General features: G+C 67.8%; 110 protein-coding genes, 4 tRNA genes and 1 pseudogene (1 of these 115 only partly in view). 53 read left to right on the top strand and 62 right to left on the bottom strand.

Translation table 11 applies throughout. The features are described from left to right. On the bottom strand, positions 1–568 hold the 5' portion of the coding sequence (locus ACHAA3_RS13515; protein WP_435709553.1) for a FadR/GntR family transcriptional regulator. 122 nt of this gene lie to the left of the window's left edge; the window shows 568 of its 690 coding nt (coding positions 1–568); its start codon is at positions 566–568; the stop codon falls past the left edge of the window. A gap of 102 nt (positions 569–670) precedes the next feature. Here ACHAA3_RS13515 and ACHAA3_RS13510 point away from each other — a divergent pair, with 102 nt between their 5' ends. After that, positions 671–1444, top strand: coding sequence for a GTP pyrophosphokinase (locus ACHAA3_RS13510; RefSeq protein ID WP_435709552.1), 774 nt, complete (start codon positions 671–673; stop codon positions 1442–1444). Here the strand turns inward: ACHAA3_RS13510 and ACHAA3_RS13505 are convergent. The 3 genes from ACHAA3_RS13505 to ACHAA3_RS13495 all read right to left on the bottom strand — a co-directional run bounded on the left by ACHAA3_RS13505 (position 1392) and on the right by ACHAA3_RS13495 (position 5455). Beyond that, entirely contained in the window at positions 1392–2708 is a 1317-nt protein-coding gene (locus ACHAA3_RS13505; RefSeq protein WP_435709551.1) for an amidase, read from the bottom strand. The two genes, ACHAA3_RS13510 and ACHAA3_RS13505, sit on opposite strands and share 53 nt — an antisense overlap. Before the next feature lie 55 nt (positions 2709–2763). Next, complete coding sequence (gene asnB / locus ACHAA3_RS13500; protein WP_435709550.1) at positions 2764–4305, bottom strand: asparagine synthase (glutamine-hydrolyzing); 1542 nt, start codon at positions 4303–4305, stop codon at positions 2764–2766. A 64-nt stretch (positions 4306–4369) separates the two neighbouring features. Then, on the bottom strand, positions 4370–5455 hold the full coding sequence (locus tag ACHAA3_RS13495) for an ATP-dependent DNA ligase (protein WP_435709549.1): 1086 nt from the start codon (positions 5453–5455) through the stop codon (positions 4370–4372). A gap of 142 nt (positions 5456–5597) precedes the next feature. Here ACHAA3_RS13495 and ACHAA3_RS13490 point away from each other — a divergent pair, with 142 nt between their 5' ends. The 3 genes from ACHAA3_RS13490 to ACHAA3_RS13480 are packed head-to-tail and all read left to right on the top strand — an operon-like array spanning position 5598 to position 8220. Further along, positions 5598–6518 (top strand): ABC transporter ATP-binding protein, encoded by a 921-nt coding sequence (locus ACHAA3_RS13490; protein WP_435709548.1) that lies wholly within the window; start codon positions 5598–5600, stop codon positions 6516–6518. After that, positions 6515–7315: an ABC transporter permease gene (locus ACHAA3_RS13485; protein ID WP_435709547.1), complete on the top strand. Its 801-nt coding sequence runs from the start codon at positions 6515–6517 to the stop codon at positions 7313–7315. The genes ACHAA3_RS13490 and ACHAA3_RS13485 overlap by 4 nt, the downstream gene beginning before the upstream one ends. Then, on the top strand, positions 7306–8220 hold the full coding sequence (locus ACHAA3_RS13480; RefSeq protein ID WP_435709546.1) for a COX15/CtaA family protein: 915 nt from the start codon (positions 7306–7308) through the stop codon (positions 8218–8220). Before ACHAA3_RS13485 ends, ACHAA3_RS13480 begins: the two co-directional genes overlap by 10 nt. Here the strand turns inward: ACHAA3_RS13480 and ACHAA3_RS13475 are convergent. Further along, a complete protein-coding gene (locus ACHAA3_RS13475) occupies positions 8214–8924 on the bottom strand; it encodes a lytic transglycosylase domain-containing protein (RefSeq protein ID WP_435709545.1) in 711 nt (236 codons plus the stop codon). The two genes, ACHAA3_RS13480 and ACHAA3_RS13475, sit on opposite strands and share 7 nt — an antisense overlap. A 192-nt stretch (positions 8925–9116) precedes the next feature. On the opposite strand from ACHAA3_RS13475, the gene ACHAA3_RS13470 reads away from it, so the two are divergent. Next, positions 9117–10106, top strand: coding sequence for a glycosyltransferase family 2 protein (locus ACHAA3_RS13470; protein ID WP_435709544.1), 990 nt, complete (start codon positions 9117–9119; stop codon positions 10104–10106). Between the two features lie 7 nt (positions 10107–10113). Here ACHAA3_RS13470 and ACHAA3_RS13465 read toward each other — a convergent pair whose 3' ends face one another. Further along, positions 10114–10860, bottom strand: coding sequence for an ABC transporter ATP-binding protein (locus ACHAA3_RS13465; protein ID WP_435709543.1), 747 nt, complete (start codon positions 10858–10860; stop codon positions 10114–10116). A gap of 7 nt (positions 10861–10867) precedes the next feature. Then, the gene (locus tag ACHAA3_RS13460) at positions 10868–11737 is read right to left on the bottom strand and encodes an ABC transporter permease (RefSeq protein ID WP_435709542.1); all 870 of its coding nucleotides are present in this window, start codon (positions 11735–11737) and stop codon (positions 10868–10870) included. A 171-nt stretch (positions 11738–11908) separates the two neighbouring features. On the opposite strand from ACHAA3_RS13460, the gene ACHAA3_RS13455 reads away from it, so the two are divergent. After that, positions 11909–12673, top strand: coding sequence for an inositol monophosphatase family protein (locus ACHAA3_RS13455; protein WP_435709541.1), 765 nt, complete (start codon positions 11909–11911; stop codon positions 12671–12673). Here the strand turns inward: ACHAA3_RS13455 and ACHAA3_RS13450 are convergent. Genes ACHAA3_RS13450 through ACHAA3_RS13435 form a run of 4 tightly spaced genes read right to left on the bottom strand, consistent with a single transcriptional unit; the run spans position 12670 to position 15469 of the window. Beyond that, positions 12670–13746, bottom strand: a complete 1077-nt coding sequence (locus ACHAA3_RS13450; RefSeq protein ID WP_435709540.1) for a hypothetical protein — start codon at positions 13744–13746, stop codon at positions 12670–12672. The two genes, ACHAA3_RS13455 and ACHAA3_RS13450, sit on opposite strands and share 4 nt — an antisense overlap. Continuing rightward, on the bottom strand, positions 13737–14102 hold the full coding sequence (locus ACHAA3_RS13445) for a DUF1330 domain-containing protein (RefSeq protein WP_435709539.1): 366 nt from the start codon (positions 14100–14102) through the stop codon (positions 13737–13739). Before ACHAA3_RS13445 ends, ACHAA3_RS13450 begins: the two co-directional genes overlap by 10 nt. A 60-nt stretch (positions 14103–14162) precedes the next feature. Further along, complete coding sequence (locus ACHAA3_RS13440; RefSeq protein WP_435709538.1) at positions 14163–14519, bottom strand: hypothetical protein; 357 nt, start codon at positions 14517–14519, stop codon at positions 14163–14165. Beyond that, the gene (locus ACHAA3_RS13435; protein WP_435709537.1) at positions 14519–15469 is read right to left on the bottom strand and encodes a heme o synthase; all 951 of its coding nucleotides are present in this window, start codon (positions 15467–15469) and stop codon (positions 14519–14521) included. The genes ACHAA3_RS13440 and ACHAA3_RS13435 overlap by 1 nt, the downstream gene beginning before the upstream one ends. A gap of 98 nt (positions 15470–15567) precedes the next feature. On the opposite strand from ACHAA3_RS13435, the gene tkt reads away from it, so the two are divergent. From tkt to pgl, 6 genes are read left to right on the top strand one after another with little or no spacing between them, the layout of a single operon-like run. Next, entirely contained in the window at positions 15568–17748 is a 2181-nt protein-coding gene (tkt, locus tag ACHAA3_RS13430) for a transketolase (protein ID WP_435709536.1), read from the top strand. Between the two features lie 32 nt (positions 17749–17780). Continuing rightward, entirely contained in the window at positions 17781–18869 is a 1089-nt protein-coding gene (gene tal / locus ACHAA3_RS13425; RefSeq protein WP_435709535.1) for a transaldolase, read from the top strand. Between the two features lies 1 nt (position 18870). After that, complete coding sequence (locus tag ACHAA3_RS13420; RefSeq protein ID WP_435709534.1) at positions 18871–20574, top strand: glucose-6-phosphate isomerase; 1704 nt, start codon at positions 18871–18873, stop codon at positions 20572–20574. After that, positions 20571–22115: a glucose-6-phosphate dehydrogenase gene (gene zwf / locus ACHAA3_RS13415; protein WP_435709533.1), complete on the top strand. Its 1545-nt coding sequence runs from the start codon at positions 20571–20573 to the stop codon at positions 22113–22115. Before ACHAA3_RS13420 ends, zwf begins: the two co-directional genes overlap by 4 nt. Then, positions 22100–23020, top strand: coding sequence for a glucose-6-phosphate dehydrogenase assembly protein OpcA (locus ACHAA3_RS13410; protein WP_435709532.1), 921 nt, complete (start codon positions 22100–22102; stop codon positions 23018–23020). The genes zwf and ACHAA3_RS13410 overlap by 16 nt, the downstream gene beginning before the upstream one ends. Further along, positions 23017–23736, top strand: a complete 720-nt coding sequence (pgl, locus tag ACHAA3_RS13405; RefSeq protein WP_435709531.1) for a 6-phosphogluconolactonase — start codon at positions 23017–23019, stop codon at positions 23734–23736. Before ACHAA3_RS13410 ends, pgl begins: the two co-directional genes overlap by 4 nt. A gap of 10 nt (positions 23737–23746) precedes the next feature. Here the strand turns inward: pgl and ACHAA3_RS13400 are convergent, their stop codons facing one another. From ACHAA3_RS13400 to uvrA, 11 genes are all read right to left on the bottom strand, one after another. Beyond that, positions 23747–24103 (bottom strand): RNA polymerase-binding protein RbpA, encoded by a 357-nt coding sequence (locus tag ACHAA3_RS13400; protein WP_435709629.1) that lies wholly within the window; start codon positions 24101–24103, stop codon positions 23747–23749. Next, complete coding sequence (gene secG / locus ACHAA3_RS13395) at positions 24100–24336, bottom strand: preprotein translocase subunit SecG (protein WP_435709530.1); 237 nt, start codon at positions 24334–24336, stop codon at positions 24100–24102. Before secG ends, ACHAA3_RS13400 begins: the two co-directional genes overlap by 4 nt. Before the next feature lie 16 nt (positions 24337–24352). Next, positions 24353–25168 carry a triose-phosphate isomerase gene (gene tpiA, locus ACHAA3_RS13390; RefSeq protein ID WP_435709529.1) on the bottom strand — a complete coding sequence of 272 codons (816 nt, stop codon included), beginning with the start codon at positions 25166–25168 and terminating at the stop codon, positions 24353–24355. Then, positions 25168–26364 (bottom strand): phosphoglycerate kinase, encoded by a 1197-nt coding sequence (locus ACHAA3_RS13385; protein ID WP_435709528.1) that lies wholly within the window; start codon positions 26362–26364, stop codon positions 25168–25170. Before ACHAA3_RS13385 ends, tpiA begins: the two co-directional genes overlap by 1 nt. A 2-nt stretch (positions 26365–26366) precedes the next feature. After that, positions 26367–27371, bottom strand: coding sequence for a type I glyceraldehyde-3-phosphate dehydrogenase (gene gap, locus ACHAA3_RS13380; protein ID WP_435709527.1), 1005 nt, complete (start codon positions 27369–27371; stop codon positions 26367–26369). A 110-nt stretch (positions 27372–27481) separates the two neighbouring features. Then, entirely contained in the window at positions 27482–28465 is a 984-nt protein-coding gene (whiA, locus tag ACHAA3_RS13375) for a DNA-binding protein WhiA (RefSeq protein ID WP_435709526.1), read from the bottom strand. 50 nt (positions 28466–28515) lie between these two features. After that, entirely contained in the window at positions 28516–29493 is a 978-nt protein-coding gene (locus ACHAA3_RS13370; RefSeq protein WP_435709525.1) for a gluconeogenesis factor YvcK family protein, read from the bottom strand. Positions 29494–29524: 31 nt separating this feature from the next. Further along, positions 29525–30388 carry an RNase adapter RapZ gene (gene rapZ / locus ACHAA3_RS13365; RefSeq protein WP_435709524.1) on the bottom strand — a complete coding sequence of 288 codons (864 nt, stop codon included), beginning with the start codon at positions 30386–30388 and terminating at the stop codon, positions 29525–29527. Continuing rightward, entirely contained in the window at positions 30385–32367 is a 1983-nt protein-coding gene (gene uvrC, locus ACHAA3_RS13360) for an excinuclease ABC subunit UvrC (RefSeq protein WP_435709523.1), read from the bottom strand. Before uvrC ends, rapZ begins: the two co-directional genes overlap by 4 nt. A gap of 12 nt (positions 32368–32379) precedes the next feature. Further along, on the bottom strand, positions 32380–33324 hold the full coding sequence (locus ACHAA3_RS13355) for a DUF808 domain-containing protein (protein WP_435709522.1): 945 nt from the start codon (positions 33322–33324) through the stop codon (positions 32380–32382). Continuing rightward, complete coding sequence (gene uvrA / locus ACHAA3_RS13350; RefSeq protein WP_435709521.1) at positions 33324–36200, bottom strand: excinuclease ABC subunit UvrA; 2877 nt, start codon at positions 36198–36200, stop codon at positions 33324–33326. The genes ACHAA3_RS13355 and uvrA overlap by 1 nt, the downstream gene beginning before the upstream one ends. Positions 36201–36452: 252 nt before the next feature. On the opposite strand from uvrA, the gene ACHAA3_RS13345 reads away from it, so the two are divergent. The 3 genes from ACHAA3_RS13345 to ACHAA3_RS13335 are packed head-to-tail and all read left to right on the top strand — an operon-like array spanning position 36453 to position 38329. After that, on the top strand, positions 36453–37106 hold the full coding sequence (locus ACHAA3_RS13345; RefSeq protein ID WP_435709520.1) for an MBL fold metallo-hydrolase: 654 nt from the start codon (positions 36453–36455) through the stop codon (positions 37104–37106). Between the two features lie 26 nt (positions 37107–37132). Further along, positions 37133–37900, top strand: coding sequence for a putative protein N(5)-glutamine methyltransferase (locus tag ACHAA3_RS13340; RefSeq protein ID WP_435709519.1), 768 nt, complete (start codon positions 37133–37135; stop codon positions 37898–37900). A gap of 9 nt (positions 37901–37909) precedes the next feature. Then, on the top strand, positions 37910–38329 hold the full coding sequence (locus ACHAA3_RS13335; RefSeq protein ID WP_435709518.1) for a hypothetical protein: 420 nt from the start codon (positions 37910–37912) through the stop codon (positions 38327–38329). Here ACHAA3_RS13335 and ACHAA3_RS13330 read toward each other — a convergent pair. Both ACHAA3_RS13330 and ACHAA3_RS13325 read right to left on the bottom strand, forming a co-directional pair. Continuing rightward, the gene (locus ACHAA3_RS13330; RefSeq protein WP_435709517.1) at positions 38326–39363 is read right to left on the bottom strand and encodes a hypothetical protein; all 1038 of its coding nucleotides are present in this window, start codon (positions 39361–39363) and stop codon (positions 38326–38328) included. The genes ACHAA3_RS13335 and ACHAA3_RS13330 overlap by 4 nt on opposite strands. Continuing rightward, positions 39360–40646, bottom strand: coding sequence for a cytochrome P450 (locus ACHAA3_RS13325; RefSeq protein WP_435709516.1), 1287 nt, complete (start codon positions 40644–40646; stop codon positions 39360–39362). The genes ACHAA3_RS13330 and ACHAA3_RS13325 overlap by 4 nt, the downstream gene beginning before the upstream one ends. A 57-nt stretch (positions 40647–40703) precedes the next feature. On the opposite strand from ACHAA3_RS13325, the gene ACHAA3_RS13320 reads away from it, so the two are divergent. Next, positions 40704–42161, top strand: coding sequence for an APC family permease (locus ACHAA3_RS13320; protein WP_435709515.1), 1458 nt, complete (start codon positions 40704–40706; stop codon positions 42159–42161). A 7-nt stretch (positions 42162–42168) separates the two neighbouring features. Here ACHAA3_RS13320 and ACHAA3_RS13315 read toward each other — a convergent pair whose 3' ends face one another. Further along, complete coding sequence (locus tag ACHAA3_RS13315; RefSeq protein WP_435709514.1) at positions 42169–43194, bottom strand: TerC/Alx family metal homeostasis membrane protein; 1026 nt, start codon at positions 43192–43194, stop codon at positions 42169–42171. A gap of 322 nt (positions 43195–43516) precedes the next feature. Between ACHAA3_RS13315 and ACHAA3_RS13310 the strand changes: the two genes are divergently transcribed. Both ACHAA3_RS13310 and ACHAA3_RS13305 read left to right on the top strand, forming a co-directional pair. Continuing rightward, positions 43517–44506 (top strand): TerC family protein, encoded by a 990-nt coding sequence (locus tag ACHAA3_RS13310; RefSeq protein ID WP_435709513.1) that lies wholly within the window; start codon positions 43517–43519, stop codon positions 44504–44506. Positions 44507–44540: 34 nt separating this feature from the next. Then, positions 44541–45329, top strand: a complete 789-nt coding sequence (locus ACHAA3_RS13305) for a MerR family transcriptional regulator (RefSeq protein ID WP_435709512.1) — start codon at positions 44541–44543, stop codon at positions 45327–45329. A 3-nt stretch (positions 45330–45332) separates the two neighbouring features. Here ACHAA3_RS13305 and uvrB read toward each other — a convergent pair whose 3' ends face one another. Further along, positions 45333–47417, bottom strand: a complete 2085-nt coding sequence (uvrB, locus tag ACHAA3_RS13300; RefSeq protein WP_435709511.1) for an excinuclease ABC subunit UvrB — start codon at positions 47415–47417, stop codon at positions 45333–45335. Positions 47418–47468: 51 nt separating this feature from the next. Here uvrB and ACHAA3_RS13295 point away from each other — a divergent pair, with 51 nt between their 5' ends. Further along, the gene (locus tag ACHAA3_RS13295) at positions 47469–48134 is read left to right on the top strand and encodes a TetR/AcrR family transcriptional regulator (protein WP_435709510.1); all 666 of its coding nucleotides are present in this window, start codon (positions 47469–47471) and stop codon (positions 48132–48134) included. Here the strand turns inward: ACHAA3_RS13295 and ACHAA3_RS13290 are convergent. From ACHAA3_RS13290 to ACHAA3_RS13275, 4 genes are all read right to left on the bottom strand, one after another. Next, positions 48131–49846: a DUF429 domain-containing protein gene (locus tag ACHAA3_RS13290; protein WP_435709509.1), complete on the bottom strand. Its 1716-nt coding sequence runs from the start codon at positions 49844–49846 to the stop codon at positions 48131–48133. The two genes, ACHAA3_RS13295 and ACHAA3_RS13290, sit on opposite strands and share 4 nt — an antisense overlap. A 137-nt stretch (positions 49847–49983) precedes the next feature. Continuing rightward, positions 49984–51786 (bottom strand): aspartate--tRNA ligase, encoded by a 1803-nt coding sequence (gene aspS, locus ACHAA3_RS13285; protein WP_435709508.1) that lies wholly within the window; start codon positions 51784–51786, stop codon positions 49984–49986. After that, entirely contained in the window at positions 51783–53138 is a 1356-nt protein-coding gene (gene hisS / locus ACHAA3_RS13280) for a histidine--tRNA ligase (protein WP_435709507.1), read from the bottom strand. Before hisS ends, aspS begins: the two co-directional genes overlap by 4 nt. Then, positions 53139–53831: an MBL fold metallo-hydrolase gene (locus tag ACHAA3_RS13275; RefSeq protein ID WP_435709506.1), complete on the bottom strand. Its 693-nt coding sequence runs from the start codon at positions 53829–53831 to the stop codon at positions 53139–53141. A gap of 101 nt (positions 53832–53932) precedes the next feature. Here ACHAA3_RS13275 and ACHAA3_RS13270 point away from each other — a divergent pair, with 101 nt between their 5' ends. Further along, positions 53933–55168 (top strand): DUF349 domain-containing protein, encoded by a 1236-nt coding sequence (locus ACHAA3_RS13270; RefSeq protein WP_435709505.1) that lies wholly within the window; start codon positions 53933–53935, stop codon positions 55166–55168. A 116-nt stretch (positions 55169–55284) separates the two neighbouring features. On the opposite strand, the gene ACHAA3_RS13265 is transcribed toward ACHAA3_RS13270, so the two are convergent. The 16 genes from ACHAA3_RS13265 to ACHAA3_RS13190 form a co-directional block, all read right to left on the bottom strand. Next, positions 55285–57645, bottom strand: a complete 2361-nt coding sequence (locus ACHAA3_RS13265) for a RelA/SpoT family protein (RefSeq protein ID WP_435709504.1) — start codon at positions 57643–57645, stop codon at positions 55285–55287. Between the two features lie 226 nt (positions 57646–57871). Then, positions 57872–58402: an adenine phosphoribosyltransferase gene (locus ACHAA3_RS13260; protein WP_435709503.1), complete on the bottom strand. Its 531-nt coding sequence runs from the start codon at positions 58400–58402 to the stop codon at positions 57872–57874. A gap of 41 nt (positions 58403–58443) precedes the next feature. Further along, entirely contained in the window at positions 58444–58890 is a 447-nt protein-coding gene (locus ACHAA3_RS13255) for a hypothetical protein (RefSeq protein ID WP_435709502.1), read from the bottom strand. A 171-nt stretch (positions 58891–59061) separates the two neighbouring features. Next, complete coding sequence (yajC, locus tag ACHAA3_RS13250) at positions 59062–59367, bottom strand: preprotein translocase subunit YajC (protein WP_435709501.1); 306 nt, start codon at positions 59365–59367, stop codon at positions 59062–59064. A 96-nt stretch (positions 59368–59463) separates the two neighbouring features. Further along, positions 59464–60537, bottom strand: a complete 1074-nt coding sequence (gene ruvB, locus ACHAA3_RS13245) for a Holliday junction branch migration DNA helicase RuvB (RefSeq protein ID WP_435709500.1) — start codon at positions 60535–60537, stop codon at positions 59464–59466. After that, positions 60534–61133 carry a Holliday junction branch migration protein RuvA gene (gene ruvA, locus ACHAA3_RS13240; RefSeq protein WP_435709499.1) on the bottom strand — a complete coding sequence of 200 codons (600 nt, stop codon included), beginning with the start codon at positions 61131–61133 and terminating at the stop codon, positions 60534–60536. The genes ruvB and ruvA overlap by 4 nt, the downstream gene beginning before the upstream one ends. Continuing rightward, positions 61130–61642 carry a crossover junction endodeoxyribonuclease RuvC gene (ruvC, locus tag ACHAA3_RS13235; protein WP_435709628.1) on the bottom strand — a complete coding sequence of 171 codons (513 nt, stop codon included), beginning with the start codon at positions 61640–61642 and terminating at the stop codon, positions 61130–61132. Before ruvC ends, ruvA begins: the two co-directional genes overlap by 4 nt. Before the next feature lie 95 nt (positions 61643–61737). Next, positions 61738–62466 (bottom strand): YebC/PmpR family DNA-binding transcriptional regulator, encoded by a 729-nt coding sequence (locus ACHAA3_RS13230; RefSeq protein WP_435709498.1) that lies wholly within the window; start codon positions 62464–62466, stop codon positions 61738–61740. Between the two features lie 74 nt (positions 62467–62540). After that, on the bottom strand, positions 62541–63155 hold the full coding sequence (gene pdxT, locus ACHAA3_RS13225; RefSeq protein WP_435709497.1) for a pyridoxal 5'-phosphate synthase glutaminase subunit PdxT: 615 nt from the start codon (positions 63153–63155) through the stop codon (positions 62541–62543). Positions 63156–63622: 467 nt separating this feature from the next. After that, positions 63623–64519 carry a pyridoxal 5'-phosphate synthase lyase subunit PdxS gene (pdxS, locus tag ACHAA3_RS13220; protein WP_435709627.1) on the bottom strand — a complete coding sequence of 299 codons (897 nt, stop codon included), beginning with the start codon at positions 64517–64519 and terminating at the stop codon, positions 63623–63625. Between the two features lie 123 nt (positions 64520–64642). Next, on the bottom strand, positions 64643–66283 hold the full coding sequence (locus tag ACHAA3_RS13215) for an FAD-dependent oxidoreductase (RefSeq protein WP_435709496.1): 1641 nt from the start codon (positions 66281–66283) through the stop codon (positions 64643–64645). 4 nt (positions 66284–66287) lie between these two features. After that, entirely contained in the window at positions 66288–67349 is a 1062-nt protein-coding gene (locus tag ACHAA3_RS13210; protein ID WP_435709495.1) for an AurF N-oxygenase family protein, read from the bottom strand. Between the two features lie 73 nt (positions 67350–67422). Next, on the bottom strand, positions 67423–68055 hold the full coding sequence (pgsA, locus tag ACHAA3_RS13205; protein WP_435709494.1) for a phosphatidylinositol phosphate synthase: 633 nt from the start codon (positions 68053–68055) through the stop codon (positions 67423–67425). Continuing rightward, positions 68056–68604 carry an HIT family protein gene (locus ACHAA3_RS13200; protein ID WP_435709493.1) on the bottom strand — a complete coding sequence of 183 codons (549 nt, stop codon included), beginning with the start codon at positions 68602–68604 and terminating at the stop codon, positions 68056–68058. Continuing rightward, on the bottom strand, positions 68601–70583 hold the full coding sequence (thrS, locus tag ACHAA3_RS13195) for a threonine--tRNA ligase (RefSeq protein WP_435709492.1): 1983 nt from the start codon (positions 70581–70583) through the stop codon (positions 68601–68603). The genes ACHAA3_RS13200 and thrS overlap by 4 nt, the downstream gene beginning before the upstream one ends. Positions 70584–70641: 58 nt before the next feature. Continuing rightward, positions 70642–72381 (bottom strand): FAD-dependent oxidoreductase, encoded by a 1740-nt coding sequence (locus ACHAA3_RS13190; protein WP_435709491.1) that lies wholly within the window; start codon positions 72379–72381, stop codon positions 70642–70644. Between the two features lie 56 nt (positions 72382–72437). Here ACHAA3_RS13190 and ACHAA3_RS13185 point away from each other — a divergent pair, with 56 nt between their 5' ends. The 4 genes from ACHAA3_RS13185 (at position 72438) to ACHAA3_RS13170 (ending at position 75608) form a co-directional block, all read left to right on the top strand. Then, entirely contained in the window at positions 72438–73031 is a 594-nt protein-coding gene (locus tag ACHAA3_RS13185; protein ID WP_435709490.1) for a helix-turn-helix domain-containing protein, read from the top strand. Then, on the top strand, positions 73028–74467 hold the full coding sequence (locus ACHAA3_RS13180) for a flavin-containing monooxygenase (protein WP_435709489.1): 1440 nt from the start codon (positions 73028–73030) through the stop codon (positions 74465–74467). The genes ACHAA3_RS13185 and ACHAA3_RS13180 overlap by 4 nt, the downstream gene beginning before the upstream one ends. 1 nt (position 74468) lies before the next feature. Further along, positions 74469–75077: an acetoacetate decarboxylase family protein gene (locus ACHAA3_RS13175; RefSeq protein WP_435709488.1), complete on the top strand. Its 609-nt coding sequence runs from the start codon at positions 74469–74471 to the stop codon at positions 75075–75077. Positions 75078–75185: 108 nt separating this feature from the next. Next, entirely contained in the window at positions 75186–75608 is a 423-nt protein-coding gene (locus ACHAA3_RS13170; RefSeq protein ID WP_435709487.1) for a hypothetical protein, read from the top strand. Between the two features lie 17 nt (positions 75609–75625). Here ACHAA3_RS13170 and ACHAA3_RS13165 read toward each other — a convergent pair whose 3' ends face one another. Continuing rightward, positions 75626–76378, bottom strand: coding sequence for a potassium channel family protein (locus tag ACHAA3_RS13165; protein ID WP_435709486.1), 753 nt, complete (start codon positions 76376–76378; stop codon positions 75626–75628). A 340-nt stretch (positions 76379–76718) separates the two neighbouring features. On the opposite strand from ACHAA3_RS13165, the gene ACHAA3_RS13160 reads away from it, so the two are divergent. Continuing rightward, positions 76719–77324: a hypothetical protein gene (locus ACHAA3_RS13160; protein WP_435709485.1), complete on the top strand. Its 606-nt coding sequence runs from the start codon at positions 76719–76721 to the stop codon at positions 77322–77324. A gap of 80 nt (positions 77325–77404) precedes the next feature. Beyond that, positions 77405–78841 (top strand): signal peptidase I, encoded by a 1437-nt coding sequence (locus ACHAA3_RS13155; RefSeq protein WP_435709484.1) that lies wholly within the window; start codon positions 77405–77407, stop codon positions 78839–78841. Between the two features lie 17 nt (positions 78842–78858). On the opposite strand, the gene ACHAA3_RS13150 is transcribed toward ACHAA3_RS13155, so the two are convergent. The 3 genes from ACHAA3_RS13150 to ACHAA3_RS13140 all read right to left on the bottom strand — a co-directional run bounded on the left by ACHAA3_RS13150 (position 78859) and on the right by ACHAA3_RS13140 (position 80334). Continuing rightward, complete coding sequence (locus tag ACHAA3_RS13150; RefSeq protein ID WP_435709483.1) at positions 78859–79050, bottom strand: transposase; 192 nt, start codon at positions 79048–79050, stop codon at positions 78859–78861. Between the two features lie 325 nt (positions 79051–79375). Further along, a tRNA-Val gene (locus tag ACHAA3_RS13145) sits at positions 79376–79447 on the bottom strand. Between the two features lie 53 nt (positions 79448–79500). Beyond that, entirely contained in the window at positions 79501–80334 is an 834-nt protein-coding gene (locus ACHAA3_RS13140; protein WP_435709482.1) for an aminotransferase class IV, read from the bottom strand. Between the two features lie 81 nt (positions 80335–80415). Here ACHAA3_RS13140 and ACHAA3_RS13135 point away from each other — a divergent pair. From ACHAA3_RS13135 to ACHAA3_RS13120, 4 genes are all read left to right on the top strand, one after another. Next, a tRNA-Gly gene (locus tag ACHAA3_RS13135) sits at positions 80416–80487 on the top strand. A gap of 27 nt (positions 80488–80514) precedes the next feature. After that, positions 80515–80585 (top strand) — tRNA-Cys (locus ACHAA3_RS13130). A 27-nt stretch (positions 80586–80612) separates the two neighbouring features. Continuing rightward, positions 80613–80684 (top strand) — tRNA-Val (locus ACHAA3_RS13125). A gap of 139 nt (positions 80685–80823) precedes the next feature. Continuing rightward, positions 80824–81774 carry a class II glutamine amidotransferase gene (locus ACHAA3_RS13120; RefSeq protein ID WP_435709481.1) on the top strand — a complete coding sequence of 317 codons (951 nt, stop codon included), beginning with the start codon at positions 80824–80826 and terminating at the stop codon, positions 81772–81774. A gap of 12 nt (positions 81775–81786) precedes the next feature. Here ACHAA3_RS13120 and ACHAA3_RS13115 read toward each other — a convergent pair whose 3' ends face one another. Together ACHAA3_RS13115 and ACHAA3_RS13110 are read right to left on the bottom strand one after the other, a co-directional pair. Next, positions 81787–82176: a DUF4333 domain-containing protein gene (locus ACHAA3_RS13115; RefSeq protein WP_435709480.1), complete on the bottom strand. Its 390-nt coding sequence runs from the start codon at positions 82174–82176 to the stop codon at positions 81787–81789. Between the two features lie 10 nt (positions 82177–82186). After that, positions 82187–83086 carry a YihY/virulence factor BrkB family protein gene (locus ACHAA3_RS13110; RefSeq protein WP_435709479.1) on the bottom strand — a complete coding sequence of 300 codons (900 nt, stop codon included), beginning with the start codon at positions 83084–83086 and terminating at the stop codon, positions 82187–82189. A gap of 437 nt (positions 83087–83523) precedes the next feature. On the opposite strand from ACHAA3_RS13110, the gene ACHAA3_RS13105 reads away from it, so the two are divergent. Continuing rightward, positions 83524–84336, top strand: a complete 813-nt coding sequence (locus tag ACHAA3_RS13105; protein WP_435709478.1) for a sirohydrochlorin chelatase — start codon at positions 83524–83526, stop codon at positions 84334–84336. A 3-nt stretch (positions 84337–84339) separates the two neighbouring features. On the opposite strand, the gene ACHAA3_RS13100 is transcribed toward ACHAA3_RS13105, so the two are convergent. Beyond that, complete coding sequence (locus tag ACHAA3_RS13100) at positions 84340–85176, bottom strand: PPK2 family polyphosphate kinase (RefSeq protein ID WP_435709477.1); 837 nt, start codon at positions 85174–85176, stop codon at positions 84340–84342. A 65-nt stretch (positions 85177–85241) separates the two neighbouring features. On the opposite strand from ACHAA3_RS13100, the gene ACHAA3_RS13095 reads away from it, so the two are divergent. Both ACHAA3_RS13095 and msrB read left to right on the top strand, forming a co-directional pair. After that, complete coding sequence (locus ACHAA3_RS13095; protein ID WP_435709476.1) at positions 85242–85733, top strand: hypothetical protein; 492 nt, start codon at positions 85242–85244, stop codon at positions 85731–85733. Between the two features lie 55 nt (positions 85734–85788). After that, the gene (gene msrB, locus ACHAA3_RS13090) at positions 85789–86193 is read left to right on the top strand and encodes a peptide-methionine (R)-S-oxide reductase MsrB (RefSeq protein WP_435709475.1); all 405 of its coding nucleotides are present in this window, start codon (positions 85789–85791) and stop codon (positions 86191–86193) included. A 25-nt stretch (positions 86194–86218) separates the two neighbouring features. Here the strand turns inward: msrB and hemQ are convergent, their stop codons facing one another. Genes hemQ through hemE form a run of 3 tightly spaced genes read right to left on the bottom strand, consistent with a single transcriptional unit; the run spans position 86219 to position 89368 of the window. Then, positions 86219–86929: a hydrogen peroxide-dependent heme synthase gene (hemQ, locus tag ACHAA3_RS13085; RefSeq protein ID WP_435709474.1), complete on the bottom strand. Its 711-nt coding sequence runs from the start codon at positions 86927–86929 to the stop codon at positions 86219–86221. Further along, positions 86926–88317: a protoporphyrinogen oxidase gene (gene hemG / locus ACHAA3_RS13080; protein ID WP_435709473.1), complete on the bottom strand. Its 1392-nt coding sequence runs from the start codon at positions 88315–88317 to the stop codon at positions 86926–86928. Before hemG ends, hemQ begins: the two co-directional genes overlap by 4 nt. A 1-nt stretch (position 88318) precedes the next feature. After that, positions 88319–89368, bottom strand: coding sequence for a uroporphyrinogen decarboxylase (gene hemE, locus ACHAA3_RS13075; RefSeq protein WP_435709472.1), 1050 nt, complete (start codon positions 89366–89368; stop codon positions 88319–88321). A gap of 73 nt (positions 89369–89441) precedes the next feature. Here hemE and ACHAA3_RS13070 point away from each other — a divergent pair, with 73 nt between their 5' ends. The 5 genes from ACHAA3_RS13070 (at position 89442) to ACHAA3_RS13050 (ending at position 94034) form a co-directional block, all read left to right on the top strand. Further along, on the top strand, positions 89442–90020 hold the full coding sequence (locus ACHAA3_RS13070) for a DUF3000 domain-containing protein (RefSeq protein WP_435709471.1): 579 nt from the start codon (positions 89442–89444) through the stop codon (positions 90018–90020). Then, positions 90017–91258, top strand: coding sequence for a ribonuclease D (locus ACHAA3_RS13065; protein ID WP_435709470.1), 1242 nt, complete (start codon positions 90017–90019; stop codon positions 91256–91258). The genes ACHAA3_RS13070 and ACHAA3_RS13065 overlap by 4 nt, the downstream gene beginning before the upstream one ends. Positions 91259–91326: 68 nt before the next feature. Continuing rightward, entirely contained in the window at positions 91327–92208 is an 882-nt protein-coding gene (gene efeU, locus ACHAA3_RS13060; protein WP_435709469.1) for an iron uptake transporter permease EfeU, read from the top strand. A 63-nt stretch (positions 92209–92271) separates the two neighbouring features. Continuing rightward, positions 92272–93447, top strand: a complete 1176-nt coding sequence (locus tag ACHAA3_RS13055; protein ID WP_435709468.1) for a serine hydrolase domain-containing protein — start codon at positions 92272–92274, stop codon at positions 93445–93447. Next, positions 93444–94034 carry a hypothetical protein gene (locus tag ACHAA3_RS13050; RefSeq protein WP_435709467.1) on the top strand — a complete coding sequence of 197 codons (591 nt, stop codon included), beginning with the start codon at positions 93444–93446 and terminating at the stop codon, positions 94032–94034. The genes ACHAA3_RS13055 and ACHAA3_RS13050 overlap by 4 nt, the downstream gene beginning before the upstream one ends. Positions 94035–94144: 110 nt before the next feature. Here ACHAA3_RS13050 and ACHAA3_RS13045 read toward each other — a convergent pair whose 3' ends face one another. Continuing rightward, a complete protein-coding gene (locus tag ACHAA3_RS13045) occupies positions 94145–95104 on the bottom strand; it encodes an aldo/keto reductase (RefSeq protein ID WP_435709466.1) in 960 nt (319 codons plus the stop codon). A 283-nt stretch (positions 95105–95387) separates the two neighbouring features. On the opposite strand from ACHAA3_RS13045, the gene ACHAA3_RS13040 reads away from it, so the two are divergent. The 7 genes from ACHAA3_RS13040 (at position 95388) to ACHAA3_RS13010 (ending at position 102459) form a co-directional block, all read left to right on the top strand. Beyond that, positions 95388–95741, top strand: coding sequence for a hypothetical protein (locus tag ACHAA3_RS13040; RefSeq protein WP_435709465.1), 354 nt, complete (start codon positions 95388–95390; stop codon positions 95739–95741). A 60-nt stretch (positions 95742–95801) separates the two neighbouring features. Next, a complete protein-coding gene (gene secD / locus ACHAA3_RS13035) occupies positions 95802–98099 on the top strand; it encodes a protein translocase subunit SecD (RefSeq protein WP_435709464.1) in 2298 nt (765 codons plus the stop codon). A 52-nt stretch (positions 98100–98151) separates the two neighbouring features. Then, the gene (locus ACHAA3_RS13030; RefSeq protein ID WP_435709463.1) at positions 98152–98562 is read left to right on the top strand and encodes a TM2 domain-containing protein; all 411 of its coding nucleotides are present in this window, start codon (positions 98152–98154) and stop codon (positions 98560–98562) included. A gap of 68 nt (positions 98563–98630) precedes the next feature. Then, positions 98631–99116 carry a DUF6318 family protein gene (locus tag ACHAA3_RS13025; protein WP_435709462.1) on the top strand — a complete coding sequence of 162 codons (486 nt, stop codon included), beginning with the start codon at positions 98631–98633 and terminating at the stop codon, positions 99114–99116. 240 nt (positions 99117–99356) lie between these two features. Continuing rightward, positions 99357–99893 (top strand): hypothetical protein, encoded by a 537-nt coding sequence (locus tag ACHAA3_RS13020; RefSeq protein WP_435709461.1) that lies wholly within the window; start codon positions 99357–99359, stop codon positions 99891–99893. A 29-nt stretch (positions 99894–99922) separates the two neighbouring features. Beyond that, positions 99923–101296, top strand: a complete 1374-nt coding sequence (locus ACHAA3_RS13015; RefSeq protein WP_435709460.1) for a cystathionine beta-synthase — start codon at positions 99923–99925, stop codon at positions 101294–101296. Then, entirely contained in the window at positions 101293–102459 is a 1167-nt protein-coding gene (locus ACHAA3_RS13010) for a cystathionine gamma-synthase (RefSeq protein WP_435709459.1), read from the top strand. Before ACHAA3_RS13015 ends, ACHAA3_RS13010 begins: the two co-directional genes overlap by 4 nt. 75 nt (positions 102460–102534) lie before the next feature. Here the strand turns inward: ACHAA3_RS13010 and ACHAA3_RS13005 are convergent, their stop codons facing one another. From ACHAA3_RS13005 to ACHAA3_RS12995, 3 genes are all read right to left on the bottom strand, one after another. Beyond that, entirely contained in the window at positions 102535–102951 is a 417-nt protein-coding gene (locus ACHAA3_RS13005) for a universal stress protein (protein ID WP_435709458.1), read from the bottom strand. Position 102952: 1 nt separating this feature from the next. Next, a complete protein-coding gene (locus tag ACHAA3_RS13000) occupies positions 102953–104437 on the bottom strand; it encodes an APC family permease (protein ID WP_435709457.1) in 1485 nt (494 codons plus the stop codon). Between the two features lie 101 nt (positions 104438–104538). Continuing rightward, positions 104539–105957 carry a DNA recombination protein RmuC gene (locus ACHAA3_RS12995; protein WP_435709455.1) on the bottom strand — a complete coding sequence of 473 codons (1419 nt, stop codon included), beginning with the start codon at positions 105955–105957 and terminating at the stop codon, positions 104539–104541. Positions 105958–106072: 115 nt separating this feature from the next. Between ACHAA3_RS12995 and ACHAA3_RS12990 the strand changes: the two genes are divergently transcribed. From ACHAA3_RS12990 to tgt, 4 genes are all read left to right on the top strand, one after another. Continuing rightward, positions 106073–106744, top strand: coding sequence for a hypothetical protein (locus ACHAA3_RS12990; protein WP_435709454.1), 672 nt, complete (start codon positions 106073–106075; stop codon positions 106742–106744). A 72-nt stretch (positions 106745–106816) separates the two neighbouring features. Further along, positions 106817–107221 (top strand): tetratricopeptide repeat protein, encoded by a 405-nt coding sequence (locus ACHAA3_RS12985; protein WP_435709453.1) that lies wholly within the window; start codon positions 106817–106819, stop codon positions 107219–107221. 4 nt (positions 107222–107225) lie between these two features. Next, positions 107226–107906 carry a M50 family metallopeptidase gene (locus ACHAA3_RS12980; RefSeq protein ID WP_435709452.1) on the top strand — a complete coding sequence of 227 codons (681 nt, stop codon included), beginning with the start codon at positions 107226–107228 and terminating at the stop codon, positions 107904–107906. Further along, positions 107887–109077: a tRNA guanosine(34) transglycosylase Tgt gene (gene tgt, locus ACHAA3_RS12975; RefSeq protein WP_435709451.1), complete on the top strand. Its 1191-nt coding sequence runs from the start codon at positions 107887–107889 to the stop codon at positions 109075–109077. Before ACHAA3_RS12980 ends, tgt begins: the two co-directional genes overlap by 20 nt. Positions 109078–109169: 92 nt before the next feature. Here tgt and ACHAA3_RS12970 read toward each other — a convergent pair whose 3' ends face one another. Beyond that, on the bottom strand, positions 109170–109883 hold the full coding sequence (locus ACHAA3_RS12970) for a queuosine precursor transporter (protein ID WP_435709450.1): 714 nt from the start codon (positions 109881–109883) through the stop codon (positions 109170–109172). A gap of 80 nt (positions 109884–109963) precedes the next feature. On the opposite strand from ACHAA3_RS12970, the gene ACHAA3_RS12965 reads away from it, so the two are divergent. From ACHAA3_RS12965 to ACHAA3_RS12950, 4 genes are all read left to right on the top strand, one after another. Next, on the top strand, positions 109964–111235 hold the full coding sequence (locus ACHAA3_RS12965; RefSeq protein ID WP_435709449.1) for a geranylgeranyl reductase family protein: 1272 nt from the start codon (positions 109964–109966) through the stop codon (positions 111233–111235). Between the two features lie 197 nt (positions 111236–111432). Continuing rightward, on the top strand, positions 111433–112248 hold the full coding sequence (locus ACHAA3_RS12960) for an exodeoxyribonuclease III (RefSeq protein ID WP_435709448.1): 816 nt from the start codon (positions 111433–111435) through the stop codon (positions 112246–112248). A gap of 303 nt (positions 112249–112551) precedes the next feature. Then, on the top strand, positions 112552–112755 hold the full coding sequence (gene cspE, locus ACHAA3_RS12955) for a transcription antiterminator/RNA stability regulator CspE (RefSeq protein WP_435709447.1): 204 nt from the start codon (positions 112552–112554) through the stop codon (positions 112753–112755). A 220-nt stretch (positions 112756–112975) separates the two neighbouring features. Beyond that, positions 112976–114058: an SDR family oxidoreductase gene (locus ACHAA3_RS12950; protein ID WP_435709446.1), complete on the top strand. Its 1083-nt coding sequence runs from the start codon at positions 112976–112978 to the stop codon at positions 114056–114058. A 37-nt stretch (positions 114059–114095) separates the two neighbouring features. On the opposite strand, the pseudogene ACHAA3_RS12945 reads toward ACHAA3_RS12950, so the two are convergent. Continuing rightward, positions 114096–114204: pseudogene (locus ACHAA3_RS12945) on the bottom strand (IS5/IS1182 family transposase); the annotation flags it as partial.

Below are 114204 nucleotides of genomic sequence, written 5' to 3'. Positions count from 1 at the left end.
GGTGCTCGGTGTGGTCGCGGTCTCGGTCCGCCAGGCTGCGCCGGATGGCGACCTGGTCCGAGGAGCGCACGTGCAGGAGGGCCTCGACGGTCTCGCGCACCAGTGCATTGCCCGCGGCCGCTGCCAGTGCGACGTGGAAGTGAAGCGCAGGCCGCTCCTCGCCGCGCTGCGGCACCAGGGCGTTGGCGGTCGCGGCCTCGAGATCACCGAGATGGACCTCGCCGCGGTGCTCTGCAGCGCGGGCTGCGATCGGCGGCTCGAGCACGAGGCGGGCCTCGATCAGCTCCAGCATCGACGCACGGTCCACGCCGCCGGCGTGCGGGTTGTGCATCATCCGCCGGATCGCGCCATCGCCGACGTAGGTGCCCGATCCGTGTCGGAACCGGATGACGTCGGTCGCCTCGAGGCGTCGCAACGCCTCACGCAGCGTCGGTGTCGTGACCTCGAAACGCTTCGCCAGCTCACGCGACGACATCAGGGGGTCGCCGGGGCGCAGGCCGTCGGTACGGATGATGTCGACGATGCCGTCGGCGATCCGCTCGGAGAGGGACAGTGTGGTGGGGCTCACAACAAGTGATCTAATCACTTAGTCATTAGGTCGTCAAGGAATTCGTCGAACGGGCTCACGGCGAGCACCTCGACGGACCGGGCCGTTGTCTACAGTGGGGCCGTGGACGAATCCCCGCGTGGCCTTGACCTGGGTCGATTGATCGAGCAGGTCGAGGTCGATGGCGATCTGCACCAGCTCCGACAGGACTTCACCCGCTTCATGATGCGGTACCGGTTCGGCATCGACGAGGTCGTCACCAAGTTGTCGATCCTGCGTGACGAGTACGCCCATCTGCACGACGAGAATCCGATCGAGAGCATCTCCTCGCGCCTCAAGCGGCCCGAGAGCGTCGTGGAGAAGATGGCACGCAAGGGCACCGAGCCCACCTTCTCCTCGATCCAGCAGACCATCACCGACATCGCTGGTGTCCGGGTCGTGTGCAGCTTCGTGTCCGACGTGCGCCGCGTGTTCGACCAGCTGTGCTCGCAGGACGACATCACCGTGGTGGACGTCCGCGACTACATCGAGCGCCCCAAGGCCAACGGCTACCGCAGCCTGCACGCGCTGATCGAGGTCCCGGTGTTCTTGACCGACGGGCCGGCTCCCGTGCTCGTGGAGGTGCAGATGCGCACCATCGCGATGGACTTCTGGGCCAGCACGGAGCACAAGATCTTCTACAAGTACCGCGATGACGTGCCGCCGTCACTGCTCGACGGGCTCAAGGAGGCCGCCGAGTCGGCCGCGACGCTGGATCACCGGATGCAGGACCTGCACACCGAGATGAAAACCGCAGGCGCACTGCCCGTGGCTCTGGCGGAAGATCTCCGCTCGGGGGACTCCCTCATTCCCGACGAGACATTCCTGCGGCGCCTTCACCAGATGGGTGGCGACTGAGCGCCCGGTGCACCCGGATCGCGAGATCGAGCAGAGCTGCATCCCCGCCCGGCCGTCCCATCAGCATCGCACCGATCGGTAGACCATCGGTCGCCATCGGGACCGACAGCGCCGGAACGCCCGCCAGATTGGCCACGACTGTCCAGCAGTCCGTGTAGGGCGCGGCCAGGGGGTCGGCCAGCTCCTCGGGGGTGACCGGCCCGACCAGCAGCGGAGCCACGGTGGGCATGGTCGGCGACACGAGCACATCCACGTCGGTCAGGGCGTCAGCCACCTGCTCGCGCACCCTGGTGGTCATGTGCTCGGCCCACGCAACGCGTTCGCCGCCACCCTCGAGGAGGCGAGCGCCGTAGTCGGCCCGTCGAACGACCTCCTCCCCCGCCCGCCCACTGGCCAACCACGGATCGAGCCAGTCCAGCGCGGCCACCGAGGTCGTCGTCATGTAGGCGTCCAGTGCGTGCGGCGCATCTGGCACCGACACCGTCACGATCTCGACGCCCGTCGACGCCACGACGCGGAGCCATGCTGTGAAGAGCCGGGTCACGTCCGCCTGGTTTCGCGATCCGACCAGCTCGGCGACGACGCCCACGCGACGCACCGGCTGCGCGTTCGGGATGGATCCCCCGGACAGAACGTCGAGCAGGACCGTCAGGTCCTCGGCCGACCGGGCCAGCGGGCCGGCGCGGTCCAGCTGAGGCATGAAAGGCAGCACGCCACCCATCGGCACGAGTCCAGGCGAGGGCGCCATGCCCAGGACACCGCACTGCGAGGCCGGCTCGCGGATCGAGCCACCCGTGTCGGTGCCCACCGCCAGAGGTGCCACGTGACCGGCGACCGCAGCGGCGCATCCGCCGCTGCTTCCACCAGGAGAACGCCGGTGATCGACGGGGTTGCGCGTCGGGCCGTGGGCCGAGGTCTGCGTCGAGGCACCCATCGCCAGCTCGTCCATGTTGGCCCGCCCCACCAGCACGGCACCCGCAGCCCGCAGTCGGGCCACCAGCACCGAGTCCGCTGCCGCCGGCACACCGTCATGAGCGGCCGACCCCGCCGCCGTGACCTCGCCGCCGACGTCGATGTTGTCCTTGACGATCACGGGCACTCCCGCCAGCGGCAACGTGTCCCGGTCGGCGGAGGCATCGACGGCGGCGGCCTGCGCCATCACGCGTCGGCGGTCGACGCCCAGCACAGCGTTGGTGCGGTCATCGGACCAACGGGTCAGGTGCGCCTGCGCCACGTCGACGGCGCGGAGTCGTCCGCGTCTCACCCCGGACGCGATCTCGACTGCGCTCAGCCCGACGAGCCCGAGGGGAGACCTTGCCTCATGCGGTGGCAAAGCGACCCAGCACCTGCTCGGCCCGCACGCCGGCGAGGACTCCGGCGAAGATCCGCTGATATCCCAGCTCCTCGCGGGTGCGTGCCGCCGGCAGGCCCTCGATCTGTTCGGACTCCCAGTCCTGCTCGGGCACCAGCCGTTCAGCCTGACGAGCCATCACGTCCGCCGTTCCGGAGCCATCTCCGAACTGTTCCTTGCGTCGCCACAGGATCTCCTGCGGCAGCCAGCCCTCGAAGGCCTCCCGCAGCAGCGCCTTCTCCTGAGCCTGCTCGTGGCCATCCTCACCCAGCAGCTTCCACTCCATCGGGATCCGCCCCGCCACGGCGAGCAGATCCCGGGACAGGAAGGGGACGCGAGCCTCCAGACCAAAGGCCATCGTGACGCGATCGCACCGCTGGAGGTTCAGGTGGTGCAACGTGTCGATCCCATCGGCCAGCGCAGCGCGCAGCTCGGCTACATCCATGGCGCGCAGATGGTGGTAACCAGCGAACAGCTCATCAGCTCCCTCACCGGTGAGGACGACCTTGACGTGTCGAGCGGCCAGCTCTGAGAGCAGGAAGTTCGGCACGGCGCTGCGCACCAGCGACGGCTCGTAGCTCTCGATCGACCGGACCACGTCGGGCAGCGCGTCGACCACGTCGTCGTCGGTGTAGATCCGCTCATGGTGCACCAGACCCAGATGGTCGGCGACGACCCGAGCGGCGACCAGATCGCTGGAGTCCGGAGTACCTGCAGCAAAGGAGTGCACAGGGGTCCCTGCCGGGGCGAGCCTGGCCAAGATGGCAGCGATGATGCTGGAGTCGAGCCCGCCAGACAGGAAGACACCGACCGGTACATCGGCCATGGTGCGTTCGTCGACGGCCGTCATCAACGTCTCCCGGACGGCTGTCTTCGCGCGGTCTCGATCGGTGAAGGCCGGCAGCGGACCGGCCTCGACGCCCAGCGGATCGGTACGCAGGTCCACGAAGGCCACCAGGCCTCCGCCAGAGCTCCAGTGGTGACCGGGCGGGAACTCCTCGACGAACGGTCGCACCTCGGGCGGGAACGCGCGCAGCTCCGACGCGGCCAGGATGCGGCCGTCGTGGCGCGCCCAGTACAGCGGTTTCACCCCGAGCGGGTCACGGGCCAGGACCAGTGAACCGTCACGCGATGCCACGGCCCAGGCATACATGCCACGCATGTCGTGGATGCCGTCGGTACCGAGCCGCTCGACGACCCGCAGCACGACCTCGGAGTCCGAGGAGGTCCGGAAGTCACCGCCGAGCCGCGCTCGCAGCTCGACGTGGTTGTAGATCTCGCCGTTGGCGACGACCCAGTGCTCACCGTCGGGGCTGCGCAGCGGCTGCTCGCCGCCGTCCAGGTCGACGATGGCCAGCCGGGTGTGGCCCAACCAGGTCGGGCCGACCTGCCGCGTGCCCGAGCCGTCAGGGCCACGGTGATGCAGCTCGGCGAGCATCTCCTCGCCGAGCTCGCGAGTCCGATCCAGACGCGAAGACAAGGGGGCCGGACCGGTCAAATCGTGAACCACAGCGATACCGCACATGGGTTCAGTATCTCCCAGCCCCGGTCACTCCCGATCAGACCTGCACCCTCTATTCGAGAACGGCGGCGAGGTCGTAGGAGGCGACCTCTTCGAGCTGTTCATACGTGCACGAGGACGGTTCTCGGTCGTCGCGCCAACGCTTGAACTGGGCCGTGTGCCGAAACCGGGTGCCCTCCATGTGCTCGTACCCGACCTCGGCGACCAGCGTGGGTGCGATCGTCGTGAACGACAGGTCCTTGGTGCCGGTCCACCTGCTCTGCCCGCCGGGCAGTCGGTCGCTCTCGTGCGCCTCGGCCTGCTGCCACGCTCCCCAGGGGTGCTCCGCCAGGGGGATCCGCATCGCATCGAGCTGATCGAACAGGTCGGCCCGCCGAGCCTCGGTGAACGAGGCCGCGACGCCGACGTGCTGCAAGACACCCTCGTCGTTGAACAGACCCAGCAGCATCGAGCCCAGCAGCGGGCGCTCTTCGGTGGAGGTCTTGTGGAGCCGGAAGCCGGCCACCACGACGTCAGCGGTGCGGGCGTGCTTGATCTTGAGCATCGTGCGGCCGTTGGGCGCGTACGGCTTGGCCAGTGCCTTGGCGACCACCCCGTCGAGTCCCGCGCCCTCAAAGATCCCGAACCACTCGGTGGCCACGGCGGCGTCCGTCGTGGTTCGAGTCAGATGCACGGGGGCCGTCGCGTTCGACAGGGCGCGCTCCAGACCTGCGCGACGCATCGCGAACGGACGGTCGATGAACGACTCGTCGCCGAGCGCCAGCAGGTCGAAGGCAACGAACGAGGCCGGAGTCGTCTCGGCCAGCATGTCCACGCGGGACGCTGCCGGGTGGATGCGCTGCGAGAGCACGTCGAACTCCAACCGCCCGTCCACGGCGAGCACGATCTCCCCGTCGAGCACGATGCGTTCAGGCAGCTCCCGCAGCAGGGCCGCCACCAGGTCCGGGAAGTAGCGGGCGAGGTCCTTGGTGGAGCGACTGCCCAGCACCACCTCGTCACCGTCGCGGAAGACCACGCACCGGAAGCCGTCCCACTTCGGCTCGAAGGACAGGCCGCCCTCGACCGAGTCGGCGGCCGGTACGCCCTTGATGGACTTGGCGAGCATCGGCTTCAGCGGGGGCATCACCGGCAGGTCCACGTCAGGCGCCCCTGCCGAACGGGCCGAGGACCGGGCACACCCGCCGGAGCTGGAATCTCATGGCCGCAGCCTAGACCGTGGCTGCCGTCTGAGGAGTGCGACCGGCGACGGCGATCCTGCGTGAGCCACCTACACTGGGTGGGTGAATCAGCCTGCCGTCGAGGTCACCGACCTCGTCATGCGCTACGGCGACATGACAGCAGTCGACGGGCTCTCGCTGAGCATCGCGCCCGGCACGGTCACCTCGATCCTCGGCCCCAACGGCGCCGGCAAGACGACCACGATCGAGACCTGCGAAGGGTTCCGGGAGCCGCAGTCCGGTTCGGTGCGCGTGCTGGGGCTCGACCCCCGGGCCGATGCCACGGCTCTGCGCCCACGCGTGGGCGTCATGCTGCAGTCCGGTGGAGCCTGGTCGGGCGCTCGCACGCACGAGATGGTCCGACACATGGCGTCCCTGCACGCCCACCCGCTCGACGTCGACCTGCTGATCGAGCGACTCGGCATGCAGCACTACGGGCGCACCCCGTACCGCCGCCTGTCCGGCGGGCAGCAGCAGCGGCTCAGCCTTGCCATGGCGGTCGTCGGCCGACCCGAGCTGCTCTTCCTCGACGAACCCACGGCCGGCCTCGACCCTGCCGCGCGGCACGCCACGTGGGACCTGATCAACGAGCTGCGCGGCCACGGCGTCACCACGGTGCTGTCCACCCACTTCATGGACGAGGCCGAGGCGCTCAGCGACCGCGTACACATCGTCGACCACGGCCATGTGATCGCCGAAGGAACGGTCGAGGAGCTCGCTCTGACCGGTGCGCAGAACACGATCCGGTTCGTGGCCCGCTCCGGTATCGACCTCGAGGCACTCATGCTGGCTCTCCCCCACGACACCAAGGTCGATGAACCCGAGGCCGGTTCCTACGTGGTCACCGGTGAGATCGACCCGGCCCTGCTGGCCTCCCTCACCGCGTGGTGTGCCGGTCAGCACGTGCTGATCGACTCGGTGCTCGTCGAGCGCCAGAGCCTCGAGGATCGCTTCCTCGATCTCACGGGACGGACGTTGCGATGACATCACGGCAGACGCCCGAGACGAGCGTCCTCGACCTCTCCCCCCGTCCCGGAGCCGCTCGGTACCCGGCGATGGTGCGCAGCCAGGCCGTCATGGAGCTCCGGCTGTTGTCGCGCAACGGCGAACAGCTGCTGCTGGCTCTGGTCATCCCGCTGCTACTGCTGGTGCTGGGTGCCCGCTCCGACGCGATCGTCGACCTCGGGCCCGGACGTCCCATCGACATCATCACGCCCGGCATCCTGGCGCTGGCCGTCCTGTCGACCTCGTTCACCTCGCTGGCGATCGCCACCGGATTCGAGCGCCGCTACGGCATCATCAAGCGACTCGGTGCCTCGCCGCTGCCCCGCTGGGGTCTCCTGGTCGCCAAGGTCGCCGCGATCGTGGTCGTGGAGATCGTGCAGCTCGCCGTGCTGTCGGGCGTCGGGTTCGCGCTGGGCTGGCAGCCGGCGGGCGGCGCCGCCGCCATCGCCGAGATGTTGCTGCTGGTCGTACTGGGCACCGCAGCATTCGGATCGCTCGGGCTGCTGATCGCTGGAACGCTTCGAGCCGAGGCGACTCTCGCCGTCGCCAACCTCGTGTACGTGCTGCTCCTGGTCGGCGGGGGCCTGCTCGTCCCGCTGTCGCGCTATCCCGACCAAGTGCGGCACCTCCTGGAGCTGCTGCCGTCCGGCGCCCTGGGTCAGGGTCTGCGCGACACCTTCGCCGGGCTCGGTCCTGATCCCTTCTCGCTCGTCGTGCTGGCTGTCTGGGCCGTCAGCGCCGGCCTACTCGTCTCGAGGACCTTCACATGGGAATGATCCCGAACCCACTTCGTCCCGACGCCGATCCTCGCGGCGACGGACGACGCACGGTCATCTGGTGGGCGGTCGCGACCTTGGTGGCGAACACCGGAATCATTCTCACCGGTGGCCTGGTGCGGCTGACCGGCTCCGGCCTCGGCTGCCCGACGTGGCCCCGGTGCACGGAGGAGTCATTCGTCCCACACCGTGAGCTCGGATTCCACGGCGTCATCGAGTTCGGCAATCGGATGCTGACCTACGTGCTGATCGCGGTCGTCGTGGCCATGGTCGTCGCGGTCTGGCGCTGGGCGCAGACGTCACGGTCGTTGCGGCAGCTGGCCGTCGTCATCGCGGTCGGTGTGCCGTTCCAGGGTGTCATCGGTGGGATCACGGTGCTGACCAATCTGAACCCGTGGATCGTGGCGCTGCACCTGATCTTGTCGCTCGGGCTGGTCGCTCTTTCGGTTTTGCTGCTGTTGTGGGTGCGCGGAGACGAACCCACCGCCACGGCCTCCCCGCTCGTGCTGGCCGTCTACGCCGTCACGTGGGTGGCGGTCTACCTCGGCACCGTCGTGACCGGCGCCGGCCCGCACGCCGGGGACGTCAACGCGCCGCGCAACGGCCTCGACCCTCAGGTGATGAGCCATGTCCATGCGGCCAGCGTCTACGTCCTGGTGGCCCTCACCGTCCTGTGCATCTGGCGCTCGTCCGGAGCCGTGCGATCCGCGGCAGTCGTGCTGCTGGTGGTGGAGCTGGCCCAGGGCCTGATCGGGTTCGTGCAGTATCTGACCGACCTGCCGATCGCTCTCGTGGCCGTCCACCTGATGGGGGCCGCGGTACTGGTCGGCACGGCGACGCGCCTGCTGTTCACCTCACCAGCGCGAGACACGGTTCCGATCGAACCGGTCGACGTTGCTCAGTAGAAGTTGTTGCCGGCCTTGAACGTGTTGGCCGCGCACGGCGTCCCGTAGGCCTCGCTGATGTACTGCAGACCCCACCGGATCTGCGTGATGGGATTGGTCTGCCAGTCGTCACCCGCGGTGGCCATCTTGGTGGCCGGCAGCGACTGCGGGATGCCGTAGGCGCCTGAGGACGGGTTGGTCGCGGTGTAGTCCCAGTCGCTCTCACCGGCCCACAACGAGTCCAGGCAGCTGAACTGGCTGGCGTCGAAGCCGTACTCGGGCATCAGCTGCCTCGCGACCGCCTTCGGATTGCTGCGCGCCTCTTCGATCTTCTGCTTCTCGGCCGCCGCAGCGTCGTCCTTTTTCTGCTGCTCGGCCGCCTTCTTCTTCTCCGCGGCGGCTTGGTCGGCTTCGTCCTGGTCGGCCTTCTCCGCGCTGGAGCGCGCTATCTCCGCGGCCTCCTCGACGGCCGACAAGGGTGCGCGGTCGGCGCTGCGCGACACGTCGCCGTCGACGGTCAGACGGCTGGCCACGGGAACTTCGCCGGCGGCCGCATCAGCCGGAGCGGTTGAGGAGCCACCCAGAGCCTGCGCACCCACCACTCCACCAGTCACCAGCACTCCGCCGATGGCTGCAGCAGCCAAGGCGTGGCGGGAGGTGTAGCGGGGGCGAGCGCGGGGTGCTCGGTGCTTGACCGCGCGGTGGCGCGGAGAAACGTCGGTCATGCGCGAAGTCCTCGGGGTGGTCGGACAGGTGCGGTCCCCGAGATCGGGGCAAGCCGACGACATTACCGACACAACCTGAGAACGGCGCGTGTGCCTCTCAGTCTCACCCTGGTGGTGACCGGACACACATCGCGCGAACCTCGACTCACAACGATAGGCTCGGCCCGCCAGACCCCCACCGATGGAGATCACATGACGGCCGCCGTCGACATCATCATGCGCACCAAGGACCGTCCGAAACTTGTCGATCGAGCGTTGCGGAGCATTGACGGTCAGGTCTTCACGAACTGGCGGATCATCGTGGTCAACGACGGCGGGGACCCCTCGGTGCTCGAGGACGTCATCGCGCAGGCCAGCTTGACTGACCGGGTCGAGGTGCTGCATCACGCGTCCAGTCGGGGTCGCTGGCCGAGTGCCAACCACGGACTCGACGTCGCCACCGCCCCGCTGGTGGTGCTGCACGACGACGACGACGCCTGGCATCCCGATTTTCTGCAGCGTGGCGTGGACTACCTCGCCGAGCACGAGAACGCCCCCGGCGTGGTGGGCCGCATCGAGATCGTGTGGGAGGACGAGACCCTCGTCGAGCAGCGACGCGAGCCCTTCCAACCCCAGCTCACGGCTCCCTTCCTGGCCGACGTGCTGCTGTTCAACCGGTTCGTCCCGATCGGGTTCTTGTACCGGCGTGAGATCCACGAGGTGCTGGGGCAGTACCGCGAGGACCTCGCGGTCGTCGGCGACTGGGACTTCAACCGCAAGGTGCTGACCCGTTGGCCGTTGGAGTACCTGGGTGAGGACGTGCTCGCGTACTGGTACCAACGTCCCGGCGTGCACGGCGCGTTGGGCAACAGCGTGATCGCCGAGCAGTCCAGCCACCTGCACTACGACAAGTGGATTCGCGATGCTCGACTACGTGAGCACGTGCAGCGCGAGGGCGACGGAGATCTGCTGTACCTGACCAAGTTCGTCGACCAGCGCTTCTGGGACCTCGAGCATCACGCGAACGCCCTAGCCGAGAGGGACGCGGAACGGTTCCACCACGTCAGCCGCGAGCTGGAGACGCTGCGCCACGAGCTGGGAGCGGTGCGCGAGGACATCTTGACCTCGTTCGAACGATCACGATCCTTCAGCTCGCGAGTCTCGGGCGTCTGGCGGCGGCTCACCCGCAATCCGCGCCACTGAGACCTGCTCAGCGGATGTAGGTGACGGCCTCACTGACCGGGCCGTCGAAGACCACGTCACCCTGCTGCAGGACGATGCCACGCGTGCAGAGCCGTTCGACCATGTCGAGGCTGTGGCTGACCACCAGCATCGTGACGCCGCGGTCGGTGAGCTCGGCGATGCGCTTCTCGCACTTGGCGCGGAACGGGGCGTCGCCGACCGACAGGACCTCATCGACCAGCAGGATGTCGACGTCCACGTGGATCGCCACCGAGAAGGCCAGGCGCATGAACATGCCCGAGGAGTAGTTCTTGACCTCCTGATCGATGTGGTCGGAGATCTCGGAGAACTCGACGATGTCGTCGAATCGCTCCTCGATCTCTTCACGCTCCATACCGAGGATCGCGGCGTTCAGGAACACGTTCTCGCGACCCGACAGCTCGGGATGGAACCCGGCGCCCACCTCGATGAGTCCGGCCACCCGCCCGCGGGTGTACACACGACCGTCATCGGGTTCGAGGACGCCGGAGATGAGCTTGAGCGTGGTCGACTTTCCCGAACCGTTCAGGCCGAGGACCGCGACCGACTCGCCCTCCTCGACTCGAAAGCTCACGCCCCTGAGTGCCTCGAAGCGTTCGGCGCGCACTTGCTTGCGCTGCACGAAGGAGACGGCTGCCTCCTTGAGGGAGTGAGTGCGTCGCTTCAGGAACGCCTTGGAGACGTCGTCCACGACGATGCTGGGCTGGGGTCGGTGGGTCTGGGGTCGATTCGTCATGAGGCCCTCACAGATCCTGGGCGAAGGTGCGCTCGAACCGGCGGAACATGGCCTGGCCGATCACGAGGGAAGCCACACTGATGAAGCAGGCGATCGCGATGTGCACACCCGCGTACGTCGGCCACTGCGTTCCGACGTCGGTGGTCGGGTCCCACATCGCCACGTGAAACATCTCGACACCGATCACCAGCGGATTGGAGAAGTAGATGCGGAACGCCCAGTCGGGCAGGGCGACGGCCACCATCTGCCAGGTGTAGACCGCCGGAGCGGACCAGAAGGCCACCATCTTGATGATGTCCACGAAGTTCTGGGCATCTCGGAAGCGCACGTTGACTGCTCCGAACATCATGCCGAGGCCCAGCGAGAAGACGGCGATCATCAGGACACCCGCCAGGAAGATCCCCGTGCCGAGGAGGCTCGGTGTCCACCCGACCAGCGCGCAGGCGAGGAGCAGGATGATGGCCTGCGGCACGAAGTGGATCAGCGACACGATGATGGCTGCCACCGGAAAGAGCTCGCGTGGCATGTAGATCTTGCGCACCAGGGCACTGTTCTCGGTGATCGCGGTGGTCGCGTTGCCGAAGCCCTCGCTGAACAGGTTGATCACGATGATCGCGGTGAACAGATAGATGGGGTAGTTCTCGACGTTGCGCTGCATCTGCAGCACGAGACCGAGCACGAAGTAGTACACGAGGAACTGGGTCGCTGGCTTGAGGTACGACCAGGTCCAGCCGAGCACCGAGTTGCGGTATCGCGTGGCTGTTCCCTGACGTACCAGCAGACGCAACAGGTAGCCGCGCGAGAAGACGTCCAGCAGCCCGCGCCCCCGGCCGGGGGTGTCGAACTGGCTGAGATCGATGTCGGATGCGATCGACAAGGTTTTCCTCCCACGAAACTGACGGACACAGTGACGTGTCCACGCAATGTTAGCGGCCGGACCTCGCGCGGCGCGGTGGGCTCGCCAGGTGCCGGCAAGTGGTCGTCCCATGGCACGCAGACTGGCCGGGTGTCACCCCAACCGTTGATCTTGAAGCACTAGGCTCGAGGAGTGAGCCGAACCGACGCCGAACTCGCCGTCCATCTCGTCAGGGAGGCAGGCGCTCTGGCCGCCTCGATGCGAGCTGGCGGCCTCGATGCCGAGCAGAAGACGTCGATCAGTGATGTCGTCACCGCCGCCGACCACGCCGCCGAGGAGCTGATCACGTCGATCCTGGCGACCGAGCGTCCCGAGGACGGGCTGCTGGGCGAGGAAGGGACCGAGCGAGACGGTTCGAGCGGCCGCAGGTGGGTGATCGACCCGGTCGACGGCACCTACAACTTCTTCAGCGGCCTGGCCTACTGGTGCAGCGCGATCGCGCTCGAGGATGCTGATGGCCCCGTGCTCGGTGCCGTGCACCAACCCGTCACCGGCGAGACGTGGCTGGGCGGACGCGACCACCCCACGAGCCTCGACGAGGTGCCCGTGGGCCAGCTGGCTGACAGGCCCTTGGGTGAATGCAGCCTGGCCACCTACGTGCACCCCGTGACGCTGGAGGACCCGGACGTCCGCGACGTCTGGCTGGCCCTGGTCGGCAGTGTCGCCACTCCCCGCATCCTCGGATCCGGGTCGTGTGACCTGGCCAGCGTCGCCGGCGGCCGCATCGGCGTCTGGGCGCAGCACTCCGCCCCGGACTGGGACTGGCTGCCGGGGCAGGCCCTGGTGCGCGCCGCCGGCGGCCGGGCCGAGGTCGTCGAACATCGAGGACACCGCTGGCACCTGGCCGGAAACGACCAGGCCGTGGGCGAGCTGATCCAGCGACTGGAATCGTCCTAAGGCGTGTCGGCCTGCGGGCCGAGCCAGCGCTCGCCATCGATCGCGTAGACCCAGCGGCGTCCGGGCCACTCGGTCAACGACCACAGCTGGTGCCGCTGCGGGAGGTAGGTGATGTCTTCGGGCCCGGTGGGCAGCACTCCGCGATGGCGCACGAACGCTCCCGGTGCGCCGGTCCAGAGATCACCGGGGTTGTCCTCGCCATTGCTCGACGTCACCGCCCAGGTCCCGTCGGCGATCACGGCGCCCTGCATGCGGACGACCTGCTGGTCGTGCAGGTCGCTCGGCAGGGCCCGACCGCGGTCGTCACAGCGCAGGAGCTCGGTGTCGCGGTCGATCAGGTATCGGACGAGCCGGTGACTTCCACCCTTGCGGCCGTACTCGCCCGCGACCAGGTGGTCCTCCTCCCCAGCGCGGTCCAACGACATGAACGAGTACGTCATCGCCTTGGTGTCGCCCTCGTGCTCGGCGATGAACGAGGAGACCTGGGGCAGCGCGTAGCGGTAGCCCTTGGTCCGGAATCGATTGCGCAGCCGGACGACGTCGTCGAGCCGGAACACCCGAATCCCCGAGGAGCTGCCCGCGACGAACAGGTGTTTGCCGTACCAGACGATTCCCCCGGCGTGCACGCGTACCGGTCGCAACCGGTGGAAGAACAGCAGGAACCGGCGCGGCTCGACCAGCAGGACGTGGCGATAGCGCGGCGGCTCGTCGTCGTGCCAGTCGATCACCGAGATGCGCGAGCCCAGCTGGAGCCAGCCGAGCCACCCGTGGCTGTACCAGCTCGTCATCACCACGTCGTGGCCCTCGAACATCCCTCCGCTCGGATCGGCACCGTAGGCATCAGCTGACGTGGTGATGCCCTGCGGGAACCACCGCTCGGTCTCTTGGTCGTCGCGCTGCCAGGCCATGCCCGCGACGGGCGCCGCCCCCGGCACCTCGACATGGCTGCCGGTCCGGTTCAGGTCGGCCAGCACTCCGCGCAGGCCCACGCGACGGAACCGGCCGAAGAACCGGCCTGACGCGACAGGCTCGTGCGGCGCCGCGACGAGGCGGTGCGTCGGTCCTACGACCACGGCGTGGACGCCTGCAGGACCGCATCGGAGACCGACTCGGAGCGCAGGTGGGTGATCTTCTGGTACTCGGGGTCGGCCACCATGTCGCTGAACGCCTGGCGCGACGGGTACTGCACGAACAGCACGACGTCCCAGTCGAAGTCATCGCGGCGCACGACCTCGGTACCGAGGTCGCCGACGTGCAGCAGCTGCGCACCGAACCGGCCCGCATGATGGGCGAAGGCGTCGCAGTAGGCGCGGTAGCCCTCCGCTCCCCCGTCGGCGCGCAGCTTGATCAGGTTGAGCATCACCACGGGACCCCCTGGGTCCTCGCTGAGATAACGCGTCAGGTCTGCTCCAGTGGGATCAACGGGCATGGTGGTTCTCCTCTACGGGTGGAACGAGTCGCTTGGTGATGTCGTCGTCAACACATCGGGTCAAGCCGGACGCAGACGGTCGGTGGGCACCGCGATCTGCTGGCGATCGCCGATGTCGCGCGGAACGCCGATCACCAGGGCAAAGTCTGCGTTGGCCACGACCACGTGCTCTCGGTCGACCTCGACGATGGCTACCTTCTGATCCGGTCCACCGTCGTGGCTCAGCCACCACGGTTCGGCGAGCTGACTCAGACCGATCTGGTCGAGGCACTCCTCCGCATCGTGCCAGTCGCCCGGCTCGCCCAACGGGGTGCCCAACAGGGACATGGCGACCACCAGGTCTCCAGTGGGAGCCACGTAGCCGACGATCTCGCGGTCGGACGAGCGACGGTGCTCGATCCAGTCGGCCGGGATCATCAGCGCAGGAACGGGTCGATCGCTGCGGCGACGAACAGGAACGCCAGATAGGCGTTCGAGAAGTGGAACAGCCGCATCGGCTTGATCACCGTGAGGTCCTCGGTGCCGCGAGAACGCGACCGCAGACCGTGCGCCTCGACGAGGAACACCGCCCCCAGCACCACCGCCGCGACCGGGTAGAACCACCCGGTCGGGGTGACGGGCCACAGCAGCAGCGACGTCGCGACCATGACCCACGAGTAGCGCACGATCTGACGTGCGACGACGTCAGACGTGGTCACTGACGGCAGCATGGGGACGTCGGCAGCGGAGTAGTCCTCGCGGTACCGCATGGCCAGGGACCAGAAGTGCGGCGGGGTCCAGAAGAAGATCACGAGGAACAGCACGACCGGGGCCCAGGCGAGCTCGTTGGTGACGGCCGTCCAGCCGATGAGTGCGGGGAAGCATCCAGCGGCGCCGCCCCACACGATGTTCTGCGAGGTGCGGCGCTTCAGGATCATCGTGTAGCCCACGACGTAGAAGACGTTGGCGGTGAGAGCCAGGCCGGATGACAACCAGTTGACCAGCAGCCCCAGCCACAGGGTGGACACGACGCCCAGGATCAGACCGAACACCAGTGCGGCGCGGGTCGAGACCTGGTGGCGCACCAGGGGACGTCGCGAGGTGCGCCGCATCTTGGTGTCGATGTCGGCGTCGACCACACAGTTCAGCGCGTTGGCGCTGCCGGCCGACAGATACCCGCCGACCGTGGTCGCCACGACCAACCACAGACCGGGCACCCCCTGCGCCGCCAAGAACATGACCGGAACGGTGGTCAGCAGCAGCAGCTCGATGATGCGCGGCTTCGTCAGGGCCACGTAGGCCTTGCCGACGTCGAGAAAGGAGGGACTGCCGGGATCGGGTTCGCCGGAGCGTCGACCGATGTTCTGATCCACAGCACTCACGTGCATCAGTCTAAGCCACGCGAGTAGGGTCGGAGTCGACGGTTGGTGCCAACCGTCCAGCACCCCACACTTCCGTTCCCGACACACCCTCAGGAGCACTCGCTGTGACCTCAGCACCCGTTGGACTCACCTGGTCCGATCTCGACCAGAAGGCCGTCGACACCGCACGCCTGCTCGCCGCCGATGCCGTGGAGAAGGCTGGCCACGGCCACCCCGGAACAGCGATGAGCCTCGCTCCGGCGGCGTACCTGATCTACCAGAAGCTCATGCGCCACGACCCGACCGACCCCGACTGGACCGGACGCGACCGCTTCGTGCTGTCGTGCGGTCACTCCAGCCTCACTCAGTACGTCCAGCTGTACCTGGCCGGTTACTCGATGGGTCTGGACGACCTCAAGGAGCTACGCCAGTGGGGCAGCCAGACCCCCGGCCACCCCGAGTTCCGGCACACTCCCGGCGTCGAGCTCACCACGGGGCCCTTGGGCCAGGGCGTCGCCAACGCGGTCGGCATGGCCATGGCCGCACGGCGCGAGCGTGGACTGTTCGACCCGTCCACCGCAGCGGGCGAGAGCCCGTTCGACCACCACATCTATGCCATCGCTTCCGACGGTGACCTCGAGGAGGGAGTCTCCGCCGAGGCGTCCTCGCTGGCCGGCACCCAGGAACTCGGCAACCTGACGCTGCTCTACGACGCCAACGAGATCTCGATCGAGGACAACACCGACGTCGCCTTCACCGAGGACGTCGCCGCGCGCTACGAGGCCTACGGCTGGCACGTGCAGACGGTCGACTGGACGCAGGGTGGAACCGGTTACGTCGAGGATGTCGAGGCCCTCTGGAACGCCTTCCAGGAGGCCGCGGCCGTGACCGACAAGCCCAGCTTCATCCGTCTGCGCACCGTGATCGCCTGGCCGGCCCCGAGCAAGCAGAACACCGGCGCGTCACACGGATCGGCTCTCGGAGCCGACGAGATCGCCGCCACCAAGCAGCTGCTGGGCTTCGATCCCGAGCAGACCTTCGCCATCGCCGACGACGTCATCGCCCACACGCAGTCGGCGCGCGATCGCGGGCAGGCCGCACACGCCGAGTGGCAGGTCGGCTTCGACGCCTGGCGGACCGCCAACTCCGACGGCGCGACGTTGCTGGATCGACTCACGTCGCGCGAGCTGCCCGAGGGCTGGGACGCCGACCTGCCCGTCTACGACGCCGACCCCAAGGGCGTGGCGACACGGGCCGCCTCCGGCGACTTCCTCACCGCAGCCGCGCCGAGGCTGCCCGAGCTGTGGGGCGGTTCAGCCGATCTCGCGGGGTCGAACAACACGACACCCAAGGGAGAGCCGTCGTTCCTGCCCCCGCGCCGCTCCACCGAGATGTTCACCGGTGACTGGTACGGCAGGGTGCTGCACTTCGGCATCCGTGAGCACGCCATGGGCGCGATCATGAACGGCATCGCCATGCACGGTCCCACTCGCGTCTACGGCGGCACCTTCCTGGTCTTCAGCGACTACATGCGCGGAGCCGTGCGGCTCGCTGCCCTGCAGCAGCTGCCCGTCACCTACGTGTGGACCCACGACTCGATCGGCCTCGGCGAGGACGGTCCCACGCACCAGCCGGTCGAACACCTCGCCTCCCTGCGGGCGATCCCCGGGCTCGACGTCATCCGCCCCGCCGACGGCAACGAGACCATCGCTGCCTGGAAGGCCGCGATGAACCACACCGATCGCCCGTCCGCACTGGCCCTGAGCCGGCAGCCCCTGCCCACCATGCCGCGCGGCGAGCAGGCCAGCACCGGAGAACAGTGGGCCACGACCGAGAACGTCGCCCGTGGCGCCTACATCCTGCTCGACGCCCCCGACGGCGAGGAGCCCGACGTCATCGTCGTGGCGACCGGCTCGGAGGTCCAGCTGGCCGTGGCCGCGCGCGAGACGCTCGCAGCCGAGGGCATCACGACACGCGTCGTGTCCATGCCGTGTCGTGAGTGGTTCGAGGAGCAGGACGAGTCCTACCGCGACGAAGTCATCCCACCGGCTCTGCGCGCCCGCGTCTCGGTCGAGGCCGGCGTGGCGCTGGGCTGGAGCGACGTGGTCGGCGATGCAGGCCGCATCGTCAGCCTGGATCACTACGGCTCGTCCGCGTCCTACCAGAAGTTGTACGACGAGTTCGGCCTCACCGCCGACGCCGTCGTCGCGGCAGCCAAGGACACGATGGCCGCTGCACGTGGTGTGCCCACCGCGCCGTTCCGCGCTCGTCCGGCCGGACCCATCGGTCCGGCCGACACCCACTAATTCCGCAACACACCCACATCCCAGGAGTGTTCATGAACAGTCGACTGCAAGCCCTCGCCGATGCCGGTGTGTCCATCTGGCTCGACGACCTGTCCCGCGAACGACTCGAGTCCGGCAACCTCCAGCAGCTCATCGACGAGTCGGGGGTCGTCGGTGTGACGACCAACCCGACCATCTTCGCCTCGGCCCTGTCCGACGGAGACCGCTACAGCAGCCAGGTGGCCGAGCTCAAGGCCTCCGGCGCCGACATCGACACCACGGTCTTCGAGCTGACCTGTACCGACGTGCAGAACGCCTGTGACGTCCTCCGCCCGGTCTTCGACGCCACCGATGGCGTCGATGGCCGCGTGTCGATCGAGGTCGACCCAGGCGTGGCCCGTGACTCCGATGCCACCGTGAAGATGGCCCAGAAGCTCTGGGACCGGGTCGATCGACCCAACCTGCTGATCAAGATCCCCGCCACCGAACAGGGACTTCCGGCGATCGCAGCCACCATCGCGGCTGGCATCAGTGTCAACGTCACCCTGATCTTCTCGCTCGATCGGTACCGCAAGGTGATGGACGCCTACCTCTACGGCCTGGAACAGGCCGAGGCGAACAGCCACGACCTGTCGACGATCCACTCGGTCGCGTCGTTCTTCATCAGCCGTGTCGACGCCGACGTGGATGGCTTGCTGCCCGAGGGCCACGAGCTGCGCGGCAAGGCTGCGGTCGCGAATGCGCGGCTTGCGTTCCAGGCGTACGAAGAGATCTTTGCCGAGGATCGGGCCGCGTCGCTGCTGGCCAAGGGAGCCAACCGGCAGCGCCCCTTGTGGGCATCGACCGGAGTCAAGGACCCGTCCTACTCCGACACGATGTACGTCACCGACCTGGTCGTGGGCAACACGGTCAACACCATGCCGGAGAAGACCATGCAGGCCTTCGCCGATCATGGCGAGGTCACCGGCGACCAGGTCACCCCGCACTACGCGGACGCGCAGGCCGTCATCGACGGGCTCGCAGCCGAAGGCATCAGCTACGACGAGGTCGTCGAGCGACTCGAGAACGAAGGACTGGACAAGTTCGATGCCTCGTGGGCCGAGCTCCTCGAGACGGTCAAGGCTGAGATCGAGAAGGCCTGACATGGTCCAGCTGCGGCTCTCCGCCCCTGACCGCAACGAGCTCGAGACCGCCCTCGAGCAGGCCGTCACCGACCAGGTGGCGTCTCGGCTCGCGGCGCAGGACGCCACGCTGTGGGGCAGCGACGCCGAGTCCGAGGCCGCCAAGCGGCTGTCCTGGGTCTCGCTGGCCACCACGTCACGGCCGCTCGTCGAAGAGATCGTCGCGCTGCGCGATGAGCTGAACGGACGCGGTCTCGATCACGTCGTGCTCTGCGGCATGGGTGGCTCGTCCCTGGCGCCCGAGGTCATCTGCCACACCGCTGGAGTCGAGCTGACGGTGCTCGACTCGTCGCAGCCCGACATGGTCCGTGCAGCCCTGGCCGATCGGCTCGAGCGCACGATCGTGGTGGTGTCGAGCAAATCCGGAGGCACCGTCGAGACCGACAGCCAGCGTCGCGCCTACGAGCAGGCCTTCCGCGACGCCGACCTCGATCCGGCCCAGCACATCGTGATCGTCACCGATCCCGGTTCACCTCTCCACGACGAGGCGACCGTCGCCGGTTACCGCGTCTTCACCGCCGACCCGCACGTGGGCGGCCGCTACTCGGCCCTGACCGCGTTCGGTCTGGTGCCGAGCGGTCTGGCCGGCGTCGACATCGGTGAGCTGCTCGACGACGCGGCCGACGCCGCCGCCGACCTCGCCACGGACGAGATCGAGAACCCTGCGCTGCAGCTGGGCGTGCTGCTCGGCACGGCCCACCGGTACGAGGTCGACAAGCTCGTCATCGCCGACCGCACCCGGCACGGCATCGGGGACTGGATCGAGCAGCTGGTGGCCGAGTCCACCGGCAAGCTCGGCACGGGCATCTTGCCGGTCGTCGTGCCCGACGAGAAGGCGCCGAACTTCGAATCGTCCACGTTGGACTCGGTGCTCGTCGTCGTCGGCGACCTCGACCCCAGCGGCGGTGAGCGCGCCCTGCGCGTGGTCGGCGACCTGGTCAAGGCGACCGCGGCCGCCGTGGTCGGCGACACCGGCTCGCTCGATGACACCGACGTGCCGAGCTCCGCCTCGGGCTACAGCGCGGCCATCTCCGGTGCGCTCGGTGCGCAGATGCTGCTGTGGGAGGTCGCCGTGGCGATCTCTGGCCGCGTCATCGGCATCAACCCCTTCGACCAGCCCGATGTCGAGAGCGCCAAGCAGGCCGCTCGAGACCTGCTCGGCAGCTCCTCCACTCCCCCGGAGCCGGATGCTGTCGATGGCGACGTGCAGATCTACGGCAGCAGCCGCACCACGGTGGCCGAGGCCGTCGCCGATACGTTCGGGCAGCTGGACCTCGACCACGGCTACGTCGCGATCCAGGCGTACCTCGACCGCGTCGACCTGGCCGACCTGGCCGGTGTGCGCGAGGACGTCGCCACCCGCCTGGCGCGTCCGGTCACGTTCGGCTGGGGGCCGCGCTTCCTGCACTCCACCGGCCAGTACCACAAGGGCGGTACGCCCAACGGCGTGTTCGTGCAGATCACCTGCGACCCGATCGAGGATCTGGCCGTGCCGGGTCGCGACTTCACCTTCGGGTCGTTCATCGCCTCGCAGGCCGCCGGCGACGCCCAGGTGCTGCGTGATCACGGCCGCCCCGTGCTGCGCCTCCACCTGTCCGACCTCGGCGCCCTGGCCCGCGTGCGCGAAGCGCTCCAAGGAGCGACAGTGCGCGAAGCGCTCCAGTGACCCGGCGCGCCGCGTACGCCAATCCCCTGCGCGACCCGCAGGACCGTCGGCTTCCGCAGATCGCCGGCCCCTGCGGTGTCGTGCTGTTCGGGGTGACCGGCGACCTCGCGCGTCGCAAGCTGATCCCGGCGATCTACGACCTGGCCAACCGCGGCCTGCTGCCGCCGGGATTCGCCATGGTGGGATTCGCCCGCCACGACTTCGGCGACTCGAACTTCGCTGAGTTCGCCCGCGAGGCCGCGCGCGCCGGCGCTCGGACTGCGTGGCGCGAGTCGGTCTGGAAGCAGCTGTACTCGGGGGTGCGGTTCGTCGAGGGCTCCTTCGACGACGACGAGGCCTGGGAACGGCTGACCGCGACCCTGGCCGAGCTCGACGCGAGCCAGGGAACCCAGGGCAACCACGCGTTCTACCTGTCGATCCCGCCGAGCCTGTTCGGCACCGTGGTCGGCAAGCTCAAGCAGCATGGTCTGGCCAGCGCCGGTGCGGTGAACCCCGAGGCATGGCGTCGAGTGGTCATCGAGAAGCCCTTCGGACACGATCTCGAGTCCGCACAGGAGCTGAACGCGATCGTCGGTGAGGTCTTCGCCCCCGGGAGCGTGTTCCGCATCGATCACTACCTCGGCAAGGAGACGGTGCAGAACATCTTGGCCTTCCGGTTCGCCAACAACATGTTCGAGCCGGTCTGGAACAGCAACTACGTCGATCACGTGCAGATCACGATGGCCGAGGACATCGGCATCGGGAGCCGCGCCGGCTACTACGACGGCATCGGCGCCGCCCGCGACGTGATCCAGAACCACCTCCTGCAGCTGATGGCCCTGATCGCGATGGAGGAGCCGGTCTCCTTCGACGCCAAGAGCCTGCGCATCGAGAAGCAGAAGATCCTGGCCAACGCGAGGCCGCCCGAGCGCATCGACCTGCACACCGCGCACGCGCAGTACACCGAGGGTTGGGCCGGCGGCGAGCCCGTCGACGGGTACCTGCAGGAGGATGGCATCCCGGCCGACTCCACGACCGAGACCTACGCGGCCATGCGGATCGACATCGGCACCCGTCGCTGGGCGAACGTGCCGTTCTACCTGCGGGTCGGCAAGCGTCTTGGCCGCCGCGTGACCGAGGTCGCAGTGGTGTTCAAGCGGGCGCCGCACCAACCCTTCAGCCGCGATGACACCGAGGCGCTGGGGCAGAACGCCCTGGTGATGCGGATCCAGCCCGACGAGGGAGTCACGTTGCGCTTCGGCGCCAAGGTGCCGGGCACTGTCATGGAGATCCGCGACGTCAACATGGACTTCGCCTACGGAGGCACCTTCGTCGAGAGCAGCCCCGAGGCCTACGAACGTCTGATCCTGGACGTTCTGCTCGGCGATCCCCCGCTGTTCCCCCGGCACGAGGAGGTCGAGATGTCGTGGCAGATCCTCGACCCGATCATCAAGCACTGGGAACGCCAGAAGTCGATCGACACCTACGGGGCCGGCACCTGGGGCCCGGCCTCGGCCGATGAGATGATCGCCCGCGACGGCCGACGATGGAGAAGGCCCTGATCATGCAGATCACTCTCGAACAGACCAACTCATCCGACATCGCCCGCGAGATGGTGCGGGCCCGCCTCGCCTCCGGCAGCCCGGCCATGGACATGGTGCTCACCCTGATCGTCGTGTGCGATGACGACACCGTCACCGAGGCTCTGGCCGCCGCCACCATCTTGTCCAAGGAGCACCCGGCGCGGGTCATCGGCGTGATCCTCGGCAAGGGCACGGGACGACCAGACCTGCACGCCAAGATCCGCGTGGGCAACGAGACCTCGGGCGAGTCGATCCTGCTGCGCATGTCCGGCCAGCTGGTCAAGCACGCCGAGTCCGCCGTGCTGCCACTGCTCCTGCCCGATTCTCCGGTCGTGGTGTGGTGGCCCGGCTCGCCCCCCAGCAACCCGGCCGCCGACCCCATGGGATCTCTCGGCACCCGGCGGCTCACCGATGCGGAGTCTGCGTCACAGCCCGTACGCAACCTCACCCGCGTCGCCCGGCACTACTCCCCCGGCGACACGGACCTGTCCTGGACCCGTCTGACGCCGTGGCGCACGCTCCTGGCAGCTGCACTGGACCAGCTGCGGTCGCCCGTCACGGGCGGAAGCATCTCGGCCGGCTCGGGCAATCCCGCCGGCGTCCTACTCGAGTCCTGGTTGGAGAGCCGACTCGGCGTTCCCATCCGGTGGAGACGGGTCGACGCGGACCAGATCATGATCGTGACGCTGGAGACCGAGGCCGGCGAGGTGCGCATCGAGCGGGTCGATGAGACGACGTGTGAGTTCAGCGTGCCCGGATCGGTGTCGCGCATCGTGCCTCTGGCCCCTCGCACCATGGCCGAGCTTCTGGCCGAGGACCTGCGTCGACTCGACGCCGACCAGGTCTACGGCGCAACCGTCAAGCACCTGCTGGAGAACACATGAGTACCGAGCGAGTCATTCATCCCGACGCCGACACGTTGGCCGGTGACATCGCTGAGCGGCTCGCCGAAGCGATCTCTCGGGCACAGCAGCAGGGGCGCGAACCCCACGTGGTCCTGACGGGTGGCACCATCGCCATCGCCGCCTACGAGCAGCTGTCGGCCGACGGCGCGGACTGGTCGCGCGTGCACCTGTGGTGGGGCGACGAACGATTCGTGGCCGCGGGGCACGAGGATCGCAACGACCAGCAGGCGCGCGACGCGTTCATCGACCGCCTCGGCATTCCCGATGACCACGTGCACGCGATGCCCGCGCGCGACGCGTCAGCTCACGATGGTGGCGAGCAGTCGATGTCCGACGCCGCCGACGGGTACGGCGCCAGCTTGCCGGGTGAGCCGTTCGACCTCGTGCTGCTCGGACTGGGGCCCGACGGTCACGTGGCGTCGCTGTTCCCCGGCTTCACGCAGCTCGACGAGCAGGTGCGTTCGTGCGTCGAGGTGTACGACTCCCCCAAGCCCCCACCTGAGCGCATCACGCTGACCTTCCCGGCCCTCAACCGCTCCGCCGAGGTGTGGTTCCTGGTCTCCGGGGACGGCAAGGCAGACGCGGTCGCCCGGGTGGTGGCCGGCAGCCCGGTGGCCGAGACCCCGGCCTCCGGCGTCACCGGGCTGGAGCGGACCCTCTGGATCCTCGACGAGCCTGCCGCGTCACACCTGTGACGGTGTCGACTCAGAAGATGACTTCGCCGGACTTGCGCTTGGCGCGCAGGGTCGCGATGGCCTCGGTGAGCAGCTCGGCTGCCTCGTCCTCGGAGCGGCGCTCCTTCACGTACGCCAGGTGCGTCTTGTAGGGCGCGACCTTGGGTGCCGTGGGGCGGTTGTTGGCGTCGGGGCTGGCCGGCATTCCGCAGCGCGGGCAGTCCCACGTCTCGGGCATCGTGGCCTCGATCGCGAAGTGCAGGACCGTGTCATGGTCGTTGATGCAGTAGTACGTGACGGTCTGCCGAGGAGCGGCGTCGCCGCGCTCGGCCTCGCCCATGGGCCCCGACCCGATGCGGCTGCCGCGAATGGCGCCAGCGGCCATCAGTTGCTCACCTTCAGCAGCAGGCCGAGCGCGAAGATGCACACGACCCAGATCACCGCGATGCCGACCGTGATCCGGTCGAGGTTGCGCTCGGCGACGGACGAGCCACCCAGCGAGCTGGAGGCGCCTCCGCCGAACATGTCGGACAGTCCACCGCCCCGCCCCTTGTGCATCAGCACGAGGACGATCATCAGCAGGCTGCTCATCACGAGCAGGATCGAGAACGTCAGGATCACGTCAGGCCTTCGTTGGTCAGGCGCCGGACAGGTCCGGCATGTCATGGAATCGAGCAATGCCCGCGAACTCCTCCGCTTGGAGGCTCGCACCGCCCACCAGAGCCCCGTCGACATCCGACTTGACCATGATCGACGCCACGTTCGCGGCCTTGACCGACCCGCCATACAGGATACGCATGGCATCGGCGATCTCGGGCGACCAGGTCTCGGCGATGCGAGCACGAATCGCCGAGCACACCTCCTGGGCGTCGTCGGGGGTCGCGACCTCGCCGGTGCCGATCGCCCAGACCGGCTCGTAGGCGATGACCACCGAGGCGATCTGTTCATCGTCGAGACCGGCCAGAGATCCGTCGACCTGGGTGAGGGTGTGCGCGACGTGCTCACCGGCCTGGCGCACCTCGAGACCCTCTCCCACGCACACGATCGGAGCGATCTGGGCTGCGATCGCACGCCGCACCTTCGCATTGACCACGGCGTCGGTCTCCGCGTGGTGCTCGCGTCGTTCGGAGTGCCCGACCACGACGTAGCCACAACCGAGCTTGGCCAGCATCGCTGCACTGATCTCACCGGTGTACGCACCACCGTCGTGCTCGGAGACGTCCTGCGCGCCGTAGCCGATGCGCAGTCGATCTCCGTCGATCAGCGTCTGCACGCTGCGCAGGTCGGTGAACGGCGCGATCACGACGACCTCGGCCCTCGCGAAGTCGTGCTTCTTGTCCTCCAGCGTCCACGCCAGCTTCTGGACGAGGACGACCGCCTCCTGGTGGTTGAGGTGGGACTTCCAGTTGCCGGCCATCAACGGGGTGCGGCCGGACGTCTTGGCTGCTGCCATCAGTCGTCAGTTCCTTCCAAGATCGCGAGGCCGGGCAGAGTCTTGCCCTCGAGGTACTCGAGGCTGGCGCCTCCACCGGTGGAGATGTGGCCGAACTGGGCGTCGTCGAAGCCCAGCTGACGTACTGCCGCAGCCGAATCGCCGCCACCGACCACCGACAGGCCGTTCATCTGCGTGAGTGCAAGGGCGACAGCCCGTGTCCCGGCGTCGAACGAAGCCATCTCGAACACGCCCATGGGACCGTTCCAGAACACCGTGCGTGATGCGCCGATGACCTCGGCGAAGCGCGCCGCTGACTCTGGGCCGATGTCGAGCCCCATCTGATCGGCCGGCATGGCATCGGCCGGCACGACCGAGGCATCTTCGTCGGCGAAGGCCGGAGCCACCACGACGTCGGTCGGCAGGACCAGGTCCACGCCCTGAGCAGCCGCGCGCTCGATGTAGCCCGATGCCACGTCGAGCTGATCGGCCTCGAGGAGGGATGTTCCGACCTCATGGCCCTGTGCCTTGAGGAACGTGAACACCATGCCGCCGCCGATCAGCAGCGAATCAGCCTTGTCGATCAGGTTCTCGATGACGCCGAGCTTGTCGGACACCTTCGAGCCTCCCAGCACGACCGCGTAGGGCCCCTCGGGGTTCTCGGTGAGGCGCTTCAGGACCTCGACCTCGGTCTGCACCAGGCCACCCACGGCAGCGGGCAGACGCGAGGCGATGTCGTACACGCTGGCCTGCTTGCGGTGCACGACGCCGAAGCCGTCGGAGACGAACACGTCAGCCAGGTCGGCCAGCTGATCGGCGAACGCGCCTCGTTCGGCGTCGTCCTTGGCGGTCTCGCCTGCGTTGAAGCGCACGTTCTCCAGCACGGCGACCTGACCGTCGGCGAGTGACTCGACCACGCGGCGGGCGTCATCGCCCACCGTGTCGGAGGCAAAGTGCACCTCGGCACCGAGGAGCTCGCCCAGTCGGGTGGCGACCGGCTTCAGCGAGTACGCCGGATCCGGGGCCCCTTTCGGCCGACCGAGGTGAGCGACGACGATGACGCGAGCGCCGGCCGAGGCCAGCCGCTCGATGGTGGGCACGCTCGCGCGCACCCGGCCGTCGTCGGTGATGTCCGTACCCGACAGGGGAACGTTCAGATCACTGCGGACCAGGACGCGCTGGCCCGACAGGTCGCCGAGATCAGAGACCGCCTTCACGCCTACAGGCTCGCGCCGACGTGAGTGATGAGGTCGACGAGTCGGTTGGAGTATCCCCACTCGTTGTCGTACCAGCCGACGACCTTGACCTGGTCGCCGATGACCTTGGTGAGACCGGAGTCGAAGACGCACGACGCAGGATCGGTGACGATGTCCGAGGAGACGATCGGGTCCTCGGTGTAGACCAGGAATCCCTTCATCGCGCCGTCGGCGGCGGCCTTGACGATCTCGTTGACCTCCTCGACGGTGGTCTCGCGTGAGGCGGTGAAGGTCAGGTCAGTGGCTGACCCCGTGGGCACGGGCACGCGCAGTGCGTAGCCGTCGAGCTTGCCCTTCAGCTCGGGCAGGACCAGGCTCACGGCCTTGGCCGCACCGGTCGAGGTCGGCACCACGTTGATCGCCGCGGCGCGCGCCCGGCGCAGGTCCGAGTGCGGGGCGTCCTGCAGGTTCTGGTCCTGCGTGTAGGCGTGGATCGTGGTCATGAGGCCACGCTCGATCCCCAGCGAGTCGTTGAGTGCCTTGGCCATCGGCGCGAGGCAGTTGGTGGTGCACGACGCGTTGGAGATGACGGTGTGTGCGGCCGGGTCGTACAGGTCGTGGTTCACGCCCATCACGATCGTGATGTCCTCGTTCTTCGCCGGCGCGGAGATGATGACCTTCTTGGCGCCGCCGTCGACGTGGGCCTTGGCCTTCGTGGCGTCGGTGAACAATCCGGTCGACTCCACGACCACGTCGACGTCCAGACCGGCCCAGTCGAGCTTCGCCGGGTCGCGCTCGGCGAATGCGACGATCTTCTGGTCGCCGACGTAGATCGCACTGTCGTCGTGCGTGACGTCAGCATCGAGACGGCCGAGGATCGAGTCGTACTTGAGCAGCATCGCCAACGTCTTGTTGTCGGTCAGGTCGTTGACGGCGACGACCTCGATGTCGGCTCCTGAGGCACGAACGGCCCGGAAGAAGTTGCGGCCAATGCGGCCGAAGCCGTTGATTCCTACGCGAACGGTCACGGGGAATGATCTCCTGCGGTGGTCGGGTCGATGACAGTTCAACCCTACTCACCCCCGTGCCCTACGGGCGAGTCACCTGTCCGGAGGGCGGAAGGGGACCCGCAGGTGACCTACCCGTCGCTGAGAGCGTCGTCGCCGACGGAGGAGTCCGTGTCGGGGATTCCGAGGTCCTCAGCGCGCTTGTCGGCCATGGCCAGCAGGCGGCGAATACGCCCGGCGATGGCGTCCTTGGTCAGAGCCGGCTCGTGCAGTCGCCCCAGCTCCTCCAGACTCGCCTGACGGTGCTCGACACGCAGGGTGCCGGCCATCTTGAGGTGATCCGGCACGTCCTCCGCCAGGATCTCGAGGGCCCGCTGTGCGCGTGCGCCCGCTGCAACTGCGGCACGGGCCGAGCGACGCAGGTTGGCGTCGTCGAAGTTGGCCAGGCGGTTGGCCGTGGCGCGCACCTCACGACGCATGCGGCGTTCCTCCCACGCCAGGAGGGACTCGTGGGCACCCAGACGGGTCAACAGAGCACCGATGGCCTCACCGTCGCGGATCACGACCCGGTCGACGCCGCGGACCTCCTTGCCCTTGGCGGAGATGCCGAGTCGGCGGGCCGCGCCGACCATCGCGAGCGCTGCCTCGGGGCCGGGGCAGCTGACCTCCAGGGCCGAGGAGCGGCCCGGTTCGGTGAGGGACCCGTGCGCGAGGAACGTGCCACGCCAGGCGGCGACGGCGTCGCAGGTCGAACCGGAGACGACCTGGGGCGGGAGTCCGCGCACCGGGCGTCCCGCACCATCGACCAGACCGGTCTGCCGCGCGAGCAGCTCCCCGTCCTTGGACACACGCACGATGTAATGGGTCTCCTTGCGGACCCCCACGTTCTGCGCGACCACGATCTCGCTCTCGTGCCCGTAGATGTCCGAGATGTCCTTGCGCAGGCGCCGAGCCGCAGCAGACGTGTCGAGCTCGGCCTCGATGACGATGCGCCCCGAGACGATGTGCAGTCCGCCCGCGAAGCGCAGGATCGACGCCACCTCGGCCTTGCGACAACATGCCTTGGTGACTGAAATGTTCGCGAGTTCTGCCTTGACCTGGGCCGTCATGGCCATAGGGTCGCACCCCTGTTCGTCGCTTCGTGGCTCACTGGTAAGCCGCCACTCTATGCCTGCCGCATGACCGTGGCGAAGGCGGCAGCCAGTCGTGCCGGATCGTGCTGATCCGGGCTTTCCCCACCTGTCACCTGCGCCACATGCAGCCGAGCACCGAGGCGTTGGGCGGCCGCTTCGAGCGTGCCGTGGGCATCGACCAGCGAGGGGTCGGCGATGATGGCGTCGAGGCGCAGGTCGGGGGCGTGCGCGGCCAGGACCTCCAGGTGATCGGTGGGACTCAGGCCGCGCGTCTCCTCGTCGTCGTCGGTCAGGTTGAGCACGAGCGCACGGCTCGCTGTGGTCTCGATCAGGGCATCGCGCAGCTGGGGAACCAACAGGGTCGGCATGACGCTGGTGAACCAGGACCCCGGCCCGATGACGACCCATTCGGCCTCCTGGACGGCTGCGACGGCCTCGGGGCACGCTGGCGGGTCGGCCGGCACGAGTCGGACCGTGACCACCTGGCCGTCGACGGACGCCACCTGCACCTGTCCGCGCACGACCGTCAGCTGCTGCGGGTCATCGCGCCGCTGCACGTCGGCCTCGATGTCGAGCGGCACCGCCGCCATGGGAAGCACGCGCCCGCGCGCCCCAAGCAGCTCCCCCACGAGATCGAGCCCCTGCACGTGATCACCCAGCAGGTCCCAGATCGCCGTGATCAACAAATTGCCGACGGCATGGCCCCCCATCGGCCCGTGCGAGGCAAACCGGTGCTGCAGGATGTCGGCCCAGGTACGGCCCCACTCGTCGTCGCCACACAGGGCCGCGAGCGCCATGCGCAGATCGCCGGGCGGCAGCTCGTCGAACTCCTCGCGCAGCCGACCGGACGATCCACCGTTGTCGGCCACCGTGACCACGCCGGTCAGCCGGGTGGTGATGCGCCGCAGCGCAGCGAGGCTCGCGGCCAGCCCGTGCCCACCGCCGAGCGCGACCACCCGCTGATCGTCAGGATCCTCGGCCTCCAGAAGCTCCGGCGATCGGGTGATCACGGCCGACCCGCACGACGTGTGGGGTGCCGTGTCATTCGCGGCCCAGGTCGCGATGCACGACCAAGGTGTTGACGCCGCGACCGCGGAGACGATCGGCGAAGGCCTCGGCCATCGCGACACTGCGGTGTCGGCCACCGGTGCAGCCGAAGGCGATGGTCAAGAAGTGCTTGTCCTCGTGCAGAAAGCCATCGGTCAACAGGGACACGAGACCCTCGTACCGCTCGAGAAACTCCTCGGCGCGCGGTTGGCCACGCACGTAGTCGCGAACCGGTACGTCGAGTCCGCTGAGGTCGCGCAGCTCATCGACCCAGAACGGGTTGGGCAGGAACCGCAGGTCGGCGACCATGTCGGCGTCGATCGGGATGCCGTACTTGAAGCCGAACGTCACGACCGAGGCGCGCAGGCCCTGGGTCGCCTCGTCCTCGAAGGCTGCCCGCACGCGTTGGGTCAGCTGGTGCACGTTGAGCGTCGTGGTGTCGATGACGATGTCTGCTCGACCACGCAGGACGCGCAGCAGCTCGCGCTCACGGTTGAAACCGTCCATGAGCCGGCCCTCGAGGCTGAGCGGGTGCGGGCGCCGGGCCGCTTCCTGTCGTCTCACCAGGACGTCATCGGATGCCTCGAGGAACAAGGTCCTCGAGGCGAACCCCTGAGCCCGCAGTCGCTCCAGCTCGTCATTGAGCCCGCCGAAGAACCCGCGTGAGCGCGCATCGACGACCACGGCGAGCCGGTCGATGTCCTCGGTTCCGGCAATCGTGCGCACGGCCTCGCCCAGCACCTCGGGCGGGATGTTGTCGATGACGTAGTAGCCGAGCTTCTCCAGCACCTTCGCCGCCGTGCCGCGTCCGGCGCCCGTCATTCCGGTGACCAGCACGAACTGTCGAAGTAGGCTCACGTGTCCTCCTGGCTCGGGTCATCGTAGATCTCGCCCGTCGCGGTGTTGACGGCTGGCTCGGGCCTGGAAGTCTCCAGCGCCGCTGCGATCGATTCTGCCGTGGACCGGCCGATGCCGGACACCTCGGCCAGCTCCTCGACCGTCGCGGCGCGCATCTTCTTGACCGACCCGAACTGCTTCATCAGCGCTTTGCGCCGCGTGGGGCCGAGCCCCGGGATCGGGTCCAGCAAGCTGTCGACCATGGACTTGCTGCGGCGACCACGGTGGTGCGAGATGGCGAATCGGTGTGCCTCGTCGCGCAGCCGCTGCAGGAGGTAGAGACCCTCGCTGGTGCGCGGCAGGATGACCGGATCCTCGTCCTCGGGCAGCCACACCTCCTCGAGCCGCTTGGCCAGACCCACCAGGGCCACGTCGGTGATGCCGAGCGCGGTCATGGCCTGATGGGCCGCAGCCACCTGCGGCGGACCACCGTCGACCACGACCAGGGCCGGTGCATAGGCGAATCGTTTGGGACGACCGGTCTCAGGGTCGATCGGTCCGCTCTCGGGATCGCGCTCCCCGTCTTCGGACTGCGCCAACTCGGCTCGGGCCTTGATGAGCCGTTCGAAGCGACGAGTGATGACCTCGTGCATCGCGGCGACGTCGTTCTGACCCTCGTGACGGACCGTGAATCGGCGGTACTCGGCCTTGCGCGGGAGGCCGTCCTCGAACACGACCATGGAGGCGACGATCTCGGTGCCCTGCAGGTTGGAGATGTCGTAGCACTCGATGCGCAACGGTGCTGCGGGGAGATCGAGGGCCTCCTGGATCTCCTCCAAGGCCTTGCTGCGCGCAGTCAGGTCACCCGAGCGCTGCATCTTGTGCCGGGCCATGGACTGCTTGGCGTTCTGCTCCACCGTCGCCATGAGGGCGACCTTGTCGCCGCGCTGCGGCACCCGGATGCGGACCGGGCCTCCGCGTCGCTCGGTCAACAGGTCGGACACCGCCTCGTGGTCTGCCGGCAGCGCAGGGACGAGCACCTGGCGAGGAATGCCAGTCGGGGCCGCGCCTTCGTACAGGGTCATGAGCGCGCGCTGCACGAGCTCGGGGAAGCCCGCCTCGTCGGCCTTGTCGGCGACCCAGCCCCGCTGGCCGCGAATGCGGCCGCCGCGCACCGAGAAGATCTGCACCGCAACCTCGAGGGGGTCGTCGACGAACCCGAGCACGTCGGCGTCGGTGCCGTCGCCGAACACGACGGTCTGCTTCTCCAGCACCCGGTTGAGCGCGCCGAGGTCGTCGCGGTACTTGGCCGCCAGCTCGTACTCCTGGGATTCGGAGGCGGCCAACATGTCAGTCTCGATGCGACGGGTGAAGCCGCCCGTGCGCCCGCCCATGAAGGACAGGAAGTCGCCGACGATCTCGCGGTGCTCATCGGGGCTGACCCGGCCGACACACGGTGCCGCGCACTTGCCGATGTCGCCGAGCAGGCAGGGTCGACCGATGGCCTTGGCCCGCCGGAACACGCCTGCGGAGCACGAGCGCATGGGAAAGACCCGCAGGAGCGTGTCGACCGTGTCACGGATGGCCCAGGCGTGCCCGTACGGACCGAAGTACCGCACACCCTTGCGCTGTGCCCCACGCATCACCGTGACGCGCGGGAAGTCCTCGCCGACCGTCACGGCCAACCAGGGATAGGACTTGTCGTCGCGGTACTTGACGTTGAATCGCGGGTCGTACTCCTTGATCCAGGAGTACTCCAGGGCGAGCGCCTCGACCTCCGTGGTCACCACGGTCCACTCGACCGAGGACGCCGAGGTCACCATCTGCTGGGTCCGCGGGTGCAGATTGGTGACGTCCTGGAAGTACGAGCTCAGGCGCGGTCGCAGCGACTTGGCCTTGCCGACGTAGATCACGCGCCGCTCGGCGTCGCGGAATCGGTACACGCCGGGCTCGACCGGGATCTCGCCCGGCTTCGGACGGTAGCTGGCGGGATCAGCCACGATCGGCGCCGATCAGTGCGCCGCGCTCGAGCGGCGCGACGGCAGCAGGTGGATGACCGCGACGACGATCGCACCCACGACCAGACCCACGATGGCCGAGCAGAACGTGTTGACCAACCAGCCGACCACGGCACCGATCGAGGACACCGCATCGGCAGCGCCCTCCTCGAGGTGGTGGACCAGGTCGTACGGAGCGGTCCAGCCGAGGTCGTCGACTCCGACCAGCAGAATGTGTCCGCCGACCCAGAGCATTGCCACGATGCCGACCGTCGAGATGGTCGCCAGCAGTCCGGGCATGGCCGCCACCATCGTTCGGCCCACCCGCTGGGCCAGCGACGACGAACGCTGCGCGAGCGAGAGTCCGACGTCGTCCATCTTGACGATCAACGACACGACGCCGTACACGAGCACCGTGATGCCCACCGCGACGACGGCCAGGATGACCGCGCGACTCCAGAAGGACTCGTTGGTGACCTCGTTGAGCGCGATGACCATGATCTCGCCGGACAGGATGAAGTCGGTGCGGATGGCGCCGGACACCATGGTCTTCTCCTGCTCGGGGCCGAGCTCGGTGACCGGCTTCTCCGGGCCGGTCTCGTGCGGATGTAACTTCTCCCAGATCTTCTCGGCACCCTCGAAGCACAGGTAGGTGCCGCCGAGCATCAACAAGGGTGTGAGCAACCACGGGAGGAACTGGCTGAGCAGCAGGGCCGCCGGCAGGATGAACAGCAGCTTGTTGCGCAACGAGCCGATGGCGATCTTCTTGATCATCGGGAGCTCGCGCTGCGCGGCGGCGCCCTGCACGTACTGCGGGGTGACGGCGGTGTCGTCGACCACGACGCCAGCGGCCTTGGCGCTGGCCCGGGCTGCCGCTGCGCCGACGTCGTCGACCGATGCGGCGGCCAGCTTGGCCAGCACTGCGACGTCGTCGAGGAGTGCGAAGAGTCCACCGGCCATCAGGAAGCCTTCCGTCCGTGCTGCAGCAAGGGCTTGAGGTAGTGCCCGGTGTAGCTGTCCGGGTGGTCGGCCACCGTCTCGGGCGTGCCCTCAGCCACCAGTAGACCACCTCCGCTGCCGCCTTCGGGCCCCATGTCGACGATCCAGTCCGCCGTCTTGATGACGTCGAGGTTGTGCTCGATCACGATCACCGAGTTGCCGGTGTCGACGATGCGCTGCAGCACACCCAGCAGCTTGCGGATGTCCTCGAAGTGCAGACCCGTGGTGGGTTCGTCGAGCACGTAGACGGTGCGGCCCGTGGATCGCTTCTGCAGCTCGGCGGAGAGTTTGACACGCTGCGACTCACCACCGGACAACGTGGTGGCCGGCTGCCCCAGACGGACGTAGCCGAGGCCGACCTCGCCCAGGGTGCGCAGGTGCCGGGCGATGACCGGAATGGCCTCGAAGAAGTCGACGGCCTCCTCGATCGGCATGTCGAGAACCTCGGCGATGGTCTTGCCCTTGTACCGCACCTCGAGGGTCTCGCGGTTGTACCGGGCGCCGTGGCAGACCTCGCACGGCACGTAGACGTCGGGCAGGAAGTTCATCTCGATCTTGATGGTGCCGTCGCCGGAGCAGGCCTCGCAGCGACCACCCTTGACGTTGAAGGAGAACCGTCCCTGCAGGTAGCCGCGCATCTTGGCCTCGGGCGTCTGGGCGAACAGCTTGCGCACGTGGTCGAACACGCCCGTGTACGTGGCCGGATTGGACCGCGGGGTACGTCCGATGGGCGACTGGTCGACGTGGATCACCTTGTCGACCGCGTCGATGCCATCGATGGTGCGATGCCGACCGGGGATGGTGCGCGAGTTGTAGATGCTGCGGGCCAGCTGGGTGTAGAGGATGTCGTTGACCAGGGTGGACTTGCCGGATCCGGAGACGCCGGTGACGGCCACGAGCTGTCCGAGCGGGAACGTGACGTCGATGTCGCGCAGGTTGTGCTCCTTGGCACCGCGGACCACGAGCTCGCGACCCTTCTCGCGCTGGCGGCGGACGGCGGGCACAGGGATCGACTCGCGGCCCGACAGGTACTTGCCGGTGAGCGAGTCCTTGCTGGTGAGCAGGTCCTCCACCGGTCCCGAGACGATGACCTGTCCCCCGTGCTCGCCGGCGCCGGGTCCGATGTCGACGGCCCAGTCGGCCGCACGAATGGTGTCCTCGTCGTGCTCGACGACGATCAGGGTGTTGCCGAGATCGCGCAGGCGCAGGAGGGTGTCGATCAGGCGATGGTTGTCGCGTTGGTGCAGACCGATCGACGGCTCGTCGAGGACGTACAGGACGCCCACCAGGCCCGCGCCGATCTGGGTGGCGAGTCGAATGCGCTGCGCCTCACCGCCGGACAGCGAGCCGGCCGCGCGGTCCAGGGCCAGGTAGTCCAGACCCACGTCGAGCAGGAACCGCAGGCGCTCGTTGATCTCCTTGAGGACGCGTTCACCGATCTGGCTCTCGCGATCGGTCATCTCCAGGGTCGCGAGGTAGTCGGCTGCGTCGGCGATCGACAACGCGCAGACCTCGGCGATGTTCTTCGGCCCGTAGGTCTCCGAGTTCATCTGCACGGCGAGGATGACCGGCTTGAGACGCGTTCCGTCGCACACCGGACAGGCCACCTGGCGCATGAACCCCTCGAGGCGCTCGCGACTGGTGTCGGACTCGGTGTCGGCGTGACGCCGTTCGAGGTAGGTGATCGCGCCCTCGAAGGCTGTGTAGTAGGACCGCTCGCGGCCGTAGCGGTTCTTGTACCGCACGTGCACCTTGGTGGCGTGACCGTGCAGGATCGCTTCTCGTGCGTGCTCGGGCAGATCGCCCCAGGGTGAGCTGGTGCTGAATCCGAGCTCATCGCCCAGAGCGGTCAGGATGCGATTGAAGTAGTCGGCGACGTGCGCCGAGGCCCACGGGGAGACAGCTCCCTCGTCGAGCGACTTGGCCTCGTCGGGGACCACCAGCTCGGGGTCGACCTCCATGCGGGTGCCGATGCCGTGACACTCGCTGCACGCGCCGAAGGGGGCGTTGAACGAGAACGACCGCGGCTCGAGCTCGTCGACCGCGAGCGGGTGGTCGTTGGGGCAGGCGAGCTTCTCGGAGAAGCGACGCGTGCGCTCGTCGTGGTCGTCATCGCGGTCGACGTAGTCGATGATCACCAGGCCGTCGGCCAGCCCGAGTGCGGTCTCGACCGACTCGGTGAGCCGCTGCTGGGCGCTGTCCTTGGTCTGCAGACGATCGACGACGACGTCGATGGTGTGCTTCTTCTGCTTGGCCAGCTTGGGCGGGTCGTCGGCGAGCAGATGCACCTCGCCGTCGACGACCGTGCGACTGAATCCTTGCGACTGCAGGTCGCGGAAGAGCTCGAGGTACTCACCCTTGCGACCGCGGATGATGGGCGCCAGCACCTGGAACCGCTCGCCCTCGGTGCCGGACATGATGCGATCGACGATCTGCTGGGGCGTCTGCCGGGCGATCGGCTCGCCGCACTCCGGGCAGTGCGCTCGCCCGGCACGCGCGTACAGCAGGCGCAGGTAGTCGTAGACCTCGGTGATGGTGCCGACCGTGGAACGCGGGTTGCGCGAGGTGGACTTTTGGTCGATCGAGACCGCCGGGGACAGACCCTCGATGAAGTCGACGTCGGGCTTGTCCATCTGGCCGAGGAACTGCCGGGCGTACGCCGACAGCGACTCGACGTAGCGACGCTGGCCCTCGGCAAAGATCGTGTCGAAGGCCAGGGACGACTTGCCCGAGCCCGACAGGCCCGTGAACACGATCATCGAGTCACGTGGAAGATCGAGTGAGACGTCCTTGAGGTTGTTCTCCCGAGCGCCACGCACGACGAGTTGATCGATCACAGAAGTCCTCAGAAACAGTTGAAGCGAAGGTGGTCAGTGGACCACTGCCATCGTATCGACGGACACCGACAGTTGCCGGAGTGCACGGCCCCGTCGCCATGCTATCGAATCTCTGTTCGACCACATGTCTGCTGCCGTCATGCGACCGGTTCACGTGTGGTGCGGCGCGGTGGATCTGCAGCCGTCTGGACGTCCAAGCAGGTGAGATGTCACCGCCCGACGGTGTCTCGGCCCGGGCCCTACGATGTCGCCATGACGTACACCGGAGAAGTCGAGGTCGGCGGCGCAGCTGACACCCAGGACGCAGGCGACCTGCAGATCACCAAGGTCGCGGTCGGCCCCATGTCGAACAACGCCTATCTGCTGCGCTGCAATCTGACCGGCGAGCAGGCCCTGATCGACGCCGCCAACGAGGCTGACACGCTGCTCGCCCTGATCGGCGAGGGCGGACTGGCTCGGGTGGCCACGACGCACCGCCACCAGGACCACTGGGACGCGCTGGCCGAGGTCGTCGACGCGACCGGCGCCGAGACCGTCGCCGGCGAGCGCGACGTCGAGGGCATCCCGGTGGCCACGTCGCACCCCGTCGCCACCGGCGCACGCATGCGAGTCGGCTCCTGCGAGCTCGAGATCATCGAGATCGTCGGCCACACCCCCGGCTCGATCGCCCTGGCGTACGACGACCCCGACGGCATCGTGCACCTGTTCACCGGCGACTCCCTGTTCCCTGGTGGCGTCGGCAAGACCTGGGAGCCGGGCGACTTCGACACCCTGGTCGACGAGGTCGAGTCCAAGCTGTTCGACCGATTCGGCGACGACACGCACTTCTACCCCGGCCACGGCAATGATTCGACCCTCGGTGCCGAGCGCGCTTCCATCCCCGCGTGGCGAGAGCGCGGCTGGTAGAGCCCGGGGTGGGATTGACTGGGTTCGTGACCCTGGTTGAGCGGCTCCGAACGGCGGGATGCGTGTTCGCCGAGGACGAAGCCTCCCTGCTGACGGCCGAGGCCAGCGACGCTGCGCATCTCGAGCAGATGGTCGACCGGCGTGTCCAGGGCGAGCCGCTCGAGCAGATCCTCGGGTGGGCCGAGTTCGCCGGACTGCGGCTGGCCGTCGCCCCTGGCGTGTTCGTGCCGCGCCGACGCACCCTGCTGCTTGCCCGTGAAGCCGTCTCCCTGATTCCTCCGGCCAGCAGGGCGCTCGATCTGTGCTGCGGCGTCGGCGCGGTCGCGGCGGTCATGACCCGGGATCGGCCCGACACGACGATCCACCTCAGCGACATCGATCCGTCCGCCGTCGACTGCGCGCGCCAGAACGTGCCCACGGCCACGACCCACACCGGCGACCTGTTCGACCCGCTCCCCCGCGATCTGCAATTCGACCTCATCGCCGTCAACGCCCCCTATGTTCCCACCGGACAGATCGCCGCCATGCCCCCTGAGGCCCGTGACCACGAGCGCCACGTCGCGCTCGACGGCGGGCCGGACGGCGTCGAGCTGCACCGACGAATCGCCGCCGTCGCCCTCGACTGGCTCGCCCCCGACGGACACCTGCTGATCGAGACGGCTCGCCACCTCGCACCGCTGACCGCCGCCGCACTGGCCGCCCACGGACTCAGCAGCCGCACCGTCCACGACGACGACCTCGAAGCCACCGTCGTGGTCGGATCTCCGAGTGCCGGTTCGGCCCAGGTCACCTAACCTCGACTCATGCGACGTGCAGCGACTCTTCTCGCCGGTGTGAGCCTCCCGGTCCTCGTCCTGCTCGGCGGTTGCAGTGGCGCGACCGACGAGTCCGGCCCCGACGCCGACCCGGCCGCCACCGACGCCTGCACCGAGGTGCGCGCTGGCATCGATGCGTTCAACACCGGGGACTTCGACGAGACGGTCGATCGATTCCGCACGGCACTGCCGCTGGCCGAGGACCAGGCCAGCTCCGATGACTCGCAGGAAGCCGCCGACCTGCTGGAGGCGGTGCAGTACTACGCCGACCTCGAGGCCGGCATGTACCCCGAAGCAGCCCGCACCTCCCCGGATTTCGAGAAGTACAAGCAGATCACCCTCGGCCAGTGCGGACCGATCGAGCAGCCGGACCCCGACGACGTCGAAGAACCCGGCGTCGAGACCTAGACTGATTCGTCGCCGGCGGGCTGGTCGCGGGCCGACTGGTCGCGCATCAGCGTCTGATAGACCGCGTGCACCGCGATGGCGCGCTCCAGCTCGGCCGACAGGCCCGAGAAGAACTGGCGCCGGTAGTTCTCGTCGGTCACCGCCGACACCGTGAAGTACAGGCCGGAGAACGCGGCCAGGAACACCGAGACCTGGAACAGGTCGTTGGTCACCGGCATCGTCCGACCGATGGCCGAGGGCAGGAGCGAGACCGGTTCACCGGTCCACGCCTCGATCGTCGAGCTCGGGATCGTCAGCGCGCCGAAGGCCATGAAGAAGGCGAACAGACCGAGGGCCAGCAAGAACACCTGGATCGCCTGGCTGAACAGCAGCACCAGCACGAGGTTCGCCCGGGCGAAGCGCGGCAACGCGGTGACCTGCCCACCCAGACGGCGCGATGCGGCGGCCGCGGGAGTCTTGGCACATGCATCGGCGATGCGATCGCCGACGGCCGCCCCCTCCACCGCCTGGACCTCCTCGGGCAGCCGGGCGAGCAGGAACAGCACCCCGAACCCGGCGAAGAACCCCACGGCCCACCACAGGACGCTGCGCGACATCAGCGCGGCGACCTGCCACACCTCGGCGTTGATGAACAAGAAGGTCACGGCCAGCAGCAGCAGGGGAAGGGCCCGGGTCAGCAGCGGCAGCAACAGACCCAGGGATCCGAAGGTGCGACCGATGGCCCAGCGCACCATCGTGCCCATGCGCAAGAAGCTGCCCGCGAAGGCCGCCAGCGCGACGGTGAACACGATCCCACCGGTCACCGAGCCGGTCGGCCCATCATCGACCTTCAGGCCCACGGACACCCCGACCGCGGCCGAGACGAGCAGGATCGCGACCAGCACCGTCACGATGCGCCAGCTCGTCACCCACTCCTCGACATCACGCGCGTGGTCGCCGGCGAAGTAGGGCAGTCCCTGCTCGTCGAACCAGTCCTCGATGCGCTCTGTCTCAGTCCGCTCGTGCTGGGTGCGCTCGGCTGGTTCGCGGGTCACAGCGTGACCGGCAGGGCGTCGAGCCCGTACACGAACGACAGCTGACGGAAGGCAAGCTCGGACTCGGGCGTCGCGATCACCAGATCGGGAAAGCGCCGCAGCAGGCGAGGCAGGGCCGACCGCAGCTCGACGCGGGCCAGCTCGGCGCCGAGGCACCGGTGGATCCCGTGCCCGAACGCGAGGTGACCCGACGCCGGCGCGCGGTACGGGTCGAACTCCTCCGGTCGATCCCCCGCTGCCTCCGCATCGCGATTGGCGCCGGACAACGAGACGATGACGGCATCGCCGGCGCGAATCGACTCACCACCCAGTTCCATGTCCTCGCGAGCGAACCGTGGGAATGCCACCTGGACCACCGCGAGATGGCGCAGCAGCTCGTCGACGACGCGATCAACCTCCGCGGGTGATCCTTCCCGCACCAGTGCGGCGTGCGCCGGATCGCGCAGCAGCACCAGGGTCCCCAGCGAGATCATGGCTGCGGTTGTCTCGAAACCACCGGTGAAGATGCCGTCGGCGAGGCCGGCCAGATCGCTGTCACTGATCATCTCGCCCTCATCACGCAGGATCTGGCCGATCAGTCCGGGTCCGGGATCCTTGCGCTGGCGCCGCACTGCCTCGAACAGGAACTCACGCTGGGCCGACACTGCGCCGAACGCTGCACCACCCAGCGTCGCGTCGAAGCGAGCGCTACCGAGGCGGGCGAACGCCTCTTGGTCGTCGTAGTCCAGACCGAGCAGCGCGCAGATGGTTTGGAAAGGTACGGGGAAGGCGACGTGCTTGGCCAGATCGACCGGTTCGCTGCACCGGGCGGCGGCCTCCAGCTCGTCGAGCTGTGTCTCGACGATGTCGTCGATCATCGGCTCGAGCCGGGCGAGCCGGCGCATCGTGAACTCCGGCGTCACGATCTTGCGCAACCTGGTGTGCAGGGGCGGATCGGTGAAGCCCAGCCCGCCCACGTCATCGGCCGTCGACGGACCGTCGCCGTTGAACAGGTGACGGATGTCATTGCTGAACGAGGTGCGGTCCGTCAGCACGGCGCGCCCCTGTGCGTGGCCGGTCACCAGCCACAGACGAAAGTCGAAGGGCATCGGCAACAGCCGAACCGGCGAGGTCGCCCGGTACTCAGCGATCTCCGGCACCGGATCGACGCCATTGCGGCGCAGCGGGATCTTGGTGGGCTCGGGGATGAATCTGATGCGGGACAGGTCCATCCCCCGCGATCGGACGCGACGTGCGATGACAGCACCCGTCACGCGTCTGACGGTCACGCGGAGGTCGAGCACGTCGCAGAATCTACACGGGGTATTGACCAGAACCTGCCATCACTACAAGGTGTGACGATGACCTCCGCGGCGGCGCCGACACATCCGACCGAACTCAAGCGCGTGATGGGGCCCAAGCTCCTGCTGCTGTTCATCGTCGGAGACATCCTCGGCGCGGGTGTCTACGCCGTCACCGGGCAGATCGGCGGCAAGGTCGGCGGGCTCGTCTGGTTGCCGTTTCTGCTGGCGTTCATCGTCGCGGCGATGACAGCACTGTCGTATCTCGAGCTCGTCACCAAGTACCCCCAGGCGGCTGGCGCAGCGCTCTACGCCCACAAGGCCTTCGGGATCCACTTCGTCACGTTCCTCGTGGCCTTCGCCGTCGTCTGCTCAGGCATCACCAGCGCGTCGACCAGCGCCAAGACCCTGGCCGACAACCTCAGCGGCGGCCTGGAGATCAACGGAGTGATCGACCAGCCGATGGGTCCGGGGACCATCACGGCCATCGCGATGGGGTTCATGATCCTGCTGGCCGTGATCAACCTGCGCGGCGTCGGCGAGAGCGTGAAGTTCAACGTGGTCCTCACCCTGGTCGAGGTGGCGGCGCTCGCCATCGTCATCGGAGTCGGCTTCTACGCCATGGCCCAGGGCAACTCCAACGTCGGCGAGCTGGTCACGTTCCGCGACTACGACGACAAGGGACTCTTCCTGGCCGTCACGGCGGCCACGTCGATCGCCTTCTTCGCCATGGTCGGCTTCGAGGACGCCGTGAACATGGTCGAGGAGGTGGAGAACCCCCAGAAGATCTTCCCGAAGGTCATGCTGTCCGGGCTGGGCATCGCCGTGCTGCTGTACATGCTGGTGGCGATCTCGGTGGTCAGCGTCCTGACCTCCGATGAGCTCAAGAACATCGCCGACGCGGAGGGCCGCGCCCTGCTGGACGTCGTGTCCAAGGGGGCACCAGACCTTCCGATCGACAGGATCTTCCCCTTCCTGGCCGTCTTCGCCGTCGCCAACACGGCCTTGATCAACATGCTGATGGCCAGCCGCCTGCTGTACGGCATGGCCAGGCAGAACGTGCTGCCGCGCTCGCTGGGTGCGGTCCTGCCCGGGCGTCAGTCGCCGTGGGCCGGCATCGTCTTCTCGACCGTCCTGGCGCTGGGCCTGATCTACTACGTCACCAACTCCACCAACGCCGACGGCGAGCCGACCAACGTGGTCTCGAACCTCTCGAACGTCACGGCGCTGCTGCTGCTGTGCGTGTTCGCGATCGTCAACGTGGCGTGCGTGGTGCTGCGACGCAAGGACCCGCGCGCCAAGACCTTCTTCACCTCTCCCGGTCAGCTGCCTGTCGTGGCAGCGGCGCTGTGCCTGTTCCTCGTCGGACCGTGGGTCGACCGCGAACCCACGGTCTACACGATCGCCGGCGGGCTCATGGTGATCGGTGTCGCGCTGTGGCTGGTCACCTACGTCATCAACCGGGCGACTGGCGTGGGTGACAGCGACTTCGAGGACATCGACTCGCTGGGAGGCTGATCCGGCGTCAGGGGGTCTCGTCCGGGGGCACGGTCCGAGCCGGCTGGGTGCCGTCGGGGTTGAGCCCGGCCTTCTCGCGCCGTCGCGAGACCGTCAGGCTGACAATGGCGGTGACGGACAGGATGCCGACGATCACTGCGATGCTCACGAGCGTGGAGATCTCGGGAACGGGAACCCGCTCGCCTCCGTTGATGAACGGCAGCTCGTTGTCGTGCAGGGCGTGCAGGATCAGCTTGACGCCGATGAACGACAACAGGAGCGCCAACCCCTGCGAGAGGTAGATGAGCTTCTTCAGCAGTCCGCCGAGCAGGAAGTACAGCTGCCGCAGTCCCATCAGGGCGAACACATTCGCGGCGAACACGAGGTACGGCTCGTCCGTCAATCCGTAGATGGCCGGGATCGAGTCGAGCGCGAACAGCAGATCAGTGGTGCCCAGCGAGATGACCACCAGCAGCATGGGGGTGATGGCACGCTTCCCGTTCTCCACGACGGTCAGCTTCAGGCCGTCCCACTCCTTGGAGATCGCGAACCGCTTGCGGGTGAGGCGGATCACCATGTTCTCGCCATCGTCGTCATCGTCGCTGTCGCACACCAGGCTGAAGCCGGTGTAGAGCAGGAACACGCCGAACAGGTAGAAGACCCAGGAGATCTGCTCGATCGCCACGGCGCCGAGGGCGATGAACACGGCCCGGAAGATCAGGGCGAGCACGATGCCCACCATGAGGGCCTCCTGCTGGTACTTCCGCGGCACGTTGAAGCTGGCCATGATGATGATGAAGATGAACAGGTTGTCGATCGACAAGCTGTACTCGGTGATCCAACCGGCGAAGAACTCGGTGCCGTACCGCGAGCCGTGAAAGGTCGTGATCCAGATGCCGAAGGCGATCGCGAGGCCGACGTAGACCGCCAGATAGCGCGCACACTCGGCCGTGGAGGGCTCGTGCGGACGCCGAGCCACGACGATGACATCGACCAGGATCACCAGAACGGTGATGCCCACCGTCAGGGTCCACTCGATGGCGGATACGTCCACGTCACTCCTTGACTCAGCACACGTGTCCGAGGACGCTCCCCCGCGTGCGTTCGGCCATGCAGACACCACTGTGGATGCCGGGCCCGGCACATGCCGCGAGCCAGTGTCGCAGGCCGCGACGCGATCGACGTGAGCGGTTCGGACCCCTGTGGTTCAATGGAACCACTTGGAGGGGAGTATCCCCACCCCGTGGCTTTCTCGTCATCACGACCGTCCCATGTCGGTCCGGGACTGCTGGTCGACCGATCCGGTCGGCGGGAGAGACCTCCGGTGCGTGTCGCAGAGCCCTGTCCTGCAGGGCTTCACGAATCGGAGCTCCCCCGTGAACCCATCCGTAGCCACCTGGCTGATCACCTGTGCCGTGATCGCCGGATTCTTCGTCTTCGACTTCTTCGCCCACGTCCGGACGCCGCACGCGCCGTCCCTGAAGGAGTCGGGCCTGTGGTCCGCGTTCTACATCGCCATCTCGATCGCGTTCGGGTTCCTGGTGTGGTCGGTGTGGGGAAGCACCTTCGGCGGTGAGTTCTTCGCCGGCTACGTGACCGAGAAGGCCCTGTCGGTCGACAACCTGTTCATCTTCGTGATCATCATGGCCAGCTTCAAGGTGCCCAAGGAGTACCAGCAGAAGGTGCTGCTGATCGGCATCGCGATGGCGCTGGTCATGCGCGGCGCGTTCATCGCCGTGGGCGCGGCGGCGATCAACGCCTACAGCTTCGTGTTCTACCTGTTCGGCGCGTTCCTGCTCTACACGGCCGTCAAGCTCGTCATCGACCACGCGAAGAGCAACGACGACGAGGACAAGTCCGACAGCGCGATGATCCGCTTCGTCAAGAAGGTGCTGCCCACGACCGACGAGTACGACGGCGACAGGCTCACCACCAAGATCAACGGCAAGCGGCTCATCACGCCCATGTTCCTGACCCTGGTCGCCATCGGACTGACCGACCTGCTGTTCGCGCTCGACTCGATCCCGGCCATCTATGGCCTCACCGAGGAGCCCTACCTGGTCTTCACGGCCAACGCCTTCGCCCTGCTGGGCCTGCGTCAGCTGTTCTTCCTGATCGGTGGCCTGCTGGAACGTCTGATCTACCTGGCCTACGGCCTCTCGATCATCCTCGGCTTCATCGGCGTGAAGCTGGTGCTGCACGCACTGCACGAGAACGAGCTGGCCTTCATCAACGGCGGCGAGCACGTGGGCGTCCCGGAGATCTCCACCGGCGTCTCGCTGATCGTGATCGTCGGCGTGCTGATCGTCACGACCGTGGCGAGCCTGCTCAAGACCAGGGTCAATTCGGTCGACACCAAGGCTTGACCCTGACGCGGCGTGAGGCGTCACGGTGGTTCGCATGACCCCTCGCGCCGACAGCCGCTGGACCGTCGGTGACGTGGCGGCCCGGCTCGGCGTGACGGTGCGCACCCTGCACCACTACGACGAGATCGGGCTGCTGCACCCGTCGGAACGCGCGGCCAACGGTTACCGGCTGTACACGCCGGAGGACCGCACGAGGCTGCGCACCATCGTGCTGTGGCGCCGGTTGGAGATTTCCCTCGAGGAGATCGCCGCCATGCTGCAGGACGACGACGACACCGGCACCCACCTGCGCCGTCAGCGCGATGCGGTCATGGCCAGACGCGACGAGCTCACCGAGCTCGTGCGCGCCATCGACAACGCCCTGGAGGCAACCATGAACAACACACCCGCCAGCACCGAGGACATGCGCGAGATCTTCGGCACCACCTTCAACGACGGCTACCCCGCCGAGGCCGAGCAGCTCTGGGGTGACACGCAGGAGTGGAAGCAGTCTGCGGAGCGCACCAAGCACTACACACGTCAGCAGTGGGAGACGATCAAGGTTGAGTCCGATGCCGTCGAGCTCACCCTGCTCGCCTTGTTCGAGGCCGACGTCGCATCAGATGACCCCCGCGCGCTCGATGCTGCCGAGGGACATCGCCTGCACATGGAGACGTGGTTCTACGACTGCGGTCCTCGCATGCTGCGCAATCTTGCCCACCTGTACGTGCAGGACGCACGCTTCACGGCCAGCTACGACGACGCGCACGGCGCGCCGGGCTTCGCCGCCTGGGTCAGCGAGGCGATGCTGGCTCGCGCCGACGTCCTCGACGCGGCGAGCTGACCGTCAGGCGCCGACCTCGATCATGGCGCGCAGCTCCTTCTTCAGGTCGCCGATCTCGTCGCGCAGACGGGCTGCGAGCTCGAACTGCAGCTCGGCGGCTGCCGTGTGCATCTGCTCGCTGAGCTGCTCGATGAGAGCGGCCAGCTCTCCGGACGGCAATGAGGCGAGGTCGGCGGTGTGCTGGCCCAGCGGGACGGTCGCGCCCCGGCGCTTGTGATCGCCGGTCGCGGCGAGCAGGCGGGTGGTGTCGGCGTCCTCGCGGGCCAGCATGTCGGTGATGTCGCCGATGCGCTTGCGCAGCGGTGTGGGGTCGATGCCGTGCAAGGTGTTGTAGGCGACCTGCTTCTCGCGGCGACGATTGGTCTCGTCGATGGCCAGTGCCATGGAGTCGGTGATGCGGTCGGCGTACATGATGACCTGACCCGAGACGTTGCGGGCCGCACGACCGATGGTCTGGATGAGGGAACGCCCGGAGCGCAGGAAACCCTCCTTGTCGGCGTCGAGGATCGCCACCAGGCTGACCTCGGGCAGGTCGAGGCCCTCACGCAGCAGGTTGATGCCGACCAGGACGTCGTACTCGCCCATCCGCAGCTCGCGCAGCAGCTCGACGCGACGCAGCGTGTCGACCTCGCTGTGCAGGTAGCGGGTCCGGATGCCGGCCTCGAGCAGGTAGTCGGTGAGGTCCTCGGACATCTTCTTGGTCAACGTGGTGACCAGGACACGTTCGTTCTTGTCGACCCGGCCGCGGATCTGCTCGATCAGATCGTCGATCTGACCCTTGGTGGGCTTGATGATGACCTCGGGGTCGATCAGGCCAGTGGGGCGAATGATCTGCTCCACGACGTCGCCGTCGACCTTGGTCTGCTCGTAGGTACCGGGGGTGGCCGACAGGTAGACCGTCTGACCGATGCGCTGCAAGAACTCCTCCCACTTCAGTGGGCGGTTGTCCATGGCACTGGGCAGACGGAAGCCGTGCTCGACCAGCGAGCGCTTGCGTGACATGTCGCCCTCGTACATGGCGCCGATCTGCGGGATGGTCACGTGTGACTCGTCGACGACGAGCACGAAGTCCTCGGGAAAGTAGTCGAGCAGGCAGTGGCCCGGCGTGCCGGGGCCGCGGGCATCCATGTGTCGCGAGTAGTTCTCGATGCCGGAGCACGTGCCGACCTGCTGCATCATCTCGATGTCGTAGGTCGTGCGCATGCGCAGGCGCTGCGCCTCCAGCAGCTTGCCCTCCTGGTCGAGCTCGGCCAGTCGTTCGACCAGCTCGGTCTCGATCAAGCCGATGGCGCGCTGCATCGTGGCGTCGCCCGCGGCGTAGTGCGTGGCCGCGCCGACGAAGAGCTCGTCGTCCTCGCTGAGCACCTCCCCGGTGAGGGGATGCAGGGTCATGAGGCGCTCGATCTCGTCACCGAAGAACTCGACCCGTACCGCCATCTCCTGGTAGACCGGGAAGATCTCGAGGGTGTCGCCCTTGACGCGGAACGTGCCTCGGGTGGCGGCCACGTCGTTGCGGACGTACTGCGCCTGAACGAGGGTGCGCAGCAGCTGCTCGCGCTGGACCTCTTCACCGACCTTGAAGCCGATCATCCGCTCGAGGTACTCCTGGGCCGAGCCGAGTCCGTAGATGCACGACACGGTCGCCACCACGATGACGTCGCGGCGTGTCAGCAACGACCAGGTGGCCGAGTGCCGCAGCCGCTCGACCTCCTCGTTGATCGAGGAGTCCTTCTCGATGTAGGTGTCGCTCTGCGCGATGTACGCCTCGGGTTGGTAGTAGTCGTAGTACGACACGAAGTACTCGACGGCGTTGTGCGGCAGCAGCTCGCGCAGCTCGTTGGCGAACTGCGCGGCCAGCAGCTTGTTGGGCATCAGGACCAGCATCGGTCGCTGCAGCTTCTCGGCCAACCATGCCGTGGTGGCGGTCTTTCCCGTGCCGGTGGCGCCCATCAGGACGACATCCTGGACGCCGGACTCGATGCGCCGCTGCAGCTCGTCGATCGCCGCCGGCTGATCGCCCGCCGGCTGGTACTCCGAGACGACCTCGATGGGGGCGACCTGACGCCTCAACTCCGACACTGACCTCATGGCGTCGAGCGTACGTGTCGCCTCTGACAGTCGCCGTTCTAGAGTGGAGTGATGGCCACCGACGAGGCAACCACCACCACTGATCGCCGATCGGCACGCCGTCAGGAGATCTTGGCGGCGACCCGCCAGCTGTTCGATGCCAACGGCGCTCGCGACGCCCAGATCGAGGACATCGCCCGGGCGGTGGGCATCAACCGCGCCATCATCTACCGACACTTCTCCGGCAAGGAAGAGCTGTTCGCCGCCACTCTCGTCGGATATCTGACCGAGCTGTCCGAGACCCTGGCCGACGCCGTCGACGATGCCGCCGCACCGGCGGTCCGGCTCGAGCAGCTGTCTGACGCGATGATCGAGTTCGGGGTCGAGCGTCCAGCCTTCGTCGACTGCGCGCTCGCCCTGGTGCGGCGCCCCGGTGACGAGCTGATGGCCGAGGTGGGCCAGCCGGTGATGATCAGCCTCGGCCAAGCCATGTGGTCGAGCCTGACCCGTGTCGTGCAGGTGCTGGAGGACGGCATGGCCAGCGGCGACTTCGCCGACGCAGATCCGGTGCTGCTGTCCAACATCCTGTACACGCAGGCGCTGGGCATCATCAGTCTCGCCATGCTCCAGCTGTCCGTCGGCGAGTCCCGGCCCGGCATGCCAGTGGGAGCGTCCGTTCCCCTGCAGGAGATCAAGCGCTACGCGCGGGTCGCCACCGTGGCCATGGCGCGTGGCTAGTCAGGTCGAGGGTCGCCGGAACGTCCAAGACGTTCCAGACGTGAACGCAGCGCCTCGCGCCGGTGCGCATTGCCGTGCAGCCGCACGAACTGCTCACCGTGCACCCACAGCAGCGCATCGTCGAGGCGGCGCACGGCTGCCGGCGGATACCGGTAGTCCATCCGGCGGGCGATCGTGGCGTCGTCGGCCGAACGCAGGACCTCCCCGAGCTCGTCCAGCGAGATGATGCCGAGCTCGAGGAGCAGTCCGGAGATCCAGCCGTAGTGATCGCTGCGAGACCACTCGGCGTCGGAGAACTGGCCGGCGAGAAAGGCCGCCAGCTCGCGCGGGTCGATCCGTGGATCGTCGTCGTCCGATCCCGGCACATCGGGGGCAACGCCCCGTAGACGCGCACGGATCGCGGCGAACTCGGCGTCGGCCAGCTCGATCAGCCCAGCCGCCAGGGTGAACCGACGGTCGAACTCACGCGCGTGCTCGGCCGGTACCGATCCCTTGTACCGGATGTCGTGCTCGAACTCGGCCCACGCGTGCTGCAGCACGGTGCGCACCTGCACCTGGAAGTTCCGGCCGGGGGCTCCGTCGCATGCAGCAGTGGCGAGCAGGAGGTGTCGGCTCGCATAGCCGAACAACCCCTCGCTGGCGGTCTCCAGCCCCATGTCCCGATCGTTCTTGACGATGAAGTGGTCGACCAGCAGATCAGCCACCGCCTCGACGTCACTGGCCACGTAGGCGATGACGCGCACCCCGATCTGATCAGTGATCTGGGTCATGGGGTCTGCGTACAACGGCACTCCCCCAGAAGCACGTCGGGACTTCTCGGCGAAGGAGGCGACGCTCTTGGCGCGGCCGGTCACCGAGAGATAGTTGACGCCAGCGTCGTCCAGCAGGCCCTGCACGGCTGCGACCGCGTCCTCGCTCTCACGTCGCAGATCGGCGTGCTGGGCCGCGTAGTCGCGCACGGCGCTTCGCGCTGGCACGGCATCGTCCTGCCCGTCGCGCGGTGCCGAGTCCGGCAGGGTGGGCGTGACGATGTATCCCGTCTCGAGGTCTCCGTAGGTGGTCACCGCGTGGGGGGTGCGGTACGCCACACGGGCCACCTGGGCGCAGATCACGGCGTCGACCTGGTCCTCGACGACGCGCAGCTGGCTCTTGCGGGTCGCCCGCTCGACCTGCGAGCGCAGCTCCGTCCAGGAGTCGTTGGTGATGACCACCGACTCGATGAGCCCCATCAGGCGCAACATCTCGCCGCGCAGCTGCTCGAGGTCGCGCCCCTTCTTGTTCTTGTGGCGCACGATGTGGTCGAGGTCGAACAGCACGATGGTCGCAGCATGCGGGTAGACCTCGATCGCCCGGCGCTGGCGGCCCGATCTCGGATCGATGTCGAGTCCCAGCAGCTTGGCGACCCGCGCTCCCCGAGTTCCGTCCGCGAACTCCGGTTTTCCGGTGTTGGTCGGGTGGGTCCCGGCGTCGAATCGGCGGAAGTCGCGGCTCAACGCCTTCTCCGCCGGCCGCGAGCCCGACTCGTTGCGCACCACCAGGGGCGCGTCGATGGCCACGAGACATTCACCGGCGACATGGGGCGTGAGCGCCTCGGCGATCTCCTCATCAGTCCGCACGGCGCTGAGATGGACCACGTGACCGTCCTCGCTCAGGACCGCAAGCCCGGTCGGCTGCCTCGTCCCCCACGCAAGGTCGACCCCGATGAACTGCACGCCCCGAGGCTACGCGGTCGTCGGGTGTGCGGTTGACCAGGTGACGTAGGGGTCCCATCACGTCACCGGGCGAATTCTCCCTGATGAGTGCTGGCAAACCTACGTAACCTGGTGAGCCATCACCGGCTCGACGAGGGCTACTGAGCCTCGGTGGGCGGCGCGGAGTCGGTCGTGGCCGCGTCGGGCTTGGCGTCGACGCCGGCCTCCTTGCGCTGCTGGGGCGTGATGGGGGCGGGTGCAGCGGTCAGGGGATCGTAGCCGCCGCCGGACTTGGGGAAGGCGATGACCTCGCGGATCGAGTCGGCACCGGCCAGCATGGCCGAGATGCGGTCCATGCCCACCGCGATGCCACCGTGGGGCGGGGCGCCGAAGGTGAAGGCGTCCAGCAGGAAACCGAACTTCTCGCGGGCCTCGTCCTCGGGCAGACCCATGACCGCGAACACACGGCGCTGGACGTCCTCGCGGTGGATTCGGATCGAGCCCCCACCCAGCTCGACCCCGTTGCAGACGATGTCGTAGGCGTACGACAGGGCGTTGCCGGGATCGGTGTCGAAGGTGTCGACGTCCTGCGGAGAGGTGAAGGCGTGGTGCACGGCGGTCCACGCGCCCGCGCCCACGGCCACGTCACCGGAGGCCACGGCGTCCCCCGACGGCTCGAACAGGGGGGCGTCGACGATCCAGACGAATTCCCATGCCGACTCGTCGATGAGACCGAGCCGGTGTCCGATCTCGAGCCGGGCGGCGCCCAGCAGCGCACGCATCGCCTTGGTGGTGCCGGCGCCGAAGAAGACGCAGTCGCCGGGCTGTGCTCCCACGTGAGCGGCCAGTCCCGCGCGCTCGGCATCGGACAGGTTCTTGGCGACCGGTCCCCCGAGCTCGCCGTCCTCGGTGATCGTGACGTAGGCCAGACCCTTGGCGCCACGCTGCTTGGCCCACTCCTGCCAGGCGTCGAACTGACGGCGCGGCTGCGAGCCTCCGCCGGGCATGACGACGGCGCCGACGTACTCGGCCTGGAACACCCGGAACTCGGTGTCGGCGAAGTATTCGGTGCACTCGACCAGCTCGTGGCCCATGCGCAGGTCAGGCTTGTCTGAACCGAAGCGGCGCATGGCCTCGGCGTAGGTCATGTGCGGGATGGGCAGCTGGACGTCATGACCGACCAGGGCCCACATCTGTTGGATGATTCTTTCCATCAGCTCGAGCACGTCGGACTGCTCGACGAAGCTCATCTCGATGTCGAGCTGGGTGAACTCCGGCTGGCGGTCGGCACGGAAGTCCTCATCGCGGTAGCACCGCGCGATCTGGTAGTACCGCTCCATGCCGCCGACCATCAGGAGCTGCTTGAACAGCTGCGGGCTCTGCGGCAGGGCATACCAGCTGCCCGGACGCAGGCGCGCAGGCACCAGGAAGTCACGTGCGCCCTCGGGCGTCGATCGGGTGAGGGTGGGGGTTTCGATCTCGACGAAGTCGCGCTCCTCGAGCACGCGTCGCGCCGCGGCGTTGATCTTGCTGCGTAGACGAATGGCGCGAGCAGGCGCGTTGCGGCGCAGGTCCAGGTACCGGTAGCGCAGTCGCGTCTCCTCGCCGACCTCGCCGGCGCTGGAGGCCGCATGGTCGTCGATCGGGAAGGGCAGCGGTGCAGAGGTGGACAGGATCTCGACGTCGTCGGCGATGACCTCGATCTCACCGGTGTCGATCGCGGTGTTCTGGTTTCCCGCGGGACGTTCGCTGACGGTGCCGACGATCTTGAGGCAGAACTCGGCCCGGAGCTGGTGCGCCACTTCTTCGCGCACGACGACCTGGACGACGCCAGAAGCTTCGCGCAGGTCGATGAAGGCGACACCGCCGTGGTCACGGCGACGTGCGACCCATCCGGCGAGGGTGACCTGGTCGCCGATGTTCGCGGCGGTCAGGGTTCCGGCGTCATGGGTGCGAATCACGAGGGTGCTCCTGTACTAGGGGTGGTGGCGCGGGACGTGTCTGGTGGGGTGATGCGGGGCTTGCGGTCCTCGTCCGGTGGGCTCCAGGTGCCGGGGTCGGCCTCGACCTGGTCGCCGGACCGGATGTCCTTGACCTGGTGAGGTGATTCGGGGAACCACACGAACGGTATGCCGCGGCGCTCGGCGTAGCGAATCTGCTTGCCGAACTTCTGCGGGGCAGCTGCCACCTCAGTGGGGATGCCGCGGGCACGCAGCGATCGGGCGACGGCGGCGCTGTCCCCCCGGCTGTCCTCGTCGGTCAGCGCCACGAGCACGACGCTCGGCACGCCCCGATCGGCGGTCAGTCCGCCCGCGAACAGGGGCGCGAGCAGGCGCGAAACGCCCAGCGAGATACCGACGCCGGGGAACGTGTTCTTGCCGTCGGAGGCGAGCTGGTCGTAGCGGCCGCCGGAGCAGATCGAGCCGAGATCCTCATGACCTGCCATGCGGGTCTCGAAGACGGTGCCCGTGTAGTAGTCGAGTCCGCGGGCGATGCGCAGGTCGGCCTGCACCGTGACACCGTCCAGCGAGCTGGACCCTGCACCCAGGACGACCGCGGCGAGCTCCTCGAGGCCTTCGTCGAGCAGGGGGTGCTCGACGCCGAGCGAGCGGACGGCAGCCACGAAGGAGTCGTCGGTGCTGGTGATGTCGGCCAGGGCCAGGCACTGGTCGGCCTGCTCGGGGGTCAGGCCCGCATCGGACTGCAACAGCTCACGAACCTTCTCGGCAGGAAGCTTGTCGAGCTTGTCGACGATCGGCATGACGGTGGTCGGCTCGGACACGCCCAAGCCCAGGTAGAAACCTTCCAGGACCTTGCGGTTGCTGATCTGCAGGGTCAGCGCGGGCACAGGCAGGCCTGCGAGTGCCTCGGCCATCACCTGGGCGACCTCGACGTCGAAGTGGAAGGCCAGCTCGCCGCGACCGACGATGTCGATGTCGGCCTGGGTGAACTCGCGGAACCGTCCCTGCTGGGGCCGTTCGCCGCGCCAGACCTTCTGGATCTGGTAGCGGCGGAAGGGGAACTCGAGGTGGCCGGCGTTCTCGACCACGTAGCGGGCGAAGGGCACCGTGAGGTCGAAGTGCAGGGCGAGGGAGTCCGACGCGGCCTCCTCGGCGGCGTGGATGCGTCGGACCGTGTAGACCTCCTTGTCGATCTCGCCCTTGCGCAGGAGCTGTTCGACCGGTTCGACCGCGCGGGTCTCGATCGAGTTGAAGCCGTGCAGCTCGAACACCGATCGCAGGTGGTCGAGCACGGCGAGCTCGGCATTGCGCTCGGCCGGCAGGTACTCGGGGAATCCGCTCAGCTTCGCCACTCAGACCACCTCGGCGAGAAAGGGATTGGTGGCGCGTTCGCGGCCCACCGAGGACTGCGGGCCGTGGCCGGGGAGCACGACGATGTCGTCAGCCAGCGGCAGCACGCGATCGCGCAGGCTTGCCTGCATCTGGTCGTGCGAACCGCCGGTCAGGTCGGTGCGACCGATGGACCCAGCGAACAGGAAGTCACCGCTGAACATGATCTGCGAGACGTCCTCGGGCCCGTCGTAGTCGACGCGGTAGAACACGGTGCCGGGTGTGTGGCCGGGCACGTGGTCGACGATGAAGGTGAGGCCGTCGACCTCGATCTGAGCACCGTCGACGGCGTCGCGGACATCGGCGGGCTCGATGAACTCGGGCACGTCGGTGATGTCCAGCTGCTGGCGCAGCATGGCGGCGGACTGCGTGGAGATCGCCGCCATCGGGTCGCTCAGGAGGTGGCGGTCTGCGGGATGGATCCACACCGGACATCCGTGCTCGGCTGCGACGTCCTGGGCGCACCACATGTGATCGAAGTGACCGTGGGTGACCAGCACCGCCTGTGGCGTGAGGTTCTGCTCGGACAGCACCTGGCGGAGGCTGTCCATCGCGTCCATGCCGGGGTCCACGACGGTACATCCCGTGCCCGGGCCCCTCGAGACGATGTAGCAGTTGGCCTGCAGCGGACCGGCGGGAAAGGAGGTGAGAAGCACGTCCGTCAGCGTACGCGAGCCCGGACCGTTCTCGCCGCGCGCTCGCCACGCGATCCCTGCGGCCTGCACCACCCCGAGCGGGCTCTCCTACACTGGATCCCATGACGAATGTGGCGACTCACGCGTGGGGTCGGATCGACGAGTCAGGCAACGTGTTCGTGCGGACCGCCGACGGCGAACGACAGATCGGCCAGTGGCAGGCAGGCACTCCCGAGGAGGGCCTGGCGATGTACGCCCGTCGGTTCGACGGTCTGGCCACCGAGGTGCAGCTGCTGGAGAAGCGTCTCGAGGGCGGCTCGGTCAGTCCCGACGACGCGGCCAAGGCCGTGGACAAGGCCCGCTCCCAGATCACCGACGCCCAGGCCCTCGGCGATCTCGACTCCCTCAACACACGTCTCGACGCCCTCATGCCGGCTATCGAGAAGGCACGCGAAGCCCGCAAGGTCGAGCGGGCGGCCAAGACCGCCGAGGCGCAGGTCGACAAGGAGCGCATCATCGCCGAGGCCGAAGAGATTGCGAGCTCGGAGGACTGGAAGCGTGGCGTCGACCGTCTGCGCGACCTCCTCGATCAGTGGAAGGCGCTGCCCCGGCTCAGCAAGTCCGCTGACGATGCCCTCTGGCACCGGTTCAGCTCGGCCCGCAGCAGCTTCACGCGCCGTCGCAAGGCCCACTTCGGTGAGCAGGCGGTTGCACGCGACGGTGCTCGCAAGATCAAGGAGTCGCTGATCGCCGACGCCGAAGCACTCTCGAGCTCGACCGAGTGGGGTCCCACCGCGGGCAAGTATCGCGACCTGATGACGCAGTGGAAGAAGGCCGGTTCGGCTCCGCGCAACGTCGAGGACAAGCTCTGGAAGCGGTTCCGTGGTGCTCAGGACGTCTTCTTCAACGCTCGCGACGCCGCGAACGCCGAGATCGATGCCGAGTACGCGGTCAACGCGGACAAGAAGCTGGAGATCCTCGCCGACGCCGAGAAGCTGCTGCCCATCACGAACGCCGAGGCCGCCCGCAAGGCGTGGCACGACATCGCCGACCGGTGGGAGGCTGCGGGCAAGGTTCCGCGTGGTCGCATCAACGAGCTCGAGGGGCGGATCCGCACCATCGAGACAGCGGTGCGCGAGGCCGGCGAGAAGCAGTGGAAGAGCACCGATCCGGAGAAGTCGGCTCGCGCCGACGACATGATCGGCAAGCTGCAGCGCGCCCTGGACGAGACTCGCGACAAGCTCGCGAAGGCCGAGTCGAACGGGGACGCCAAGAAGATCAAGGACCTGCAGGCCGACATCGCCTCGAAGGAAGCCTTCCTCCAGATGGCCCAGAAGGCCCAGTCCGACTTCAGTTAAAGCGCGCGGCTCGTGCCTCGCCGCTCCAGCGGTTCGTTCCTCACCGCTGCCGGGCTGCGCCCGGGCGCCTGCCTCGCTTCGCTCGGCCCATGGTCACCGCAGGGAGCCCTGCGGGCTCATTGGGTCAGGCGGTAGACGTCGAAGACGCCCTCGACGGTGCGGACGGCCGACAGGACGTGGCCGAGGTGCTTGGAGTCGGCCATCTCGAAGGTGAACTTCGTCTTGGCGACCCGGTCGCGACCCGTGGCGAGGGTCGCCGACAAGATGTTGACGTGCTGGTCGGACAGGATGCGCGTGATGTCGGACAGCAACCGCGGGCGATCGAGTCCCTCGACCTGGATCGCGACGAGGAAGACGCTGGTTCCGGTCGGGGTCCATCGGACCCCGACGAGCCGCTCCGGCTGGCTGCGCAGCGCTGCGAGGTTGATGCAGTCGACGCGGTGCACCGAGACACCCGCCGTGCGGGTCACGAATCCTTCGATGGAGTCGCCGGGTACTGGCGTGCAGCAGCGGGCCAGCTTGACCAGGACGTCACCATCGAGTCCGTCCACGAGGACGCCGGCGTCGCTGACGTGGCGCTCGCGTCGCGTGCGGTTCGAGGGCATGGCCACGGCCTCGGCCAGGTCCTCCTGCGCACCTTCGCGGCCGCCGGCGAGGTCGATCACCCGTTCCACGACGTTCTGCGGTCCGACGTTGTTCTCGCCGACCGCCGCGTAGAGCGCTGACACGTCGGCCAGCTGCAGCTCCTTGGCGACCGTGCTGAGGGTGTCGTGCTTGAACAGGCGGTGCAGCGGCAGACCTTCCTTGCGCATCTGCCGTGCGATGAGGTCCTTGCCGAGCTCGATTGCCTCTTCGCGGCGCTCCTTGGTGTACCACTGGCGAATCTTGTTGCGTGCCCGCGGGCTCGCGACGAAGTCGAGCCATCCGCGGCTCGGCCCGGCGTCGACGGCCTTCGAGGTGAAGATCTCGACGACGTCACCGGTCACCAGGCGCGACTCCAGCGAGACGAGGCGACCGTTGACGCGCGCACCGATGCACGCATGCCCGACCTCGGTGTGCACGGCGTACGCGAAGTCGACCGGTGTCGAGTTCTCCGGCAGCTGGATCAGGTCGCCGCGTGGGGTGTACGCGTAGACACCCTGGCTGTTCATCTCAAAGCGCAGCGAGTCGAGGAAGTCCACCGAGTCCGTGGTCTCGGACTGCCAGTCCATGAGCTCGCGCAGCCAGGCCATGTCGGTGGGATCTGGAGCCTTGAGCTCCTTGCCCGCCTTCTTGGCGTCCGAACCGCTCGCGTGGTCCTCCTTGTACTTCCAGTGCGCGGCGACGCCGTACTCGGCGCGGCGGTGCATGGACCGCGTGCGGATCTGCAGCTCGACGGGCTTGCCCTGGGGGCCGATCACCGACGTGTGCAGCGACTGGTACATGTTGAACTTCGGGACGCTGATGTAGTCCTTGAAACGACCCGGGATGGGGTTCCAGCGCGCGTGCAGCACACCCAGCACCGCATAGCAGTCGGCCAGCGAGTCGACGAGGATCCGCACACCGACCAGGTCGAAGATGTCGGTGAACTCGCGGCCGCCGACCAGCATCTTCTGGTAGATCGAGAAGTAGTGCTTGGGGCGACCGCTGACCGTTGCCTTGAGCTTGGCGTGCCGCAGGTCGGACTCGACGTCGCTGACGACTCGCTCGAGGAACTGCTCGCGCGAGGGCGCACGATCGGCCACCAGGCGCACGATCTCGTCGTAGACCTTGGGGTGCAAGGTGGCGAACGCCAGGTCCTCGAGCTCCCACTTGATCGTGTTCATGCCCAGCCGGTGGGCCAGCGGGGCGAAGATCTCGATGGTCTCGCGGGCGATCCGCTCCTGCTTGTCCTGGCGCAGGTACCGCAGGGTCCGCATGTTGTGCAGACGGTCGGCCAGCTTGATGACCAGCACGCGGATGTCGCGGCTCATCGCCACGACCATCTTGCGGATGGTCTCGGACTGGGCGGTGTCGCCGTACTTGACCTTGTCCAGCTTGGTGACACCGTCGACCAGCCGCACGACTTCGTCCCCGAAGTCCTGACGCAGCTCATCGAGCGTGTACGGGGTGTCCTCGACGGTGTCGTGCAGCAGGGCGGCGCACAGCGTGGGACCGGTCATGCCGAGCTCGGCGAGGATCGTGGTGACCGCCAGCGGATGCGTGATGTACGGGTCGCCGCTCTTGCGGGCCTGACCCTCGTGCATGCGATCGGCGATGTCGTACGCCTTGCGAATGGCGGCGACGTCGGCCTTGGGATGGTTGGCCCGATGAATGGTCAGCAGCGGGTCCAGGACCGCGTCGGTCGAGGGCGGCTTGGCGCCGATGCGCGCCAACCGGTTGCGCACGCGTGCTGACGCCGGAGCAGAGTCGGGCTTGGACTCGACCGGCTTGGACTCATCCGGCTTGGGCTCGTCCTGCTTCGACCCGGCTTGGGGCAGCTCGACCCGGTCAGCCACACACCCTCCTCGATGTCGATCGGCCCACCGCGGAGAGCCGTAGGTCCTGGTAGTTCATCGTAACGGTCGGTCTCAGACCAACTCGCCGATCAAGGTCGCTGCAGCGCCCATCACGAGCAACGCGACCAGCACGATCGCGGTGATTCGCATGGTGTTGGGACTCATCATGTCCGTCCTTTCTGTCCGGTCGGGTCCGTCCGGTCGGGACTGTGCGGTCGGTAGGGGGTCAGTAGGAACGAAGGGTCGAGACCTGCAGGGGGGCGAGTCTGTCGCGTCCGCCCAAGGCACTGATCTCGATCGGCAGCACGGCGCCGGCCACGACGGCCCCGCACCGTCGCACCAGCTGGTCGGCGGCGCTCAGCGTGCCGCCGGTGGCCAGCACGTCGTCGACCAGAAGCACGCGCTGGCCCGGCCGGATCGCGTCGACATGAAGCTCGAGCGTGGCGGTGCCGTACTCCAGGGCGTACTCGGCCGAGTGCACGTCGGCGGGCAGCTTGCCCTCCTTGCGGATCGGAACAAAACCCACGCCCAACCGCATCGCGACCGGGGGGCCGAACACGAACCCGCGTGCCTCGACCCCAGCCACCACGTCCACGCCGCCCAGATCGGTGGCTGCCGAGGCGAGCGCGTCGACGACCGCGGTGAAACCGGCGATGTCGCCGAGCAGGGGTGTGATGTCTCGAAACAGCACTCCCGGCGCAGGCCAGTCGGGCACGACCCGGGTGAGCGAGTCGATCAGATCGTCGATGTCTGTCACGTCGGTCCTTGGTTCGCTGGGCTGGTACTCGTGATGGGGACTCAGAGCTCGAGCTCGCACACGTCGGTGGCGTGCGTGTCGATGGCCTGGGACGCCTCGGCGAACTTCTCGTCCGACAAGGCGGCGAACGACGAGGACAATCCCTGCAGCTTCGTCGCGTCGGCACCTTCAGGCAGTTCGCCGGCCTGCACCTGAGGCAGATCGGAGAACTTCAGATCCGCCTCGCCGAGTGCCGTCTCGACGCCGCTGATGGCATCATCGACGACCTTCCAGTCATCCTTGATGTCGTCGGGCGCTTCGTCGGCGAGCTGATGGAACGTGTCGAAGGCACCGTCGAGCTTCGCGACATCGCCACCGTCGATGTCCTCGAACGCGCTGGCCGCCGATTCGAGATCGCCGCAGTACGCGCCACCACCGTCGCCGCCGCAGGCAGCGAGCGTCGTGCCGATCAGGACCGCCGTCACCAGCGCCGAGGGGGTCTTCTTCATGATGTCTCCATAGGAATGACGAGCCGGTGCGGGTACCGAGCGACAGTTCAGCATGCCACGCGCACGCTCGACGGTAACGAACCGCCCTTGGGTCGTCGCGAGCGTGATGTGCGTGTCGGCTGGGATCCTGTGGACGCCCCCGCGGTCTTTTGTGCCATCACGCTCGGGCCATCACTCCGACTCGGGCCCGGCCACACTCTCCGGCGTCGTGCCTGCAGGCTCGATGATCCGTCCGACGGCCTGACGGGCCACGGTCACGACGACATCGGGGGCGATCCGCAGCTGGATGGTGTCGTCGCCGGTCGTGACGATCTCGCCGTGGATACCGCTGGCGAGCATGACCACGAGGCCGGGCTCGAGCTGGCTCTGCAGACCACTGAACTCGCGCTGGCGCTTGCGTGCGGGACGCAGCACGAGCAACCAGAACAAGATGGCCAGGAGGACCAGAGGAAGGAACTGGACGAGATCATTGGACACGAGGCGCACTCCAGGTTGGCGATCCGGGACGGGTTGGCCCCGGCAACAGTCCATGATGACGGGTGCCTCGCAACACGATCCCGTGGGGTGGGTCGATCAGGTGTGCTGGGGGTCCGGGTCGTCGTCGAGAGCCAGCTGGGCTGAACCAGCGGGCGCTGTCAGGCCGAGGTGTCGCCACGCTGCGGCGGTAGCGACCCGACCTCGCGGGGTTCGGGCCAAGAACCCCAGCCGGACCAGGAAAGGTTCAGCAAGCTCCTCGACGGTCTCCCGCTCCTCTCCCACCGCGACGGCCAGGGTGGAGATGCCCACCGGTCCCCCACCGAAGCTCGAGCACAATGCCCTGAGCACTGCACGGTCGAGTCGGTCAAGACCCAGGTCGTCGACCTCGTACAGAGCCAGTGCGGACCGGGCGACGTCGGCGTCGACGATGCCACCGGCGCGCACCTCGGCGTAGTCGCGCACGCGGCGCAGCAGCCGGTTGGCGATGCGCGGCGTGCCCCTGGACCGCGAGGCGATCTCGCCGCCACCCTCGTGGGTCACCTCCAGCGCCAGCAGGCCGGCCGATCGGTCGACGATGCGGTGCAGCTCGTGTGTGTCGTAGAAGTCGAGCTGGGCGGTGAATCCGAATCGGTCGCGCAACGGGCCGGGCAGCAGACCGGCCCGCGTCGTGGCTCCGACCACCGTGAACGGGGGGATCTCCAGCGGGATCGCGGTGGCGCCGGGGCCCTTGCCGATCACGACATCGACCCGGAAGTCCTCCATCGCCATGTACAACAGCTCTTCGGCGGGCCGGGACATGCGGTGGATCTCGTCGATGAACAGGACGTCGCCCTCGTTGATCCCCGACACGATCGCTGCGAGGTCCCCGGCGTTCTGGATGGCCGGACCCGACGTGATGCGCAGAGGCCTCGAGAGGTGGTGCGCGATGATCATGGCGATCGTGGTCTTGCCCAGTCCTGGGGGCCCGGACAGCAGCACGTGATCGGGGGTGCGTCCGCGGGCGACGGCCGCATCGAGCACGAGGGACAGCTGCTCGCGCACGCGCTCCTGCCCGATCAGCTCATCGATCGAGCGCGGTCGTAGTGCTGTCTCGAACGCCTGGTCCTCGGGATGGTCGTCGGCGCCCTCGGCCCGGTTCGCGGCCACGATCGCGTCGAAGTCGTCACTCATCGGCTGGCCTTGGACAGGGTGCGCAGTGCGTCCCGCAGGGCCGTGGAGGTGTCGGGGGTCTCGCCGGGCGCCAGGGCGACCGCAACCGTCTCGACGGCCTTGTCCGCGTCGCGGCCGGGGATGCCGAGTCCGAGCATGGCTTCGAGGACCTGGTCACGCCACGGCTGAGCTGCAGCCCCGGCCGCGACGGTGGTCGTGACGCCGATGCGGTCGCGCAGCTCGATGCAGATGCGCTCGGCCCCCTTGCGCCCGATACCGGGAACGTTGGTGAGGGTCGAGAAGTCGGACTGACCGACTGCGGCGCGGATGCGGTCCGGATCGAGGACCGCGAGCATGGCTTGCGCGACCTTGGGCCCGACACCGCTGGCAGTCTGCAGCAGCTCGAACATGTCGCGCTCGTCGGTGTCGGCGAATCCGAAGACCGTCAGCGAGTCCTCGCGCACCACCATGGAGGTGGACAGCTGGACCTCGGTGCCCAGCCGCAGGCCGGCGATCGTCGACGGCGTGCAGAGCACCTGCAGGCCCACTCCGCCGACGTCGATGACGGCTGAGGTGAGGGTGAGGGTGGCGACCTCGCCGCGGACGTGGGCGATCATCGGCGGGCCCCGGCCGCAGCGACGGCTTCGGCGAGCCTGTTGCTCGCTCCCCCACGCCACACGTGACAGATCGCCAGGGCGAGGGCGTCGGTGGCGTCGACCGGCTTGGGTGCCTCGGCCAGGCGCAGCAACCTGGTGACCATCTGGGCGACCTGCGCCTTGTCGGCGCGACCGCTACCGGTGACGGATGCCTTGACCTCACTCGGCGTGTGCAGGTGCACCGCGATGCCGTGGCGGGCCGCCACGACCATGGCGATGGCGCTGGCCTGCGCCGTGCCCATGACGGTGCGCACGTTGTGCTGGGCGAAGACGCGCTCCACGGCCACGACGTCGGGGCGGTGCTCGACGATCCGCGCCTCGAGGGCCTGCTCCAGCTGGTGCAGGCGTCGGGCGATGTCGAGATCTGGGGGCGTGCGAACCACACCGACGTCGATCATGGTGAGGGGACGCCCGACGGAACCGCGCACCACGCCAATGCCGCACCGGGTGAGCCCGGGGTCCACGCCCAGGACGGTCAGGTCGCGGCCAGTGATCGAACCCATGTTCGACAGCCTAGGTGGTGCCACCGTCATCGCGGCTCCGACACGCGGACGGCCTCGGTCGGTCAGTAGTTGGCGAAGACGTTCTGGACGTCGTCGCAGTCCTCGAGGGCGTCGATCAGCTTCTCGACCTTGCCGGCGCCCTCCTCGTCGACGTCGACGGTCATGGTCGGCACGAACAGGGCGTCGGCGGAGTCGTAGTCCAGGCCGGCCTCCTGCAGCGCGGTGCGGACCGCGACCAGGTCGGTGGCCTCGGAGATGACCTCGAAGGAACCCTCGAGGTCGTTGACCTCTTCGGCGCCCGCATCGAGCACCGCCACGAGAACGTCGTCCTCGGTGGTGTCGCCACCTTCTTGTTCGGTCGGCACGATGATGACGCCCTTGCGGTGGAACATGTACGACACCGAGCCGGGATCGGCCATGGTGCCGCCGTTGCGCGTCATCGCGGTGCGGACCTCCATGGCGGCACGGTTCTTGTTGTCGGTCAGACACTCGACCAGCATCGCGACGCCGTTGGGACCGTAGCCCTCGTACATGATCGTGGTGTAGTCGACGCCCGCGCCGTCGAGGCCGCCACCGCGCTTGACCGCGCGGTCGATGTGATCCTTGGGTACCGACGACTTCTTGGCCTTCTGGACCGCGTCGAACAGGGTGGGGTTCCCGTCGAGATCGGGGCCGCCGATCCGGGCGGCCACCTCGATGTTCTTGACGAGCTTGGCGAACATCTTGCCGCGCTTGGCGTCGACGATCGCCTTCTTGTGCTTGGTGGTCGCCCACTTGGAGTGGCCTGACATGAGCACGTCCTTTCTGGAACAGGATCCTTCTACAGCAGGTCCTTCTACGACAGAGTCTTTCTCCGGCGGTGTTTCTACGACTTCACGATGCGGTCGACGAAGTACCGGTGGATGCGATCGTCGTGTCCCACCTCGGGGTGGAAGGACGTCGCCATCACGTGATCTTGTCGAACGGCAACGATCCTACCGGCGGCGCCAGCTGGTGCACTGACGTGCGGGACGGTGGCGAGCACCTCGACCCCGGCGCCGACCTGCTCGACCCAGGGCGCCCGGATGAACGCGCCGTGCACCGGTTCGTCGAACCCCGCGAAGTCCAACCATCCCTCGAACGACTCGACCTGGCGACCGAACGCGTTGCGCCGGACCGTGACGTCGAGCCCGCCGAGGGTCTCCTGCCCGACGATCCCGTCCTCGAGCCGGTCCGCCAGCAGGATCATTCCGGCGCAGGTGCCCAGCGTCGGCAGTCCGCCGCGGATCGCGTCGACCAACGGGTCGAACAGCTCGAAGGCGCGGGCCAGCTTGTGCATCGTGCTCGACTCGCCGCCAGGGAGGATCAACGCGTCGCAGGCAGCGAGCTCCTCGGGCCGCCGGACCTTCAGGGCGGAGAGGCCGAGGCCTTCGAGAGCGTGGACGTGCTCACGCACGTCACCCTGCAGGGCGAACACGCCGATCGTCGGGGAGGAAGCCACCGCGTCAGGCTACCGACGCGGTCGGCGCCACCCGTGGGCGGTGGATTCACAGCCTGAGGAATCGGATCCGTCGCTCCGGGTGGGAAGTCAACCGTCTTGGCGTGAGGACGGCGGTGGCACCTGAGGCACCACCGCCGTCTCTCCCTCTCGGAACCCTCCCGATCGGGGCCGAGGCAGGGTCGGCACGAGGCCGACCAATCTCCCTCTACTCGAACCGCGAACGCGGCACTCCCATACCGCTGCAGTCCGAAGGGACCATGGTACCGCGATTTCGAGGCCCCCGACAGGCCACACCGACTGCGACAGTGCCGTATCGATGGCCCCGGTGCGCTCGTCATCGCCGGAGCGGGCGGATGCTCACCAACGAGCGACCAGGACCAACGTCACGTCCGAGGGACAACCGTGCGCGACTTCTCGAGAACGAGCACGAGAACAGCCAGCATCGTCCGGCCACGAGACCGACCGCATCACCAGCCGCGCGTCTCCAGACGGTGCGGCTCGGGGATGTCGGCGACGTTGATGCCGACCATCGCCTCGCCGAGGCCACGCGAGACCTTGGCGATGACGTCGGGATCGTCGAAGAACGTGGTGGCCTTGACGACGGCCGCGGCACGCTCGGCAGGATTGCCGGACTTGAAGATGCCCGAGCCGACGAACACGCCCTCGGCGCCCAGCTGCATCATCATGGCGGCGTCGGCCGGCGTGGCGATGCCGCCGGCGGTGAACATCACGACCGGAAGCTTGCCCGCCTCGGCCACCTCCTTGACGAGGTCGTACGGCGCCTGCAGATCCTTGGCCGCGACGTACAGCTCGTCGTGCGACATCGAGCTGAGCCGGCGGATCTCTCCGCCGATGGTGCGCATGTGGGTGGTGGCGTTCGAGACGTCACCGGTTCCCGCCTCACCCTTGGAGCGGATCATCGCCGCGCCCTCGGAGATGCGACGCAGCGCCTCGCCCAGGTTCGTCGCGCCACACACGAACGGGGCGGCGAACTGCCACTTGTCGATGTGGTGCGTGTAGTCCGCGGGACTCAGGACCTCGGACTCGTCGATGAAATCAACACCCAGGGCCTGGAGGACTTGAGCTTCCACGAAGTGCCCGATTCTGGCCTTGGCCATCACGGGGATCGAGACAGCCTCGACGATGCCGTCGATCATGTCCGGATCGCTCATCCGCGACACCCCACCCTGCGCACGGATGTCGGCCGGAACCCGCTCGAGCGCCATGACGGCCACGGCGCCCGCGTCCTCGGCGATCTTCGCCTGCTCGACGTTGACCACATCCATGATCACGCCACCCTTCAGCATCTCGGCCATGCCGCGCTTGACGCGGGAGGTGCCAGTGCCGGTGCCCCCGGTGGGCATGGTGCTGTCGTCGCTCACAGGTGATCCTTCGTCGATGGGGTGGAACGGGATCGACTTTACTCGCCGCGAGCCGTGGACCGCCGGTCAGGCCGGTGCGTGGACACGTGGGAGATGCCGGCGACCTCAGCGACGTCGTGAAGGCGGCTTCTGCGCAGCGACCAGCATGTCCTCGACCCGCGTGAAGCGAACCCGAGGACGCCCTTCGGCCACTCCCCTGCGTCGCTCCAGCACGTCGATGCGCCGCCATGCATCGTGGTCGACAGCCCGGGCTCCGCGCTCGCGCAGCACGCGTCGTACCGACGCCCGCCCCGCAGGATCGGGCAGCAGCCCGGCGTTGAAGTCCTCCACGAGTCGATCGACCGTCTCGGTCGCATCGGTCTTGTTGGTTCCGATGAAGCCCGTGGGTCCCCGCTTGATCCAGCCGGCGACGTACGTGGTCGCCATGCCCTCGACACGTCCCTCATGGTTCGGCACCACGGCGCGCAGGTCGTCGAACGGGAGCCCGTCGACGGGTCGTCCCCGATAGCCGATGGACCGCAGGACGAGGCCCGTGGTGATGATCTCGGAGTCGTCGGTCATCTCGGCGCGCACCGCCCCCGGCTCGCCCACCAGTCGGGTGGCCGCGACCTCCAGACCTTCGACGGCGTCCGTTCCCACGACCCGCACGGGTGCGGTCTGGTATCGCAGCACGATGCGCCGCTCTCGGGTCGGTTCGGGCAGGTGCCGCAACGCGTCGATCTTGACCTGCGTCATGATGTCGCTGCTGGAGGCGGCGAGGTTGTCGATCAGGTCGCCCTGCACCACCAGGTCGATGTCGTCGTGCTCGATGAGGCCGGTGAGCTCGGGCAGCGTGAAGGCCGACTGGGCCGGACCTCGTCGCGCCAGCAGCACGACCTCGCGCACCGCGCTCTGGCGCAGCGCGGCCAGCGCGTGGTCGGCGATGTCCGTGGTGGCAAGTCGATCGGGATCACTGACGAGGATGCGCGCCACGTCCAGTGCCACGTTGCCGTTGCCGACCACCACAGCCGTGCGATGCGTCAGGTCGAAGCTGGCATCAGCCTGGTCGGGATGGCCGTTGTACCAGGCGACGAAGTCAGTGGCGGTAATGCTGCCCGGCAGGTCCTCGCCCTCGATGCCCATGGCCCGATCGTGCGAGGCTCCCGTCGCGTACAGCACGGCATGGTGGTTCTCGGCCAGCTCGGCATGGGTGATGTCGGTCCCGACCTCGACGCCGAGCGCGTAGTAGAACCCCGGCTCGTCCTCGATCTTGGCGAACAGGTCGGTGATGGTGCGGGTGTCCGGGTGGTCGGGCGCGACGCCCGCCCGCACCAGTCCGTACGGCGTGGGCAGACGATCAATCACGGTGACCTTGGTGCCGGGCCGCTTGAGCAGCTCGTCGGCGGCATACAGCGCGGCGGGTCCGGCCCCCACGATCGCCACCCGCAACGGACGCTCGGCCTCGACCTTGCGCACGATCGGGGTGACCGGCGCCTGGGGCGGGTACTCGCGTCGCGGTTCGTGGAACATGGCATTGATGTCGACGAACGGCAGCTGCTTGTCGGTCAGGCGGTAGTCGCGGGTGATCGCGCCCACCGGACACGCTGAGATGCACGCACCGCAGTCCACGCACTCCACGGGGTCGATGTAGACCATCTCCGCCGTCGCGAAGTCCGGCTCATCGGGCGTGGGGTGAATGGCGTTGACCGGGCACGCGAACGCGCACGAGGCGTCGCCACAGCACGCCTGGGTGACGACGTGAGGCACAGGATCAAGCAGCCTTGGTGCCGTCGACCAGAGGATCGCTGCTGAACTCGATGGCCGGTTCGCTGCGGAAACGTGAGGAACGGCCGTCGATCTTCAGGATGCGCCACATGAAGCGACCCACGCGCGTCATCAGGCCGGCCTCGGTGGCGAGCATCCGCACATCGGCGAAGATCTCGCTCAGGTTGTCCCGCGACTCCGGGGAGCGCCAGTACAGGTCCTTCATGACGGACTTCGGGATGCCGAACTCGGTGCGCATCTCACGCGGCGGCACCAGGATCGTGTCGCCCAGCACCCGCATGATCAACGGGAACATGACCGTCATGACATGACGCTCGGCCCAGTTCAGTCGCGGCGCGTTGGTCAGGATGTAGTGATGCGCGAAGGAGATGTGACGCGCCTCCTCGGCGACGTGGATCTGCATGATGCGCTTGATCACCGGAGGCATGTCCTGTGCGTTGCGCAGGATGCGCTTCTGGGTGTGGTCGATGGGCTCCTCGCCGGCCAGCACGCCGACGAAGAAGGCGAAGGGAGCCAGGGAGCCGAACCACGGAAGGACCGTCCCGACCTTGCGCATCCACCACGGCATGCCCGGAACGTCGACGCCGATACGGTTGACGCCTTCCTGGAACATCTGGGTGTGGTGGCACTCCTCGGTGGCCTCGTGCGTGAGGTAGCGGAACTCCGGTGACCCGTTGGGCAGGGTGAAGACGTACTGCATGATGCCGCGGATCAGGATCTGCTCGAACTGCAGACCGACCTTCATGATGTTGGCCTGGCGCCACATGCCGATCCTGATCTGCTGGTCCAGCGGCTGAGCCTGGTACCACTGCGACGACCCGATGCGATCGACCTTGGGCAGGACCCAGCGGGTGTCGGTCGGATCGACCTGGAAGTCGGGGTGGTCCCACGCGATGTCGCGGAAGGCGTCGAAGTGACGGTCGACTGAGGCCTGGGACAGATCTTCAAGCACCCGGTGGTACTCCTCGCGCGTCATGTGCGGGGACATCTCCGGCAGCTCCGGCAGGTCTGCAGCGGCGCGGTACGGAACGGCTTCCTGAATGCTCATACCCACAGTATGGACACGACATGATCTATGGGTCAAGCATCATGTGACATTAGGCGTGTCACATATGTGTTCCCTACAGCTCGGGATCCAGCACTGCCTGGCGATGCACGATCATCATGCGCTGGAACACCGTGATGAGGCTGGCGACCGCCAGGATCCACAGCATGATCTCGGTCAGGAAGTTCCAGCCCAGCAGCCCATTGAATCCCGTCAGCACGAGGATCGCGACCAGCCGGTCCGCGCGCTCGGCGATGCCGCCCTTGGCCGTCATGCCCAGACTCTCGGCCTTGGCACGGGCATAGGACGTGATCGACCCCAGCACCAGGCAGGCGAGGCTCAGGTAGAAGTACGTACGGGTCGATCCCAGGTCAGCCTCGGCGTGCACCGACACGTAGTAGATGGCCAGACCGCCGAAGATCGCTGCGTCGCCGACCCGGTCCAGGGTCGAGTCCAGGAAGGCACCCCACTTGGACGCCGTGCCGGACTGTCGGGCCATGTAGCCGTCGATGAGGTCGCTGAAGACGAACACGGTGATGAAGATGACGCCCCAGAACAGCTCGCCGCGCGGGAAGAAGAACAGCGCACCGAAGGCGACACCGAGCGTGCCGACGATCGTCACCTGGTCGGGCGTGACGCCGCGCCGCAGCAGGAAGTCGGCCAACGGGGACCACACGTTGGTCCAGAACTGCCGGAAACGTTCGAGCATTCAGTCCTCCTGCTGCCATGCGTCGGCAAACATCTGGCGGGTGTCGCCCAACAGCTGGGGCATGGTCTTGGTCCGGCCGATGACCGGCATGAAGTTGGAGTCGCCGCCCCACCGCGGGACGACGTGCTGGTGCAGGTGTGCAGCGATGCCGGCTCCGGCGACGCTCCCCTGGTTCATGCCCAGGTTGAAGCCGTGCGGGCTGCTGACACGGCGCACCACGCGCATCGACTGCTGGGTGAGTCGCGCCACCTCATCGGTCTCGGCATCGGTCAGGTCGGTGTAGTCCGAGACGTGCCGATACGGACAGACCAGCAGGTGGCCGGCGTTGTAGGGGTACAGGTTGAGCACGACGAACGCGACCGTGCCGCGGTGCACGATCAGGCTCTTGGTGTCACCGGCCTGCGGGATCTGGCAGAACGGGCAGTCGGCCTCGTCGGCAGAATCCGGCTTGTTCTCGCCTTTGATGTACTGGATCCGGTGCGGCGTCCACAGGCGTTCGAACGCGTCCGGCTCCCCCACCCCGGCGTGCGACTGCTCGTCGGGGCTCACACCTGCACGCGACTCTCGATCGCCTCGACGATGCGGGAGATCGCATCCTCGAGCGGCACCTCGTTCTCCTGCTCGCCGCTGCGGTAGCGGAACGACACAGCGCCTGCCTCGACGTCGTTGTCGCCCGCGATCAGCATGAACGGGATCTTCTGGGTCTGTGCGGTGCGGATCTTCTTCTGCATGCGTTCGTCGGACGCGTCGACCTCGACCCGGATGCCCATCGGCTTGAGTCGGGCGGCCAGCTCGTAGAGGTAGTCGGCGTGCCGCTCGGCGACCGGGATGCCGACCACCTGGACGGGCGCGAGCCACGGCGGGAAGGCACCGGCGTAGTGCTCGACGAGCACGCCCATGAACCGCTCGATCGAGCCGAACTTGGCTGAGTGGATCATCACCGGCTTCTGACGGGTGCCGTCAGGAGCGATGTACTCCAGGTCGAACCGCTCGGCCGAAGGCATGTTGAAGTCGTACTGCACCGTGCCCATCTGCCAGGTGCGACCGATCGCGTCGCGCGCCTGCACCGAGATCTTGGGCCCGTAGTAGGCAGCTCCCCCCGGATCGGGCACGACCTCGACACCGCTCGACGCGGCGACGTCGGCCAGGACCTGCGTCGCGAGCTCCCACTCCTCGTCGGACCCGATGAACTTGTCGGCGCGGTCATCACGGGTCGACAGCTCGAGGTAGTAGTCGTCCATCCCGAAGTCGCGCAGCAGGCTGAGCATGAAGTCGAGCAGGTGCTTGACCTCGCTCGGCGCCTGCTCGGGCGTGACGTAGGAGTGGGAGTCGTCCTGCGCAAAGCCGCGCACACGGGTCAGGCCGTGGATGACGCCGGACTTCTCGTTGCGGTACACGTGGCCGAACTCGAACAGCCGCAACGGCAGCTCGCGATAGGACCGCTGGCGCGACCGGAAGATCAGGTTGTGCATGGGACAGTTCATGGCCTTGAGCCGGTAGTCCATCCCATCGAGGTCGAGCGCCGGGAACATGCCCTCGCCGTAGTACGGGAGGTGTCCGGAGGTGTAGAACAGCTCCTCCTTGGCCACGTGGGGGGTGCCGACGTACTCGAAACCCTCCTCGATGTGCCGGCGGCGGACGTAGTCCTCCATCTCGCGCTTGATGACGCCGCCCTTGGGGTGGAACACCGGCAGGCCGGAGCCGATCTCGTCGGGAAACGAGTACAGGTCGAGCTCGGTGCCGAGGCGACGATGGTCGCGGCGCTGCGCCTCCTCGATGCGATGCAGGTGGTCATCCAAGGCTTCCTTGGTCGGCCAGGCCGTGCCGTAGATGCGTTGCAGCTGCTTGTTCTTCTCGTCACCGCGCCAGTAGGCCGCGGCCGAACGCATGAGAGTGAAGGCCGGGATGCGCTTGGTGGTGGGCAGGTGCGGTCCCCGGCAGAGGTCGCCCCACGCCCGGGAGCCGTCGCGCTTGAGGTTGTCGTAGATGCTGAGGCCGCCGTCACCGACCTCGACACCGGCGCCCTCGGCCGCGTTCTGCAGATCTCCGGGGGCTGCCGTCGACTTCAGGCCGATCAGCTCGAGCTTGTACGGCTCGTCGGCCAGCTCGGCGCGCGCCGCATCGTCGTCGATCTCGCGGCGGTCGAACTTCTGGCCCTCCTTGATGATCTTCTTCATCCGGGACTCGATCTTGACCAGGTCCTCGGGAACGAACGGTTCTGCGACGTCGAAGTCGTAGTAGAAGCCGTCAGTGATTGGCGGGCCGATGCCGAGCCTGGCGTCGGGGAACAGGTCCTGCACGGCTTGGGCCATCACGTGGGCCGTGGAGTGACGCAGGATGTTCAGGCCGTCGGGGCTGTCGATGGTGACTGGCTCGACCGCATCGCCATCGGCGAGCTCGTGGGCGAGGTCCTTGAGCTCATCGCCCACCCGGGCGGCGATGACCTCGGGCGTGTCGGCGAACAGCTGCCAGGCCCTGGTGCCCGGTTCGACGGATCGCGGCTCGTTCTCGACCTGGATCTCGGGCATGACCAACCTCCTGGATGATGACCCGCCCTACGGATGGCGGGTGCTGCTTGCCCTCACCCTAGTGGGGGGCCGCCTCGGTCTCCGCGCGCCTCGGCGGCACGGTCGGGATCGGGAGCACGAGCGCGGCAGGAGCGTCGGCGGGGACGACTGGCGCGTCGGGCGCGACCGCGTCGATGCGCTCGTACGGGTCTCCCAGCGCAGGCCGCGGATCGGCCTCGCCCCGGTTCGGCCACAGCGACATCGCCCGCTCGGACTGCGCCGTGATCGTCAAGGACGGGTTCACACCCAGGTTCGCCGTGATCGTGGACCCGTCGCTGACGTGCAGACCCTCGTGGCCGAAGACCCGCTGATACGGATCGACCACACCCTCAGCCGGGCTCCGGCCGATGACGCAGCCGCCGATGAAGTGCGCCGTGAGCGGCACCCCGACCAGTTCACCGGCCGAGCTGCCGGGATAGCCGTTGATCCGCTCAGCCAGATTCTTGGTCACGGCATCGGCCGCCGGAATGTATGACGGATTCGGTTCACCGATGCCCTGCCGGCTGGTCATCCGCGACCCGAATTGGCTAAGCCCAAACAGGCGGGGCTTGAGATAGGTGGTGATCGAGTTGTCCAGCGACTGCATCACCAGCACCACGATCGACTGCTCGGCCCACCGCCGCGGCGAGTGCATGCGCCAGGTGCCACGCAGGCCCAGGATCCGGTAGCCGCGCGCGACTGCGCGAAGCCGACCGCCAGGACCAGGACGATCTGGCAGCGCCATGTTCATCAGGCTCAGGGCGCCCGAACCCCGGCCGTACCGGACCGGTTCGACGTGGGTCTGGTCGTCGGGGTGGAACGAGGAGGTGATCGCCACACCCGGGGTGAAGTCGGCGTCCTTGGCCGGGGACCGAGCACTCAGCACCGCCTCGGAGTTGGTGCGGCTCAGCTCGCCGATGCGCGGCGACAGATCGGGCAGCGACCGCCGACGCAGACGATGCAGCAGGTTCTGGGTGTTCAACGCGTTGCCGGCGAACACCACCTGCTCCGCGGTCAATCGACGTCGGCTCAACCGATTGCCGGTGCGGTGCGTGCGGACCTCGTATCCCCCACCCTCCAGCGGGCGGACGTCGGTCACGGTCGTGCGCTCGAGCACCTCAGCCCCACCGCTTTCAGCCAGGTGCAGGTAGTTCTTGACCAGGGTGTTCTTCGCGTTGTGGCGACATCCGGTCATGCACGCGCCGCAGTCGATGCACGCCTGACGATCAGGACCGGCGCCTCCGAAGTACGGATCGCCCATGTCCTGCCCGGGGCGCTCGCCGAACAGCACGCCGACGTCGGCCGGGTGGAAGGTCCCGCCCACGCCGAGGTCGTGGGCGATGTCGGACATCAGGTGGTCGGCGGGTGTCGATCCCGGGTACGTCGTGACGCCGAGCATCTTGCGGGCCTGCTCATAGTGTGGCGCCAGCTCGCTGCGCCAGTCCGTGATGTGGGACCACTGCGGATCCTCGTAGAACGCATCGAGCGGCTGGTACAGCGTATTGGCGTAGACCAGCGAACCTCCCCCGACGCCGGTGCCGCTGGCGATCAGCACGTCCTTGAGCAAGGTGATGCGCATGATGCCGAAGCACCGTGCCCACGGAGCCCAGAGATAGCGCCGCAACCGCCACGACGTCTCGGGCAGCTCGTCGTCCGCGAAGCGCCGGCCCATCTCCAGCACACCGACGCGATAGCCCTTCTCGGTGAGCCGAAGCGCAGCGACGCTTCCGCCGAAACCCGATCCGATCACGAGGACGTCGTAGTCATGAGTGCTGGCCATCACCGCAGCATAGTTCCTTATTGACACTCTGCCAACAGGCTGCGACGCTTGCCTGCATGCCCACAGCCGGATCACCCGCCCCCCGGGTGCGCCTGGACCCGGTGGTGCGTCGCCGGCAGATCCTGGTGGCGGCTCAACGGCTCTACGCGGACCGCCCGTACGACCGCGTCTCGACCGCCGAGCTCGCCGCTGCGGCAGGCGTGGCTCGCGGGCTCATCAACCACTACTTCGAGAACAAGCGTGAGCTGTTCCTCGAAGCCATGCGTGACTCGGTGATGATGCCCGAGACCCCACTTCGGAATCTGGACGAGCACACCACCGCCGAGCGCACCCGGATCACCGTGGAGTGGATCCTCGATGCGGCCACGACCTACGGGCAGGCCTGGGTCAATGCCAGTGGCGCCGCCAACCTGCACGGCGACTCCGACATCCAGGCCATCGTCGACGAGGCCGACGACCGTGCTGCCCGGCTCGTGCTCGACGCGATCGGGTTGCCCGACGATGCCGCGCTGCGGGCCCGCCTTCGCCCCATGGCCGCCCTCACCAAGGCTGTCTGCCGCGAGTGGCTGCAGCGGCAGACCTTCACACGGGACGAGGCGGCGACCCTGCTGACCTCGTCGATCCTGTTGTTCGTCGAGGAGCACACGTGAGTCAAGCACCCACCACCCTGTCCATCGGCATCATCGGCTCCGGGTTCGGCGCCCTGGCCGTGGCCATCGAGCTGATCCGGGCCGGACACACCGACGTCCGCCTGTGGGAGCGCGACGAAGCACTGGGCGGCGTGTGGCGCGACAACACCTACCCCGGTGCCGGGTGCGACGTCCCCTCGCCGCTGTACTCCTTCTCGTACGAGCCGACCACCCGGTGGAAGCGCCGGTACGCGCTGCAGGACCAGATCCTGGAGTACCTGGGCGATGTCGCCGCGAAGTACGGCATCACCGACCGCATTCGGTTCGACCACGAGGTGGTCTCGGCCAGGTGGGACGAGTCGACCGCGGCCTGGACCGTGGGGTTCGCCGATGGCAGCTCGGACAGGGTCGACATCCTGGTCCCGGCCGTCGGGCAGCTCTCCCGCCCCGTCCTGCCTCCGATCTCGGGCATCGAGGACTTCGGAGGGCCTTCCTTCCACTCGGCGCAGTGGGATCACGGTGTCGACCTTGCGGGCCAGCGGGTGGCCGTGGTGGGGGCCGGGGCAAGCGCGATCCAGTTCGTCCCGCGGGTGGCCGAGCATGCCGCCGAGGTGCGAATCTTCCAGCGATCGGCGAACTACATCCTGCCCAAGCCGGACGGGCCGTTTCCTCGCTGGTACGCCCCGGCGATCCGCTTCGAGCGTCCCCTCGTGTGGTTGGCCGGCGAGCAGTTCTCCCGTGGTCTCGACGATTCCTCACGGGTCGGTCGGCTGCAGCAGTCGATCGCGCTGCACCACCTGAGGTCCAAGATCGACGACACAGCGCTGCGCGACAAGCTCACTCCCGACTACCCCGTGGGCTGCAAGCGCATCCTGTTCTCCAACAACTACTACCCCACCCTGACCCAGCCGCACGTCCACGTCGAGGTCGATCGCATCACCCGGATCACGGCCACGGGCCTGGAGACCGCCGACGGCACGCACCACGAGGCCGACGTCATCGTCTTCGGCACCGGCTTCGACTCCCAGGACTTCCTGGGCTCGATCGACATCGTCGGTCGCGATGACCGCAAGCTCGCCGAGCAGTGGAACGACGGTGCTCGCGCGTACCTGGGCATCTACGTGCCGCACTTTCCGAACCTGCTGATCTCCTACGGGCCCAACACGAACCTTGGGGGTGGCTCGATCATCTACATGCTCGAGGCGCAGGCCAGACACATGCGACAGGCGCTCGACCAGATGGCCTCCGGCTCCCACCGTTCGATCGAGGTGACCGCCGACGCCGAGCAGTCCTACGACGAGGAGGTCCAGGACGAGCTGGAGCACTCCGCATGGGCACACTGCGACAACTGGTACCGCCACCGCTCCGGGCGCATCACGTCGAACTGGCCCGGTTCGACCCATCCGTACGCCAGACGCACTCGTACGCTGGAGCCTGACGCCTTCGAGTGGGCCTGACATGGCCAGCTATCCGGTCGAACCGTGGGACCTGCACGGCCACGCCTACGTGGGCGTCTGGCTGCTGCCGGCGGGCGCCGCTCCCCCGCCGGCCTCGGCGGTCACCCGCTCGGTGCACCTGTTCGGTCGCACGATCGTCTCGGCGGCGTTCTTCCGCTATGACCAACCCAGCCCGTTGACCTATGACGAGATCATGTCGACCGTCCTGGTGAGGCACGGCTGGCGTCCCCGAGTCTCGATCACGCACATCTGGGTCGACAGCGAGGCCTCACGCGTTGGCGGCCGGGCCCTGTGGGCGATCCCCAAGGACCTCGCCGAGTTCCATCGCCAGTCGCACCGGTCGTACACGGCGGCGGGCATCGGATCGCTCGGCGTGCAGAACGCGCGCCGCCTGCCCTTCCCCGTACCCCTGGGCTTTCGCCTCGCCCAGGACCGCCACGGCGGCCTCGTGGTCTCGCCGGTGCGCGGCCGGGTTCGGCTCGGTCTCGCACACGGCTCCTGGTCATTCGATCCGGCCGGACCACTCGGCTTCCTCGCCCACCGGCGCCCCGTCGTGACCCTCGCACTGCGACCCTTCCACCTGACGTTCGGTCATCGCGCCACACCCTGAGATCTCGCTCGGTCGTTGAAACCGGTCGGCCGTTGAGCCCGGTCGGCTAGCCTCGTGCCACAGGCACCAGTCGTCCTCCCAGACGGCGCTTCGAGACTGGGGACGATCATGATCGGTTCGAGCACCTCGCGACGACAACGAAGAGCCGGACGGCTCCTGGACGATCACGGCCCGCACCTGCTGGCCCTGGCCGGCACACTGACCGCCACCAGCGCCCGTGCCGAACGGCTGGTGATCGATGCGGTCGCCGCGCAGGTGCACCACCGCACGCGCGGTAGCAGGCGCACCCGGTGCGACCTGTCCAGACACCTGCACTCCCGGTGGCTGAGCACTCACGGTCCACGCGGAGACCAGGCCGTTGCATCGGGACCCCGCGGTCGCGCTCATGAGCTCAGCGATCTGCAGCTGGGGCTCCTCGCGCTGGTGCTGTTCAGCGGATGCACCTGTGCCCGGGTCGGCCACACGCTACGTCTGTCCCCGCACGAGTCGGCCACGACGCTGCGTGACGCCCTGCGATCTGTCGCGTCCTGACAGGCCTGTCCTGACGGTCAGGACTTGCGCAGCTCTTCACGCAGCGTGCGGATCTCCGCGGTCAGTGCGGCGATGTCTCGTCGCGTCGCCGCCTCGGTCTCCTCGTCCGACTCGGCGACCCGTTCGATCAACCACGAGGCGAACGACGCCGTGACGACACCGAGCGTCGCGATGCCTGCGAACATCAGGCCCCCGGCAATAAATCGACCCGCAGTTGTCACGGGGTACATGTCGCCGTATCCGACGGTCGTGATGGTGGTCATGGCCCACCACACCGCATCGCCGAAGCTCTGGATGGGACCGTCGCCCCCGCGCTCGACATCGAGGATCGCGACGGCCGACACGAACACGATCAGAGACACCGAGGAGACCAGGTACAGCCCGACCTTGCCGCGCATGGAGCTGCCGGCGTAGCGGTTCAGGACACTGAGCAGCGTCACCAGTCGCAGCAGTCGCAAGGGTCGCAGGATCGGCAGCACCACGACGGCGACATCGAGCGGGTGTTCTCGGATGAACTTCCAGCGGTGACGAGCGAGCAGGACCCGCGCCGCGAGGTCGACGAACACCATCACCCACGTCACCCAGACCACCGTCTCGCAGGCGTTGTCCCACGCACGGTTCAGGTCCGGATCGAGGATGGGCCACGCGTAGGCCCCGAGAAACAACAGCGTCGAGATCGTCAAAGGAATCTCGGAGGCCTTCTCCCAGCGCTCGACGCGCTCCTCGATCACGGGGTCAGGCGCGGGCCGTTGGTCGGTGTCTGCAGCCATGCGCTCATGGTCTCAAATCCGAGAGCGGGTCGCGGAGTGCACACCGAGATATGCGGATACACCTGATCCATGTAGTCACGCCCCATCGGCTCGAACGTCGGTGTCGTCGTCGGTCTCGCATCCATCCTGATCAACGCCGGGGCGGTGCCGTGGGCCTCGTGTGGCGTACCGCCACCGAGCTCGCGGTGGCCGCGATCAGGTGATTCGTCCGACTTGACCGCAGGACCTTGGTCACCCAGGGACGGGTCTCTGGGCTCTGACCAATGCACCTCGAACCGAGAATCGTGGTACCCGAGGGCTCCCATTCGGGGCTCCAGCAGTCAAGGGAGCACGATCCACGATGCAGAAGCCAACCCGCAAGACCCGACAGATCGGCACCGCGATCGCGACACCCATCGCCATCATCGCGGCCGCCGCCCTGATCTGGCAGTCGTCATATGCGGCCTTCAGCGGCAGCACCCGCAACTCCGGCAACAACTGGGCCACTGGCTCCGTCGCGCTCACCGACGACGACAACGGGTCGGCACGCTTCCAGGCGACCGGCATGGTTCCCGGTGACACCGAGACCAAGTGCATCACCGTCACAGCGCAGGCCACCGTCCCCGGCGTCGTCAAGGGATACACGGTCAACCCTGTGCTGTCCCCCGCCGGTCTCCAGGACCACGTCATCGTGGGCATGAACTGGGGCACCGGAGGCGGCTTCGGTTCCTGCACCGGGTTCGTCAAGGGCGGAGCGGTCTTCCCACCGGCATCCCTGACAGCACTCTCCGCGTTCAACAGCTACGCGAGCGGTGCCGGTGGCTGGGCAGTCACCGCCGGGACCCAGACACGTACGTACGAGATCACGTGGACGTTCGACACGACCGGTATGTCCCAGAGCGAGCTCGACAATCTCCAGGGTGCGCAGACCGGCATCGACCTCCAGTGGGAGCTGCAGAGCAACTAATTCTGGTCACCTGCGTCTACCACCTGCCGATCGTCTAGAAAGAAGCCATCGTGGCGTCACCATCAGGCCCGCCTGGCGGAGTGGATCTCAGCAGTCCGAAGCCCGCTGAGGCCGGCGACATCGCGGGCCCCATGCGCGCTTGGTGCGGTCTGGCGCTCGTGTTGCTGGCTCGCGTCTACCGCGCCATGCTCCTCACGCTGATCATCGCGGCCGCCGTGCCGACGTTGTGGAGCTGGTCGAGCTATGTGGTCCGCAGCGGCTCGATGGAGCCCGCGATCTCGGTGGGAGATGTGGTCATCACCAAGCCCTTCGCCAGGGAGTCCCCGGTACCGGTCGGACGGGTCATGCTGTTCACTCCGGCTGACGCGGCCGAGGGCCACGAGAACCGTCTGCACCGAGTCGTCGAGAATCTTGGCGACCAGACCTATGTGACGGCCGGTGACGCCAATCGCAACAACGACGTGGCGCCAGTGCCCGCTGCCAACTTCCACGGCAGGGCCATCATCTGCGTCCCCTTCGTCGGAATGCCACTGATCTGGTTGAACGACGGCAACCTGACGCTGCTCATCGGCTGGATCCTTGTCACGATGATCGCCTTCTACTTTTCGTCCCGGCCCTCGTGCCACGCCAGGCACCGGCGTCGAGATCGCAGTGCCCCTCCGACTGAGGACGACGCCGACGACATCGCCGCCACGCCTTCGGCCGCTATGACCACCCTCCGGACGATGCTGCACCCGGGCGCTGCCGTCGTCGCGGTCGCAGTCATCGTCGGAAGCGCAGCCGTGCTCCCGGTGCAATCTGCTGATGCCGCGTTCAGCGACACGACCGCCAATGCCGACAACACGTGGAAAGTCGCCGTGAACACCTCCCGCGCGACCAGCAAGATCCAGATCTACGACACCCCCTCCCCCAGCAGCTGGTACCAACGCAGCAACGTGTCCGTGAACATCTCCGCAACGGCAAGCGGCGGCAGGAGCATCCGCTCCATCACCTATCGCGTCAACGGTGGCAGTCCTGTCACGATCAAGAGCTCATCCCTGGTGTTCACCCTCAGTACGCAGGGCGACAACACCATCACCTACTTCGCCACTGACTCCGCCGGCGCCTCCGAGACAACTCACACCGCCCATGTCAAGCTCGACAACCGGTCCCCCGTGCTCGCCGTCACCTCGCCAACCGGCGACTTGACGCACGCGCAGTGGCGCGCGGCCTGCGCCGGTGCCGGACGGACCGGAGGTGTCTGCGGGACCGCCGTCGACCCGACACTCGGTAGCGGGACCGCGCGCGTCGAGTACGTCTTGTACCGCTCCTCGGACTTCCGCTGCTTCAACGGGACGTCCTGGACCTCCGCTGCCTGCCAGACGCGGACACCTGCCAAGCTCACCACGGGGACCTGGTTCGCGAGCATCCCCGACTCCGCACTAGCCACCTCGAGGACGTGGTACACGATCACGATTTACGCCAAGGACATCGCTGGCAACACGACCAACACCACCCGAACGTTTTCAGTCGGCTGATGCTATGGAAGCGCGCCTCAGCACCTTCGATGGCAGCCGAGGTTGAGGAGCGCGAGGGCGATGACGGCCTCGGCTGACTTGAATCCACACGCGATCCGGGTGCTCGGCCGGATCGTGGTGTTGGTCAATTCGGTGAGGCCGTTGGGCAGGTTGTGCTCGATCGCGGCGGGAGTCCGGCTCCGGTGCTTTTCGAGGAACTCACCGACCACGCCTCGTCGTCATGATGGACAGGTCCACACTCTGACCCGGTCTTCGGCTACTCGACGGACACCCGAGTCGTGGGTCCTGCACGAACGAGTCCGCGGCCCAGGAGACGCAGCCCGCGCGCGATGTCATCCCTGCGCAAGAGGGAAGCCACAGCTGATGTCGTCTAGCCATGCGGACCCATGGCAACGGGGACCCGTGCGCACCGGGCGGTCGCCTTCAATCAGCACGTGGATCGGCACTGAGAGGTACCGCACGCATGGTGCACGACCCACTGAACAAAAATGGTTCCTGACCACATAGCTGCTGGTCAGGAACCATTTCCTCGAGTGGGCGATACTGGTTTCGAACCAGTGACCTCTTCGGTGTGAACGAAGCGCGCTACCCCTGCGCCAATCGCCCGCGAGTGCCCACCTACCTTAACGCACCTCGCGCGCTGCTCGGGCATCGAGGGTTCAGGGGTCGTTCGACACGATGACTTCTCGAGCCCAGATCTCCTGCGCGCGACGGGTCACCGGCCCGGGAGCCGCAACTTCGTGATCGTCGATGCGGCCGATGGCCTGGACGTCGCGGGTGGTGCCGACGAGCATGACCTCCTCCGCCTCGAAGAGCACCTCCAGGGGAGCGTCGCGCTCGACGATGTCCAGCTCGGGTCCACACCACTCGAGCACCAGGGCGCGGGTGACACCGGCCAACGGGCCGGCGGCGAGGGTGGGCGTGCACATCTGACCGTCGAGGACGTAGAAGACGTTGGATCCCGTGCCTTCACACAGCTGGCCCTGCGTGTTGGCCATGACAGCCTCACCCGCGCCCTGCGCCTTGGCCCAGGCGATCATCTTCGCGTTCTCGCCATAGGACGTGGTCTTGAGCCCGGACAATGCGCCCTTCTCGTTGCGTGCCCACGGCACGGTGACCACCGAGGCGACCGTCGGCGGCTTGACCATCGGCGCGGTGACCACCGAGACCGTCTGCGGACCGGTGCCACGCGGTGAGCCCAGCGGCCCGATGCCCGAGGTCACCGTGACCCGGATCAGCCCGAAGCCGAGATCTTGTCCCTCGACGGTGGCGGCGATGCCCTCGCGCACCGCAGCGAGGTCCGGGGCCCCGATGCCGAGTCCTCCGGCGGAGCGCACCAGGCGGTCCAGGTGACGCGTCACCGCGAACGGTTCGCCGTTCGTCACGGAGATGGATTCGAAGACTCCGTCGCCCACGACCATGCCGTGGTCGAGCAGGCTCACGACCGGGCTCGCAGGGTCTTCGAGGAGGCGGCCGTTCACCCAGGCGATCATGAGCCCACGCTAGCCGCCCCCCGGTTTGGAGCCTGCCCATCGGATCGGCTAAAGTCTCGTGTCGCCTCCAATTGAGGCTACGCGGACGTGGCGCAGTGGTAGCGCATCACCTTGCCAAGGTGAGGGTCGCGGGTTCGAATCCCGTCGTCCGCTCGGAACGGGTCTCGTCACCCATCCTGCGGTGGGTTGGCCGAGAGGAGAGGCAACGGACTGCAAATCCGTGCACACGGGTTCGAATCCCGTACCCACCTCGAGCATGAGCAACAACTGAACAGCATGGGCGATTGGCGCAGCGGTAGCGCGCTTCCCTGACACGGAAGAGGTCACAAGTTCGATCCTTGTATCGCCCACCGAAGTAGAGCCCCGGGAAACCGGGGCTTTCTTCATCTCGGACGCCGGAGTCCAGGATCCGAGGAGAACCCGCTGCTTCCTGGCGACCATGCTCTGATGACATCGGATCCGCTCCGACGGACCCAGTGAGGAACCCACATGTGCCGCGTTCTTGCCTACATCGGGCCGGAGATCCCCGTCAACAGCCTGCTGCTGTCGCCAGACAACAGCCTCATCAACCAGACCCTGGACCCCGAGCTCCACCCGCTCCTCCAGCTGGCCGGGTGGGGCTTCGGAGCGTGGAGCGAGCATCTGCTGAGGCCCGAGAAGCCCCTGGTGTACCGCAGGCCGATGGCCGCGTTCTACGACGACAACGCCGAGGGAATCATCCCCAGCCTTCAGGCCAGCACACTCCTGGCCCACGTGCGGGCTGCGGGATACGACGCGGGTGTCGTCCTCGCCGACGAGAACTGCCACCCCTTCTCCTACCAGGAGACGCCGTGGATCATCGCCCAGAACGGCGACCTGCCCCACTGGTTGATCCTGCAGCGCGAGCTGCTGGCGCACTGCAAGGACACCTACCTCGCGCAGATGCGGGGCACCACCGACACCGAGTTCCTCTACGTCCTGCTGCTGTCCCTGCTCGAGGGCAACAGCAACGAGGACGTCCAGCGCGCCTTCGAGAAGATGCTGACGGTCATCATCGAGGCCCAGCGCAAGCTCGACCTGGTCTCCCTGACCAAGCTGAAGATCGCCCTGGTGACTCAGGACAGGATCATCGGAGTGAATTACGGCGCGGGGCCCGACGGCGAGACCCACCCCTCAGGTGACTGGCAAGAGCTCCGCAAGTCCGAGCCGGGCTCCGACGAGCTCGCCCTGGGCATGCTGCTCGAACCCATGTACGTGCTGCTCGGTACGAACTTCCAGGACTACGAAGACTCCTACGAGGTCGACGTCCGCAGCGCCGAGGATGCGACATCGGCCATCTTCGCCTCCGAACCCCTGACCGAGAACGACGAGGACTGGCTGCCCCTGAACTTCGGCGAGATCGTCTTCCTGGAGAAGAAGGACGGGGCTCTGACGAGGACCACTCGCCAGCTGAACCTGTAGTGCTCGAGGCGCCTACGGGCTCTCCTCGTCCAGTTCGGGCGTCTCGGCATTCTCGGAGGTCCAGGAGAACTGACCGCCTCCGCCGGTGATCTCGACCTTCGCAACGGTGGCCACCTCGGCATCGCCGTCGAAGAACGCCTCGCAGTCGAAGGTCGTCCCCACGAGCTCGTTGACCTTGGCCGGGCACTCGACGCTCACGGCGCGACCGGTGCGCGCCGTGAGGCGCTCGGAGATGTTCTTCTCCACACCGTCGCTGGAGATCCGGCTGACCGGGGCCGCTTCGGGCACGCCGGCGCGGTCCCGGACCTCGTCATCGTCGTCGCGCAGCATCCAGTACAGGACACCGGCGCCGATGATGGCGAGCACCGACAACACGATCAGGGCATCGATCAGGCGCTTCATGCGCGCCAGCCTAGACCGCCTGCTCCAGATCTTCCGTGTGATCCACGGCCTCGTCGAGCGCGGCGTTGATCGCGGCCCCGATCAGCACCGCGATCGAGATGACGTACAGCCACAGCAAGATGGCGATCGGCGCGGCCAGCGGGCCGTAGATCGAGGTGCCGCCGGTCGAGAAGCCCAGGGCCCACCGCACGAAGTAGCTGCCGAACACCCACATCAGCACGGTGAACGACGCACCCGGCAGGGCCCTGCGCCAGCGGCGCCGCAGAGGCACGGCAGTGTGATAGAGCGTCGCGATGAAACCGACCGACAACACCAGCACCGAGGGCCAGTACAGCTGGCTCAGCATCGCCAGCCGGTCCGGCAGCAGGTTGGCGGCGACGTCCGGGCCGGCCAGCACCAGTGGCACCAGCGCGATCCCGACCAGGAGCGCGACCATGTAGAGGGCGAACGACAGGGCGCGGGTCTTGACGATGCCGCGTCGCCCGCCCATGCCGTAGATGATCGTGATCGTGTCGATGAACACGTTCAACGCACGCGAGCCGGACCACAGGGCCAGCACGAATCCGATCGAGATCACGTCGATGCGGCCCGCCGTGAGGACCTCGTCGAGGGTCGGCGTGATGACGGCGTTGACCGTCTCGGGCGTGAGCGCCTGCGACGACAGGTCGATCACCCGATCCTTCAGCACCTCGACCTGCGTGACGTCGTAGCGCTTGGCGATGTAGCCGATGGTTCCGGCCAGACCGAACACCAGCGGCGGGAGCGACAAGATCGCGAAGAACGCCGCCTCGGCCGCCAGCCCGGTCACCCGGTACCGAAAACAGCTCGAGATGGTGCGCGCGAGCAGCCGCATGACCCACTGCCGCGCGGCGACCAGGCTGCGCGGTCGATCCACCGCCTCGGCCACCATGCCCCCACGGTATCGACCCGACACAGCCCGATCGCGCACCGTCAGCGGGTCGCAGGAGACTCGTCGACAGCCGCCCCTGTGCCCCGACTGCGGCTCGTGGCGCGGAGATGGCTGGACTCAGTGGAGCATGACTCACACCACATCGGCGAGCAGTTTCCGCAGGCCAGCACCGATGAACACGACCGGTAATATCACCTGCTGGACGGGCATCTCAACACCTGAGATTCGTGGTTGGTGTTGGTGAGACGCTCGTCCAGACTATGGACATGCTTTCGGCTCGCCACATCTGGCTCGTGGAACGACTCCACGTGGACCTCGGTCGCGCGCACACCATGCTGTGCCGCTGAACACCACGCGACCCGACCCCCATCTCGTCCGGCGCGTGGCGGCCCACGGTTCGACCGACACCGCTGCGCTCCCCGTCCCTGAGGATTCTCATGGCTGCACTGACTGACATCACCACGCTTCACCCCTCCCGCGACCGCGCTCCCTCTGGCGCCCCCGCGCTGGTCTCCTTCGCGATCGACGGAGGCGACCCTCGCACCGTTGCCACGGTCCAGGCACTGACCGACCTGGTGGCCACCACCCGCCCCGACCTGCCCACCGCGACCGCCTTCCTGGGCGGTGGCGAGAACGGGCTGGACGCCGTCATCGCACGGCTTGCTCGCGCAGGGCACGACGAGATCGTCGTGGTTCCCTTGCTGCTCTCCGAGGCTGAGCTTGCCGCGGCCGACGTGGCGCTGGCCATCGAGGCCGTGCAGCGTAAACACTCCTCGGTGCGCATCCAGGTCACTCGGGTGCTCGGCATGGAGTCGACCTTCTTCCGAGTGCTCGACGAGCGCCTGCGCGAAGCCCTGGCGCAGCACCGGGTCCGCGAGCTCGACGCGCTGGTGCTTGCCGGTCCCGGCTCGACCGACCCCCTGGCCAACGCCTTCATCGCCCGCGTGGCGCGCGCCTGGGGCAAGCATCACCACCTGCCGACCATCGCCGCCTTCGCGACCGCCGCTCCCCCGGCCGCGGGCGAGGCCGTCCGGGCGCACCGCGCCGACGGACGCCGCCACATTGCGGTCGGCATGGCGTTCATCGCACCCGGGGTGCAGTCCGCACGGGTCCGCGAGCTGGCCATCGAGGCAGGCGCGGTGGCTGTCGCCGAACCGCTCGGTGTCCACGACGAGGTTGCCCACGCCGTGCTGGCGCGCTACGCCGTCGGCGCTGTCGAACTCGTTCCGCTGGAGCCGCTCGCCGTCTGAGCCTCAGGATGCGCGAAGTCGCGCCTTCTCGGCCTCGACGTCGTACTCAGCACCTGGCCACTGCAGATCCATCGCGCGCAGCGCTTCGGCCAGCAGCGTCGCCATCGCCCAGTTGCGGTACCACTTGCGGCCGCTGGGCACGACGTGCCACGGGGCCGTCTGGGTCGAGCAGCGTTCCAGCGCGATGCCGTAGGCGACGGCATAGTCCGACCACAGCAGTCGTTCGTCGATGTCACCGGGGTTGTACTTCCAGTACTTCGACGGATCCGCCAGGCGCTCGGCGAGCCGTTCCTTCTGGTCTTCGGGCGTGATGTGCAAGAAGCACTTGACGACGGTCCCGCCATCGTCGACGAACCTCTGCTCGAAGTCGTTGATCGCCTCGTAGCGGCGCTCGACCTCCTCGGGCGGGACCAGCTCACGCACCCGGCCGATGAGCACGTCCTCGTAGTGCGACCGGTCGAAGATCGCGATCTGACCGGCGTCGGGCAGCGCCTGCTCGATCCGCCACAGGAAGTCGTGCTCGAGCTCTTCGGCCGTGGGCTTCTTGAAGGCCGTGATCCGCAGACCCTGCGGATCGACGAGGCCGGCCACGTTGCGGATGATGCCGCCCTTGCCCGAGGTGTCCATGCCCTGCATGACCAGGAGGATGCGCTGCGTGCCCACTCCGGCACGCGCCTGCGCGAACAGACGCTCCTGCAGGTCCGACAGCTCCTCGCCCAAGGTCACCATGGCCGCGGCAGCATCAGCCTTGTCGCCGTCGAATCCCGTGGTGACCCGTGAGTCGAACAGGGACACGTCGATCGGGCCGGAGGTGGCCAGTCGAGCGGAGAGAGAGGTCATGACGGCAGCCTACGGGCGCTGCGGGGCAGAGGTACTAGTCTGGCCACCGACGAGAGGACACCCGAATGTACGACGTCACACTGCTGGTCGAGAGCCAGCTCGAGGACATTGATGCCGATCAGGTCGTGGCCCTGCACGAAGGGCTCGAGGACACGGTTCGCTACCACCTCCTGATGCCGATCGAGAACTCGACGGCAACCCTGACGTCGTCGATGAGTGCGCTCGGCGGCGGTCATGTGGCTGCCGTGCCCGATCCGTCGTTGATCGAGGAGATGCAGGACACGGTCAAGGAATCAGGACAGGCAGCACTCGATGCGAGCATGGCGCTGCTGCGGGATCGCGGCCAGGAAGCCACCGGCCAGCTCGTCGACACCGACCCCATCGACACCCTGAAGGCCCTGGTGGCCGAGACCGCCTCGAGCGAGGTCATCATCCTCACCGAGACGCACTTCCTCAAGGAGTTCTTCCACATCGACTGGAGCTCACGCGCCAAGCGCGTGCTCGACGTCCCGACGCTGCACCTCATCGAGCGGTACCCGATCGAATCCCAAGGCTGACCAGGGCCAGGACCGACCAACGGTGAAGGTGGGCGCGCCGACGTAGGCTGGGCCCATGGCCTATGACGTGGAGAAGACCGAGCAGGAGTGGAAGGCTGAGCTCAGCCGCGAGGAGTACCAGGTCCTGCGCAAGTCGGGCACCGAGCGACCCTTCAGCTCACCCATCGAGACCGACACCACTCCGTCGGTCTACGGGTGCCGCGCCTGCGGCTCCGAGCTGTTCCGCAGCGACACCAAGTTCGACGCGCACTGCGGATGGCCGGCGTTCTACTCCCCCATGGCCGAGGACCGGGTCGAGTACATCGAGGACCGGTCCATGTTCGGCGGCGTCCGCATCGAGGTGCGCTGCGCACGCTGCGGCTCGCACCTCGGCCACGTCTTCGAGGGTGAGGGCTTCGACACCCCGACCGACCAGCGCTTCTGCATCAACGGCGTCGCCCTGACCCAGCAGCCCGACTGACCACAGTCCCGGCGGGGAGCCGGGGTCAGGGCCAGAGCTGGGCGAGATCGCCGATGGCGTGCAGCTCCCCGGTGTAGAAGGGGATCTCCTCGCGGACGTGCATACGTGCCTTGCTGGCGCGCAGGTCGCGCATCAGGTCCACGATGCGGTGCAGCTCATCGGCCTCGAAGGCCAGCATCCACTCGTAGTCGCCCAGGGCGAACGAAGCGACCGTGTTGGCGCGCACGTCGGGGTACGGACGAGCCTGCATGCCGTGCTCCTTGAGCATCTCGCGGCGTTCGTCGTCGGGCAGCAGGTACCACTCGTAGGAGCGCACGAACGGGTACACGCAGACGAACCTGCGGACCTCGTCCTCGGCCATGAAGGCCGGGATGTGCGATCGGTTGAACTCGGCGGGTCGGTGCAGCGCCATCTGCGACCACACCGGCACCATGCGCGATCCGAGCGCCGTGCGTCGAAAGCGGTGATAGGCGTTCTGCAGACCGCTGCTGTCTGGCGCGTGCCACCACAGCATCAGGTCGGCATCGGCTCGAAGTCCACCGACGTCGTACGCGCCGCGCACGATCACGTCGTCCGCCGCGAGCGCCGCGAACAGCTCCTCGACCTCGGCGGCCTCTGCCGCACGGTCGGCGGCATCGCCGAACACCCGGTCGAGTCGGAACACCGACCACATCGTGTAGCGGATGGTCTCGTTGATGTCCTTGGCCAGCTTGCCCTTGTTCGGAATCGTCGTCACGACCCCAGTGTCTCGCGTCCCAACAATCGAGCTGCAGCGACCCGGGCCGTGCCGATCACGGCCGGGATCCCCACGCCGCGGTAAGCCGCGCCGCAGACCTCGAGGCCCTCGACCGAGGCGATGTCGGCGTCGATCTCATCGACGACGTCGAGGTGGCCGACCTCGTACTGCGGCAGGCCCCCTCCCCACCGGTGCACGTGCGCGTCGATGACCGGTCCCGCCTGGCCCACGGCCGCCGTGAGGTCGGCGAGGGCCAGCCGGACGAGATTCTCGTCGTCGTTCTGCAGCAGCAGAGTCTCGCCGGCCCGGCCGATCGAGGTCCGCACGATGGCACGGTCGGACGCCGCATCACGGGACCACTGCCACTTCGAGCTCGAGAAGCTGGCGCCCTTGATGACCGTGCCGTCCACGGGTGGTGCGAGGAAGCCTGAGCCGGTCGTGCGGAACTCCCCACCGAGACAGAACGTGACCAGCGCGACGCTGGCGTACTCGACCGCAGCCAGCGCGAAGGCGGCCCGCGGCGCCACGTCGGACAGCAGGCGCGCTGCCGCCGGTGCAGGCGTGGCCACCACGACAGCATCGACCTCGAGGTGCTCGATGGCCGTCGTCGGCCCGATGGTCAGACGCCACCGGGGCGACCCCGGCTCGTGGGCGGGCAACCGGTCGAGTCCGCGCACCGTGGTCGAGGTGCGCACCGCGAAGTCACCGGCTGCCACGATCGCATCGGGCAGGGTGCCGACGCCGCCAGTGGGCGCGAAGAAGACCGGCGACGGCTGGGACGACTGCTGTGCCTGGGCGCGTTCGGCCAAGGACCGAGCGGCGCCGCTCACCAGATCTCCGCCCAGTGCCAGCACCTGGGGGGCGGTGGCCCGCAACGACAATCGGTCGGAGTGACCGGCGTACACCCCACCGAGCAGCGGCTCGATCAGGCGGTCGACGACCTCTCGCCCCAGCCGCTGCTCGACGAACGAGGCCACTGAGACGTCCTCGTCGGGCACCGCAGCCGGCGCGGACTCGGGCGCCTCGGTGACGATCCCGGACGCCAGAAGCGCCTGGAGATCGGCCGGGACGCCCATGACCGTGGGTGGCATCGGACGCAGTGCGTCGCGCGTCCAGATCGAGGCCGAGGCAGTGCTCGGGTGCTCGATGGCGTCGATCAGACCGATGTCACGGACCAGATCAAGGCCCTCGGCACGGCGGGCGAGGATCGACTCTGCGCCGACGTCGACCGCGATGCCACCGACCTCGGCCTGCCGCAGCTTGCCACCGACGCGATCGGAGGTCTCCAGCACGGTGACCTCGCAGCCGGCCGCCGCCAGGTCGTAGGCGGCGGTCAGGCCGGCGATCCCGCCGCCGATGACGGCGACCGTGCGTGGCGCCGGCGTCATGTCAGGGACCGGGGACCGGTTGGGCGTGGATGAAGTCGACCAGCCGGGTCAGAGTGTCCGGGTCGGTGGCGGGCAGCACGCCGTGGCCCAGGTTGAAGATGTGACCACGGGCGGCAGCACCCTCAGCGATGATCTCGGCGGCCCGCGCGTGCACGACCTCCGTGGGAGCGAACAGCGTGGTCGGGTCGAGATTGCCCTGCACGATGGCGTCGGGGCCGATCCGTCGCACGGCCTCGTCCAGCGGCACCCGCCAGTCGACACCGGTCACGTCAGCACCCGCCTCGGTCATCGCACCCAGCAGCTCGCCGGTGCCGACTCCGAAGTGGATGCGCGGCACGCCCAGGTCGGCGACGGCGTCCAGCACGGCGGCGGAGTGGGGCTGCACGTAGCGCTGATAGTCCGCCAGCGACAACGTCCCGGCCCACGAGTCGAACAGCTGCACCGCCGAGGCGCCGGCCTCGACCTGCAGGCGCAGGAACTGACCCGCGATGCGAGCGATGCGCCCGAGCAGCTCGTTCCACAGATCGGGCTCGCCGTACATCATCTGCTTGGTGCGGCGGTGGTCCCGCGACGGGCCACCCTCGACCAGGTACGAGGCCAGCGTGAACGGTGCCCCGGCGAAACCGATCAACGGTGTGGAGCCCAGCTCGTGCGCCAGCGCCGATGCCGCAGCGGTGATCGAGGAGACGTCGTCGGGCTCCAGATCACGCAGCTGATCGAGCTGCCCGACCGTGCGGATCGGGTCGGCCACCACGGGTCCGGTGCCGGGCACGATGTCGAGGTCGACGCCGATCGCCTTCAGCGGAACCACGATGTCGGAGAAGAAGATGGCCGCATCGACACCGTGCCGACGCACCGGCTGCATCGTGATCTCGACGACCATGTCGGTCTCGAAGCACGAGTCGAGCATCGCGGTGCCCTCACGGATCTTCAGGTACTCGGGCAACGAGCGCCCCGCCTGACGCATGAACCACACCGGGACGTGATCGGGACGCTGCCCGTGACAAGCGGCAAGGAACGGGCTCGCGGCGAGCGACGACGAGGAAGTCATGCCGCCATCCTTTCAGGTGCTGCGAGACGTGTCGCTTGCGCCCGCAACGCCCTGAAACACCTACCATCAAGGAGTGGTAGCCAGCATCGAGAAGAACCCTGCACCGGCCGTGTTCACCGACGCCGTGCGCCAGATCGAGCACGCGGTCATGCGTCCCGAGGTCGTGATCGATGACATGCCCGCCCCCCAGCGGATCGCGCCGCACGCCTACGCGATCAGCGGCGACGTGCGCGTCGGCGACGACGACCTCGGCACCGGCCGCTTCATCGTGCTGCACGACCCGGCCGGCAACGAGGCATGGGGCGGCACCTTTCGGTGCGTCACCTTCGCCCGCGCCGACATCGAGTCCGACATGGCCGCCGACCCCCTGCTGCCCAACGTCGGCTGGAGCTGGCTGATGGAGGCGCTCGACGCCCACGACGCCGAGCACACGGCCGCCAGCGGCAGCGTCACCGTGGTCCGCTCCGAGGGTTTCGGAGAGATGGACGACGACGGCTCCGACGCCCAGATCGAGGTCCGTGCGTCGTGGACTCCTGTGGCTGACAAGGGCAATCACGCGGCCGCCTGGTCAAATCTGCTGTGCGCCATCGCCGGCCTGCCTCCTCTGGCTCCCGGGGTGGTGCCTCTCCAGCGCAGGAGGGCCGGGCGTTGACGGCCGATCACACCCACGATCCGCAGCCTGACCCCGAAGAAGTCGTTCCCGAGGTCGTCCTGCCCCGACTGACGTTGCGCGACCCGCTGCCGCCGGTGGTCGACACCGACACGGCCCTCGCAGATTCGTGCGCGCGCATCGCAGCGGGTACGGGCCCGCTGGCGCTCGACGCCGAGCGCGCCTCGGGCTATCGCTACTCCCAGCGCGCGTACCTGATCCAGGTCAGGCGGGAGGGATCGGGCACCCACCTCATCGACCCCATCGCGTTTGACGATCATGCCCCCCTGGCTCAGGCCTTCGGCGACGCCGAGTGGATCCTGCACGCAGCCACCCAGGACATCCCCTGCCTGACCGAGATCGGGCTGCGTCCCACCTCGTTGTTCGACACCGAGCTGGCCGGCCGGCTGCTCAACCTGCCGCGCGTCGGTCTGGCCTCGTTGGTCGAGCACTACCTCGACCTCAGCCTGGCCAAGGAGTTCTCGGCCGCCGACTGGTCCACCCGCCCTCTGCCTGATCCGTGGCTGGTCTATGCCGCCCTCGACGTCGAGGTCCTGGTCGAGCTGCGCAATTTGATCGACGAAGACCTCACCCGCACCGGCAAGCGCGAGTGGGCCGCCGAGGAGTTCGAGGCGCTGCTGTCGTTCACGGGTCCACCCGAGCGGATCGACCCGTGGCGTCGCACCTCCGGGATGCACAAGGCACGCGGCCGCCGATCGCTGGCTCTGGTGCGCGAGCTGTGGCAGGCCCGCGACACCATCGCCCGCGCCCGCGACACCACACCCGGTCGCATCCTCCCCGACGTCGCCCTGGTCGAGATCGCCATGTCCGCCCCCGAGTCGATCGGCGACCTCAAGGCGATGCGGGCCATGCGCAACCGTGGACCTCGTCGTTTCGTCAGCGAGTGGTTCGACGCCGTGGAGCGTGGGCTCGCGCTCCCCGACGCCGACCTCCCACCCACCGGACGCCGCACCGATGGCCCACCACCGCCGCGGGCGTGGAGCGAGAAGAACCCGGCAGCGGCCGAGCGGCTGACCCGCTGCCGCACGGTCATCGCTGCCCTGGCCGAGGAGCACGACCTTCCCCCGGAGAACATGATCAGCCCCCATCTGGTGCGCTCGCTCGCGTGGGAGCCGCCGCCGAGCATCACCGAGGGTTCGATCGTCGACGAGCTCGAGGCGCACGGCGCACGGCGCTGGCAGGTCGGTCTCGTCGCCGGCCCGCTTGCAGCGGCACTGTGAACAACGCCCCCTGAATGCCGCAGGTTCTCGACCTGAGGTGAGGCAACCCTTGCTCTACAGTGAGCCTCGTGCTCGCAAACTTCCTGATCGGACTGCGTGAGGGCCTCGAGGCCAGCCTCGTCGTCAGCATTCTGATCGCCTATCTCGTCAAGACCGATCGCCGCCAGGACATCCGCTACATCTGGCTGGGGGTTGGCTCGGCGCTGACGGTCGTGGTCGTCGCGTTCACCCTCATCACGGCCGCGATCGGCTCACTGCCGTTCCGCACGCAGGAGCTGGTCGGCGGCACGTTGTCGATCTTCGCCGCAGCCCTCGTCACCTGGATGCTGTTCTGGATGCGTCGCACCGCACGGCACCTCAAGACCGAGCTGGAGTCCGAGATGGCACATGCGCTCACACTCGGTGCCGGCGCGATCGCCTTCGTCGCGTTCCTGACGGTGGGCCGCGAAGGTCTCGAGACAGCCGCGATCATGTACGGCACGGTCGCCAACGCCTATACGCCCCGGCCTTTCATCGGCGCCGCCCTGGGCATCGCCGTCGCCATCGCGCTCGGCTACCTGATCTACCGCGGCGCGGTGAAGGTCGACCTGGCCAAGTTCTTCACCGTCACCGGCGCCCTGCTGGTCGTCGTGGCCGCCGGCGTGCTCGCCTACGGCATCTACGACCTGCAGGAAGCCGCCTTCCTGCCCCAGCTGACCTTGCAGGTCGGCGGTCCCGGTGATCTGGGCAATCAGGTCTTCGACATCTCCGGCACGATCCCGCCCGACAGCTGGTACGGGACCCTGCTCAAGGGCACGATCAACTTCCAGCCGGATCCCTCGTGGCTGCAGGCCGGCGGGTGGCTCCTGTACCTCGCGATCGTCCTGCCGCTGTACCTGCGGGGATCACGGGCCATGTTCGCCCGCATCCCCCACAGGTCCGCTGACGAGGCCCCCACTTCCACCGTCTGAGCATCCGCTGACGCCGGCCCAGCCCTCCCAGCCGGCCCACCGGGCCGGGTCTACCGTGGTCGCATGAGTGTCTCCGGCAGCTGTGATCCCCGATTCGAGGAGCTCGGCGAGCTCCTCGCCGATTCGGTCGCTTCCGGCGCTGACCGGGGCGCCTCGGTGTGTGTCGTGCACGAGGGCCGCACCGTGGTCGACCTGTGGCACGGCTCGGCCGACCCAGAGGCGACGGTGCCGTGGCAGAGCGACACGATCGTTCCCGTGTGGTCGATCACCAAGGTCATGGCCAACCTGTGCGTGATGATGCTGGTCGATCGGGGACTGATCGATGTCGACGCGCCGGTCGCCACCTACTGGCCCGAGTTCGCGGCGGCGGGCAAGGAGGCCGTGACGGTCGCGCACGTGCTCAGTCACGCCTCCGGAGTCTCCGGCTGGGACCAGCCCGTCGAGGTCGACGACCTGTTTGACTGGGATCGCTCCACCGCCATGCTCGCGGCGCAGACGCCTTGGTGGGAACCGGGCAGCGCGCCGGGCTATCACCTGCTGAACCAGGGGCATCTGGTCGGCGAGATCGTGCGTCGTGTCACGGGTGAGACCATCGGCGCGTGGTTCGCGCGAGAGGTCGCCGCACCGCTGGGTGCGGACTTCCACATCGGCTTGGCCGCCGAGCACGACCACCGCGTCTCCCCCATCACTGCGCCCCGACCATTGCCCACCGATCCGGCCATCGATCCGGCATCGATCGATCCGGAGAGCCCAGCGGTGCGCACGTTCACCGGTCCGTTCCTACGGGCTCGCGAGGCCAACAGCGAGCGCTGGCGCCGCGCCGAGATCCCGGCCGCCAACGGCCACGGCAACGCGCGATCCATCGCGCGCATCCAGTCGGTCGTGTCCCACGACGGCCAGTGCGACGGAGTGCGACTGCTGTCGCCGGAGACGGTCGAGTCGATCATCGCGCCTCGCGTCAGCGGCACCGACGTGGTGCTGGGCATCAACTCGACCTTCGGTCTCGGCTGGGCTCTTCCCGACCCCACGGTCATGCCGTCGGTCGCGCCGGGACGACGCTGCTACTGGGGTGGTCTGGGCGGATCAGTCGTGGTCAACGACCTCGATCGGAACCTGACCTTCGCCTACGCCATGAATCGACTGATCTTCGAGCACGTGCCCGGCACCATGACGACTCGGCCATGTGGGGACAGCCGCTCCGACGCGTTGCTCGCCGCGCTCGATCGAGCGCTCGGGTGAGGGACTTCCACCGTCCGGGGCTGCCCGGGGCCAGTCACTTCGAGGCGCAGCCGAACCGTGAGGACCCCGCCGAGACCGCCGCTGCAGGCCATCGCATCGCGACCCTGCTCGTGCGTGGGCCGCACGGCGATGACGACCAGTTCCTGGTCGACCGGGTGCTGCACCTGGCCGACTCCGAGGGCCTGTCCACGATCGCCGAGCTGTGGTCGCACGCACCGGCCGATTCGCTCGCCGGGACGCTGTGGCGGTTGTACGCGCTGCGCACCTGGGTGCACCGCAACCCCGAGACCGCTGCCGTCGAGTTCGCCGCCGGCAAGTCGTTCGCTCCGGTGTCCGAGATGCTCGCCGGAGTCGTCGATCCTCCGGGACCGGCCGAGGTCATCGTGCTGGTAGACACGGTGGTGCGTGGCATCGTCAGCCCCGACTTCGACGTCACGCTCGATCGTGCTGCCGCGTTCGCACACATCGTCGGCGTGGGTCGCGCCCAGCTCGATCAGGGAGATCCCGCCTCTGCCGTCCGACTCGTCGACACCGCCACCCAGCTGCGACGCGCGGCCGAGATCGAACGCACTGCCAGTCTGCATTGAGTCGGCCCGTTAGGCTGATCGGGCGCCGGACCGCGGTAGCCCCGGGTCCCAAAATAAGCCGCTACGAGCGGCCACGCACCGTGAGGTGCTCCCGGTCCGGCGCATCACCGTCACGGGGCGAACGTCGTGTACGACATCGTCGGCCGATCGATCGCCGCCAGCTCCCGCAGCTGCTCGACGGTCGGCTCCCACCTACCTGCCGTGGCATTCGAGGCGACCTGCTCGGCTGAGGTGACTCCAGCGATCACGCTCGCCACGGCGGGCTGAGCAGCGAGGCCGCCCATGGCGAGCTGGAGGATCGAGATCTCGTGGCGAGCCGCGAAGTCCCGCAGCTGCTCGATGCGATCCCAGTCCGCACCCTCCAGGCGATCCGCCCGTGCTTCCAGCCGACTGCCGGCCGGTGCGGGTTCGCCGCGGCGGTACTTGCCGGTCAGCAGTCCATAGGCGAGCGGGAAGTACGGCAGGATTCCGATGCCGTGGTTCAGGCACGCAGGGGTCAGCTCGACCTCGGCCGTGCGGTTGTACAGCGAGTACTCGTTCTGCGCCGTGACGAACCGGGTCTGCCCGGTCTGGCCGGCCGTCCAGTCGGCGTCGACCACCTGCCAGGCCTGCATGTTCGAGCATCCGATCGCCCGCACCGTGCCGGCCTGCACCAGGTCGTCCAGGGCGCCCAGCGTCTCGTCGATCGGGGTGGCCGGATCGGGGGTGTGCAGCTGGTACAGATCGATGTGGTCGACGCCCAGGCGGCGCAGGCTCGCCTCCACCGATGTGCGGACGTAGGCTGCCGAGCCGCGTCGACCCTGGTCGTCGCCACTGACTCCTTGCATGTCCCTGCCGAACTTCGTGGCGATCATGACCTCGTCACGCCGTCCGCGGACGGCCTGGCCGAGCAGCTCCTCACTTGCGCCGAGCCCATAGCTGTCGGCCGTGTCGAAGAAGGCCACGTCGTGCTCGATCGCTGCGTCGACGATGGACACGACACGGCCGGCGTCGATGCGCGAACCGAAGGCATTGCAGCCGATCCCGACGGACGGAAGGCGCAGGGGCCCGACGGTGCGCTGTGAGTTCATGACTCCACCCTAGGAAGTCCGAGCCGGACCCAGCGAACAGATCAGCCGATCCCGGCGAGGCATCCCGGACCTGTCCGGAGTAGCTCACACGAGTCATTTTTTCTCGTTCGTGCCGACCCAAAAGGTGTTGCGATTTAATCTTGAACGAGATCGCAGGTCCCACCAAGACCCCGCACCTCGCCGCTCCGCCAGGGGGAGCGGCGAGGCGTGTTGGGTCGTCCCGAACCTGCATCACCGGCCCGATGAACCAGGTCTCGCGGGTGGCTCTCCTACACTGAGGCGCATGCCCGCAACGACCCGACGACCTCGCACGTGGTCGATCGTCGTCACGCTGGTCGCCGGCATGCTGGCTGTGGCGGTCTGCGGGCCACCGGCGAGCGCCCGTCAGCTTGCGACCAGTTCCCGCACCGTCGTCACCGCGGGCACGCCAGGTCTTGCCGAGGCGTCACGCGCCCCTGAGCTGCGACCGGCGACCATCGTGGACGGCACTCCGCAGCACCTAGGACTCGCCGCGCCCTCGCCTCGGGTTGCTCAGCCGCCGGTGACCCGCCCGGCGCCCCGCGCCGCGCACCGGTTGACTCCCCTGACACCGGTCAGCGATGCTGCACCTCGAGGACGCGCGCCCCCTGCGGCCTGATCACCGCCTCAGTCCCGCCCGTCTCACCTGGCCCTCGTGGCCACCGCCTGGAAGTACTTCATGACCAAAGCTCCTCTGTGGCGCGCAGTCGCCGCCTTCGCGGCGATCGCCATCGCCCTCCTGCTGGCCTTGACCAGCTCCGCCCGCCTGGGTCTTGACCTGCGGGGCGGCACCCAGATCGTCCTCGAGACCCGCGACTCGGACCGGGTCGAGGCTGATGCGGAAGCGACCGACCGGGCCCGCGACGTGCTCCGCGGCCGCGTCGACGCCCTCGGTGTGACCGAGCCGACCATCGCCCGCTCCGGTGAGAATCGCATCATCGTGGAACTGCCCGGCCTGCAGGATCCGCGCGAAGCGGCCGAGGTCATCGGTCAGACCGCGCAGCTGACCTTCCACGAGGTGTTGGCGCCCGCGAGCCCCGGCGTCGAGCCCGAGGAGGGCCAAGTCGTCCTTCCCGACGAGACGGGCCAGGACCTGCTGCTCGGCGCTCCTCTGCTCGACGGCAACGGTGTCGGTGACGCCGCCGCCGCGAGCGACGCGCAGGCGCTCGGCCAGTGGAGCGTCAACGTCGACTTCAACAACCAGGGTGCCGACGGATGGCGTCAGCTCGTGGCGGACGCCTGCGCCAACCCGGCAGCCGGCAATCGCGTGGCGATCGTCCTGGACGAGCAGGTCATCTCCTCGCCCGGCGTCGTGCAGCAGCTGTGCCAGTCCGGCGGCGGCAGCTCGACCTCCATCACCGGCGACTACACGCAGGAGACGGCCGACGACCTCGCCGTGCTGATCAAGGGCGGCGCGCTTCCGGTGCCGGTCGACATCATCGAGCAGCGCACCGTCGGACCGACGTTGGGTGCCTCCGCCATCGACGCCTCCGTCGAAGCAGCCATCATCGGCATCGCCCTGACCGGCCTGTTCATCGTGTTCGTGTACCGCCTCGTGGGTCTGATGGCCACCTTCGCACTGTCGGCCTACGCACTTCTCGCGTACGGAATGCTGGTCTGGCTGGGCGCCACCCTGACGCTGCCCGGCCTGGCTGGCTTCGTGCTCGCCATCGGCCTGGCCATCGATGCCAACGTGCTGGTCTTCGAAAGAGCCCGGGAGGAGTACGCCGCGAAGGAGTCGGGCAATCTCCAGGCATCGCTGGAGACCGGCTTCAACAAGGCCTGGACGGCGATCCTCGACTCCAACGTCACCACGTTGCTGGCCGCCGGGCTGCTGTTCTTCTTCGCTTCCGGCCCGGTCAAGGGCTTTGGCGTCACGCTCTCGATCGGTGTCGTGGCGTCGATGATCTCGGCTCTGGTGATCGCTCGAGTCCTCACCGACTTCCTGGTGCGGCGCTCCTTCGTCAAGAATCGTCCCGGCCTGACCGGTCTGGCCGGAACTGGCCGCATTCGCCGCTGGCTCGACGAGAACGGGCCGGACATCATGCGCCGCAGCGGCACGTGGATCGTCGTGACGCTGGTCGTGGCCGTGGTGTCGATCGGAGGCGTGGTGCTGCGTGGCCTCGATCTCGGCGTGGAGTTCACTGGTGGGCGTCTGCTGGAGTACTCGACCGCGACCCCGGTCGACCCGGAGGCGGCCCGAGACGCCGTCAGCGAAGCCGGCTTCCCCCGCGCAGTCGTGCAGTCCTCTTCTGGTGACGGCGAGTCAGAGAACATCAGCGTCCGCGTCGACGAGGTCTCCAACGATGAGGCCGTCACGATCGAACAGGCGATTGGTGAGGTTGCCGGCGGCGACGTCACCAAGGAACGTGATGAGCTGATCGGACCGAGCCTCGGTGAGGAGCTGCGCAACAAGGCACTCATCGCCTTCGGCATCGCGATCGCCGCGCAGATGCTCTACCTGGCCTGGCGGTTCCGGTGGACGTTCGCGCTGGCGGCGGTGCTGTCGATGTCCTCGGTCGTGCTGACCGTGGTCGGCACGTTCGCCTGGTGGGGCAAACCGATCGACGGCGTCTTCCTCGCCGCGGTGCTGTCCATCATCGGTCTGGCGGTCAACGACACGATCGTGGTGTTCGACCGCATTCGAGAACACCGATCCCGAGATCAGGGCAGACCGCTGCGCAAGGTGGTCAACGAGGCGATCCTGCAGACCATCCCCCGCACGGTGAACACGGGCCTCGGCGCGATGTTCATCCTGGCGGCACTGGCCGTGCTCGGCGGCGACTCGCTGACCGACTTCGCCATCGCGTTGCTCATCGGCCTGGGGGTCGGCATCATCTCGACGGTGTTCACGGCCTCGGCCCTGGCGGTCCTGCTGGAGGAGCGGTGGCCCCAGAATCCCGAGAAGCAAGCCAAGGTCGCCGACCCGTACGCGAACATCGACGACGGTCGAGCGCCGTCAGGCGTGGTCCTGTGACATCGCGCCGATGAGGTTTTTGGGGCAGCAGCCGAATCGCTCGGGTGGGGCCGTGACGGTCCCACCCGAGCCCGGCGTCCCCGATCCACGTCAGGTGCCTCCACCCGGGGCACAGGTGTCGCCACCTCCTCAAGCGCAGCCGGGATACGGGCACGTTCCCTATGGCTATGGGCCACCCGGCAGTCCCTTCGCGTACGGCGCCGGCCCGCAGGCGCCGTGGGGATACGACCCCAGGAGCGGCCTGCCCTTCTCCGACAAGCAGAAGCTGGTCGTCGGGCTCCTGCAGATCTTGGTCCCGTTGGGTATCGGTCGTATCTATGCCGGTCATGTCGGACTGGGCGTCGGACAGCTGGTGCTCACGATCCTGACGTGCGGCATCGGTGCGATCTGGCCGTTCATCGACGGCATCGTGACGCTGACCGGCGACCCCCGTGATGGCAACGGGCTGCCACTGCGCCCCTGATCGGGGTTGTCCACACGCGTCCTCGCGGGTATGGACACATCGTCTCCTACGGCGGTAACTTCACAAGCATGAAAATCGGGGGATTCTTCATCGCCGTGGCCCTGGTGCTGGCCGGTTGCTCCAGCGACCCGCAACCGCGTGATCCGACGACGAGCGCCACCCCCACCTCCACCGCGACTCCCCCGCCCATGCCGCCGCAGGCCAGCGAGGACACGCCCGAAGGTGCCGCGGCGTTCGTGACCCACTGGGTTGACAACTTAAACTTCGCCGCGCGGACCGGAGATGTAGAAGGCCTCACAGCCGTGTCCTCGACAAATTGCGGTGGCTGTTCAAGTTACGCGGATCAATTGGCAGCGGACGTAGACGGCGGACGACCGACGGAGAAGTTTTGGACCCTAAAGACGGTTCGGGTCGGCACCTCCCGCGAACCGTTAACAGCTGAGGTAACTGCGGCTGTTCTCGAGGGTTCGGGAAGCAGAAACTATCGGTTCAACTTTCAATTGACCTCCGGAGCACCGTTCAAGGTCGAAGACATCAGCATTCTGGAGGATTGAATGAGTCGTCTGATCGCGATACCGGCAGCAGCATTGAGCCTTGTCTTCATCGAATCGTCGGCGAAGGCCGACGTCAATGTGGTGCCGGACGCTTGGACTCCCTCGCTTCACCTGCAAGTTGAAAAGCGAACCCCCGGCATCGCTCGGCCCTCTCAATCGACGGCCCCGGTCGTCGGCTCTTCCGTCGAAGCCTCGCCGGGCAAGCTAGCTCGCCCAGCTCTGGAAGACCTCGAGCGCTGCGTGCTCGATACCGAGGGCGTGACCCGCTGCTACGCCGAGGAATTCGACGAACCTGCCGAAGCGGAAGCAGACGGTGAAGAAGAAGCTGACGAGCGCGAGCTCACCGAGGGTGACGTGCTCGCTGCGGTGCGCGAGATCGGGATGCCGTCGCTGCCGATCCGCATCGAACCGGGCGCCACCACCTTGGTCAATGTCGAGACCAACTTCTACACCGATCCGGCCCCGTTCAACCGGTCGATCGAGCTGCTGGGCTTCGCCGTCGACATCGAGGCCACACCCGCCTCCTTCGCGTGGACGCACGGCGACGGCACCAGCTCCACGACTCGCTCCCCCGGCCGCGCCTACCCGCACCTCGACGTGACGCACCGCTATCGAGCGCCGGCCGCGACCGTCCGCCCACGTGTCGACGTCACCTATCAGGTGCGCTACCGCGTGGACGGCGGCGCCTGGGCCCCGTTGTCACAAACCCTGACCGCGACGGGTCCCGCAGGCACCCTCGCCGTCAACGAAGCAGCCCCCGTCCTGACCACTCCCTGAGCCCTCTGGGCGGGTGCAACAATGGCGACATGCGTATCGCTGAGCACGTCGTCGACCTGATCGGCAACACCCCGCTGGTGCGACTCAACAACGTCGTCGCCCCTGGAGCAGGGGTGGTCGCCGCCAAGATCGAGTACCTCAACCCCGGCGGCAGCGCCAAGGACCGCATCGCGGTCAAGATGGTTGACGCCGCTGAGGCGTCCGGCGCCCTGAAGCCCGGCGGCACCATCGTCGAACCGACATCGGGGAACACCGGTGTCGGGCTCGCGCTGGTGGCCCAGCAGCGCGGCTACACGTGCATCTTCGTGTGCCCGGACAAGGTCAGTGACGACAAGCGCAACACGATGCGCGCCTACGGCGCCGAAGTCGTGGTGTGCCCCACCTCCGTGCCCCCCGAGCACCCCGACAGCTACTACAACGTCTCGGACCGTCTCGTCCGCGAGACCGAAGGCGCGTGGAAGCCTGATCAGTACTCCAACGCCATGAATCCGGAAAGTCACTACGAGACGACCGGACCCGAGATCTGGGCGGACACTGACGGCAAGGTCACCCACTTCGTGGCTGGAGTCGGGACCGGAGGCACCATCAGCGGCGTTGGTCGCTTCCTGAAGGAGCAAAACCCCGACATCAAGGTGATCGGTGTTGATCCCGAAGGCTCGGTCTACTCCGGCGGCACCGGCCGGCCCTACCTCGTCGAGGGCGTCGGGGAGGACTTCTGGCCCACCGCCTACGATCCCTCCATCACCGACGAGATCATCGCCGTCAGTGACGCGGACTCCTTCGACATGACCCGTCGCCTCGCCCGCGAGGAAGGCCTCCTCGTCGGCGGATCGTGCGGCATGGCTGCTGTCGGAGCGGCAAAGATCGCCGAGCGCGAAGGCCCTGACGCGGTCATCGTCGTGCTCCTGCCCGATGGCGGCCGCGGTTACCTGTCCAAGATCTTCAACGACGACTGGATGTCGTCCTACGGATTCCTGCGCGCCCCCCTGGACCCGACCCGGCTCGTCATGGACGTCGGAACCCTGCTGCGCAGCAAGTCCGGCGCCATCCCCGACCTCGTGCACACCCACCCGTCCGAGACCATTCGCGACGCCATCGAGATCCTGCGCGAGTACGGCGTGTCGCAGATGCCGGTCGTCGGTCCTGAGCCGCCGGTCGTGATCGGCGAGGTCGCGGGCAGCGTCAACGAACGTGCCCTGATCAGCGCGGTCTTCGAGGGCCGCGCCGCACTGACCGACGCCGTCGGAGAGCACATGGAGCCGGCGCTTCCGCTGCTCGGATCGGGCGAGAGTCTCGACGACGCGCTGAAGGCTCTCAGCGACAGCGATGCCGTCATGGTGATCGAGGACGGCAAACCGCTGGGTGTCCTGACCCGCCACGACCTGTTGGGAGTTCACAAGTGAGCAACGACGGAACCGACGAGCACGCCGCCCACGGCTTCGCCACCCGCGCGATCCACGCAGGTTATGAGCCGAACTCGACCAACGGCGCGGTCAATCCGCCGATCTACGCCAGCTCCACGTTCGCCCAGGACGGCGTCGGCGGCATGCGCGACGGATACGAGTACGCCCGCACCGGCAACCCCACCCGCACCGCTCTGGAAGGTCAGCTCGCGGCGCTCGAGGGAGGCAGCTTCGGTCGGGCCTTCAGCTCCGGCATGGCTGCGACCGACTGTGCCCTGCGGTCGCTGCTCAAGCCCGGCGACCACCTTGTCATCCCCGACGACGCCTACGGCGGTACGTTCCGCCTCATCGACAAGGTGTTCAGCCAGTGGGGCGTCACGTACAGCGTGGCCGCCGTCAACGACCTCGACGCCGTGCGCGCTGCCATCACCGACCGCACCCGGGCCGTCTGGATCGAGACGCCGACCAACCCGTTGCTGAACGTCGGCGACATCGCGGCGATCTCCCAGATCGCCCACGATGCCGGGACGAAGTTCGTCGTGGACAACACCTTCGCGTCGCCGTACCTGCAGCAGCCCCTCGACCTCGGCGCCGACGTGGTGCTGCACTCGACCACCAAGTACCTCGGCGGTCACTCCGACGTCGTGGGTGGCGCCCTGGTCACCAACGACGCCGAGCTCGACGCGGCCTTCGCGTTCTTGCAGAACGGCGCCGGTGGTGTGCCCGGCCCCTTCGACGCCTACCTGACGATGCGCGGCGCCAAGACCTTGGCCGTTCGCATGGAGCAGCACTGCACGAACGCCGAGGCGATCGTCGACATGCTGGTCGGCCACCCGGCCGTCAGCCAGGTGCTGTACCCGGGGCTGCCCGAGCACCCCGGTCACGACACGGCCGCGCACCAGATGCGCCGGTTCGGCGGCATGATCTCCATCCGGCTCGCCGCAGGCAAGCAGGCCGCGCTCGACGTCTGCGCCCGTACCGACCTGTTCACCCTGGCCGAGAGCCTCGGCGGCATCGAGTCCTTGATCGAGCACCCGGGCGCCATGACCCATGCCTCGACGGCTGGCTCACAGCTGGAGGTTCCTGACGACCTGGTGCGTCTGTCGGTGGGTATCGAGGACACCGCCGACCTGGTCGCCGACCTCGAGAACGCTCTCGGCTGATCGAATTTTGCTCTCCATCGAACCGTTCTCGCGCTGAAAACGGTTCGATGGAGAGCTGAACTCGGGGTGCCGGGTCTACTCGTAAGCAGGGACGCAGAGCACGGGCCGGCGCGACAGGTGCAGCAGCTTGTGCGGGGTGGAGCCCAGCATGGCCCCCCGCAACGGGCTCTCGCCCCATGACCCGACCACGATGACGCGTGCGTCGTGCTTGTCGGCTGCGGTCAAGATGGCCTGCGCCGGTTTCTCGTTGAGCAGCTCGACCGTGGTGGGCACCCCGGCCTCGTTCGCGGCGTCGACCGCGTGCGCGAGTGCCTCCTTGCCCAGGACAGCGACGGCATCTCGATGTGATGCGTACTCCTCCCCGAGCGAGCCCGGGGGTGCGACTCCGTAGACCAGCACGAGCGGCTCACCGAAGGCGGCCGCCACCTCGATGGCCGCCGACAGCGCGCGGGCCGCACCGGGAGATTCGTCATATCCGAGCACCACGGTCATGTCAGAACTCCTCGCTGTGGACGACGTCGGGGTCGACGACGCTGGACTGCTCGTTCCAGAACACGGGGCTGACCACACGCCACACGAACATCACGACCACACCGGTCGCGAAGATGACGATGCCGATGACCAGCGGAGGTCCGAGGCCGAACCACGAGACGCCACTGTAGGAGTTCTCCGGATCGGCCTGGTCGCGGATCGCCTCGAACAACAGCCAGACGAGCAGCAACGAGCCGACGACCGGACCGACGCCGATCAGCAGAAAGTTCTTCGCGCTCTCGAGCAGGTGGTGACGGTAGTACACGGCGCACGCGATGCCTGTGAGGCTGTAGTAGAAGGCGATCAGCAGACCCAGGGCGGTGAGGGAGTCGAAGGCCGCGTTCTCGCTGATCTGGTTGATCACCAGGTACCAGACGATCGCGATGCCGGCGACCCACCACGTGCTCACGTCGGGCGTCTTGTATCGCGCATGGACGTTGCCGAACCGCTGCGGCAACGCCTTGCGTCGGGCCATGGACAGGGCCGTCCGAGACGCCGGGATGATGGTGGTCTGGGTCGAGGCGACGGCGGCCGTGGCCACCGCGAAGTACACGATCCAGTCCCAGCTGCCGAGCACCTCGGTGGCCAGCAGCGGGAAGATGTACTCCTCCTCCTCGGCATTCTCGGCCAGGAACGCCGTACCGGCGTAGGCGACGATCGCGATGCCGACCGACAGGTAGGTGACCAGCAGGATCACGGTCGACCAGATGGCCGCCCGGCCGGGCGCCGATGCGGAGTTCTCGGTCTCCTCGGTCAGGTTGACCGCGGACTCCCAGCCCCAGTAGGCGAAGACGCCGAGCAGCAGACCAGCGGTGAGCGCCGGTCCCCCGGCGCCGAAAGCGTTGAGCCAGGACAGGGACGGCTTGATCGAGTCGAGACTGCTCGTGTCGGCGTAGACCCGGTAGAGCGCCACCGCAGCGAACACCAGCAGGAACACGACCTGCAGGACGATCAGCAGATTCTGCAGCTTGGCCGATCCCTCGGTGCCGACCACGCACATCAATGTCATGCCCAGGATCAGCAGGACCGTCAGGACCTGTCGCACCAGCATGTTGTCCGCCAGGTCGTCCAGCCCCACCCCCCGCAGACCGAACGCGACACCCGTGTCGGCGAGTGACCCGATCACCAGGACACCGGTCATGGTGATGGCCCAGCCGCCCAGCCAGCCAGCCCACGGCCCCATGGCCCGCGTGACCCAGCTGAACGTGGTGCCGCAGTCCTGATCGACCTTGTTGAGGTAGAAGAACGCCGACGCGATCAGCAGCATCGGCACGAAGGACGCCAGGAGGATCCCCGGCGCGTAGACGCCGGCGGCTGCGGTCATCGCACCGATCACCGCGGCCAGCGAGTAGGCCGGTGAGGTGGAGTTGATGCCGATGACCAGCGCGTCGAAGAAGCCGATGGCCCCGGCCTTGAGCTGCCCGGGTGGTTGTTCGTCCACGGCCATGTGCGTCTCCCTCGGTTGCGCGAGTGCTCATAGAACCGCGAATCGCTCCCGCGCGTACGACGAATCGCCGAATTGGAACCGACGAGACGGCGTGCCAGAGGTCAGCCGGTCTGCTCGTCGTCGGAGAACAGCGTCTCCCCCTCGACCATGGCGGGCTCCACCTCGGGTCGCTCGAGGTCGTCGAACGCCGTGAACTCGGCCGCGGTCAGCCGCCTGGCATCGGCGTCGATCTGCTTGACCTCGCCGAGCATCTTGGCCTCGTCGATGCCATCGAGCTTGCGGGCCGTGACCAGCACCCGGCCCTCGAGCGACCCGGCGAAGTCGTTGTACGAACGGACGGTCGTCTCGATTGATCGGCCCAGCTTGGACACGTGGTCCGACAGCTTGCCGAGCCGCTTGTAGAGCTCGCGGCCCAGCTCGACGAGCTCTTGGGCGTTCTCGGCCAGATCCTCCTGCTTCCAGGTCAGGGCGACAGTCTTGAGCGTGGCCCACAGGTTGACCGGGGTGGCCAGCACGATTCCACGGCCGAAGGCGTACTCCAGCAGGGTGGGATCGGCCTCGAGCGCGGTGTTGAGGATCGCCTCGCTCGGGATGAACGCGATGGTGTACTCCGGGCTGATGGGCAGGCCGGTCCAGTACTCCTTGCCGGCCAGCGCGTCCACGTGGGCCCGCACCTGCTTGGCGTGCTGTGCCTGCAGCGACGTGCGCTCCTTCTCACCGATATCGTCGCGGAAGGAGTCGATGAAGGCACTGAACGGCACCTTGGAGTCGATGGCGACCTGCTTGCGTCCCGGCAGCTTGATGATCATGTCGGGGCGCCGGGCGCCCGAATCGGCGGTGATGGACTCCTGCGTGGAGTAGTCGATGCGGTTCAACAGGCCCGCCGACTCGACCAACGTCTTGAGCTGCAGCTCACCGTAGGCGCCGCGCACCGAGTTGTTGCGCAGGGCCGAGGACAGGGTCTCGGCGGCCATCTTGGACTGCTCGGCGCTGTGCCGGGTGGCGCGGATCTGGGCAGCCAGGTCGCCGTGCTGCTCGCTGCGCTGCTTCTCGAGGTCGAGCACCTTGGCCTGCATGTCCTTGAGCTGTGCTGCCACCGGGGCCAGCTTCTGCAGCACCTTGCTCTCACCCTGCTCGGTGACCTCGCGCTTGCGCAGGTCGTCACGGTGGCGGTTCTCGGTCTCACGCATCTGCTGCTGGGTGCCGGCCAGCTGCTCGCGGTGGCGGGTCTCAGTGTCACGCATCTGCTGCTGGGCGTTGGCCAGGTGCTCGCGCAGGCCGTCGATCGAGGCGGACGCACCAGCCAGGTCGGCTTCGACCCGGGCGCGGGCGGCGGCCTCCTCATGACGGATCTCGGCCACGACTCGCTCGTGGCGGGCCTGCACGACCGCAGGATCCTCGACCGGCTCAGCGGGCTCGGGGACCTCGACCGGACGCATGGCGCGTGCCAGCCAGCCGAGGCCAGCACCCGCGGCGAGGCCGACGAGCAGACCGATGAGCAAGACGATGACCAGTTCCATGCCCCGAGTGTCGCAACCGGGTCGGACACTTTGCGGTTGCCGTGCCGAGGAGCCACCACAACGACCCCGCAGCGGAAACGAGGACGCCTAGCGTCGGCCCTTTACTGTGGTCGACATGTCCGAACGTCGAAGCCTCCTCGGCGACCTCTCCTGGGTGCAGGTCGTGGTCGGCGCGCTGGCCGCCATGACGTCGGCCTGGATCGCCTCCACGCTCGGCGTGGGCGGCACCATCATCGGCGCTGCGCTCGGCAGCCTGGTCATCCCCATCTCGAGCGCCCTCTACGGCCGCGGCCTCGACAAGGGTCGCGTGCTGGTGGTGCGCACCGACCGTGGAGAGACGGTCGAGCATCGCATCGACGACACCTCGAGCAGCGACACCGAGATCATCGACGAGGCAGTGGAGGCCCGCCCTGACGTGCACGACGCCGCGGTCGTCGAGGAGCCCCGCCGGCTGCGCTGGCGACCGATCCTGCTCACCTCGGTGGTCGTGCTCGTGCTGGCCATCGCGGCGATGGGCGTGGTCGAGGTGGTCACGGACCAGCCGTACGGCGGCAACCCGGACAACTCTCGCATCGGCAGCCCGTTCACCGGCGGTGGTGGCGGAGGCAGCGACACCGACCTCCCGCAGGACCCGGCCCCCACGGGCGACGCGCCTGATCCGGACGACTCCGTACCCGACGAGCCGGACCCGACGTCGACCCCGACCCCGACCGCGACTCCGCCGACGGACGCCCCCTCTCCCGACGTTCCCACGCCGACCGCGCAGCCGACCGCCCCGGCCGAGTGACCCCGGGAATGTCCCCGACTCGTGCGCTGTTGACCCACGCGACTGGAACCACGTCCTCGGAAGGAGAACACCATGACCATCTACCTCACCCCCACGATCACCGATGAGCAGATCGCCGAGATGGAGGTCTTCGAGGCGTTCCGGTACGGCGAAGAATTGATGGACTCGCGCTTCCCGCGGCACGCCGCCCGCGTGCTGCAGCGCGTCGTCGATGCCGAGCCCTCCCACGCCGCCGCCTGGGAGCTGTACGGTCGGGCGCACTTCTCCTCGGCCCACCTCGAGGCCGCCGAGAAGGCATTCGTCCGGCTCGTCGATCTGGAACCGACCAGCGGATGGGCGCGCACAGCCCTCGGCCTGTCCCTGGACCGTCAGAGCAAGCATCGCGAAGGTGCCGTGCAGCACCGCATCGCCGAGGCTCTCGGGGCGTCGCCGCGCGATCACCGTCGCGTCGACCTGGTCGACCAACCCATCGCCTGATCGGGTGCCGACGTCGTTGAGTCCCACCGCGGCGGCAGTGGCGGCAGCGCTTGCGCTCGTCGCTCTGCCGCCGCTGTGGTCGGCGACCCGGCACGTCGTCACCCTCGTGCACGAGGCGGGCCACGCGGTCGTGGCGCTGGCGACGGGTCGCCGGCTCAACGCGATCACCCTGCACTCCGACACCTCCGGGCTGACCGTCTCCAGCGGTCGGCCTCGGGGCCCAGGCATGATCGCCACCGCCGCCGCCGGATATCTCGCGCCCTCGCTGCTGGGTCTCGGCGCGCTTCTCCTCATCGAGGCCGGACACACGCCGTGGGCCCTGGGCAGCATGCTGGTCGTTCTGGCCGGGATGCTGGTGTTCATCCGCAACGGCTGGGGGCTGGTGGTCGTCGGGCTCAGCGGTGTCGCCGTCGCCGCGTTGACCTACCGGGCCCCCGCGTCCGTCCAGGATCTCGCAGCGCAGACCTTCGCGTGGGTCCTGCTGATCGCGGCCCCCCGCACGGCGCTCGACCTGTGGGGGCATCGCCGACGCGTGCGCAGCCGCACGACCGATGCCGACGTCCTGGCCCGACTCACCCCGCTTCCGGCCGCCGTGTGGAACCTGCTGTTCCTCGTATCCACCGTGGCGGCGCTGGCGGCAGGCCTGTGGCTGGTTGGATGGATCGATGTTCTCCCCTCACCGTGACCTGCCCACCGGAGGTCGAACTGGCGTGATCACCACGCCGCACGGCGAGATCCGCACCCCCGCCTTCATCCCGGTCGGCACTCGTGCCGCAGTTCGTGCCGTGCTGCCCGAGGCGATCGCCGATCTCGGTGCGCAGGCCGTGCTGGCCAACGCCTACCACCTGTACCTGCAGCCGGGCTCGGACATCGTCGAGGAGGCCGGCGGACTGGGCGCCTTCATGAACTGGCCCGGCCCCACGTTCACCGACTCCGGCGGCTTCCAGGTCATGTCGCTGGGCGCCGGATTCAAGAAGACGCTGTCGATGGACTCGCAGCGCACCACGTCGGACGAGGTGATCGCCGAGGGCAAGGACCGCCTCGCCCGCGTCGACGACGACGGCGTCACCTTCAAGTCTCATCTCAACGGCTCGACGCACCGGTTCACCCCCGAGGTGTCGATGCAGATCCAGCACCGGCTCGGTGCCGACATCATCTTCGCCTTCGACGAGCTCACCACCTTGATGAACACCCGCGGGTACCAGGAGACGTCCCTGGATCGCACCCAGGCGTGGGCCGAGCGGTGCGTGATCGAGCACCAGCGGCTCAGCGCCGAGCGTGCCGACCGTCCGCGGCAGGCCCTGTTCGGTGTCGTGCAGGGAGCCCAGTACGAGGACCTGCGCCGCAAGGCGGCCCGCGGTCTGGCCGAGCTGGACTTCGCCGGCTACGGCATCGGCGGAGCGATCGAGAAGGAGAATCTGGCCACCATCGTGCGGTGGGTCACCGAGGAGCTGCCCGACGACAAGCCCCGACACCTGCTGGGCATCGGAGAACCCGAGGACCTGTTCGCCGCGGTCGAGGTCGGCTGCGACACCTTCGACTGCGTCGGCCCGTCCCGCGTGGCCCGATCATCGCGGGTCTACACCCCCGACGGTCGCGAGAACCTGCTCGTCGCGGCCTCACGCCGCAACTTCGGACCGATCGATCCCACGTGCGACTGCCACACGTGTGCGCACTACTCGCGGGCCTACCTGCACCACCTGTTCAAGGCCAAGGAGTACAACGCCGCGACCCTGTGCACGATCCACAACGAGCGGTTCATCGTGCGGCTTGTCGACCAGATGCGCGACGCCATCGCCGATGGCACCTTCGTCGACCTCAAGACCGACTTCCTCGCCCGGTACTTAACCTCATGATTCCCAGGAGAACCCCGAAACCTGACGCCTCACCCTCGTTGCAACAGGGGTGAGGTGTCAGGTTTCGGGGTTCTCCTGGGAATCTTCGAGACTCAGTAGGTCGACTCGCGGCGCTTGATCAGCGCGATGACGGTCATCGTCAGGGGGCTGACGATGACCTCGACGCCGACCTTGTAGATGAAGCCGACCACGAAGTAGTTCCAGAACTGGCCCATGTCGGTGATGCCGATGGCACCGGCGGCGATCGCGCAGAACAGCAGGGTGTCGGCCGCCTCGCCCAGGCCGCTGGAGCCGATCAGCCGGGTCCACAGCCCGCGCTCGGCCGAGCGCTGCTTCATGCGCACCAGCACGTAGCTGTTGACCAGCTGACCGACCACGTAGCCGATCACGCTCGCAGCGACGATCTGACCGACGGGGCCGGCGACCGCCTCGAACGCTGCCTGATTCTCGTAGAACGAGGCCGCGGGCGCCTGCACGACCACCCAGAAGGTGCCGGCCGCCAGCAGGGCCATCGTGAATCCGGTGAACACGGCTCGGCGGGCCGCCTTGAAGCCGTACACCTCCGAGATCACGTCGCCGAGGATGTAGGCCAGCGGGAACAAGAAGGCGCCGCCGTCGGTGATGATCGGCAGGATCTGCACCGATCCGATCGACCACGAGCCGACGTTGAACTCGATGCCCTTGGTGGCCGCGATGTTGGACACGACGAGCACGACGCAGAACAGGGCCAGGATCACGTCGTAGTACGACGACCCGCGGCTGGCGAAGCGGACGTCAGGTTTTGGTGAGGTTGCCTGCGAACTCATGTCGGCCAGTCTCCCACGCGCTGCTGTCCGGGAGGACCGCAGAACGGACCAGCGTGGCGGTCTCTGGAAGAATCGGTCCCATGACCGGTCTCCCCACCCGAACCGACGTGCTCGTGGTCGGTGCTGGCCCCGCGGGCGCTGCCGCCGCAGCGTGGACCGCACGACTGGGCCACGACACGGTGCTCGCCGACGCGGCGACCTTCCCCCGTGACAAGACGTGCGGCGACGGCCTCACGCCGCGCGCCATCGCCGAGCTCGATCGCCTCGACCTCGGCGACTGGGTGCGTTCTCACGGCACCAACCGCGGCCTGCGAGCAGCCGGTTTCGGTCAGGAGCTCCTCCTCCCCTGGCCCGGCGGGTCCCTGCCGGACCATGGCTCTGCCGTTCCCCGCGCCGAGCTGGACGATCGCATCTTCCGCACCGCGTTGGACCGCGGCGCCTCCGCCCTGGAGGGGGCCCGCGCCGTCGACGTCGAGCGCGACAGCACCGGTCGCGTCACCGGCGTCGTCTTCCGCATCGGTCCGGACAAGACGATGCACACCGTCGCCTGCAATCAGCTGATCATCGCCGATGGCGTCAAGTCATCCTTGGGCCGCGTGCTCGGTCGGGAGTGGCACCGCGAGACCGCCTACGGTGTCGCTGGTCGCTGCTACGTCAAGTCCGGCCACAGCGACGACCCCTGGATCTCCTCCCACCTCGAGCTGCGCGGCGAAGATGGCGACCTGCTGCCCGGTTACGGCTGGATCTTCCCACTGGGCGAGGCCGCAGGCGAGGTGAACCTGGGCGTCGGTGCGCTGGCCACCGCCAAGCGACCCGCCGACCTGCAGATCCGCCCCCTGATGGAGTACTACGCGACCTTGCGCCGCCAGGAGTGGGACCTGGGCGGCGAGCTGCGCCTGCCCACCAGCGCCCTGCTGCCGATGGGTGGCGCCGTGTCGGGCGTCGCCGGCCCCAACTGGATCGTCATCGGCGATGCCGCGGGATGCGTCAACCCCCTCAACGGCGAGGGCATCGACTACGGGCTCGAGACCGGTCGGGTGGGAGCAGAGCTGCTGCACGAGCACTCGACATCGGGGGGCGCCGACCCGGCCACGGCGTGGCCCGACCTGCTGACCCAGCACTACGGTGAGGCCTTCTCCATCGCCCGGCGGCTCGCCGGGTTGCTGACCGTGCCGCACCTGCTGCCCACGGCCGGACCAGTCGGCATGCGATCGCACCGCCTCATGACGGTGGCCCTGCGCGTCATGGGCAACCTGGTCACCGATGAGGACCGCGATGTCACGGCCCGCGTGTGGCGATGGGCCGGACGTCAATCGGTACGACTCGACGCTCGGCCCCCCTTCACGTCCTGATGCGCAGGCGGCCGTCGGGCCGTCACTCGCAGCATCTCCTACTCGGCGAACGCGATCCGCCTGGTCAGGAACACGCTGGACCCGGCGAGCGCGAAGCGTCTCTGTGTGCTGGCTCTCCCCTGTTCGGGTGAGCGCGTCCCGCTGATCGAGCCGTGGTGGGTGGGCCGGTTGTCGGCGCCCCCCACTAGGGTGACGGCGTGCTTCGCATCGCCACGGTCAACGTCAACGGCATTCGTGCCGCCTACAACAAGCTGCGCGGTCAGAGCAGCGGCATCGCCGAGTGGCTGGCCGCCCGCGACGCCGACATCGTGACCCTGCAGGAGGTGCGGGCTCCCGACGAGATCCTGCGCGACCTCGTGTCCGACACCGGCTATCACGTCGTGCACACCGCAGCAGCCGCCAAGGGCCGCGCCGGGGTCGCCGTGCTCAGCCGCACCGCGCCTCGAGCGCACCGCATCGGCAACGGAGACGAGCTGTTCGACGACGCCGGGCGATGGGCCGAGGCCGACATCGAGCTCGCTGACGGCTCGCTGCTGACGGTGGTGTCTGCCTATGTGCACTCCGGCGAGGCTGACACGCCCAAGCAGGACGACAAGTACCGCTTCCTGGACGCCATGACCGCACGCATGACCGCCATCGGCGACACCGGCGGCCATGGGCTGGTCACCGGAGACCTCAACGTCGGCCACACCGAGCGCGACATCAAGAACTGGAAGGGCAACCGCAAGAAGTCCGGCTTCCTGCCCGAGGAGCGCGCCTACTTCGACCGGTGGTTCGACGACCTCGGGTGGGTCGACGTGCATCGATCGCTCGCCGGCGACGTCGAGGGCCCGTACACGTGGTGGTCCATGCGCGGCAAGGCCTTCGACACCGACACCGGGTGGCGGATCGACTACCAGCTCGCCACCGCACCACTGGCGAGCACCGCTCGATCCGCAACGGTCGACCGCGCCGAGAACTGGGCCGAGCGTTGGTCAGACCATGCCCCGCTGGTCGTCGACTACGACATCTGATCGGCAGTACGTGGCACACTGCTCGGCCGACGAGTCCCGGCAAACCGGGCGAGATCCTCAGCTCGCGACACTGAGAACACCGCCCATTCCTTCGGCCGCAGTTCACCAAGAATTTCGATCTCACCGGACTCGGTGGGTGCCCCTATTACACCGTGTGCTCTAACATTGAGGCCAGTTGCACGACGTTGGCCGTACGATGAATGAAGTTCCTCTCGGGGTGTCTAGTTCTTCTCAAGGTTGGATGTACGTCGCGACAGTTGTCGGCGAAAGTCGCTGACAACAATTCGCCAAGAGGAGAAACACATGGCTACAGGCACCGTGAAGTGGTTCAACGCCGACAAGGGTTTCGGCTTCATTGCCCCCGACGACGGCAGCGAGGACGTGTTCGCTCACTTCACCGCGATCCAGGCCAGCGGCTACCGCTCGCTGAACGAGAACCAGAAGGTCGAGTTCGACGTCGAGCAGGGCCAGAAGGGCCTGCAGGCCGCCAACATCCGCCCCATCTGATCGCCCCCCGCTCACGCGAGCGCGGGGCGGCTTGCCGCCCCATCTGATCGCCCCCCGCTCACGCGAGCGCGGGGCGGCTTGCCGCCCCATCTGATCGACCCCCGCTCACGCGAGCACGGGGCGGCTTGCCGCCCCATCGAACTGATCAGCACGAAGGCCCCGGAGATCCTCTCCGGGGCCTTCGTCGTGTCGATGCGGCAGCACCGGGTACACACGAACCATGACTTCTTCATCATCGAGCCCCGGACGCGCCCTGGTCGTCGGAGCGACCGGCATCATCGGTCAGTCCTTGAGCACCCAGCTGGTCGCAGGCGAGTGGGACACCTTCGGACTCTCGCGCAGCGGAGGCGCCGGCCCTGGCGTCACGCCGGTCGCGGCCGACCTGTCCTCACCTGACGCCCTGACCGCAGCCCTTGAGGGTGTCGACCCCGAGCTCGTCGCGATCACGGCGTGGACGCGCCAGTCGACGGAGGCGGAGAACATCGCCGTCAACGGAGCGGCCGTTCGCAACGTGCTCGCAGCGCTGGCTCCCTCACGCTCCGTCCGACACGTGGCGCTGATGACGGGCCTCAAGCACTACCTCGGTCCGTTCGAGGCCTATGGCACCGGCGAGATGCCAGACACCCCGTTCCGCGAGGAGTCGCCACGTCTGGACTACCCGAACTTCTACTACGCCCAGGAGGACGAGCTGTTCGAGGCTGCGCAGCGCGACGACTTCACCTGGAGCGTGCACCGCTCCCACACGGTGTTCGGGTTCGCCACCGGCAACGCCATGAACATGGTGCTCACCATCTCGGCGTACGCCACCTTGTGCAAGGAGCTGGGGCTCCCCTTCATCTTCCCCGGCTCGCAGCTGCAGTGGGACGGTCTCACCGACGTCACCGACGCCGATCTGCTCGCCGAGCAGATCATCTGGGCCGGCACCCACGAGGCGGGCCGCGACGAGGCGTTCAACATCGCCAACGGCGACGTGTTCCGCTGGCGCACCCTGTGGCCACGCATCGCCGAGCACTTCGAGGTGCAGTGGGAGGGATTCGAGGGCCAGCCCCGGCCGCTCGCCGACACCATTCCCGCCGATGCGGCCGAGATCTGGCGCCGCCTCGCCGATCGGCACGCACTCGTCGAGCCGGACCTCGAGCGGATCGCGTCGTGGTGGCACACCGATGGCGACCTCGGGCGCACGATCGAGGCCGTCACCGACATGAACAAGAGCCGCACGGCTGGCTTCCTGAACTTCCGGGACTCACGAGACTCGTTCTTCCACCACGTCGAGCGCTACCGAGAGGCGAACATCATTCCCTGAGCCGGTGCGGCTCGAGAATCCACCTAGGGCGCGTCTCCTAAGTCTTGAGCCAGATGGTGATGGCTCGTAGGACGACGCCGCCGCGGTAGGTGACGGCGAGTTTGTCGTAGCGGGTTGCGATGCCGCGCCACTGCTTGTGGGCGTTG

Source organism: Aeromicrobium sp. CF3.5, assembly GCF_051262695.1.
Lineage (GTDB): Bacteria > Actinomycetota > Actinomycetes > Propionibacteriales > Nocardioidaceae > Aeromicrobium.
This window is presented reverse-complemented; position numbering and strand designations above follow the sequence as displayed.

Excerpts from the sequence above, each read along its gene's own strand:
- ACHAA3_RS13160 (WP_435709485.1), top strand. The coding sequence starts at position 76,719 with ATGCAGAAGCCAACCCGCAAGACCCGACAGATCGGCACCGCGATCGCG.
- pgsA (WP_435709494.1), bottom strand. The coding sequence starts at position 68,055 with ATGCTCGAACGTTTCCGGCAGTTCTGGACCAACGTGTGGTCCCCGTTG.
- ACHAA3_RS13110 (WP_435709479.1), bottom strand. The coding sequence starts at position 83,086 with ATGGTGGCCGAGGCGGTGGATCGACCGCGCAGCCTGGTCGCCGCGCGG.
- ACHAA3_RS13335 (WP_435709518.1), top strand. The coding sequence starts at position 37,910 with ATGCGACGTGCAGCGACTCTTCTCGCCGGTGTGAGCCTCCCGGTCCTC.
- ACHAA3_RS13230 (WP_435709498.1), bottom strand. The coding sequence starts at position 62,466 with ATGTCAGGCCACTCCAAGTGGGCGACCACCAAGCACAAGAAGGCGATC.
- whiA (WP_435709526.1), bottom strand. The coding sequence starts at position 28,465 with ATGGCCATGACGGCCCAGGTCAAGGCAGAACTCGCGAACATTTCAGTC.
- uvrB (WP_435709511.1), bottom strand. The coding sequence starts at position 47,417 with ATGAGGTCAGTGTCGGAGTTGAGGCGTCAGGTCGCCCCCATCGAGGTC.
- ruvA (WP_435709499.1), bottom strand. The coding sequence starts at position 61,133 with ATGATCGCCCACGTCCGCGGCGAGGTCGCCACCCTCACCCTCACCTCA.
- ACHAA3_RS13095 (WP_435709476.1), top strand. The coding sequence starts at position 85,242 with ATGTACGACGTCACACTGCTGGTCGAGAGCCAGCTCGAGGACATTGAT.
- ACHAA3_RS12995 (WP_435709455.1), bottom strand. The coding sequence starts at position 105,957 with ATGGAACTGGTCATCGTCTTGCTCATCGGTCTGCTCGTCGGCCTCGCC.
- ACHAA3_RS13270 (WP_435709505.1), top strand. The coding sequence starts at position 53,933 with ATGACGAATGTGGCGACTCACGCGTGGGGTCGGATCGACGAGTCAGGC.
- ACHAA3_RS12990 (WP_435709454.1), top strand. The coding sequence starts at position 106,073 with ATGTCCGAACGTCGAAGCCTCCTCGGCGACCTCTCCTGGGTGCAGGTC.
- ACHAA3_RS13175 (WP_435709488.1), top strand. The coding sequence starts at position 74,469 with ATGGCCAGCTATCCGGTCGAACCGTGGGACCTGCACGGCCACGCCTAC.
- ACHAA3_RS13410 (WP_435709532.1), top strand. The coding sequence starts at position 22,100 with ATGGAGAAGGCCCTGATCATGCAGATCACTCTCGAACAGACCAACTCA.
- ACHAA3_RS13480 (WP_435709546.1), top strand. The coding sequence starts at position 7,306 with ATGGGAATGATCCCGAACCCACTTCGTCCCGACGCCGATCCTCGCGGC.
- ACHAA3_RS13440 (WP_435709538.1), bottom strand. The coding sequence starts at position 14,519 with ATGATCCCGGCCGACTGGATCGAGCACCGTCGCTCGTCCGACCGCGAG.
- ACHAA3_RS13420 (WP_435709534.1), top strand. The coding sequence starts at position 18,871 with ATGGTCCAGCTGCGGCTCTCCGCCCCTGACCGCAACGAGCTCGAGACC.
- ACHAA3_RS12970 (WP_435709450.1), bottom strand. The coding sequence starts at position 109,883 with ATGAGTTCGCAGGCAACCTCACCAAAACCTGACGTCCGCTTCGCCAGC.
- msrB (WP_435709475.1), top strand. The coding sequence starts at position 85,789 with ATGGCCTATGACGTGGAGAAGACCGAGCAGGAGTGGAAGGCTGAGCTC.
- ACHAA3_RS13105 (WP_435709478.1), top strand. The coding sequence starts at position 83,524 with ATGGCTGCACTGACTGACATCACCACGCTTCACCCCTCCCGCGACCGC.
- ACHAA3_RS13355 (WP_435709522.1), bottom strand. The coding sequence starts at position 33,324 with ATGGCCGGTGGACTCTTCGCACTCCTCGACGACGTCGCAGTGCTGGCC.
- ACHAA3_RS13170 (WP_435709487.1), top strand. The coding sequence starts at position 75,186 with ATGATCGGTTCGAGCACCTCGCGACGACAACGAAGAGCCGGACGGCTC.
- ACHAA3_RS13005 (WP_435709458.1), bottom strand. The coding sequence starts at position 102,951 with ATGACCGTGGTGCTCGGATATGACGAATCTCCCGGTGCGGCCCGCGCG.
- ACHAA3_RS13320 (WP_435709515.1), top strand. The coding sequence starts at position 40,704 with ATGACCTCCGCGGCGGCGCCGACACATCCGACCGAACTCAAGCGCGTG.
- ACHAA3_RS13210 (WP_435709495.1), bottom strand. The coding sequence starts at position 67,349 with ATGAGCATTCAGGAAGCCGTTCCGTACCGCGCCGCTGCAGACCTGCCG.
- ACHAA3_RS12985 (WP_435709453.1), top strand. The coding sequence starts at position 106,817 with ATGACCATCTACCTCACCCCCACGATCACCGATGAGCAGATCGCCGAG.
- ACHAA3_RS13000 (WP_435709457.1), bottom strand. The coding sequence starts at position 104,437 with ATGGCCGTGGACGAACAACCACCCGGGCAGCTCAAGGCCGGGGCCATC.
- ruvB (WP_435709500.1), bottom strand. The coding sequence starts at position 60,537 with ATGAGTGACGACTTCGACGCGATCGTGGCCGCGAACCGGGCCGAGGGC.
- thrS (WP_435709492.1), bottom strand. The coding sequence starts at position 70,583 with ATGCCCGAGATCCAGGTCGAGAACGAGCCGCGATCCGTCGAACCGGGC.
- ACHAA3_RS13040 (WP_435709465.1), top strand. The coding sequence starts at position 95,388 with ATGCCCGCAACGACCCGACGACCTCGCACGTGGTCGATCGTCGTCACG.
- ACHAA3_RS13465 (WP_435709543.1), bottom strand. The coding sequence starts at position 10,860 with ATGACGAATCGACCCCAGACCCACCGACCCCAGCCCAGCATCGTCGTG.
- ACHAA3_RS13345 (WP_435709520.1), top strand. The coding sequence starts at position 36,453 with ATGACGTACACCGGAGAAGTCGAGGTCGGCGGCGCAGCTGACACCCAG.
- pgl (WP_435709531.1), top strand. The coding sequence starts at position 23,017 with ATGAGTACCGAGCGAGTCATTCATCCCGACGCCGACACGTTGGCCGGT.
- ACHAA3_RS13120 (WP_435709481.1), top strand. The coding sequence starts at position 80,824 with ATGTGCCGCGTTCTTGCCTACATCGGGCCGGAGATCCCCGTCAACAGC.
- ACHAA3_RS13190 (WP_435709491.1), bottom strand. The coding sequence starts at position 72,381 with ATGGCCAGCACTCATGACTACGACGTCCTCGTGATCGGATCGGGTTTC.
- ACHAA3_RS13475 (WP_435709545.1), bottom strand. The coding sequence starts at position 8,924 with ATGACCGACGTTTCTCCGCGCCACCGCGCGGTCAAGCACCGAGCACCC.
- pdxS (WP_435709627.1), bottom strand. The coding sequence starts at position 64,519 with ATGCCCACCGGGGGCACCGGCACTGGCACCTCCCGCGTCAAGCGCGGC.
- ACHAA3_RS13055 (WP_435709468.1), top strand. The coding sequence starts at position 92,272 with ATGAGTGTCTCCGGCAGCTGTGATCCCCGATTCGAGGAGCTCGGCGAG.
- ACHAA3_RS13045 (WP_435709466.1), bottom strand. The coding sequence starts at position 95,104 with ATGAACTCACAGCGCACCGTCGGGCCCCTGCGCCTTCCGTCCGTCGGG.
- ACHAA3_RS13485 (WP_435709547.1), top strand. The coding sequence starts at position 6,515 with ATGACATCACGGCAGACGCCCGAGACGAGCGTCCTCGACCTCTCCCCC.
- ACHAA3_RS12950 (WP_435709446.1), top strand. The coding sequence starts at position 112,976 with ATGACTTCTTCATCATCGAGCCCCGGACGCGCCCTGGTCGTCGGAGCG.
- tpiA (WP_435709529.1), bottom strand. The coding sequence starts at position 25,168 with ATGGCAGCAGCCAAGACGTCCGGCCGCACCCCGTTGATGGCCGGCAAC.
- ACHAA3_RS13435 (WP_435709537.1), bottom strand. The coding sequence starts at position 15,469 with ATGCACGTGAGTGCTGTGGATCAGAACATCGGTCGACGCTCCGGCGAA.
- ACHAA3_RS13100 (WP_435709477.1), bottom strand. The coding sequence starts at position 85,176 with ATGACCTCTCTCTCCGCTCGACTGGCCACCTCCGGCCCGATCGACGTG.
- ACHAA3_RS13115 (WP_435709480.1), bottom strand. The coding sequence starts at position 82,176 with ATGAAGCGCCTGATCGATGCCCTGATCGTGTTGTCGGTGCTCGCCATC.
- hemE (WP_435709472.1), bottom strand. The coding sequence starts at position 89,368 with ATGACTTCCTCGTCGTCGCTCGCCGCGAGCCCGTTCCTTGCCGCTTGT.
- ACHAA3_RS12965 (WP_435709449.1), top strand. The coding sequence starts at position 109,964 with ATGACCGGTCTCCCCACCCGAACCGACGTGCTCGTGGTCGGTGCTGGC.
- ACHAA3_RS13140 (WP_435709482.1), bottom strand. The coding sequence starts at position 80,334 with ATGATCGCCTGGGTGAACGGCCGCCTCCTCGAAGACCCTGCGAGCCCG.
- ACHAA3_RS13165 (WP_435709486.1), bottom strand. The coding sequence starts at position 76,378 with ATGGCTGCAGACACCGACCAACGGCCCGCGCCTGACCCCGTGATCGAG.
- hemG (WP_435709473.1), bottom strand. The coding sequence starts at position 88,317 with ATGACGCCGGCGCCACGCACGGTCGCCGTCATCGGCGGCGGGATCGCC.
- ACHAA3_RS13305 (WP_435709512.1), top strand. The coding sequence starts at position 44,541 with ATGACCCCTCGCGCCGACAGCCGCTGGACCGTCGGTGACGTGGCGGCC.
- cspE (WP_435709447.1), top strand. The coding sequence starts at position 112,552 with ATGGCTACAGGCACCGTGAAGTGGTTCAACGCCGACAAGGGTTTCGGC.
- ACHAA3_RS13470 (WP_435709544.1), top strand. The coding sequence starts at position 9,117 with ATGACGGCCGCCGTCGACATCATCATGCGCACCAAGGACCGTCCGAAA.
- ACHAA3_RS13255 (WP_435709502.1), bottom strand. The coding sequence starts at position 58,890 with ATGAAGAAGACCCCCTCGGCGCTGGTGACGGCGGTCCTGATCGGCACG.
- ACHAA3_RS13015 (WP_435709460.1), top strand. The coding sequence starts at position 99,923 with ATGCGTATCGCTGAGCACGTCGTCGACCTGATCGGCAACACCCCGCTG.
- tgt (WP_435709451.1), top strand. The coding sequence starts at position 107,887 with ATGTTCTCCCCTCACCGTGACCTGCCCACCGGAGGTCGAACTGGCGTG.
- ACHAA3_RS13025 (WP_435709462.1), top strand. The coding sequence starts at position 98,631 with ATGAAAATCGGGGGATTCTTCATCGCCGTGGCCCTGGTGCTGGCCGGT.
- ACHAA3_RS13295 (WP_435709510.1), top strand. The coding sequence starts at position 47,469 with ATGGCCACCGACGAGGCAACCACCACCACTGATCGCCGATCGGCACGC.
- ACHAA3_RS13185 (WP_435709490.1), top strand. The coding sequence starts at position 72,438 with ATGCCCACAGCCGGATCACCCGCCCCCCGGGTGCGCCTGGACCCGGTG.
- secD (WP_435709464.1), top strand. The coding sequence starts at position 95,802 with ATGACCAAAGCTCCTCTGTGGCGCGCAGTCGCCGCCTTCGCGGCGATC.
- tal (WP_435709535.1), top strand. The coding sequence starts at position 17,781 with ATGAACAGTCGACTGCAAGCCCTCGCCGATGCCGGTGTGTCCATCTGG.
- ACHAA3_RS13445 (WP_435709539.1), bottom strand. The coding sequence starts at position 14,102 with ATGCCCGTTGATCCCACTGGAGCAGACCTGACGCGTTATCTCAGCGAG.